At 32.7% G+C, this 115,343-nt stretch carries 109 protein-coding genes, 1 tRNA gene, 2 rRNA genes and 4 pseudogenes (2 of these 116 only partly in view); 58 read left to right on the top strand and 58 right to left on the bottom strand.

What is annotated here, in order from left to right; genetic code table 11:
* On the bottom strand, positions 1-645 hold the beginning of the coding sequence (locus tag deia_RS03110; protein ID WP_146820703.1) for a M23 family metallopeptidase. 720 nt of this gene lie to the left of the window's left edge; only the first 645 of its 1,365 coding nucleotides appear in the window; its start codon is at positions 643-645; its stop codon lies beyond the left edge, outside the window.
* A 66-nt stretch (positions 646-711) separates the two neighbouring features.
* Here deia_RS03110 and yidD point away from each other — a divergent pair, with 66 nt between their 5' ends.
* The 3 genes from yidD (at position 712) to rrf (ending at position 4,141) form a co-directional block, all read left to right on the top strand.
* The gene (yidD, locus tag deia_RS05985) at positions 712-939 is read left to right on the top strand and encodes a membrane protein insertion efficiency factor YidD (RefSeq protein ID WP_146820702.1); all 228 of its coding nucleotides are present in this window, start codon (positions 712-714) and stop codon (positions 937-939) included.
* Positions 940-1,190: 251 nt separating this feature from the next.
* A 23S ribosomal RNA gene (locus tag deia_RS03100) occupies positions 1,191-3,945 on the top strand.
* Between the two features lie 81 nt (positions 3,946-4,026).
* Positions 4,027-4,141 (top strand): 5S ribosomal RNA (gene rrf / locus deia_RS03095).
* A gap of 334 nt (positions 4,142-4,475) precedes the next feature.
* On the opposite strand, the gene lspA is transcribed toward rrf, so the two are convergent.
* Positions 4,476-5,168: a signal peptidase II gene (gene lspA / locus deia_RS03090; RefSeq protein WP_146820701.1), complete on the bottom strand. Its 693-nt coding sequence runs from the start codon at positions 5,166-5,168 to the stop codon at positions 4,476-4,478.
* 29 nt (positions 5,169-5,197) lie between these two features.
* Here lspA and murC point away from each other — a divergent pair, with 29 nt between their 5' ends.
* Together murC and deia_RS03080 are read left to right on the top strand one after the other, a co-directional pair.
* Positions 5,198-6,607, top strand: coding sequence for a UDP-N-acetylmuramate--L-alanine ligase (gene murC, locus deia_RS03085; RefSeq protein ID WP_146820700.1), 1,410 nt, complete (start codon positions 5,198-5,200; stop codon positions 6,605-6,607).
* Between the two features lie 7 nt (positions 6,608-6,614).
* Positions 6,615-7,928, top strand: a complete 1,314-nt coding sequence (locus deia_RS03080) for a PD40 domain-containing protein (protein ID WP_161982831.1) — start codon at positions 6,615-6,617, stop codon at positions 7,926-7,928.
* An 89-nt stretch (positions 7,929-8,017) separates the two neighbouring features.
* On the opposite strand, the gene gatA is transcribed toward deia_RS03080, so the two are convergent.
* Positions 8,018-9,472 carry an Asp-tRNA(Asn)/Glu-tRNA(Gln) amidotransferase subunit GatA gene (gatA, locus tag deia_RS03075; protein ID WP_146821500.1) on the bottom strand — a complete coding sequence of 485 codons (1,455 nt, stop codon included), beginning with the start codon at positions 9,470-9,472 and terminating at the stop codon, positions 8,018-8,020.
* A gap of 114 nt (positions 9,473-9,586) precedes the next feature.
* Here gatA and secD point away from each other — a divergent pair, with 114 nt between their 5' ends.
* Together secD and deia_RS03065 are read left to right on the top strand one after the other, a co-directional pair.
* On the top strand, positions 9,587-11,110 hold the full coding sequence (gene secD / locus deia_RS03070; RefSeq protein WP_146820698.1) for a protein translocase subunit SecD: 1,524 nt from the start codon (positions 9,587-9,589) through the stop codon (positions 11,108-11,110).
* A 61-nt stretch (positions 11,111-11,171) separates the two neighbouring features.
* Positions 11,172-12,104 (top strand): P-loop NTPase, encoded by a 933-nt coding sequence (locus tag deia_RS03065; protein ID WP_146820697.1) that lies wholly within the window; start codon positions 11,172-11,174, stop codon positions 12,102-12,104.
* Between the two features lie 229 nt (positions 12,105-12,333).
* Here the strand turns inward: deia_RS03065 and deia_RS03060 are convergent, their stop codons facing one another.
* The 3 genes from deia_RS03060 to deia_RS03050 form a co-directional block, all read right to left on the bottom strand.
* The gene (locus deia_RS03060) at positions 12,334-12,681 is read right to left on the bottom strand and encodes a carboxymuconolactone decarboxylase family protein (RefSeq protein ID WP_146820696.1); all 348 of its coding nucleotides are present in this window, start codon (positions 12,679-12,681) and stop codon (positions 12,334-12,336) included.
* A 122-nt stretch (positions 12,682-12,803) separates the two neighbouring features.
* Complete coding sequence (gene zapA, locus deia_RS03055) at positions 12,804-13,859, bottom strand: cell division protein ZapA (protein WP_146820695.1); 1,056 nt, start codon at positions 13,857-13,859, stop codon at positions 12,804-12,806.
* A gap of 3 nt (positions 13,860-13,862) precedes the next feature.
* The gene (locus tag deia_RS03050) at positions 13,863-14,723 is read right to left on the bottom strand and encodes a bifunctional 5,10-methylenetetrahydrofolate dehydrogenase/5,10-methenyltetrahydrofolate cyclohydrolase (protein ID WP_146820694.1); all 861 of its coding nucleotides are present in this window, start codon (positions 14,721-14,723) and stop codon (positions 13,863-13,865) included.
* A gap of 30 nt (positions 14,724-14,753) precedes the next feature.
* Here deia_RS03050 and deia_RS03045 point away from each other — a divergent pair, with 30 nt between their 5' ends.
* Positions 14,754-15,698, top strand: a complete 945-nt coding sequence (locus deia_RS03045) for a KpsF/GutQ family sugar-phosphate isomerase (protein ID WP_146820693.1) — start codon at positions 14,754-14,756, stop codon at positions 15,696-15,698.
* A gap of 140 nt (positions 15,699-15,838) precedes the next feature.
* Here the strand turns inward: deia_RS03045 and rplI are convergent, their stop codons facing one another.
* The 7 genes from rplI to rpsL are packed head-to-tail and all read right to left on the bottom strand — an operon-like array spanning position 15,839 to position 18,823.
* Entirely contained in the window at positions 15,839-16,348 is a 510-nt protein-coding gene (gene rplI / locus deia_RS03040; protein WP_146820692.1) for a 50S ribosomal protein L9, read from the bottom strand.
* Between the two features lie 6 nt (positions 16,349-16,354).
* Positions 16,355-16,681: a bS18 family ribosomal protein gene (rpsR, locus tag deia_RS03035; RefSeq protein ID WP_222912616.1), complete on the bottom strand. Its 327-nt coding sequence runs from the start codon at positions 16,679-16,681 to the stop codon at positions 16,355-16,357.
* An 8-nt stretch (positions 16,682-16,689) separates the two neighbouring features.
* Complete coding sequence (rpsF, locus tag deia_RS03030; RefSeq protein WP_146820691.1) at positions 16,690-17,142, bottom strand: 30S ribosomal protein S6; 453 nt, start codon at positions 17,140-17,142, stop codon at positions 16,690-16,692.
* Positions 17,143-17,147: 5 nt separating this feature from the next.
* Entirely contained in the window at positions 17,148-17,507 is a 360-nt protein-coding gene (gene rplT, locus deia_RS03025) for a 50S ribosomal protein L20 (RefSeq protein WP_146820690.1), read from the bottom strand.
* Between the two features lie 3 nt (positions 17,508-17,510).
* Positions 17,511-17,846, bottom strand: coding sequence for a large ribosomal subunit protein bL35 (locus deia_RS05930; protein WP_146820689.1), 336 nt, complete (start codon positions 17,844-17,846; stop codon positions 17,511-17,513).
* A gap of 58 nt (positions 17,847-17,904) precedes the next feature.
* Positions 17,905-18,420, bottom strand: a complete 516-nt coding sequence (gene rpsG / locus deia_RS03015) for a 30S ribosomal protein S7 (RefSeq protein ID WP_146820688.1) — start codon at positions 18,418-18,420, stop codon at positions 17,905-17,907.
* Between the two features lie 19 nt (positions 18,421-18,439).
* On the bottom strand, positions 18,440-18,823 hold the full coding sequence (gene rpsL, locus deia_RS03010; RefSeq protein ID WP_146820687.1) for a 30S ribosomal protein S12: 384 nt from the start codon (positions 18,821-18,823) through the stop codon (positions 18,440-18,442).
* Positions 18,824-18,964: 141 nt separating this feature from the next.
* On the opposite strand from rpsL, the gene deia_RS03005 reads away from it, so the two are divergent.
* Positions 18,965-19,891, top strand: coding sequence for a tetratricopeptide repeat protein (locus tag deia_RS03005; RefSeq protein ID WP_161982828.1), 927 nt, complete (start codon positions 18,965-18,967; stop codon positions 19,889-19,891).
* Between the two features lie 4 nt (positions 19,892-19,895).
* Here the strand turns inward: deia_RS03005 and deia_RS03000 are convergent, their stop codons facing one another.
* The 4 genes and pseudogenes from deia_RS03000 to deia_RS05975 form a co-directional block, all read right to left on the bottom strand.
* Positions 19,896-20,087 (bottom strand): hypothetical protein, encoded by a 192-nt coding sequence (locus tag deia_RS03000; RefSeq protein ID WP_146820685.1) that lies wholly within the window; start codon positions 20,085-20,087, stop codon positions 19,896-19,898.
* Between the two features lie 357 nt (positions 20,088-20,444).
* Positions 20,445-20,885 (bottom strand): hypothetical protein, encoded by a 441-nt coding sequence (locus tag deia_RS02995; protein WP_146820684.1) that lies wholly within the window; start codon positions 20,883-20,885, stop codon positions 20,445-20,447.
* Positions 20,886-20,889: 4 nt separating this feature from the next.
* A pseudogene (locus deia_RS05980) lies at positions 20,890-21,657 on the bottom strand (tryptophan--tRNA ligase); the annotation flags it as partial.
* A 276-nt stretch (positions 21,658-21,933) separates the two neighbouring features.
* Positions 21,934-22,290 (bottom strand): annotated as a pseudogene (locus deia_RS05975) (tryptophan--tRNA ligase); the annotation flags it as partial.
* 108 nt (positions 22,291-22,398) lie between these two features.
* Between deia_RS05975 and deia_RS02985 the strand changes: the two are divergent.
* Positions 22,399-23,055 carry an FMN-dependent NADH-azoreductase gene (locus deia_RS02985; RefSeq protein WP_146820682.1) on the top strand — a complete coding sequence of 219 codons (657 nt, stop codon included), beginning with the start codon at positions 22,399-22,401 and terminating at the stop codon, positions 23,053-23,055.
* A gap of 186 nt (positions 23,056-23,241) precedes the next feature.
* On the opposite strand, the gene lpdA is transcribed toward deia_RS02985, so the two are convergent.
* Positions 23,242-24,651 carry a dihydrolipoyl dehydrogenase gene (gene lpdA, locus deia_RS02980; RefSeq protein ID WP_410519467.1) on the bottom strand — a complete coding sequence of 470 codons (1,410 nt, stop codon included), beginning with the start codon at positions 24,649-24,651 and terminating at the stop codon, positions 23,242-23,244.
* A gap of 183 nt (positions 24,652-24,834) precedes the next feature.
* Here lpdA and deia_RS02975 point away from each other — a divergent pair, with 183 nt between their 5' ends.
* Together deia_RS02975 and deia_RS02970 are read left to right on the top strand one after the other, a co-directional pair.
* The gene (locus deia_RS02975) at positions 24,835-25,944 is read left to right on the top strand and encodes a LysR family transcriptional regulator (RefSeq protein ID WP_146820680.1); all 1,110 of its coding nucleotides are present in this window, start codon (positions 24,835-24,837) and stop codon (positions 25,942-25,944) included.
* 7 nt (positions 25,945-25,951) lie between these two features.
* On the top strand, positions 25,952-26,707 hold the full coding sequence (locus deia_RS02970; protein ID WP_146820679.1) for a hypothetical protein: 756 nt from the start codon (positions 25,952-25,954) through the stop codon (positions 26,705-26,707).
* Between the two features lie 5 nt (positions 26,708-26,712).
* On the opposite strand, the gene deia_RS02965 is transcribed toward deia_RS02970, so the two are convergent.
* Positions 26,713-27,216: a hypothetical protein gene (locus deia_RS02965; RefSeq protein WP_146820678.1), complete on the bottom strand. Its 504-nt coding sequence runs from the start codon at positions 27,214-27,216 to the stop codon at positions 26,713-26,715.
* Between the two features lie 43 nt (positions 27,217-27,259).
* A complete protein-coding gene (locus tag deia_RS02960) occupies positions 27,260-28,273 on the bottom strand; it encodes an MraY family glycosyltransferase (RefSeq protein WP_146820677.1) in 1,014 nt (337 codons plus the stop codon).
* 55 nt (positions 28,274-28,328) lie between these two features.
* Between deia_RS02960 and deia_RS02955 the strand changes: the two genes are divergently transcribed.
* The gene (locus deia_RS02955) at positions 28,329-28,751 is read left to right on the top strand and encodes a 6-pyruvoyl trahydropterin synthase family protein (protein ID WP_146820676.1); all 423 of its coding nucleotides are present in this window, start codon (positions 28,329-28,331) and stop codon (positions 28,749-28,751) included.
* Between the two features lie 129 nt (positions 28,752-28,880).
* On the opposite strand, the gene deia_RS02950 is transcribed toward deia_RS02955, so the two are convergent.
* Positions 28,881-30,620: a S1 RNA-binding domain-containing protein gene (locus deia_RS02950; RefSeq protein WP_146820675.1), complete on the bottom strand. Its 1,740-nt coding sequence runs from the start codon at positions 30,618-30,620 to the stop codon at positions 28,881-28,883.
* Positions 30,621-30,753: 133 nt separating this feature from the next.
* Between deia_RS02950 and deia_RS02945 the strand changes: the two genes are divergently transcribed.
* The 3 genes from deia_RS02945 (at position 30,754) to deia_RS02935 (ending at position 36,335) form a co-directional block, all read left to right on the top strand.
* A complete protein-coding gene (locus tag deia_RS02945) occupies positions 30,754-33,927 on the top strand; it encodes an efflux RND transporter permease subunit (RefSeq protein WP_161982827.1) in 3,174 nt (1,057 codons plus the stop codon).
* 67 nt (positions 33,928-33,994) lie between these two features.
* Entirely contained in the window at positions 33,995-34,558 is a 564-nt protein-coding gene (efp, locus tag deia_RS02940) for an elongation factor P (protein WP_146820673.1), read from the top strand.
* An 85-nt stretch (positions 34,559-34,643) separates the two neighbouring features.
* Positions 34,644-36,335 carry an AAA family ATPase gene (locus deia_RS02935; RefSeq protein WP_146820672.1) on the top strand — a complete coding sequence of 564 codons (1,692 nt, stop codon included), beginning with the start codon at positions 34,644-34,646 and terminating at the stop codon, positions 36,333-36,335.
* A 156-nt stretch (positions 36,336-36,491) separates the two neighbouring features.
* Here the strand turns inward: deia_RS02935 and thrS are convergent, their stop codons facing one another.
* A complete protein-coding gene (gene thrS, locus deia_RS02930) occupies positions 36,492-38,684 on the bottom strand; it encodes a threonine--tRNA ligase (protein WP_146820671.1) in 2,193 nt (730 codons plus the stop codon).
* Between the two features lie 114 nt (positions 38,685-38,798).
* Between thrS and deia_RS02925 the strand changes: the two genes are divergently transcribed.
* From deia_RS02925 to rpsB, 3 genes are all read left to right on the top strand, one after another.
* Entirely contained in the window at positions 38,799-39,440 is a 642-nt protein-coding gene (locus tag deia_RS02925) for a helix-turn-helix domain-containing protein (protein ID WP_146820670.1), read from the top strand.
* Positions 39,441-39,489: 49 nt separating this feature from the next.
* The gene (gene gpmI / locus deia_RS02920) at positions 39,490-40,986 is read left to right on the top strand and encodes a 2,3-bisphosphoglycerate-independent phosphoglycerate mutase (RefSeq protein WP_146820669.1); all 1,497 of its coding nucleotides are present in this window, start codon (positions 39,490-39,492) and stop codon (positions 40,984-40,986) included.
* Positions 40,987-41,091: 105 nt separating this feature from the next.
* Positions 41,092-42,054, top strand: coding sequence for a 30S ribosomal protein S2 (rpsB, locus tag deia_RS02915; RefSeq protein WP_146820668.1), 963 nt, complete (start codon positions 41,092-41,094; stop codon positions 42,052-42,054).
* 157 nt (positions 42,055-42,211) lie between these two features.
* Here rpsB and pheT read toward each other — a convergent pair whose 3' ends face one another.
* Positions 42,212-44,584, bottom strand: a complete 2,373-nt coding sequence (gene pheT, locus deia_RS02910) for a phenylalanine--tRNA ligase subunit beta (RefSeq protein ID WP_146820667.1) — start codon at positions 44,582-44,584, stop codon at positions 42,212-42,214.
* Positions 44,585-44,591: 7 nt separating this feature from the next.
* A complete protein-coding gene (gene hemJ / locus deia_RS02905; protein WP_146820666.1) occupies positions 44,592-45,020 on the bottom strand; it encodes a protoporphyrinogen oxidase HemJ in 429 nt (142 codons plus the stop codon).
* Between the two features lie 75 nt (positions 45,021-45,095).
* Here hemJ and deia_RS02900 point away from each other — a divergent pair, with 75 nt between their 5' ends.
* Both deia_RS02900 and recA read left to right on the top strand, forming a co-directional pair.
* A complete protein-coding gene (locus tag deia_RS02900; RefSeq protein ID WP_146820665.1) occupies positions 45,096-46,517 on the top strand; it encodes a hypothetical protein in 1,422 nt (473 codons plus the stop codon).
* Positions 46,518-46,598: 81 nt separating this feature from the next.
* Positions 46,599-47,717, top strand: a complete 1,119-nt coding sequence (gene recA / locus deia_RS02895) for a recombinase RecA (RefSeq protein ID WP_146820664.1) — start codon at positions 46,599-46,601, stop codon at positions 47,715-47,717.
* Positions 47,718-48,128: 411 nt separating this feature from the next.
* Here recA and deia_RS05780 read toward each other — a convergent pair whose 3' ends face one another.
* Positions 48,129-48,278, bottom strand: a complete 150-nt coding sequence (locus tag deia_RS05780; protein WP_153259911.1) for a hypothetical protein — start codon at positions 48,276-48,278, stop codon at positions 48,129-48,131.
* A gap of 5 nt (positions 48,279-48,283) precedes the next feature.
* Entirely contained in the window at positions 48,284-49,705 is a 1,422-nt protein-coding gene (locus deia_RS02890; RefSeq protein WP_146820663.1) for a UDP-N-acetylmuramoyl-tripeptide--D-alanyl-D-alanine ligase, read from the bottom strand.
* A 121-nt stretch (positions 49,706-49,826) separates the two neighbouring features.
* Between deia_RS02890 and deia_RS02885 the strand changes: the two genes are divergently transcribed.
* The 3 genes from deia_RS02885 (at position 49,827) to deia_RS02875 (ending at position 53,053) form a co-directional block, all read left to right on the top strand.
* Positions 49,827-51,983 (top strand): bifunctional SulP family inorganic anion transporter/carbonic anhydrase, encoded by a 2,157-nt coding sequence (locus deia_RS02885; RefSeq protein WP_146820662.1) that lies wholly within the window; start codon positions 49,827-49,829, stop codon positions 51,981-51,983.
* 61 nt (positions 51,984-52,044) lie between these two features.
* Positions 52,045-52,749 carry an exonuclease domain-containing protein gene (locus deia_RS02880; RefSeq protein ID WP_146820661.1) on the top strand — a complete coding sequence of 235 codons (705 nt, stop codon included), beginning with the start codon at positions 52,045-52,047 and terminating at the stop codon, positions 52,747-52,749.
* 227 nt (positions 52,750-52,976) lie between these two features.
* Positions 52,977-53,053, top strand: a tRNA-Arg gene (locus tag deia_RS02875).
* A 99-nt stretch (positions 53,054-53,152) separates the two neighbouring features.
* Here the strand turns inward: deia_RS02875 and bioB are convergent.
* Positions 53,153-54,100, bottom strand: a complete 948-nt coding sequence (gene bioB / locus deia_RS02870; RefSeq protein ID WP_187694795.1) for a biotin synthase BioB — start codon at positions 54,098-54,100, stop codon at positions 53,153-53,155.
* 17 nt (positions 54,101-54,117) lie between these two features.
* Positions 54,118-56,088, bottom strand: coding sequence for an Rne/Rng family ribonuclease (locus deia_RS02865; protein ID WP_146820659.1), 1,971 nt, complete (start codon positions 56,086-56,088; stop codon positions 54,118-54,120).
* Between the two features lie 279 nt (positions 56,089-56,367).
* Between deia_RS02865 and tkt the strand changes: the two genes are divergently transcribed.
* Positions 56,368-58,356 carry a transketolase gene (gene tkt, locus deia_RS02860; protein WP_146820658.1) on the top strand — a complete coding sequence of 663 codons (1,989 nt, stop codon included), beginning with the start codon at positions 56,368-56,370 and terminating at the stop codon, positions 58,354-58,356.
* A 285-nt stretch (positions 58,357-58,641) separates the two neighbouring features.
* On the opposite strand, the gene mltG is transcribed toward tkt, so the two are convergent.
* Positions 58,642-59,601 carry an endolytic transglycosylase MltG gene (gene mltG, locus deia_RS02855; protein WP_146820657.1) on the bottom strand — a complete coding sequence of 320 codons (960 nt, stop codon included), beginning with the start codon at positions 59,599-59,601 and terminating at the stop codon, positions 58,642-58,644.
* Positions 59,602-59,685: 84 nt separating this feature from the next.
* On the opposite strand from mltG, the gene deia_RS02850 reads away from it, so the two are divergent.
* Both deia_RS02850 and gap read left to right on the top strand, forming a co-directional pair.
* Entirely contained in the window at positions 59,686-60,282 is a 597-nt protein-coding gene (locus tag deia_RS02850) for a superoxide dismutase (protein ID WP_146820656.1), read from the top strand.
* Positions 60,283-60,303: 21 nt separating this feature from the next.
* Positions 60,304-61,302, top strand: a complete 999-nt coding sequence (gene gap, locus deia_RS02845; protein ID WP_281284147.1) for a type I glyceraldehyde-3-phosphate dehydrogenase — start codon at positions 60,304-60,306, stop codon at positions 61,300-61,302.
* A 221-nt stretch (positions 61,303-61,523) separates the two neighbouring features.
* On the opposite strand, the gene deia_RS02840 is transcribed toward gap, so the two are convergent.
* A complete protein-coding gene (locus tag deia_RS02840) occupies positions 61,524-61,844 on the bottom strand; it encodes a 50S ribosomal protein L31 (RefSeq protein ID WP_161982825.1) in 321 nt (106 codons plus the stop codon).
* A gap of 107 nt (positions 61,845-61,951) precedes the next feature.
* Here deia_RS02840 and lon point away from each other — a divergent pair, with 107 nt between their 5' ends.
* A complete protein-coding gene (gene lon, locus deia_RS02835; RefSeq protein WP_146820654.1) occupies positions 61,952-64,606 on the top strand; it encodes an endopeptidase La in 2,655 nt (884 codons plus the stop codon).
* The gene (hemW, locus tag deia_RS02830) at positions 64,606-65,763 is read left to right on the top strand and encodes a radical SAM family heme chaperone HemW (RefSeq protein WP_146820653.1); all 1,158 of its coding nucleotides are present in this window, start codon (positions 64,606-64,608) and stop codon (positions 65,761-65,763) included. The genes lon and hemW overlap by 1 nt, the downstream gene beginning before the upstream one ends.
* 26 nt (positions 65,764-65,789) lie before the next feature.
* Here the strand turns inward: hemW and deia_RS02825 are convergent, their stop codons facing one another.
* Positions 65,790-66,005, bottom strand: coding sequence for a hypothetical protein (locus deia_RS02825; RefSeq protein ID WP_146820652.1), 216 nt, complete (start codon positions 66,003-66,005; stop codon positions 65,790-65,792).
* An 82-nt stretch (positions 66,006-66,087) separates the two neighbouring features.
* Between deia_RS02825 and deia_RS02820 the strand changes: the two genes are divergently transcribed.
* The 4 genes from deia_RS02820 to clpX all read left to right on the top strand — a co-directional run bounded on the left by deia_RS02820 (position 66,088) and on the right by clpX (position 70,041).
* Positions 66,088-67,344: a hypothetical protein gene (locus deia_RS02820; protein ID WP_146820651.1), complete on the top strand. Its 1,257-nt coding sequence runs from the start codon at positions 66,088-66,090 to the stop codon at positions 67,342-67,344.
* 7 nt (positions 67,345-67,351) lie between these two features.
* On the top strand, positions 67,352-67,954 hold the full coding sequence (locus deia_RS02815; protein ID WP_146820650.1) for a GNAT family N-acetyltransferase: 603 nt from the start codon (positions 67,352-67,354) through the stop codon (positions 67,952-67,954).
* Positions 67,955-68,022: 68 nt separating this feature from the next.
* Positions 68,023-68,655 (top strand): ATP-dependent Clp protease proteolytic subunit, encoded by a 633-nt coding sequence (locus deia_RS02810; protein WP_146820649.1) that lies wholly within the window; start codon positions 68,023-68,025, stop codon positions 68,653-68,655.
* A gap of 9 nt (positions 68,656-68,664) precedes the next feature.
* Positions 68,665-70,041 (top strand): ATP-dependent Clp protease ATP-binding subunit ClpX, encoded by a 1,377-nt coding sequence (clpX, locus tag deia_RS02805; RefSeq protein ID WP_146820648.1) that lies wholly within the window; start codon positions 68,665-68,667, stop codon positions 70,039-70,041.
* A gap of 53 nt (positions 70,042-70,094) precedes the next feature.
* Here the strand turns inward: clpX and deia_RS02800 are convergent, their stop codons facing one another.
* The 4 genes from deia_RS02800 to deia_RS02785 form a co-directional block, all read right to left on the bottom strand.
* Positions 70,095-70,805 (bottom strand): thioredoxin domain-containing protein, encoded by a 711-nt coding sequence (locus tag deia_RS02800; RefSeq protein ID WP_146820647.1) that lies wholly within the window; start codon positions 70,803-70,805, stop codon positions 70,095-70,097.
* Between the two features lie 5 nt (positions 70,806-70,810).
* The gene (locus deia_RS02795; RefSeq protein ID WP_146820646.1) at positions 70,811-71,428 is read right to left on the bottom strand and encodes a hypothetical protein; all 618 of its coding nucleotides are present in this window, start codon (positions 71,426-71,428) and stop codon (positions 70,811-70,813) included.
* Between the two features lie 68 nt (positions 71,429-71,496).
* On the bottom strand, positions 71,497-72,348 hold the full coding sequence (locus deia_RS02790; RefSeq protein WP_146820645.1) for a cation diffusion facilitator family transporter: 852 nt from the start codon (positions 72,346-72,348) through the stop codon (positions 71,497-71,499).
* A gap of 12 nt (positions 72,349-72,360) precedes the next feature.
* Positions 72,361-73,299: a hypothetical protein gene (locus tag deia_RS02785; protein WP_146820644.1), complete on the bottom strand. Its 939-nt coding sequence runs from the start codon at positions 73,297-73,299 to the stop codon at positions 72,361-72,363.
* A 427-nt stretch (positions 73,300-73,726) separates the two neighbouring features.
* Here deia_RS02785 and deia_RS02780 point away from each other — a divergent pair.
* The 7 genes and pseudogenes from deia_RS02780 (at position 73,727) to deia_RS02750 (ending at position 79,963) form a co-directional block, all read left to right on the top strand.
* A pseudogene (locus deia_RS02780) lies at positions 73,727-74,130 on the top strand (sugar 3,4-ketoisomerase).
* 5 nt (positions 74,131-74,135) lie between these two features.
* Positions 74,136-74,645, top strand: a complete 510-nt coding sequence (locus tag deia_RS02775) for a thiamine pyrophosphate-dependent enzyme (protein WP_146820643.1) — start codon at positions 74,136-74,138, stop codon at positions 74,643-74,645.
* Positions 74,646-74,945: 300 nt separating this feature from the next.
* A pseudogene (locus tag deia_RS02770) lies at positions 74,946-75,740 on the top strand (glycosyltransferase family 2 protein); the annotation flags it as partial.
* A 4-nt stretch (positions 75,741-75,744) separates the two neighbouring features.
* Positions 75,745-76,839, top strand: a complete 1,095-nt coding sequence (locus tag deia_RS02765; protein WP_146820641.1) for a DegT/DnrJ/EryC1/StrS family aminotransferase — start codon at positions 75,745-75,747, stop codon at positions 76,837-76,839.
* Between the two features lie 241 nt (positions 76,840-77,080).
* Positions 77,081-77,527 (top strand): HesB/IscA family protein, encoded by a 447-nt coding sequence (locus tag deia_RS02760; RefSeq protein ID WP_146820640.1) that lies wholly within the window; start codon positions 77,081-77,083, stop codon positions 77,525-77,527.
* 9 nt (positions 77,528-77,536) lie between these two features.
* The gene (gene folK, locus deia_RS02755) at positions 77,537-78,319 is read left to right on the top strand and encodes a 2-amino-4-hydroxy-6-hydroxymethyldihydropteridine diphosphokinase (protein ID WP_146820639.1); all 783 of its coding nucleotides are present in this window, start codon (positions 77,537-77,539) and stop codon (positions 78,317-78,319) included.
* A gap of 90 nt (positions 78,320-78,409) precedes the next feature.
* Positions 78,410-79,963 (top strand): lysine--tRNA ligase, encoded by a 1,554-nt coding sequence (locus deia_RS02750; RefSeq protein ID WP_146820638.1) that lies wholly within the window; start codon positions 78,410-78,412, stop codon positions 79,961-79,963.
* A gap of 108 nt (positions 79,964-80,071) precedes the next feature.
* Here deia_RS02750 and deia_RS05800 read toward each other — a convergent pair whose 3' ends face one another.
* Positions 80,072-80,404, bottom strand: coding sequence for a hypothetical protein (locus deia_RS05800; RefSeq protein WP_161982824.1), 333 nt, complete (start codon positions 80,402-80,404; stop codon positions 80,072-80,074).
* Positions 80,388-81,167 carry a VirB8 family type IV secretion system protein gene (locus tag deia_RS02745; protein ID WP_146820637.1) on the bottom strand — a complete coding sequence of 260 codons (780 nt, stop codon included), beginning with the start codon at positions 81,165-81,167 and terminating at the stop codon, positions 80,388-80,390. The genes deia_RS05800 and deia_RS02745 overlap by 17 nt, the downstream gene beginning before the upstream one ends.
* Before the next feature lie 37 nt (positions 81,168-81,204).
* On the opposite strand from deia_RS02745, the gene deia_RS02740 reads away from it, so the two are divergent.
* Together deia_RS02740 and murA are read left to right on the top strand one after the other, a co-directional pair.
* Positions 81,205-81,849, top strand: a complete 645-nt coding sequence (locus tag deia_RS02740; RefSeq protein WP_146820636.1) for a peptidylprolyl isomerase — start codon at positions 81,205-81,207, stop codon at positions 81,847-81,849.
* A gap of 9 nt (positions 81,850-81,858) precedes the next feature.
* Positions 81,859-83,139, top strand: coding sequence for a UDP-N-acetylglucosamine 1-carboxyvinyltransferase (gene murA, locus deia_RS02735; RefSeq protein ID WP_146820635.1), 1,281 nt, complete (start codon positions 81,859-81,861; stop codon positions 83,137-83,139).
* Positions 83,140-83,166: 27 nt separating this feature from the next.
* Here the strand turns inward: murA and deia_RS02730 are convergent, their stop codons facing one another.
* On the bottom strand, positions 83,167-84,462 hold the full coding sequence (locus deia_RS02730) for a type II secretion system protein (RefSeq protein ID WP_146820634.1): 1,296 nt from the start codon (positions 84,460-84,462) through the stop codon (positions 83,167-83,169).
* A gap of 128 nt (positions 84,463-84,590) precedes the next feature.
* Here deia_RS02730 and rplU point away from each other — a divergent pair, with 128 nt between their 5' ends.
* A complete protein-coding gene (rplU, locus tag deia_RS02725) occupies positions 84,591-84,896 on the top strand; it encodes a 50S ribosomal protein L21 (protein ID WP_146820633.1) in 306 nt (101 codons plus the stop codon).
* Between the two features lie 131 nt (positions 84,897-85,027).
* Here the strand turns inward: rplU and deia_RS02720 are convergent, their stop codons facing one another.
* From deia_RS02720 to deia_RS02700, 5 genes are all read right to left on the bottom strand, one after another.
* Entirely contained in the window at positions 85,028-85,315 is a 288-nt protein-coding gene (locus deia_RS02720) for an ArsR/SmtB family transcription factor (protein ID WP_146820632.1), read from the bottom strand.
* The gene (locus deia_RS02715; protein ID WP_146820631.1) at positions 85,312-86,082 is read right to left on the bottom strand and encodes a sulfite exporter TauE/SafE family protein; all 771 of its coding nucleotides are present in this window, start codon (positions 86,080-86,082) and stop codon (positions 85,312-85,314) included. The genes deia_RS02720 and deia_RS02715 overlap by 4 nt, the downstream gene beginning before the upstream one ends.
* A gap of 6 nt (positions 86,083-86,088) precedes the next feature.
* Entirely contained in the window at positions 86,089-86,643 is a 555-nt protein-coding gene (locus tag deia_RS02710; RefSeq protein ID WP_146820630.1) for a rhodanese-like domain-containing protein, read from the bottom strand.
* Positions 86,644-86,709: 66 nt separating this feature from the next.
* A complete protein-coding gene (locus deia_RS02705) occupies positions 86,710-87,147 on the bottom strand; it encodes a type II toxin-antitoxin system RatA family toxin (protein WP_146820629.1) in 438 nt (145 codons plus the stop codon).
* Positions 87,148-87,150: 3 nt separating this feature from the next.
* On the bottom strand, positions 87,151-87,504 hold the full coding sequence (locus tag deia_RS02700; RefSeq protein WP_146820628.1) for a HesB/IscA family protein: 354 nt from the start codon (positions 87,502-87,504) through the stop codon (positions 87,151-87,153).
* Between the two features lie 69 nt (positions 87,505-87,573).
* On the opposite strand from deia_RS02700, the gene dgt reads away from it, so the two are divergent.
* Together dgt and rfbB are read left to right on the top strand one after the other, a co-directional pair.
* Positions 87,574-88,725, top strand: a complete 1,152-nt coding sequence (dgt, locus tag deia_RS02695) for a dGTP triphosphohydrolase (RefSeq protein ID WP_146820627.1) — start codon at positions 87,574-87,576, stop codon at positions 88,723-88,725.
* Between the two features lie 8 nt (positions 88,726-88,733).
* Positions 88,734-89,723, top strand: coding sequence for a dTDP-glucose 4,6-dehydratase (gene rfbB / locus deia_RS02690; protein WP_146820626.1), 990 nt, complete (start codon positions 88,734-88,736; stop codon positions 89,721-89,723).
* Positions 89,724-89,794: 71 nt separating this feature from the next.
* Here the strand turns inward: rfbB and deia_RS02685 are convergent, their stop codons facing one another.
* Positions 89,795-90,799 (bottom strand): 4-(cytidine 5'-diphospho)-2-C-methyl-D-erythritol kinase, encoded by a 1,005-nt coding sequence (locus tag deia_RS02685; protein ID WP_146820625.1) that lies wholly within the window; start codon positions 90,797-90,799, stop codon positions 89,795-89,797.
* Between the two features lie 131 nt (positions 90,800-90,930).
* Here deia_RS02685 and deia_RS02680 point away from each other — a divergent pair, with 131 nt between their 5' ends.
* Positions 90,931-91,914, top strand: coding sequence for a zinc-binding dehydrogenase (locus tag deia_RS02680; RefSeq protein WP_146820624.1), 984 nt, complete (start codon positions 90,931-90,933; stop codon positions 91,912-91,914).
* A gap of 3 nt (positions 91,915-91,917) precedes the next feature.
* Positions 91,918-93,054 carry a hypothetical protein gene (locus tag deia_RS02675; RefSeq protein WP_146820623.1) on the top strand — a complete coding sequence of 379 codons (1,137 nt, stop codon included), beginning with the start codon at positions 91,918-91,920 and terminating at the stop codon, positions 93,052-93,054.
* Here the strand turns inward: deia_RS02675 and deia_RS02670 are convergent.
* Positions 93,051-93,743, bottom strand: a complete 693-nt coding sequence (locus deia_RS02670) for a biotin--[acetyl-CoA-carboxylase] ligase (protein WP_146820622.1) — start codon at positions 93,741-93,743, stop codon at positions 93,051-93,053. The genes deia_RS02675 and deia_RS02670 overlap by 4 nt on opposite strands.
* A gap of 1 nt (position 93,744) precedes the next feature.
* A complete protein-coding gene (locus tag deia_RS02665; RefSeq protein WP_146820621.1) occupies positions 93,745-94,950 on the bottom strand; it encodes a hypothetical protein in 1,206 nt (401 codons plus the stop codon).
* A 166-nt stretch (positions 94,951-95,116) separates the two neighbouring features.
* On the opposite strand from deia_RS02665, the gene deia_RS02660 reads away from it, so the two are divergent.
* From deia_RS02660 to deia_RS02630, 7 genes are all read left to right on the top strand, one after another.
* Complete coding sequence (locus deia_RS02660) at positions 95,117-95,437, top strand: NADH-ubiquinone oxidoreductase subunit NDUFA12 family protein (protein ID WP_161982823.1); 321 nt, start codon at positions 95,117-95,119, stop codon at positions 95,435-95,437.
* An 89-nt stretch (positions 95,438-95,526) separates the two neighbouring features.
* Positions 95,527-96,066, top strand: a complete 540-nt coding sequence (gene infC, locus deia_RS02655; RefSeq protein ID WP_146820619.1) for a translation initiation factor IF-3 — start codon at positions 95,527-95,529, stop codon at positions 96,064-96,066.
* Positions 96,066-96,977 (top strand): tetratricopeptide repeat protein, encoded by a 912-nt coding sequence (locus tag deia_RS02650; RefSeq protein ID WP_146820618.1) that lies wholly within the window; start codon positions 96,066-96,068, stop codon positions 96,975-96,977. Before infC ends, deia_RS02650 begins: the two co-directional genes overlap by 1 nt.
* Positions 96,978-96,985: 8 nt before the next feature.
* Positions 96,986-97,711 carry a prepilin peptidase gene (locus deia_RS02645; RefSeq protein WP_146820617.1) on the top strand — a complete coding sequence of 242 codons (726 nt, stop codon included), beginning with the start codon at positions 96,986-96,988 and terminating at the stop codon, positions 97,709-97,711.
* 4 nt (positions 97,712-97,715) lie between these two features.
* Positions 97,716-99,425: a type II secretion system protein GspD gene (locus deia_RS02640; RefSeq protein ID WP_161982822.1), complete on the top strand. Its 1,710-nt coding sequence runs from the start codon at positions 97,716-97,718 to the stop codon at positions 99,423-99,425.
* A gap of 8 nt (positions 99,426-99,433) precedes the next feature.
* On the top strand, positions 99,434-100,372 hold the full coding sequence (gene trxB, locus deia_RS02635; protein ID WP_146820615.1) for a thioredoxin-disulfide reductase: 939 nt from the start codon (positions 99,434-99,436) through the stop codon (positions 100,370-100,372).
* 110 nt (positions 100,373-100,482) lie between these two features.
* Positions 100,483-100,713, top strand: coding sequence for a DUF2798 domain-containing protein (locus tag deia_RS02630; RefSeq protein ID WP_146820614.1), 231 nt, complete (start codon positions 100,483-100,485; stop codon positions 100,711-100,713).
* On the opposite strand, the gene deia_RS02625 is transcribed toward deia_RS02630, so the two are convergent.
* The 4 genes from deia_RS02625 to deia_RS02610 form a co-directional block, all read right to left on the bottom strand.
* Positions 100,710-101,435, bottom strand: coding sequence for a hypothetical protein (locus deia_RS02625; RefSeq protein ID WP_146820613.1), 726 nt, complete (start codon positions 101,433-101,435; stop codon positions 100,710-100,712). The genes deia_RS02630 and deia_RS02625 overlap by 4 nt on opposite strands.
* 3 nt (positions 101,436-101,438) lie before the next feature.
* Positions 101,439-102,377 carry a 4-hydroxy-3-methylbut-2-enyl diphosphate reductase gene (gene ispH, locus deia_RS02620; RefSeq protein WP_146820612.1) on the bottom strand — a complete coding sequence of 313 codons (939 nt, stop codon included), beginning with the start codon at positions 102,375-102,377 and terminating at the stop codon, positions 101,439-101,441.
* A 76-nt stretch (positions 102,378-102,453) separates the two neighbouring features.
* Positions 102,454-104,445 (bottom strand): excinuclease ABC subunit UvrB, encoded by a 1,992-nt coding sequence (gene uvrB, locus deia_RS02615; RefSeq protein ID WP_146820611.1) that lies wholly within the window; start codon positions 104,443-104,445, stop codon positions 102,454-102,456.
* Positions 104,446-104,522: 77 nt separating this feature from the next.
* Positions 104,523-104,828 carry a hypothetical protein gene (locus deia_RS02610; RefSeq protein ID WP_222912642.1) on the bottom strand — a complete coding sequence of 102 codons (306 nt, stop codon included), beginning with the start codon at positions 104,826-104,828 and terminating at the stop codon, positions 104,523-104,525.
* Between the two features lie 209 nt (positions 104,829-105,037).
* On the opposite strand from deia_RS02610, the gene aroB reads away from it, so the two are divergent.
* Together aroB and deia_RS02600 are read left to right on the top strand one after the other, a co-directional pair.
* Positions 105,038-106,186, top strand: a complete 1,149-nt coding sequence (aroB, locus tag deia_RS02605) for a 3-dehydroquinate synthase (RefSeq protein ID WP_146820609.1) — start codon at positions 105,038-105,040, stop codon at positions 106,184-106,186.
* A complete protein-coding gene (locus deia_RS02600; protein WP_146820608.1) occupies positions 106,186-107,181 on the top strand; it encodes a hypothetical protein in 996 nt (331 codons plus the stop codon). The genes aroB and deia_RS02600 overlap by 1 nt, the downstream gene beginning before the upstream one ends.
* Before the next feature lie 15 nt (positions 107,182-107,196).
* Here deia_RS02600 and deia_RS02595 read toward each other — a convergent pair whose 3' ends face one another.
* The 7 genes from deia_RS02595 to deia_RS02565 all read right to left on the bottom strand — a co-directional run bounded on the left by deia_RS02595 (position 107,197) and on the right by deia_RS02565 (position 112,675).
* Positions 107,197-107,985 carry a sulfite exporter TauE/SafE family protein gene (locus deia_RS02595; protein WP_146820607.1) on the bottom strand — a complete coding sequence of 263 codons (789 nt, stop codon included), beginning with the start codon at positions 107,983-107,985 and terminating at the stop codon, positions 107,197-107,199.
* Between the two features lie 276 nt (positions 107,986-108,261).
* Entirely contained in the window at positions 108,262-108,705 is a 444-nt protein-coding gene (locus deia_RS02590; protein ID WP_146820606.1) for a hypothetical protein, read from the bottom strand.
* Positions 108,665-108,853 (bottom strand): hypothetical protein, encoded by a 189-nt coding sequence (locus tag deia_RS02585; protein ID WP_146820605.1) that lies wholly within the window; start codon positions 108,851-108,853, stop codon positions 108,665-108,667. The genes deia_RS02590 and deia_RS02585 overlap by 41 nt, the downstream gene beginning before the upstream one ends.
* 83 nt (positions 108,854-108,936) lie before the next feature.
* Complete coding sequence (groL, locus tag deia_RS02580) at positions 108,937-110,589, bottom strand: chaperonin GroEL (RefSeq protein WP_146820604.1); 1,653 nt, start codon at positions 110,587-110,589, stop codon at positions 108,937-108,939.
* A 26-nt stretch (positions 110,590-110,615) separates the two neighbouring features.
* Positions 110,616-110,903 carry a co-chaperone GroES gene (locus deia_RS02575; protein WP_146820603.1) on the bottom strand — a complete coding sequence of 96 codons (288 nt, stop codon included), beginning with the start codon at positions 110,901-110,903 and terminating at the stop codon, positions 110,616-110,618.
* A 156-nt stretch (positions 110,904-111,059) separates the two neighbouring features.
* Complete coding sequence (locus deia_RS02570; protein ID WP_146820602.1) at positions 111,060-111,899, bottom strand: hypothetical protein; 840 nt, start codon at positions 111,897-111,899, stop codon at positions 111,060-111,062.
* Positions 111,900-111,982: 83 nt separating this feature from the next.
* Positions 111,983-112,675: a hypothetical protein gene (locus deia_RS02565; RefSeq protein ID WP_146820601.1), complete on the bottom strand. Its 693-nt coding sequence runs from the start codon at positions 112,673-112,675 to the stop codon at positions 111,983-111,985.
* A gap of 149 nt (positions 112,676-112,824) precedes the next feature.
* Between deia_RS02565 and murB the strand changes: the two genes are divergently transcribed.
* Positions 112,825-113,817 (top strand): UDP-N-acetylmuramate dehydrogenase, encoded by a 993-nt coding sequence (murB, locus tag deia_RS02560; protein ID WP_161982819.1) that lies wholly within the window; start codon positions 112,825-112,827, stop codon positions 113,815-113,817.
* Positions 113,810-114,640 (top strand): hypothetical protein, encoded by an 831-nt coding sequence (locus deia_RS02555; protein WP_146820599.1) that lies wholly within the window; start codon positions 113,810-113,812, stop codon positions 114,638-114,640. The genes murB and deia_RS02555 overlap by 8 nt, the downstream gene beginning before the upstream one ends.
* Positions 114,641-114,733: 93 nt before the next feature.
* Here deia_RS02555 and deia_RS02550 read toward each other — a convergent pair whose 3' ends face one another.
* Positions 114,734-115,343 carry the 3' portion of a cysteine desulfurase family protein gene (locus deia_RS02550; RefSeq protein WP_146820598.1) on the bottom strand. It continues 485 nt past the right edge of the window, so the window shows 610 of its 1,095 coding nt (coding positions 486-1,095); its start codon lies beyond the right edge, outside the window — the gene reads right to left on this strand; its stop codon occupies positions 114,734-114,736.

The following is a 115,343-nucleotide window of genomic DNA, read 5'->3' as shown; positions in this document are numbered from 1 at the left end:
TACACCTTTTTGAATTGCATCGTAGTAAAGGCTATTATTTATCTTGCTTTTTATCACTCTTGTTTGTTTCTGACTTTGAAGAGGTGCTACGGTTGTTGTAAAAGCATTATTTTGCCTTTGAAGATATATCTTTTTTTCAATCTTATTTAGTCTAACCTCTATATGATTTACTATGTAATCTTCTTTGAAATAATGTCGCTTTGGATAAATATCATTATTTGTTGAATGAGGAACGTATCTTGCCTTGTAATCGTAGTTAATAAATATATCCTGACCAGGGTTAATTAAATTAAAATTTGAGCCTAATGCTTTTGATATAGCGCTAATTTCTTGGCTGTCAATGCCGTAATTATGCAATCCAGATGAAAGATTTTGACCATTTTTAAGTTTAATTACATCATCTACATTATTTTCGTGCATTCCAAGATTTTCATCTAATACCACATAAATCTTTTCGTACTCTTTATAATAATCATGTTGATAATCTATTTTATCAACAATTAAATCAAGATCGCTTGCAAGGTATATTTTATTTATTCTGTTATATAAATTTGAATCAAAAAAATTCCAAATACATATAACGGCAACAAGTCTCGTTAGCGTTGTAATAAAATTTTTGTTAAAAAATAACGATTTTACTTGCATATCAAATATCTTTATATTATAAACTAAATAATTAAGTTTTTATTTGCAAGAAATATTTTTTAATTTATGCTACGATCGATTTTCATTTATTTTGTCAAATTGTATCAATATACAATATCTCCATTTTTACCAAAATCTTGCATTTTTGTTCCAACTTGCTCTGAGTATGCCATACAAGTTTTAACCTCTCGTAAGTATAATTTGCTAAAAAGTTTGCTTTTGATAGTGAAAAGAATTTTTAAATGTAATTCTTTATTTACAAAAAAGTCAATTAAAATCGATGATTTTAGGTAGTGTAAAAATATTATATTCTTTTTTTTATTTTTTTTCTTGACAATTATTTTTTTGATGCTTGTAATCGTTTGTGCTTACCAATTTTGGTTAAGTACTTAAATCGTGAATATTTTTTGACTGATGAAAATAAGGGTGTTCATATAATTATTTTATATGACCAATTTTAAACAATATACTTTAGTTTTAATTTTACTTATAAAAAGGTGTGATTAAATGCTTTGGAATTAATTCTGCGCATTTATTCAATAATATATTAAATTACTAAGAGTATTTGGTGGATGCCTTGGTATTAGCAGGCGATGAAAGACGTGGTAGGCTGCGAAAAGTTGCGGGGAGTTGTCAACAAACTTTGATCCGCGAATGTCTGAATGGGGTAACCCACTCCGCAAGGAGTATTGCAAACTGAATTCATAGGTTTGTAAAGCAAAACCTAGGGAACTGAAATATCTAAGTACCTAGAGGAAAAGAAATCAACCGAGATTCCGTAAGTAGTGACGAGCGAACGCGGAACAGCCCAGTAGTACACAGATAAGAACTCAAATTGTATGGAAAGGCAATCGACACAGGGTGATAGACCCGTAGAGGTAGAAAGTTTGTGTATTCTTGAGTAAACCGGGACACGTGAAATCCCGATTGAATATGGGGGGACCTCCCTCCAAGGCTAAATACTAGCTAATGACCGATAGTGAACAAGTACCGTGAGGGAAAGGTGAAAAGAACCCCGATAAGGGGAGTGAAATAGATCCTGAAACCAAATACTTACAACCAGTCAGAGCCTGAGGCAACTCGGGTGATGGCGTACCTTTTGCATAATGAGCCAGCGAGTTATTGTATCAGGCGAGCTTAAGTCGATTATGATGTAGGCGTAGCGAAAGCGAGTTTTAAAAGAGCGTTTAGTCTGGTGCAATAGACCCGAAACCAATGCGAGCTATTCATGACCAGGTTGAAGGTGGAATAAACCCCACTGGAGGACCGAACTAGTTACTGTTGAAAAAGTATTGGATGAGTTGTGAATAGGAGTGAAAGGCTAATCAAGCTTGGACATAGCTGGTTCTCCGCGAAAACTATATAGGTAGTGCGTCATGTGTTTCTCATCGGGGGTAGAGCTACTGAGTGGGTGCGGGGGAGCAAGTCTCCTACCAATCTCAACCAAACTCCGAATACCGATGAATTAAGCATGGCAGACAGACGGTGGGTGAAAACATCCATCGTCGAGAGGGATAAAAACCCAGATCGTCGTATAAGGTCCCCAAATTGTAGCTAAGTGGAAAAGGAAGTGAGGAGGCCAAAACAGCTAGGATGTTGGCTTAGAAGCAGCCATCATTTAAAGAAAGCGTAACAGCTCACTAGTCTAATAGCCTTCTTGCGCCGAAGATGTAACGGGGCTAAAGCTACATACCGAAGACACGAGATTAAAGCAATTTAATCAGTAGCGGAGCGTTCTGTAAGCCTGCGAAGGCACCTGGTGATGGGTGCTGGAGGTATCAGAAGTGTTGATGCTGGCATAAGTAACGATAAGGGGCACGAGAATTGCCCCCACCATAAACTCAAGGTTTCCTGCGCCATGGTAATCAGCGTAGGGTTAGTCGGGTCCTAAGATCAAGCCCAAAGGCGTAGTCGATGGCAATCAGGTTAATATTCCTGAACCTGCTAGAAAGTGACGGATTGAAATCGTCGTAAGTGGTTATTAGATTCCGCTTGCGTAGAAATCGGTTCCAGGAAATAGCTCTAGCGTACAGCCCGTACCGTAAACCGACACAGGTGAGTGAGTAGAATATACTAAGGTGTTTGAGATAAGTATTCTGAAGGAACTAGGCAAATTGCATCCGTAACTTCGGGAGAAGGATGGCCTACATATACGCAAGTACTTGTAGGTGGCACAGAAATGGGGGTGGCGACTGTTTACTTAAAACACAGGGCACTGCAAACCTGAATAAGGGGAAGTATAGTGTCTGACGCCTGCCCGGTGCTGGAAGATTAACAGGAGATGTGCAAGCATTGAATCGAAGTCCCAGTAAACGGCGGCCGTAACTATGACGGTCCTAAGGTAGCGAAATTCCTTGTCGGGTAAGTTCCGACCTGCATGAATGGCGTAACGATCTCCCCACTGTCTCCAGAATATTCTCAGTGAAATTGGATTGGCCGTGAAGATACGGTCCACCCGCAGTTAGACGGAAAGACCCTATGAACCTTTACTATAGCTTTACAATGATATTAAAAATTAAATGTGTAGGATAGATGGGAGACTTGGAAGTTGCGACGCTAGTCGTGATGGAGTCGTCGTTGAAATACCATTCTTTTGATTTTTGATATCTAACCAAGATCCGTAAAAGTGGATCTGGGACATTGTATGGTGGGTAGTTTGACTGGGGCGGTCGCCTCCTAAAGAGTAACGGAGGCGTTCAAAGATTGGCTCAGGTGGGATTAAGCCACTGTTGGAGTGTAATAGCATAAGCCAATTTGACTGCAAGACTGACAAGTCGAGCAGGGACGAAAGTCGGATATAGTGATCTGGTGCTTCTGCGAGGAAGGGGCATCACTCAACGGATAAAAGGTACTCTAGGGATAACAGGCTGATAGTGTCTAAGCGCCCAAAGCGACGACACTGTTTGGCACCTCGATGTCGACTCATCACATCCCGGGGCTGAAGAAGGTCCCAAGGGTCCGGCTGTTCGCCGGTTAAAGTGGTACGTGAGTTGGGTTTAAAACGTCGTGAGACAGTTTGGTCCCTATCTGCTGTGGGCGTCAGGAAGATTGAGCGGGGTCGACTCTAGTACGAGAGGACCGAGTTGAATATGCCAATGGTGCACCAGTTGTCCTGCTAAGGGCATAGCTGGGTAGCTACGCATAGAAAAGATAAACGCTGAAAGCATATAAGCGTGAAACTTGCCGCAAGATGATTCTTCCCAATTAGGGACGTGGAAGACCACCACGTTGATAGGATGGGTGTGTAAGACTGGTAACAGTTTCAGCTAACCATTACTAATTCCCGATTGATTTAATTTATTATTGATTCTTTGTGTAGAATTAATTCTAAAATATTGTTATAATTTTTATTTTCATCAGTTAAAAAATATTCATCAACAAGCTGATCACTATAACGACGTGGAACCACGGGATCCCTTTCCGAACTCCAATGTGAAACGCGTCAGTGCCGATGGTACTAGGTCTTTTGCCACGGGAGAGTAGGTCGTGATCAGCTTATTGATGAATTTTCATTTATAAATTTCTGCATGTTGTTTTTTTTGTTGTATTTTATATATAATGTATAAAAAAACAATCTAAAAAGATATATATTTTCTATGCACTTTGTAATCAAATAATGCTTTGTTGATATTTTTTGATGCGAAAACTGAAATTCCATTACCATTAAGCCGAATACTTCTTTTTATTAATTTCTTATGCAATGCGCCAAATTTGCTGTATATTATAATTTTAAAACTGTTGCACAATCATGATTTTTTACTTTGCGTGGAATTAAATAATAAATATATATTTTAGCTAAATAATATTTTTTATATCGGAGAATTTAGATTTTAATCTTTTATGCATTCATTGATTTCTGGAACAGAATTTAATGCAGGTGGTATGATGTATTTTTCGCCACTTTTTCTTTTAATTTTTTCTATTGTCTCAGATCTTTCTTTTTTTACTTCATCAATTGTTTTACATTTACATCCCGTAAAAGAAAGAAATATTAATAATATATAAGCTGTTTTTTTAGCTTTCCAGTCAAAAAAACTTCTCAATATCCATATAATTGCGCCAAGTGAAACGAAACAGTCTGCGATATTGAAAACTGGAAATTCATATATTCCGTAATGCAAGTGTATAAAATCCGTAACACATGAATTTAAAATTCTATCAATTAAATTTCCTATTGCACCACTTATTATTAAAATAATGACTATTTTATCAGATATTTTCTTTGCCTGAATTAAGGATTTAATAAAAAAGATTGTTATTAAAATTCCGATAATAGAGAGTATAATGTTTCCATATGATATATTACTTAGCATGCCAAAACTTACACCATAATTACATACGAAGGTTAAATTAAAAAATGACAATAACTGCCAAGAGCAAGAGTTTAAACCTCCTTTGGCGTCGCATATATTGTGAAAAAAGTTAATAGCAAGTTTTTTTGTTATTTGATCAACTAAAATAAGAGTTATAATTATGCAAAATTGTAAAAAAAATCCCTTGTTTTTAATAAAAATATCTTTCATAATGCGTTGACAGTTAATCCTTTTGTAACATGAAAAAAATTAATAGCAATAAAATTGATGAAAAAATTTTTTCAAGCGGAATAGTTCATTTTTGCGGTATTGGTGGCATTGGAATGTCTGCAATTGCGCAGGTTATGCATCAAAATGGAATAAAAGTGCAGGGAAGTGATAGCTCGGAGTCGTACATGGTTCAAAACATGAGAAATCTTGGGATAAAAATATTTCCAGCTCAAAAAGAATCTAATCTACAAGGCGTATCTTGTCTTGTTTATAGCTCTGCGATTAATCTTGATACAAACGAAGAGGTGCTTGCTGCAAAAAAGGCGAAAATTCCAATAATTCACAGGTCAATTGCGCTTGGATTTGTTATGCAGGGCTATAAAAGCATAGCGGTATCAGGTTCTCATGGAAAAACAACGACAACCTCGCTTCTTGGCTTAATTTTAGACAAATGTGGCATTGATCCTGTAATAATTTCGGGGGGAATTATGAATGAATATAATTCAAACTACAAAATTGGAAAAGGCAAATATATCGTGGTTGAAGCAGATGAATCAGACGGCAGTTTTGTTAATTTTAATGCAGACCTTTCGATAATTACGAATATTGATAGAGAGCACATGGACCACTATAAAACAATGGACAAGGTTGAGGAAGTTTTTAAAGTGCTTTTAGATCATTCAAAAACATCTGTAATTTGTAGCGATGATGAAAGGCTTGTAAGGCTTTCAAGCGGCAATAATGTCATTAAATACGGCTTTAAAAATGGGGCGGATTTGCAAATTATTAAAGAATCCATTGTGTATGAAAATGGTTATAGTTTCTTCGATATATCCTGTGATAATGAAAAATTTACAATAAAAACAAAGCTTTTTGGCTTGCATAATTTTTTAAATATATGCTCTGCTTTTTTAATTGCAAAAAATATTGGCTGTAAAGTTGAAGATATAATCTCGGCAATTAGTTTGTTTAGCGGTGTAAAAAGGCGATTTACACAGGTTGGAAAAGTAGAAAATACGATAGTAATTGATGATTACGCTCACCATCCAACTGAAATTAAGGCGGTAATTCAGGGTGCTAAAGATTTTATGAAAATATCAAAGCGTAGTGGTGAAATTGTGGTAATTTTTCAACCACATAGATATTCAAGAATGTACGATTTAATGGATGATTTTGCTGCGTGTTTTGATGGCGTAGATAAAATTATACTAAACCCAATTTATTCAGCTGGAGAAACAAACGAAAACGGCGTTAAAATCGATGATTTAGCGAAAAAAATACAAAAAAATAATAAAAATCTTGACATTAGAATTTGCGCTCTTGATAATGTGAAAGCTAATTTAGGGATTATGAATGTAACTCAAAATGATATAATTATCTTTATGGGCGCCGGTGATATAAGTAAATTCGCTTATTCATCTTGTGATGTTTTGTTTTAAATTGATTATGAAAATTGTATTTTTAATTATTCTTGTTATTTTTTTGCCACTCAAAGCCATGGCATTTGAAACAATTGATATTGAAAAGCTTTATGGCAATACAATTCCTGTTTCAATATCTACAATTGGGCAAGAGCAAAATACGAAACTTGAGAAAATTTTAAATAGTGTAACCGATGTAATATCACAAGATTTACAAACTACTGTTGATATGGAATACAAAGGTTTGTTAAATTATACCATGGATGCAAATATTTTGAATCTAAAAAAATATAATTACGATGGAATTGCATATAATATTAATGTAAATGTATTTCAAATGCCAAGCGAGGCGGATAAATATGTGATTGAAGTTAGGGTATATGATGTTAAAAATGAATCTGTTCTAACGGAAAAAAAATATGCTTTTAAAGAAGACAATATACGCAAAACATCTCACATAGTAACTGACATTTCATACTTTGCAATGACTGGTAAAATTGGATATTTTCAGTCAAAAATTGTCTATAGCTCAAGTGATGTAGTGAAAAATAAAAATTCCAAAAAAAGTATTTACATTATAGATCAAGATGGTTATGGTGAAAAATTATTGCTTCAAGGTGGAATTTTAAATTCTCCGATTATAGATAGCAAAAAGAATGCATTAATGTATATTGACATGACAACAGGTGAGCCATTTTTAAAGGCAGTTAATATTTTTACGCAAGAAAAAATATCTCTCGACAAGGTCTATCCAAGTTTATCAGGAAAAAAATATACATCAAGCCCGTCGCTTTGTAAAAATGATAACTGTCTTATTTTGACAAATTTACTTGAAGATGGAAGTAGTATTATTAAATTATCTTCCAAGGGTGATGAATCAACGATAGTAAATAAATCTGAGACCATAAATACATCGGGCAGCACCTCTCCAGATGATCAAATGTTGGTTTTTGAATCAAATTATGAAGGAAGAAGAAATTTATATGTATCGGATATTTCGGCAATACAAATGACAAAATTGCTTGTTGGAAATGATGGTATTTATGCTGAGCCATCTTGGTCGCCTGATGGCAATTGGATTTGTTTTACAAAGCTTAGAAATGGTATATTTCATATTGGAATAATTCGACCAGATGGAACGGATGAGCAAATATTATATTCATCTTACATGCTTGAAAATCCTATGTGGCTTCCAAATTCAGATGGTATTATTTTTGTTGAAAAGAAGTCTCTATCTTCCAAAACTACGCTTGTTATGATTGATTTATCTGGAAGAATTGTAAGAAAAATTAAAACAACAACCGGAGCAACGTCTCCATTTATGTGGATTATTAAATAAACACCAGAATTCATCGCACTGAAATATATAGCAATTATGTTAAATCTGTTTGCTTTTTTTTGTTAATTTAGATCGGAAGTTTAATGAAATTATGTTATATTACTAAATTTTTCAAGCCACTTTGCAATTTGATACATTTTTGCGTCTTCTCTGCGCTGGCAAATTATCTGCATTCCAATTGGAAGTCCATCGTTTGAAAGAGCGGTTGGAACTGAAATCCCAGGAAGACCAGCAAGATTTACCGGAACTGTATATATATCATTTAAATAAGTCTTGATTGGATCGTCATTTTTGTCGTCTATTCCAAATGCAACATTTGGCGTTGCTGGGCATAAAATTGCGTCAACTTTTGCAAAAGCTGCGTCGAATTCATTCTTAATAACACGCCTTACTTTAAGTGCTTTAATGTAGTATTCATCGTATCTTTTTGATGATAAAATGTAATTTCCAGTCATAATTCTGCGTTTTACCTCCTGCCCAAAGCCAAGAGAGCGTGTTTTTGTGTAGTATTCATCGATGTTTTCAACTTTTTCATCAAAACCGAAACCAAAGCGAATTCCATCGTAACGCGAAAGATTTGAGCAAGCCTCAGACGGTGCTATAATGTAATATGTATTAATGGATTTTTCAACATTTGGAAGCTCGATATCAAGGATTTTAACGCCGAGTTTTTTAAAATACTCAATGCAATCCTGCCAATTTTTTGCTATCTCCGGCATTAAGGCATCTGACTGAAATTGCTTTGGAATTCCAATAGTCATGCCGGAAATTTCACTATTTATATTGCTTGTAAAGTCATATTTTGCAGCGTCGTACATCATTGAGTCGTTAGCTGTTTGACCAGCTATAACCTCCATTAAATATGCGGCGTCGTCAACATTTTGGGCAAAAAAGCCAGCTTGATCAAGAGAGCTTGCGTACGCTACCATGCCATATCTTGAGCAAATTCCATAACTTGGCTTTACGCCGACAATTCCACAAAAAGAGGCTGGCTGCCTTATAGATCCGCCAGTGTCAGAGCCTGTTGCACCAAGGCAAAGTCCAGCTGCAACGGCCGCAGCAGAGCCACCGCTTGAACCACCCGGAACAAGGTTTTTTTCAACACCGGTCGAGCTTTTCCAAGGATTTATACACGCGCCAAAATAACTCGTCAAATTTGTGGAACCCATGGCAAATTCGTCCATATTCGTCTTTCCAAGCATTATATATCCTTCATTTTTCAATTTTTGCGTTACATCAGATTCGTAATTTGGAACGAAATTCTCTAAAATTTTTGAACCAGCAGTTGTTTTTACTCCGTTTGTGCAAAATAAATCTTTAATCGCAAGAGGCACGCCTTCAAGCTTTCCACCTTCGTTTTTCGCTATTTTTTCATCTGATTTTTTCGCAGATTCTATCGCTAAATCCTCGCATATTGTGATAAAGGCGTTTAATTTTGACTCTTTAATTTTTACCAAAAAGTCTTTTGTAAGCTCAAGTGCAGAAATTTTTTTAGCCCTCAGATCGCCCAAAACTTCTAATAATGTCTTGTTTTTATTGTTCATTTTTACGACATATTTCATAAAATTGTAGACAAAAGTTTTTAATTTGCAAGAATTTAATTTGACTTTTTATATTTTATGTTTATAAATGGATAAATATCGATAAAACCTAGACTTATGAATATATTAAAAATTAAATTTTACTCAATAATTAGTATTTTTATCCTCACTGGATTGATATTTACACTAAATATTTTTTCAATTTTAGGCTTTAATTTTACGCAAAAAATCCCATTTCCACGCGTAAATTTGGGGCTTGACTTGGTTGGCGGCGTGCATATCGCTTTTAAACCGGATCTTGAGCTTTATATGAAGGAAAAATATGAAAAAATAGCCCTTGAAATGGACACTTTTGGCATTTTGCACGGTGATTTTTCTAAAAATGGAATAAAATTTGACCTAAAAGGTGATAAAAACATCGATGAAATAAAGAAAATTGACCCATATTTAATATATGAAAATGGCGTTATAAAATTCAACGAAAACCGCACAAAAGACATATACGACCTAGTGATTAACCAGTCTATCGATGTTATTCGAAGTCGCGTCGACGCACTTGGAACTAAAGAAATTAATCTTTACAAAAGCCAGTCAGATCTTATAGTTTTGCAAATTCCAAATGAAAAAAACACCGATGGAATAAAGAAAATTTTGTCATCGGCTGCAAAATTAAATTTCCATCTTGTAAATCCCATTCACCCCGTCACTGACAACCAAAAAATGCCGATAGATAAACACAAGTATGAGATTTTGCAGTCGCAAAAAGATGAAAAGTTATTCTATATTGTTGAGCGTCAAATTGCCGTAAATGGCGAAAATTTATCAGATGCAAGAATATCGTTTGACAATATACAGCCTAGTATTTTTATCAATTTTAACTCAAAAGGTGCAGCGGATTTTGCAAAAATTACATCACTTAATACCGGTCGTCAACTTGCAATTGTTTTAGATGACAAAGTGCTTTCTGCGCCAAATATTAATGAGCCAATTTTGTCTGGAAATGCCTCAATTACGGGAAATTCCAGCCCAGAAGACATGAAATATCTTGTTATATCGCTAAAATCTGGTGCTCTGCCTACAAAATTTAATATAGTTGAAGAGAAAGTAATAGATGCAAGTATGGGAAAAAATGCAATTCGCGCCTCAAGTTTTAGCATGCTTGCTGGATTTATTTTGATAATAACTATAATGATTTTTCACTATAAAAAAATGGGTCTACTTGCATCTTTTGGCTTGCTTTTAAACCTATTTTTAACCATCTCAACCTTTGCAATACTTGATATAACCCTCACTATGCCTGGAATTGCTGGGCTTTTACTCACCCTTGCCATGGCAGTTGATGCAAATGTTTTGATTTACGAAAAAATGCGCGAATTCGACAGGCAAAAAATCACAAAAACTGCCATTATAGAAAATGGATTTTCAGGTGCAATTACAGCAATTACAGATTCGAATTTTACAACGATTATCGCAACATGTATGCTGCTTTTCTTTGGAAGTGTCTTTATCAAAGGCTTTGCAGTATCGCTTATAATCGGTATAATTTTCTCATTTTTTACAGCCGTTTCCTTTACAAAAATTGTAATATCATACCTTACCCTAAAAGCCAAAAATCAAAACATAGAAAAATCATTTTTGTAAAAACATTTCACATCTTGACTTTTAGAAAAAATGCTATATATTTTAAATATTTTATTACATAGTGCAACGTTATTTATTAGTTTTTGAAAAAATATACCTTCCATTTTCATCTTTAAATCTCGCACACTCAAATATTGTGACATCTGTACTTGTAAAAAATGACACAGTTTATATTACTTTAGATGGAAATTGCTCGGCTGAGCCTGCAGATTTATACTTTATAAAGCGAAAAATTGAATGTGGAATAAGTGAAATTTATGGTCAAAAGGCGATATGTATAATTGAGTCTAAAGATCCAAAGGTAAATGCTTTTAATATGCGCGAGTCAAGCGATATTTCGGGCATGTTTACTAAAATTTCTGGAGTTAAAAATACGATATGCGTGATTTCAGGGAAGGGTGGTGTTGGAAAAAGTACAATCGCGATTAAGCATGCGTTAAAATTACAAAAAGATGGCTTTAAAGTTGGCATTTGCGACCTTGATATATACGGGCCATCAATTCCAAAAATGCTTGATATAAGTGGTAAATGTGAGTTTGAAAATGGTAAAATCAAGCCATTTGTGAAAAATGAACTGCAAATTGCGTCAATTGGCTTTATGATAGAGGAAAAAGACCCGATAATTTGGCGTGGACCAATGATAAACAAAGCGATTTCCCAGCTACTTCGCGAGGTTGCATGGAGAGATCTTGATTATTTAATAATAGACACCCCACCTGGAACTGGGGATGTGCATATTAGCCTTATTCAAAAAGCGCCACTGGATCGGGTAATTTGCGTGACGACAAACGACGCAGTTGCAATTCAAAATACAACAAAATGCGTCAATATGTTTCGTAAAATGGGAATTTTGGTGCAAAAACTTGTAACAAATATGGCCTATAGTGTTAAAAATGATGAGAAAATCTATCTTTTTGGGCAAAAAGATGCGGCAAAAAATACTATGTCCGATCTTGGTTTTCTTGAGTTTGAAGAAGTTGAATTTTTGGCTTAAATGCTTAGAGTTAATAGATGGTTTTAGTTTTTTTGAACTCCAAGTTATAAGCGGTAAAAAATGCACCAAGTCTAAACCTTCTTGAGTTTGAAGAGGTGGAGTTTTTGAGCTAAATTAGTATAATCCATCGATATTTTTATGGTTTTTGGAGTTTGGGTTTTGAGTTTAAAAACATATAAAATCTATCCATAGCTTTGCACCCTAAAACCCAAAATTCTATAGCAAAATCCTAGTCTTTTTTTGACAGCTCGTCAAATGCAGCAAGCGCGTCAGCTGCGTACATAAAAACCGGACCGCCGCCCATATACATACACATTCCCATAGTTTCGGCGATTTCTTCTCTTGTTGCGCCAAGTTCAATTAGGGTCTTAATGTGAAAACCTATGCATCCATCGCATCTTGCCGAAACTCCGATTGCAAGGGCGATTAGTTCCTTTGTTTTTTTAGACAGCACTGCGTCTTGCGTAGCTGCCATTGCCATAGTCGAAAAACACTTTGCAACATCGGGAATTGCAGATCTAAGCTGGCCTAAATTTTTAGATAAACTCGATGTAATTTCTTTATAACTTTTTGACATAAATATATTAGAAGTTGCTAAAGTGTTATGGTAAAAAAATAATTTGCAATAAAAGATATATTTTTTTAGCAAAAATGTATCGTCTATTAATTTAGAATGTTTTACATCAATAATTAAAGATATTATATTACTTTTTCATCAACAATTTTCTCAATTTTTGCTATTTTTTCAAGCAGATCTTCTAAAGTTGCGCGGCTGACATGTATAATTTCGCGCTTTTCAACCTTGTTGCCAAATAGGTCAATTTCGTGCCTTTCGTCGACATTGTCTTCATTTTCAAGGGGTGTAATTTTGTCTTGCAAAATCTTTATTTCTTCTTTATATTCATCAATTTGTGCATTGTATTCATTCGATGCAATCGTTAGTTTCTTTGAAACTTCCTCCAATTTTACTTCATATTCGGTAATTTTTGCATTCAAATCTGCGATAATTTCACTTTGTCTGTCCGAACTTTGTCCTGCATTTTGCATATCAGTTAAAGCTGCCTTCAGTTCGTGATTTTGTGCTTTTAGCTCTATATTTTTAGTCTCAAAATCTTTAATAATATCATCATTTTTGGATAATACTTCAAGTCTACTTTGCAAAGCTTCATTTTCTCTTTGATAATCGGTATTTTTTGCCTGTAAATCTGTGATAACTTCATTATTACTGGACATGGATGAAACTTGATTTTGTAGTTCATTAAAATTGTTCTGCAATTCAAGATTTTCTCTTTTGTAATCTGCAATTTCTGCCTCAAGCTTTGTGATAATGCCAATATTTGCTGATGCGTCTTGAAGTTCACTTTGCAAAGCCTGTAAATTACCCTTTAAATCATCATTTTCCTTTTGGTAATCGGCATTTTTGGCTGTGAGATTTTCGATTAAATCCTTGCTCTCCCTGTCATTTTCCAGCTCTGCAATTTTACTTTCATATTGAGCTATTTTTGCCTCTAGGTTTGCAATTTTCTCCATTAAATTTGAATTATCGCTTTTTTTCGCCTCATTATTTTCACTAAGCAGCAAAAGTGATGTAAAAACTATAGCGGTTTGATTGTCAATTCCACGAATCCCTTGCAAAACTTCGTTGACTTTTTTGTTCAAAACTGAAGCCAAATCACGAATTACACCAGCATCCGCCTCATCTTTACAGTCAAGTGAAAAAATCCTTTGTCCAACTGCGATTTCAACTTTTGTCATAAATTAATCAAAATATTTCACACAATTTACTAAATTTTTCATTAAAGATGCGATTGTCATTGGTCCTATTCCACCTGGAACTGGGGTCATGAACGATGCAATTTCCGCGCATCTTGGGTCAATATCCCCGCAAATTTTTTCATCTTTATCGCGCGAAATTCCAATATCAATCAACACGCATCCACTTTTTATCATCTCTGGCTTTATAAAATTTGGCACGCCAACTGCGGAAAATATAGCATCACTGCTTGAAATTTCAGGATCCAAAACCTTCCTATGTGCAATTTTTACAAAAGCATTTTTCGCAAGTAACATTTGAAAAAGTGGCTTGCCAACTATATTTGAGCGATTTAAAATTAGGCATTTTTTGCCTTCAAGATTTATTTTATAGCTATCAAGAAGCGTCATAATTCCAGACGGCGTGCATGGTTTATGAAAATAACCCTCACATCCAAGTGCAAGCTTGCCAACATTTTCAAAGCAAAGCCCATCAATGTCTTTTTTTGGCGAAATTAAATTGCAAATTTCAATAGCGTTTAAGTGTTTTGGAAGTGGCAATTGCACGATAATCCCTGAGATATTTCGATCTAAATTCATTTTCAAAATCTCACTTTTTAACTCAATAAAAGACACAGAATCTGGAAAGTTTATAATTTTTGCTTCAATTCCAATTTCATTTGCAATTTGCACTTTTTTGCCAGTATAAATTTGACTTGCAGTGTCATTTCCAACCAAAATAATGCGCAAACTTGGCAACCTTTTCAAGCTTTTTACTTCAAGTTTTAAAGCATCAATGATAGACTTTGACAAATCTTTTCCATTTAAAATCTTTTTTTCTTTCATTTTATTTTTTTCCCTGTACATATATCATAAAATGTTTTTTTTATAAAAGCAATGATTTTTTTGGAAGAAGTTTTACAAGTTTTGGAAAATGCTAAAAATGGTATATCCAGCCTTGATAAAATCGTAAAAAGTGAAGTATTTGAAAAAGTTATTGACGCAATTTATTATACAAAAGGTAAAATTATCATTAGCGGAGTTGGAAAAAGTGGCTTTATTGCACGGAAATTCGCTGCAACGCTATGTTCTTTTGGTAAGCAGGCAATATTTCTTTCACCAACTGACGCAAGTCACGGCGATTTAGGTGTAATTTCAAATGACGACACGGTAATTTTGCTTTCAAAATCGGGCTATACAATCGAACTTCAAGACATCATAAAATACTGCCAAAGCGTTAAAGTTCCAATTATTTCAATTACAATGGATGAAAATTCTTTTTTAGCAAAAGAGTCAAATATAACGATGGTTTTGCCAAATTTACCAGATGGATTTATGCAAATTAATGCACCGATGAGCTCTATGACAACATTTTTAACACTTGGCGACGCTATATCTACGTCAATTGCAATAAAAAATAATCTTGATCGCGAAAAATACCGCCTTTATCACCCCGGTGGTAAGCTTGGAAAAAGTATGACAAAGATAAAATATATAATGCGAACTGGTGATAAAATTCCGCTTGTAAGTGAAGATGAGACTATTGATAATACAATTTTGGAAATGAACGCAAAAATGCTTGGATTTACTGCCGTCGGAACTCTTGAATCACCAAAAGGAATAATTACAGACGGCGATTTACGCAGATTTATGTCTCAAAAAACAGATGATAAAAAATATGCAAAAGACATAATGACTAAAAATTTTAAGTACGTCACAGTTGAGATGTTTTTAAACGAAACTGCTCAGTTTTTAACCCAAAACAAAATAACATCAACTGTTGTTTTAAATGATAAAGGTGAAATTTCTGGAGCGGTAAATATTCATGATTTATTAAGCTAAAGTTAATGAGTGAAATCGTTTAAACAATTGTCACGTGTTTCTGTTCCTGCAGAGTTTGCATTGAGATAAAAAACATTTATCTCTAACAACTCTTGTAAAAAATATATTAGTAAAATCAATACAAGGAATTAAGAACTATATTATTCTTTAACAACATTAACAATGCAGTCAAACTTTACATCACCGTAGACGGTAACTGAAATTTTGTATTCCCCTATCTCTTTAATTGATGTGAAAAACTTTATGGAAGATGGAGATATATACGAGTCAATATCGCTTTCAGATATTGACAAATCTTTATCTGAAGCTTGCTGATTTATAATTTTTTTAATTTCTTGAGATAGTAAAATAGCAACTTCTTTGCTTGATACCGAGCCATGTATTTTAACATCTTGGAATGTCTTTTTTGATACATCTAGCATTATATTTTGCGATATAGATGCAATCTGTGCAGCCTTTTTGGCGTTAACGGAATCAGCTTCAAGTAATTTCTTTTTGTTAAAATCCATTTTTTCAAGTATGGCTTTGTTTGCAAAAAGCGCTATACCTTGTGGTACAAGATAATTTTTTGCATAACCTGGCTTAACAAGAACGACGCTCCCAACTGAGCCAAGCTGATTTACAGATTTTAATAATACAACTTTAATCATATAAAATTATTTAACATAAGGTAAAAGACCAAGAAATCTAGCGATAAAGACATGTTTACGCAATTCTCTTTGAGAGCTTCTTGAAAGACCAGATAGATCTCTGCGCATAATCTTTCTCGACATATCTGTTAATATTTGTTTAAGTATAAAGTAATTATGATAATGAATAAGAGATGTAGATATATTTGCAAATCTTCTATTTTGCCCTGAGAAAACGGACGAAAATGGCACAACCGAGGAAACATTGATTGCTGTATTTGACATTCCTTCGAACACTTGAGGAACATTTGAACCAGATCTATTTTTTATATTATTTGTAATTTGTCGACTCATAAAAAAAATTAAATTTTAAATTTATTAAAATCCTCACTAACATGTATTTCACCCATTTCTTTATCTATATCGGAAGCAAGATTTTTCATCATTTGAGTAGGTTGCAATAGTTCTGACTCTGAAAAAGTAGACTTCAGTATTAAGCTACGTATAATGTTTGCATTATTTGCTAAAAATTGCTTTATACTGGTCACAGATGATGGCTTTAGAGATAGCGAGAAAAAATAAAAATGTGCCTTTTTGTTACCCGATATTTCATATGACAGTGGTCTCAAGCCCCAATATTCATGAGATATTACACTGCCTGAAAGTCTCATTGATATAAAAGAAACCAGTGATGAAAGGTCGTTGTGGACATCGTTACTTATTATATTTGATCTAAATAGTAGAACGAGTTCGTAAAGACTATTGTTAACGCCATCATTTAATATATCTTTTTTATTATTTATAATAATACTCATTGTAATTAAGCTAAAAACAAACCATTTTCTGTAAACATATTTTTTAATAAAGAAGAATTTTTATCATAAGCAAGTAATGATAATTGTTTTCTATTTAACAAAATATTATTTTTTTTCAATAAATTCATAAGTAGAGAATATTTCAAACCATTTTCTCTGGCAAATGCATTTATTCTTGATATCCAAAGTGATCTTATTTCTCTTTTTTTATTTCTTCTATCTCTGTATTCGTATTGCATTGCCTTTTCGACTCTCCTATTTGCCATTCTATAGCAATTACCGGATCTTCCGCGAAATCCAGAAGCCATTTTAATGATATTTTTTCTCCTTCTCCTTGAAGCTGGTGAATGATTAGATCTTGACATATGCTAAATACAAAACAATTTGGATACTTTTTTTGGCAAAGCAACATTTAATAAGTTGTCATTTTTCTTGATATATGGATTTGCCTTTCTTGGTAATTTTAATTTTAGAGCCGCTCTGACAGTTTTTAATAATGATTTATTTACATTTGTTTTACCTTTTTGTGAAAGTAGTGTGCGTTTTGACTTTTGACTCATATTATGTCTTTTTCCAGCTTGAGTAGAAAGTATATTACGATTTGCTGAAACGGAAAATCTTTTTGCAAAACTGCGCACAGTTTTAGCTTTAACCCTTGGTGTTGCTTTTGAACTCCTGCGAATTCTTACTGTTACACTTGGCATAAAAATAAAATATTTACAAAAACAAAACTAAAAATAAATAAAAGTCAAGAATAAAAAACTACTTTTTCTTTCCATTTAAAAGATGAGAAAATGCTTTATTTGCCTCGGCCATTTTCTTATTATCTAACATACTTTTAACAGCTGTTCCTCTGTTTGATAATATGTCATACATCTCTTTAACAAGTCTATCAATAGCAGTTTTTTCATTTCTTGACCTAAAAGCGGATATAAGCCAATTTATTGCAATTGAAAGCCCTCTTTTTTGATCAACAGGGCATGGTATATTGTAATTACTTCCGCCAACACGCTTACTTCTTAATTCAACTGTTGGTGTTATTTTTGACAAAATGAACTCTAGTACTTTAACAGGAGAATTTCTATCATTTTCCTCCAAGCCATCAAGATGAAATTGCTGAGAATCAGATTTAACATCATCTAAAATCTTTGAGAATGCTGAGTAAAATATTTTCTCAGCGATAGATTTGTTACCATTTAACATAATTTTGTTAATTATTCTTGCAACAAGTTGGCTGTTATAAATAAAGTCAGGTTTTATTTTTCTATTGAGATTCATATAGATATATTACAACATATTATTTTTTATCCTTTTTTGGCATTTTTGCTCCATATTTTGACCTTCCACATTTTCTATCTTTCACACCAGCGGTATCAAGCGCTCCTCTTACGATGTGATAACGAACACCCGGTAAATCTTTTACTCTACCTCCACGCATTAATACAACAGAGTGTTCTTGAAGGTTATGACCTTCGCCACCGATGTAAGCTATAACTTCAAATCCATTTGAAAGTCTAACTCTGGCAACTTTACGTAAGGCTGAATTTGGTTTTTTTGGTGTAGTTGTGTACACTTTAACACATACTCCTCTTTTCTGAGGTGCACCTGTAAGTGCAGGAGACTTACTTTTCCAAGGTTTAGAAGATCTTCCTTTTCTAACAATTTGATTAATAGTAGGCATTTCAACAATATAACGCTTATACTTTGGAACTAGCCTTTACTATACTTTTTTTATAGTCAAGCTTTTTTTTATTTTTTTTCTTAAAATAAAACTTGCATATAAAAAAAATTGTTGTTTTTATATACTAATATGTTAAGAATTATGAAGTTTTGTGTTTTATTTCTGCTGATATTTTTTGCAGAAATTTCCAATTGTTTATCATTTGATATAAGGCAATGTATTCAATATATTCAAGAGAGAGATGAGGTAAAATCAATGAATTGTATCGATGAAATGATTAAAAAATCAAACAAAGATGATAGACTTTATGCTTTAAAATCTGCAATTTGCGCATCCCATAACAATCAATCCTGCGCCATAGATTCAATAAATAAAGCAATAGAAGCTAATCCGAAAAATTTTTACTACTATGTAAATAGGGCGACTTTGTATTTGTATACAGACAAATATAATCAGGTTTTGGCAGATTTGTCAACAGCGATAAATTTGGATGATAAAAAAAATAAAATATTTAGTGGCTCGATTCTTGCTCAGCGCGCAGGTATTTATCAAAAATTAAAGATGTATAAAAATGCAAATATTGATTACTTTGCTGCAATGAATGAGTTTAACAAGGTTGACAAAAAAGAATGGGATGAATTTAATAGCAAAAATATCAACAATAAAGAAGATATGGCAAATGGACTTTTTGTTGATTTATATGGTGGAATATGTATTTGTTATATAGAATTAAAAGAATTTTCGCAGGCTTTGAATTACTGTCAAAAATATGAAAAAATGGCACCAAGTAATTTGACTGCAAAAAACAATCTTGCAAGTGTATACATTGAGTTAAAAAAATACCATGAAGCAATATCTACTATTGAAAAAATAGGAAATTTATCTATTGAGGCAGATTTCTTGCTAAGTTACAACATATCTCTTGCAAACTATCGATTATATCTTGAAACGAAGAATTCCGTATACATGGATAAATTTCAAAAATATTTTGTTTATGCAAAGAAAAATGCCAAAACAAAAGAGGAGAAGTCTCATGTGGAAACTTTATCTAAAGAGCTAAAAAAGTAGAGTTTTATTTACTATTTTTATCTTTTTTCACATGGTATTTTTGATGCGAAAGCTTGTCTGGATCGAAGAAATTTACATATAAATCATCGCTGTAACTAAATAATAAACAAAGTACACCAATTGAAAAAAACACAACATAAAAGACGATAATTGGCAAGTCTCTATACGGGCACACAGCGGAGCCAAAAAATATCACAATATAGAGCAAAATTACCAAAAACTTGAGCATAAAACAATCACAATTTTAAAGATGCAAAACACGCCATAAACCAGCATTACAAGTGGCAAAATTAAATGTCAAGGTGTGTGCTGTGAGATTGTGGTGTTCTTGACTTTTAAAAAAACGACTATATAGTAAAAAAAATATTTTATAAATATGAAAATAACCCAGGCACATAATGCATGGAGAAAGTTAAAAAATGAAGGTCTAACGGATGAGCAAATATGGACAAGACTTGAAGCAATGGAAAGTGTTTTCGTGAATTGATAGAACCTTGATCTTTAAAACTAAATATACAATTTGGCGTAATTGTCGGTTTTGCAACAACGATAATCATTGCTGTTTTGGGGAAGTGATTTTGTTTTTGGAAAAAATAGATTTAATTTTATCAAGTAATTGCATTGTAGATTTTACACCAAATCTTGTGGAAAATAAAAATAATTGCAATATCAGAAATGCAATTATATACCTTGAATTACCATCATTCATTATGATAGACAGTTTATTAAAATCACTTTCAAGCTCAAATAATATTTTAAAAATCTTCCAATCTGCAACTATAAAAATTGACAAAATTAAAAATGTTATAGTAAATTGTGGAATAATGATAATTATCTTGAAAATTGACTCAACAAAATCAGAAATGGCATGACTTGCTTCTGTTTTATTTGCCAAATGTTGCATTATAGATCTGCGAATAAACGCTTTATCTTCTGGTGGAATATTAACTCTGCGAATAAAATCTTTATCTTCTGGTGGAATATTATTACTCATACATCTAATCAACCCCAACCAACTTCCGCACTTTTTCCATAACGATTTCGCTTTTTTCTATTGATTTTTTGACCCCTTTTTGAAGAATTTTTACAATTTCCCCTTTGTCCTGACGCATTTTTTCAATGTTTTCGCGAATTGGCGAAATCTCGCTAATTAACGCATCGGTAATGGTATCTTTAAACTGTTTTGTTGTAAAATCTTTGCAGTCAATTTCAATTTCCTCGCGGCTTTTTTTAGTAGTTGACGCCAAAATCTGAATTAAATTCGATATATCTGGGCGATTTTCAATGTCGTAATACACCCCACGAATTGAATCTGTCTTTGCACGAGAGATTTTTTTCGCAATTTCATCGTTTGTGTCAGTAAGCAAAATCCGCGATGCATCCGACGGATCTGACTTACTCATTTTCTTCGTGCCGTCAGTAAGAGACATAATTCGCGAGCCCTCCATGATTATCGCCTCTGGCAGTTTAAGGCAGTTTTCACCGTCAGCATTTCCACGAATTTGCTGAGCAATTTTGCCCATTATATCGGACTTTTTTGCTCCATTTGCGTAAAGATTGTTAAAGCGATTTGCGATGTCGCGCGTAAATTCAATATGCTGTTTTTGGTCATCCCCAACTGGCACAAAATCAGCATCATATAAGAGAATATCGGCCGCCATTAGGGCTGGATATGTAAAAAGTCCAGTGTTTATATTTTCGCTAGAGGCACTTTGTTCTTGCTGTTTTTCAAAATCAAGCATTTTATACTCGCGTGCTTTTTCGCTGCAATGTTTGGCTATTTCACGCATAAAATCACCATGTTTTTGCTGATTAAAGTCACTAATTCCAAGTTTTTCTGCAAAAATTTCCTCAGCAGTTCTAAAAAGATCCGAAAATTGATAGGTATTACTTTGCACAATTTCCCCGATATTTGCACGGATTTTTGCAGTATTTGAGCGTATATCAAAAACCTCCTCAAGCCTTGAAGTTATGTAATCTTCGCATTCACGCTGCAAGCTTTGCATAGCCTTTGAAATGCCTAAAAGCTTAGTGTTTATCATGGCTTTTTTGTCTTTAAACTGGGTCATGCGCTCAAGCCAGCCAATTGGTGTTATTGTCTGTAAAATCCAGCCAAGTTCGGCATGATTTTTGTTTTTTGACTGCTGAAAAATCGATATATTGTCGCGTGAAAAGTCAATTCCAGAGGCGCAATAGCAAATTGCCGCATCAATTATATTACTGCGTAATTTTTCGCCATCTTTTAAAGATGTTAAACTATGCAGGTCAACTGCCATAAAATAGTAGTCCCAGTCTGGGTTTTTTGCAATTACAGACTTCCAATTTAAAATAGCACCAATGTAGTTTCCAAGATGTAAAATTCCACTAGGCTGCATGCCGGAAATGACTGTTTTTGACATAAAATTCCAATATTTATACCAAGTTAATTTAGAAAAATTAATAATCAAGAAAATAAAACTTGATTATTAAAATTATATATATACCCTCTAAAAAACATCTATTTGTATATGAAAATTTTTGCTCTTCTTTTCTTTCTTTTTACAGCATCTAATGCCTTTGCAACGAATATTTTGGTTATTAATTCAAGCTTAAATAGCGAAAAAGATTCATTTACAAAAAGAGCGGTAAATCAAATTATTGAGAAAATTAAAGCAAAAGAAAACAATGTTAATATTTCCATAAGGGATCTTGCAAAAAATCCAATTCCTCATTTAACATCTGAAGAAATTGCAGCGTTTTATACTCCAAAAGACAAACATGACAAAAAAATAAAAAATAAAATAAAGCTTTCAGATGATTTAATTTTACAATTAAACTCGTCAGATATTGCAATTATTGCATCTCCTATGATTAATTTTTCTGTTCCATCATCTCTTAAAGCCTACATTGATCATATAGTTAGAGCTGGAGTGACTTTTAAATATGAAAATGGAAAACCTGTTGGATTGCTTAACACTAAAAAAGTTATAGTTGTTACTTCTAGTGGCGGAATTTATTCTGAGAATAATGATATGAAATTAATGAATCATAATGACTCGTATTTAAAAACTGTATTTAGTTTCCTTGGTGTAAAAAATATCGAAGTTATTGCAATTGAAGGCGTTATTCACGATGGTGATAAAGCACTTAAAAATGCGGTTGATAAGTTTAATTATCAAAAATAATTTATATCACAAAATTATTTCTACACTCAAATAATTTGTACCAATTTCTGGTTTTTACTTACTGGGTATTAATTCCTACGAAACTAGGCTTAGCTATATTGATGTATTTGCTTCTTTATCTTACAGAAGTTTCATGATAAATGGATATAGTCAACAAAAATATAAGATCTTAAAAATACGATTTTATTAAAAATGCAAAGCCTTCCCAAATGCAGATAAAACTGCTTCGTGAATTGACTCGCTAACTGTTGGATGAGCAAAAATTGTGTGCATTAAATCTTCTTCCGTAAGTTCGGCTTGTTTTGCAATTCCTATGCCTTGAATCATTTCGGTAACTTCTGGACCAACCATATGACAGCCTAAAATTTCACCTGTCTTTTCATCGAAAATGATTTTTATAAAGCCATTTGTATCGCCAAGAGCAACGGATTTTCCATTTGCCATAAGGGGAAATTTTCCAACTTTTATTGTTTTATATTTTTCGCGCGCTTTTTCTTCCGTAAAGCCTATGCTTGCAATTTGAGGATGGCAATATGTGCATCCAGGGATGTTTTCGCGAATTATTGGGTGCGTGTGTTTTGCATCAAATTTTTTCATTTTTTCCGCGATTTTCTCAGCAGCTATAACGCCTTCATGTGATGCTTTATGAGCAAGCCATGGTCCTTGAACTATATCGCCAATTGCGTAGATATTATCGATATTTGTTTGTAAAAATTTATCGACTTTTACAAGATTTTTCTCATCTTTTGCAACGCCAGCTTTTTCAAGCCCGATATTTTCAGTATTTGGCACTACGCCAACTGCCATAATTACTGCATCAAAGGTTTCATTTTTTACCTTCCCATCAAGTTCAAAATGAAGATTTACACACTTCCTTTCTTTTGTGATAGAGTTTATTTTAACGCTGGTATTTACCGTCATTCCTTCTTTTTCAAATGATTTTTTGACCAATTCTGAAACCTCTGCATCTTCTGCCGGTAATATTCTATTTGCAACTTCAAGAAGAGTGACTTTTACGCCTATTGTATTGTAAAAATAGGCAAATTCCGAGCCAATTGCACCACTTCCAACTACGGCTAAGGTTTTTGGTTCAAATTTAGGTGTTAAAGCCTCGCGATAAGTCCATATTCTATCGCCATCTGGCTCAAATCCGGCAAGATGTCTTGCGCGCGCGCCTGTTGCCAAAATTATATATTTTGCATTAATTTTCTTAGTTTCTGTATCACTTTTTACCTCAATTTCGTTTTTAGAAATAAGGCTTGCAAAGCCATTTATTGCCTCTATTTTGTTTTTACGCATAAGACCTGCTATTCCGCCGGATAAAGTTTTCGAAACACCTCTGGATCTTGCGACCATTTTTTCAAGATCAGCTTTTACATTTCCTGTATTTACACCAAAATCTTCACCATGTTTTGCAAGATGAAAAACTTCAGCCGAGCGAAGCAAGGCTTTAGTTGGAATGCACCCCCAATTTAGACATATTCCACCGAGATTTTCACGCTCAATTATTGCAGTTTTAAGCCCAAGCTGAGCAGCACGAATTGCAGCAACATAACCACCTGGCCCTGCGCCAATTACAACAAGATCAAATTCCACGTTAATAACAAAAGCTGTTGAATTTCTGTAAGAAAAATTTTATTTGTCAAATGTTTTTTAAAAATGAATATTATTTTAATTGTTTTTAATATTTTTACATTATGAAAAATCCTTTCCTAGTAAGCCATCATCCTCACTATATCTATAATCTTGTCCTTCAATGCTATAGATTTTATATTTAGTATGCAGGTTGAAAATTCATTAAAGGGATTTTGCGCAACTGTAGAATGTGGCAATTCTGTGAACGATGCGGCAACCAGGAATTGTATTTCTGCGACAACTATATCAAAACAGATATCATCTTTGGAGACTGATTTAGGGTTTTTATTGTTCGATAGGGTGAAAAACAAGCTTGTTTTAAACGAGAAGGGCAGGGTATATTACAAGGAGGTAAAAAGGGTATTACTTGATTTAGATAGGTTGTATGCGGGTAAATTGGGTATTAAGCGTGTTAGTAGTTTTTCAATTTTCAGAAAAAACTTGCAAAATAAAATAAAGTATAATCTTAGTTTAGTAAATTTGAAGTTAAAAATTATGTTAATTAGAATTACGCTAAAGGGATTTTTAGTATTTTTACTAGTGTGTATTACGGCGATTTGGGTATATTTATATAGGACGAATTGGTTTTTTGATAGGAAAATATACAAGTTAGCCAAGCCATTATTAAGAAGTGTTATGGAAAGTGGGCATTATAGGATACCGGAAATTCATCGTTGTCAGCCGCAAACGGTAATAATTAGTAGCGATCTTATTGATGTTTTATTAACTCTTATAAAGGAAAAGCATTTATTGAAGATTACAAGGGTTGGGCATAGTGAATGTCCATCGACGCAATTAAGAATGACTGGAGATGATGCTATTGATAAGCCTTTATTTTTTCATCAAAAAAATCTTAATTGCGATATAGATAGGTATTATTTAGAGTATAATAAATCTTACCATTTTATTCAAGATTTATTGAAAAATGATAGTGAATTTAAGTTTTATACATTGTATCACAATTCTAAATGTTTAAATCATAATATATTAAATGACAATATTAAAAAATATCCAAATCAGATATTTAACATCAATCATTCAGATGAAAAGATTGCACGAGGTAGTTTTTGGATAGTCAAAAATGGAAATTACTATTATCTTGTTTCTGAGACAAATGGAATGCAAGCTCATGGTGCAAATGTTGCGAAAGATTCATATATAATTTTTCAAAAACTAACACTTAATGACCTAAAGCACTACGACAACGGCAGCTATTGGAAATTAATTAAAGAGTATAATATTAATATTGATTAATTAAACTATGCTAATTAAGATTACATTAAAGAAATTTTTAGTATTTTTACTAATTTTTGTTTCAATAGTTTTTTTATATTTATATCGTACTAATTGGTTTTTTGATAGAAAGATACACAAATTAGCAAAGCCATTATTAAGAAATGTTATGGAAAGTGGGCATTATAGGATACCAAAAGACAAAGAATGTCCGTTTGATGCACAGCAAATATACCTAGATAGTCAAGACTTGATGATGAATTTTGCAAATAATAAAGATGTAAAGATTTTTGCCGTATCGCTAAAGAGATGCCCTAATACTCCGATGAGAATGAATGGAAGTGATAAAAACGACTTAATGTTTAATACAAAGGAGTATATTCCATGCGATCAAGAAAGAAGATATGAGGCTTATTTATACGAATATGATGTAATGAATAAATTGCTTCAAAGTGCAAATTTTAATTATTATATGATATATAGTAATAAAAATGATTGTGTAAATTATAATACGTATATTGCAAATTTGGCAAAATGGAATAATATTATTGATATTAATGATGAAAATTTTGACTCAAAAGATAGTGTTGTTTTTTGGGTTATTAAGCAAAAAGGTTATTATTATATGTTTATAGAGACAAATAGTAAGCATGGTGGTTACAATCTTTTGGAAAAAGAAGAGCGCTATTTAATTTTTAAAAAATTAACTTTGAGGCAGCTAATACTTTTTGATAATGGATTTTATTGGGATTTAATTAGAAAGTATAAAATTGATATTGATTAACAATTTTATTTCTTTCCAATTTTATTTCCTATGCTATCAAGAATTTTAGAGTCATTTTGCGTTTTGGCAGAAAAATACATTATATCGGAAGTAATTGAATCAAATATATCAGGAATATACTCATTATTTTTATCTTTTGGTTGTGTGTAGTTATCAACTCTTCCAATTGAGTCTTTACTATGAATTATTTTTTTAATTTTTACAACTTTCGTACTTTTGCAATCTTCATCTATTAAGTATATTGCTAAAATTTCAATAATAACTGAGAAAACTGCTGCAGAAATTGCTATTGAAAGTGACAATTTTATTAAAGATGCAAGTGTAATTTTTTTGATGTAATAATAATTATACAAGTGTAACGCCGATGATATTATTGCGATGTATATGTTAATTTTTGCACTTTGGTGAAGACCTTTTGCATTATCTGTATCGCAAGCCGAACAAAAGACCAATAGCATTATTATTATTGCTATAAAATTTATCGTATCGCAAAAGTAATAAAGTAACATAAGTACAATAATTTTTATATTATACTATATTTTTAGTGAATTGTCAAGACTTTTTTACAAAATAAAAGTATCCAAGGAGTGAGATGTGTATAAAAGTTGCAAGGAATATTGCAATTGCTATTGTGTATGCTGAATTTTTTACCACTAACATGTAAGATATAAATAAAATTGCAATATTTGCAAGAGCTATAATAATGCATATTTGACGAGGTGAAAATGCTCCGCTACGCAGTGCAATTTGAAAAAAATGTTTAGAATGTGGCTCTAGAATATTTTCTTTTTTTACTATTCTCATTATTAATGTAATACTTGCATCAAGTAAATAGTAAGAACATATTAAACTTGGTATTAAAATTCCAACATAATGAGACATTGAAAGAAATATATATCCAAATAAAAATCCAAATGCTATTGAACCACTATCTCCAAGAATTACTTTAGATGGATGCCAATTTAAGATTAAAAATGCCAAAAATCCAGGAATTAATCCCTTAGAAAGTAATACAATTTCATCGTTATTCATTACTGGCGTTAATGATGAGATAAATAGTGTTGCAAGTGCGAAAAATATTGTATTTGTGGCAGTCATTCCATCGATTCCATCCATGAAGTTGTATAAATTCATAAACCAAACCCAGCCTATAAAAACTATTAAATAATTCATTACATCTGGAATATCACTAAAGACTAGAGCTTTATCGCCAGCTATCATTATACCAAATCCTGCCGCTATAAATTGTATAATAAATCTTAGTGTTCTGCGAAGAGATTTAATGTCTTCTATAAAAAAAGACGACCCAAGTAATACAAAAACAGTTAAAATTTGAAACAATTGTGCGGAGTTGATGTCGGAATCTTTGGTGTAGTAAAAAAATGCCAAACTTGAGAAAAGTGCTGAGAAAATAAGAACAATTCCACCACCTCTGACCAGTTCTCCTTTGTGATTTCGCCTTGAATCTGGTTTATCAGTTATGCCAAATTTACACCCAATTTCAATATAAGAAATTAGCAAAATTATCGATAATGTAAATGAAAAAATGGTTATCCAAAAATTCATATTGACTAATAAATTATAATATTGTAATAACAAAAAAACTTTTTGCAAGTAAAAAATGATAAATTGTACTAGAATTTTAGAATTTGATGCAGGGCATAGACTTATTCGTCACGAAGGCAAGTGTAGATTTCTCCATGGTCATAGATACAAAATGGAAATTTCTTTTTGCGTTGCGGATAAATTAGATGACATTGGTAGAGTGATTGATTTTGGCGTTATAAAGCAGATTTTGGGTACTTGGATTGATGAAAATCTTGATCATACAACTATTTTACACGAAGATGATAGAAAGCTTGGTGATTTTGTTGAAAATCATACAAAGCAAAAAATTTATTACATGAAAGAAAATCCAACGGCAGAGAATATTGCAAGTCATATTTTTAATGACATTGTGCCAATTTTATTTCATAATAAAGGTATAATATGTACGAGAATAAAGCTTCATGAGACGCCAAATTGCAGTGTCTGTGTTGATTAATAAAAAGACAAAATGAATTTAATTTTTTGTACTGACAAATTTTTAGTGCTTCAATGTTTCAAAACCCCGCAACCAAAAAATACATTAGCTTTGGGGTTTTGTGATAAGTTTCTTTGCATTCTTGATGTATTATTTTTTTCCAGAATCAAGATTGTCAATAATATCTCCAATTGTAGACGATTGTTGACTTTGAGAGCCGTAGACTGCGTTGGATTCGTAATCTTTGATCGAAAGTGTAACTTTTTTATTCAAATCATTGTATGATACTATTGTAGCCTTGGTTTTATCACCAATTTGAGCATTATTAAACATATCACCTGCCTCAGATTTTTTAATAAAAGAGAAAATTGCACCGTCAAGAACTGAAACAATCAATCCATCGTGTCTTATTTCGCAAACATTACAGTCGACAGGTTTTCCTTGAACCAAAGAAGCTTTATTATTTTCTATTTTATCGTCAAAAAACTGCTTAATTCCAAGGCGAACTCTCTGAGTTTCTATGTTGCCTTCTATGTACATTGCTTTAATTTCATCACCAATTTTGTATTTTGATGGAACGTAGCCGTCAATTCCATAACAAATATCGTTTACATTAACTAGTCCATCTATTTGTTCATTTAATGATACAAATATACCGAAGTCAATTATATTTGTTATTTTTCCAACTATAACATCTCCAGATTTGTAAGATGAGATAAAACTTACCCACGGGCTGTCTGTAAGTTGCTTTATTCCAAGGCTTATTCTGTGTTTATCTATATTTATGTCAAGTATAACAGCTTCAACCTCTTGACCAAGTTTATACTCTTCTTTTAGCTTTTTTGCAGCATCATTTTTCCAGCTTAATTCTGACATATGAACAAGACCATCGATTTTTTCTTCAAGGCCTATAAATATACCATAGTTTGTGATATTAACAATTTTTCCCTTAACTTTGTTACCAATTTGATATTTGGTGCCAAAGTTATTCCAAGGATTATCCTGTAATTGCTTTATTCCAAGTGATATTTTTTCTTCTGCTCTTGAGAATTTCAGTATTTTTACCTTAAGTTTTTGACCTATTTTTAAAACTTCAGCCGGGTGTCCAATTTTTTCCCATGATATATCTGTAACATGAAGAAGTCCATCTATGTCTCCAAGATTTACAAATGCTCCGTAAGGTGTAATGTTTTTTACAACACCTTCAACAATATCTCCTTCTTGAACCTTGTCAAGAAATGCATTTCTAAATTCTTTTCTTGATAAATCTTTCACAGCTTTTCTTGATACAACAACATTTCTAAGCTTTGTATCAAGGTGTATTATCATAACCTTTTGTCTTGTTCCAAGTATAGAGTTACCTTCGAAGAAAACTTCAGAATCAACTTGGCTACCTGGTAAAAAGCATATTACTGCATCAATATCTACAACAAAGCCACTTCTTGTTTTTGCAAACACAAGTGCTTCTACAGGCTCACCAGACTTATGAGCTTCTACGATTTTATTCCAAGACTCCTCTCTAATTGCCTTTTCTCTACTGACAACAACTTTTCCGCAATGGTCTAGTGAGGAAATATAAGTTTCTATTTCGTTACCTTCAAATATTTGTGTTTTATCTTGAGATCTAAAAAACTCTTTTGTTGATATTATACCTTCTGATTTTAAACCAGAGTCAACCATAATATAGTCTTTTTCATTATTTACTTCAATAATTTTTGACTTAACAACCCTGCGTAATTTATCTATATTAGATTCAGCTAGGCTGTTATTTAGTATTGCAAAAAATTCATCATCTTGCATACTTGAGTAATCTGGAAGAAGGCGAACAGTTTCATCTTTAGAAACACTCAATTTTTGTTCTGTGCTTTTATTATCTACATTTTCTGTCATTTTTTAACTAAAAAAATCATCCAATCTAACGCTTCATAAACATAATATTATTTTAGTCAAGTTTTTTTTTAATTTTTTTCTTGTTTTTTATTTTTCATTTGAATTACATCAGATTAATTGACTTATTATTAAAGTGTTTTTCGAGAAAATTACAAAGCAATCAAAGCTTATATTTATATTAATTTTGTTTTTACTATTTATAGGGTCTCTTACATTTTATAACATTCCAAAAGAACAAAATCCAGATGTAAAAGTTCCACTTATATATACATCTGTTATAATGCGTGGTATTTCTGCCTCTGACGCTGAAAGATTAATACTTCGGCCAATTGAAAAAAAATTAAAAGGCGTTGCAAATGTTAAAAAAATTAGTTCGCGCGCGGTAAATGGATATGCTTCTGTTTCTGTTGAATTTGATGCCGGTTTTGATGTAACTGAAGCAAAAAGCCGAATTAAAGACAAAATTGACGAGGTAAGAAGTGAGCTTCCAGCGGAGATTGAAGAGCCGATTATAAAGGAAATAGATTTTAGTAAATTCCCTGTTTTATACGTTGGGATGTATGGTAATTACAGCGAGGCGCAAATGATAAAATTTGGACGCTTTTTGAAAAAAAGAATAGAGATGGTTCCAAATGTTCTTGAGGTCAGTATGGTTGGGGATAAAGATGATTTACTTGAAATTATAGCAAAACCTTATGCTTTTGAGCGTCATCATGTTTCGCCATTTGAGGTATCTGCTGCGGTTAAAGCAAATAATAAGCTGGTTTCGGGTGGTTATATGAATTTCAATCTATCGTCAAGTGTTTTAGATTCAGATTCATCCCTTCCAAAGACGAATAAAGATATTGAAGAATTGCCGATAATAGCTAGGAAAAATGATGTTGTAAAGGTTGGAGATCTGGGTGTTATTAAGCAAACTTATGTTGATAGTCCAAATGCGGCATTTATGAACGGAAAATCTGCTATAGTGCTTGAGGTTTCAAAGCGTTATGGGTCAAATATTATAGAGACAATAGAGACTGTTAAGGAAATTATAGCCAAGGAAATTGAGGGTGGAGCGATTCCATCTGATATTTCGATTGAATATTCGCGAGATTCGTCGAAGAAAATTGAAGAATCTTTGTCAGATCTTGGAAATAATGTTATATTTGCTGTTATTTTAGTTGCACTTGTTGTAATTAGTCAAATTGGTAAAAAACAAGGATTAATTGTTGCAACTTCTGTTCCAATTTCGTTTTTTATTGGCATTCTTGCTATAGATTTCCTTGGGTACACATTAAACATGGTTGTTCTTTTTGCTTTAATTTTGGCATCTGGAATGATAGTTGATGCATCTGTAATAGTTGCTGAGTATGCAGATAGACTAATGTCCAAGGGTGAAAAACACGATGTTGCATATCCAAAAGCATCAGGTAGAATGGCAGTTCCCGTTCTTTCTGCAACAGTTGGGATAATTATAGTATATTTACCATTGTTGTTTTGGCCTGGAATTATAGGGCAGTTCATGAAATTCATTCCAATTACAATTGTTGCAGTTTTAACAGCTTCTATACTTTCTGCATTGATTTTTGTTCCTGTTTTGGGCTATATGTTTGGCTCGCTTACTAAAGAAGACGAGGCAAGGCATAAAAAAGATGAGGAATTTGTTGAGAAATCTGAGCATGGCGATGTTTTGGCTCTGACTGGCTTGACTGGTAGTTATATTAATTTACTAAATAGCGTTTTAAACTTTCCAAAGAAGTTCATTTTTATTATAATAATGGCGTTTTTTGGATCTGTTTTTGTGTACAAGACTATAGGCAAGGGGGTGCAATTTTTCCCGATAGTTGATGCAAATAATATTCAAGTTGTGTTGCATTCTGGCGGCAATGTTAATATCGATCAAAAAATATCAATGATGAAGCAAATTGAAGAAAAACTTGCGCCGCTATCAAGTGAAATTAAGATTTTATACACTAAGGTTTTTGGAAATTCCGGAAATCAGGCAGGCAATTATGCCGATGATGTAGCGGGCGTTATAGATATTGAGCTTACTGACTGGAATAAGCGTAGATCGTCTGATAAAATATCTGAGGATATAATGAAAAATCTTGAAAATTACTCAGGTGGTATGCTTGAAGTTTTACAGGAAAGACCCGGCCCAAGATCTGGTGAAAAAAGCATTCAAGTTGAAATAATGTCTGAATATCAAGATAAATTAAATGGTGTTTTTGATAAAATTTATGATTTCATGGATAAAGACAAGGAAATTAAAGACCTTGGAAGCTCTCTGCCATCTGATAAATTTAAAATTGATATAGACTTTAAAAAATCTGTTGCAATGCGATATGGCGTTGATGCAAATACACTTTCTGGATTTTTACAAATGTGCACCAATGGGCTTATCATTACTCAATTTAGACCGGATTACGCAGATGACTCTGTTGACGTTGTGCTGAAATTTCCTCCAAAATATTGCACTATTGACGCATTATCTGAAATGCCACTTTATGTTGGTAAAAATATTGTAAGGCTTGGAAGTGTAGCAAATGTTTCTTTGAAAAAAGACCTTTCAATTATTAAGAAAATTGATGGTAATATATCAATTGTAATATCGTCAAATGTTCAAAGTGGAATTAATGTTCCGTCAAAAGTTGCTCAGATTGATTCTTGGATAAAAACTCAGAATTTTGACAAAGATGTTATAATTAGATTTGCAGGAGAAGAGGGCGATAAGAAGGAAACAGGTGCGTTTTTAATGAAGGCTTTTGGAACTGCTATTTTCCTAAAAATTGCTATATTAATTGGGCAATTCGGCTACATTTACTATGCTTTAATTGTGATGTCTGCGGTTATTTTGTCAATTATGGGTGTTCTTTTAGGGCTTGTTGCAACAGGGGATTCCTTTGGAATAGTAATGTGTGGGCTTGGTGTTATATCTCTTGCCGGAATTGTTGTAAGTAATAATATTATATTAATTGATACTTATCAAGTTTTCATGAAGCAAGGTCTTGATATTCGTTCGGCAATTTTAAGAACATGTGCGCAAAGACTTCGCCCGATTTTAATGACGTCTGCAACAACGATTATGGGCTTAATCCCTATGATTTTTAATTTCTCTGTTGATTTTTTTGATATGAAAATTGTATATAATTCACCAGGTGGGCAGTGGTGGGAGCAGCTTTCAACAACTATTGGTGGAGGGCTTTTAGTTGCAACGATTTTTACGCTTTTCCTAACTCCTTGTTGCTTAATTTTGCACACGCCTGAAATTCACGGCAAGGAAAAGAAAAAAAGCCTTTTGGAAAAAATCAAGAATGCAGGGTAGAGATAAAAATATTTACTTGACTTTTAAAAAGAAATATTAATTTTCTGTAATAATTGATACTTTAAACATGGCAAATATATCTGCAAATGAATTAAAAAAAGGATTTATTATAAATCACAATAACGGAATGTGGAAGGTGGTTTCTACTGAACATGTTAAGCCTGGAAAGGGTGGGGCGTTTATTCAAGCCGAGTTAAAAAATATAAAGACTAATTCAAAATTAAACGAAAGATTTCGCTCTGAAGATAAAGTTGACAGATTGATTTTAGAAACAGTTGATGCGCAATTTTCTTATATTAACGGCGATAGTGCTTTGTTTTTAAGAATGGATACATACGAAGAGCTTGAGTTAAATTTATCTGACATCGGCGATGATCATGTATTTTTAATCGACGATCTTAAGGTTAAAATAGAGTTGATTGATGATGCTTTTGTTGGAATTGTTTTACCTGAAAATATTAAATTAAAAGTTATTGAAACTGATCCTGAAATTAAAGGAGCAACTGTAACAAATGTTTCAAAACCGGCGAAGTTAAATAATGGAATCACAATACAGGTTCCATCTTTCATTAAAGAAGGTGAGCTAATTATTGTAAATATAGAAAGTAGACAGTATCGTGAAAGGGCTTAATTGCACTAATCTTTTTTCTTATTAAAAAGACTTGAATATAAAAATAATACTTCTATTGTTGTGAAGATTCTTTATTTATTTGCAAATGCTTAGAGCTTTGTATATTGAAAACATTGTGTTAATTGAAAGGGCTGAGATTAATTTTGCACCTGGAATGACTTCAATTACAGGCGATAGCGGATCTGGAAAGTCTGTTATTTTAGACAGTATAAATATTATAGTAGGGGATAGAGCAAGCCAAAATGTTATTAGAAATGGTGCAACACGCGGGGTTATTTGGGCAGAGTTTGATATATCAAAAAACAAGGATATGCTTGCGAAACTTGAAGAATTTGGCTATGATGTAAGCGGTATTTTGGTTATAAAAAAAGTTATTAATAAAGACTCAGGCAGTAAGATTTTCATAAACGACATGCCATCGAGCGTATCTTTCATACGTGATTTAACAACTGATTTAATTGAAATTCATGGGCAAATGTCTCAGCTTGATGTTTTGTCTCCTGCGTGTCATATTGGAATTTTAGATAAATATATTCAAAATCCTGAAATGTTTAAAAATATTAAGCAATTAAGCCAAAATTATAAGGAAAAGCTAGCGATTTTGCTTGAAAAGCGTGAAAATCTTGCAAAATGCGAAAAGGAGATTAATGAGCTTGAGGAACTTGAAGAGGAGCTTGCAAAATACGAAATTGGCGAAAATGAGGAAAGGGAAGTGATTTCCAAAAGAGCTGATTTTTTAAAGGCAAATAGAATTTCCGAGTCTTTACTGCATATTGTTGAAAAAATTTCAAGTTTAAATATTGCGTCGTGTCAAAATGCTTTTTCAAAATTCTCCTATCAAGATGATGAAAACCCTGATAAAGCCGAGACAATTTGCACTGAAGTTGAAAAATCTGCCGAGTTACTTGATGCTGCGTGTGAAAATATCATACAGGCAAAGGATATTTTGGAAAATTTAATTGATGATGTTAAAAAATCGTCAGATCTTGATATAAACGAGCTTGAGGAAAGAATGGATTTAATAAGATCCATTTCGCAAAAATACCGCATTCCAAGTGGGTCTTTTTATGCCTTTACTAAAGAAATTCGTGAAAAAATTGACAATACTTATAAGCTTCGTGGGGATGTAAAAAAATATGAAGATGAACTTGAAAATATTCGCAAGGAATATGAAAAATCTGCGTTAGAGTTGGATAAAATTCGCCGTAAAAGTGCGACTGAAATTGAGGAATTTGTAAACTCAATGCTTACAAATCTTGAAATGAAAGAGGCAATTTTTAAGATAGAAATTGAAAATATTTCAGACAAAATCACTGAAATTGGGTCAAATTCCGTGCGTTTTATGGCCTGCCTTAATCGTGGGTCAAAGACGCTTCCAATTGACGAAATTGCATCTGGCGGTGAGATTTCAAGGTTAATTTTAGCCCTAAAAGCAGCCATTGCAACGAAGTTTAACAGCGGCGGCGTTGTGATTTTTGACGAAATTGAAGCAGGTCTCAGCTCAAATATATCAATTAAAGTTGCAAGCGAGCTTTACAAGATGTCAAAATTTCTACAGATAATTGCAATAACACACAGCCCATATATTGCAGGAATTGCAGATAATCAACTACAGGTTGCAAAATCAAGCCTAGAGAATTCAACCATTACCTCTATTTTATCACTTGACGATAGCATGCGTCTTGGCGAAATTTCCCGCATGATATCTGCAAATCCAGACAAAGCCGCACAAGATTTGGCAACTAAGATTTTAAAAAGAGGTGTTTTTAGTCATTAAAGTTGACAAAATATAGCACTTTGAAAATTTGATAAAGTAAAAATTTTTGTACAATTTCCCGCATGATATCAGCAAATCCAGACAAAGCCGCACAAGATTTGGCAACTAAGATTTTAAAAAGAGGTGTATTTCAAATGTAACCTCTTGGACTTTTATTTATTTACAAAAATCAATAATTTCACCAGCATTTATCGTGATATTTTCATCACTTCCAAGGCGGCGCATTGTTATCTGCGAAAGTTCCTTTTCTTTTTTCCCAATTATGCCAATAAAAGGTATTTTTGCAAGGCTGTGAGCGCGAATTTTCGCATTTAGCGTTGCGGCGTTATTGTCAAAAATAACACGCACCCCTTTTGACTTTAAATCTGCTACAATCTCGCTTGCATAATCGTCTAAATCGTTAGTTATTGTGCATATTGCGATTTGACTTGGGGCAAGCCAGAATGGGAATTTTCCTGCATAATTTTCGGTTAAAATGCCAATAAATCTCTCAAGTGAGCCTAAAATTGCACGATGCAGCATTACAGGTGTTTCTTTTTCCCCGTCTTTATTGATAAATTTTGCGCCAAGGCGATCTGTCATGTTAAAATCAAGCTGCAGGGTTCCGCACTGCCAACGCCTTCCAATCGCATCTTTTAACTGAAATTCAAGCTTTGGGCCATAAAATGCACCTTCTCCAGGGAGGATTTCGTATTCATATCCGCAGTTTTTAATCGCATTTGAAAGCATGCTTTCGGCCTTATCCCAAGTTTCATCGCTTCCAACGCGCATTTCGGGTCTTGTTGAAAGCTTTATTGCAACATCGTTGAACTCAAATTTTGCGTAAATTTCAAAAAGCAATTTGCAAAATGCCATGGTTTCGCTTTCAATTTGGTCAATTGTGCAAAATATATGCGCGTCGTCTTGGGTGAAATTTCGCACACGCATTATGCCGTGAAGTGAGCCGGATGACTCGTTTCTATGGCATGAGCCAAATTCCGCCATGCGAAGAGGTAAATCACGATAACTTTTGAGACCCTGATTAAAAATTTGTATATGGCAAGGGCAATTCATGGGCTTTATTGCGAAGGTTTTTTCCTCAGTTTCGCAAACAAACATATTTTCGTGGAATTTTTCCCAGTGACCTGACTTTTCCCATAAAATTTTATCCACCATTTGAGGGGTTTTTACTTCTTGGTAGCCATTTTCCAGCATTTTTTCGCGTACGAAATTTTCGATAATTTTATATATTGTCCAGCCGTTATGATGCCAAAAAACACACCCAGCCGCTTCTTCTTGAACATGAAAAAGATCAAGCTCTAAGCCGATTTTTCTGTGATCTCGCCTTTCTGCTTCCTCGATCATCTTTAAATAATCGTCAAGCGCCGCTTTAGAGTGCCAAGCTGTGCCGTAAATCCGCTGTAGCATTTGGTTTTTGCTGTCTCCACGCCAGTAAGCGCCTGAAACTTTTTGCAGCTTGAAAAATTTTGTCATACCGGTAGACGGTGCGTGTGGGCCGCGGCAAAGGTCTGTAAAATCCCCGTGTTTGTATACGGAAACGACTTCTTTGTCTAGCTTTTCTTTTATTTCTTGGGTTATGTTTTGTTTATTATAGTAGATTTCATCAACATGCTTGTCATAAAATTTGAGACGAATTAATTGAGAAGCTATTTCACGAGCAGTATATGTATTTAGAACTAAATCTTCCGAAAGTTCCATAATTGTTAGTTTGCCTTTTTCATAATAATATTGTAAAAATCCTTTTATTTCATTATTAATTTCAATTGACATCGAAGCAATGTTAGTTATATCTAATGAATTACCCCATTCTGCAGAGTCCTTTTCGTTAAGCTTAATTTTTTCAGTATTAAACAAATCCGCAATAATTTCAGCCTTGTAATTCTCGCCAATTGACTTAAAATATGCGATTGCATCAAGACTTTTCCATTCCTCACGGGTGATTGGATAGTTTTTTTGCGATATTTCCTGCATTTTTGCCTCGATTTTCGCTAAATCATCAGTAGAAAACGAAAAGCCTGATGCTATATCGTAGTAAAATCCATTTTCAATATTTGGTCCGATTGTAATTTGCACCTTATTTCCATAGATTTCTTTTACCGCTTGGGCAAGTAAATGCGCGGCGTCGTGTCTTAGGATGTCAAGACAGTCTTCGTCGCCTAAGTCGTTTGTGATGAATTTTATAGTGGAATCAACTATTATTTTAGTGCTAATATCAACTAAATTACCATTAATTCGCATGGCAGTTGTGCGTTTTGCAAGACTAATTGAAATATTTTTTGCAATTTCAAGCCCTGTAATTCCGCTCTCAAATTCGCCAATTTTGCCGTCTGGAAAGGTGATTTTTATCATAAAGCAGAAATATTTGAAAATATTTTGGATAGTATTTTTTTATATTACAAGATTTTTTTTCTTGTTTTTTATATCGAAATATAAGACATATTTAGTGATTATTTTTTTTTATCTATGGCTATAGTTGAATTATTTCAAAAAGTCAATTCTGAAGATCTGTACAATAATATTGGGAAAAATATTTTAGTCTTTAGAAAAGAAAAGCAGTTGACACAATTGCAAATTGCACAGAAGTTAAATGTTACAGCACAGCAAGTTCAAAAGTATGAAAATGGAAACGGTCAGATGTATGTTCATACATTGATTGATATTTCAAAAATTCTTGGAACATCGGTTAAAAAAATGCTTGATAAGGGTAACTTGGTGAGTAATGTAAATAAAATTAATGTAAATGTTGGCTTTTCTAGTAATAGTATTATTGAAATATTTAAAAAAATAGATGCTCCAGAGCTGTATGTTAATATAGGTAAAAATATTTTATTTTTCCGTAAGAAAATTAATTTAACCCAATTGCAGATTGCAAAAAAGTTAAATGTCACGCCGCAACAGGTACAAAAGTATGAAAACGGTAAAGGCTCTATGTATGTTCATACGCTAATAGATATTGCGGGGATTTTATCTATTAGTATAGATCAATTACTTGACAAAGATGCAAGTGTTGCAACTGGAAGTATTAAATTATCTCAGAAATCTGGCATGCGTGATTCAGGAAAAACTCCCGATGAAATGCTAAATATTGATAAGACAAAGAAATAAATTGATATTTATTTCTTTGATATTAGAATTGTAAAAATGGCATGGAAAAATGTTGCATAAAAAGATTCTACTTTGTATATTAGATGGGTTTGCATTTGGCAATAGAGACTGCCCAAATAATGCTGTTGCAAAGGCGAAAATGCCAAATTTTGAGCATATTTTAAGCAAATATCCACACACAATGCTTGATGCGTCAGGGCAGGCCGTGGGTCTTGACGACGGGCAAATGGGAAATTCTGAAGTGGGTCATAGTACAATTGGCACTGGAACGATTAATATGCAAGATCTGCCAATGATAAATAATGCGATTAAATCTGGATATTTTTTCAACAATGAAGCCTGTAAAAAATTGCTTGATGCAAAAAAAGCAGTGCACATTGTTGGTCTTTATTCAGATGGCGGGGTGCATGGGCACAGGCAGCACATTAAATATATTGCAAAAACCATTGCAGACAAGGGAATTTTGGTGAATTTGCATATTATAACAGATGGAAGAGATGTAAAGCCAGGTCAATTTTTAACGCAAGACTGGATAGATCTTGAAGATTTTGTGAAATCTAGCAAAAATATTAAACTTGCAAGCGTGTCTGGAAGATATTACGCCATGGATAGAGACAACAAGTGGGATAGAGTAAAACTTGCGACAGATGCTATGATTTTCGCAGATTCACTTGAGTTTAAAGACCTTAAAACCATTGTTGAATTTTACAAAAATAATAGCATAAGCGATGAGTTTATAAAGCCATGTTTTATCTCTGGTTATAGCGGAATTGAGACGGACGATATTGTGTTTTTTGCAAATTTCAGAGCTGATAGAATGCGTCAAATTTCATCAGTTTTCACATCACAAAAAGATATTTATCAAAATATTCCAAGAATAGAAAATATTGCAATGACAAGATATTTTGCAGATTTGGATGCAAGTATTGTATTTGAAAAAAGCGAAAAACTCAATTCCCTTGGGCATATTTACGCAAATTTAGGACTTAATCAACTTCGTATCGCGGAAACCGAAAAATATGCACACGTAACATACTTTTTCAGCGGTGGCAGTGATGAAATTTTAGCTGGTGAAGATAGAATTTTAATACCTTCTCCAAATGTCGCAACGTATGATTTAAAGCCTGAAATGTCAGCTTTTGAGCTAAAAGATCGCTTAATTTTGGAAATGAAAAGCAAAAAATACGACTTAATAGTTTGCAATATTGCAAATGGAGACATGGTAGGTCATAGTGGAAATTTTACAGCATCCATCAGGGCTGCAGAGGTTATAGACGAGGTTGCAGGTACAATTTTACAATCCGCAGTTGATAATAATTATATAATGGTAATTACGGCAGATCACGGAAATATCGAGGAAATGATAGACTGCGACGGACATTTGCATACACAGCACACTTTAAATCCGGTGCCTTTTATTGTCTGTATCGATGATAAAAATATAGCGTTTAAGCCAAATTTAGGTCTTGCAAATATCGCAAATACCATTTTAAAACTTGCAAATATAGAAGAAAATTCTGACATGTCGTTAAACTGCTTTCAATAATAAAGATTTTCATGGCTAAAGTTATTATTTAAAAAAAGTACTTGACTTTTGTAAAACATATTATTTAGCTAGTTTTAAATTAGGTTTAATATTTTAAGTTTTAAAATGACTTCATCATCTGAAAAAAAACAAAAATTTAACAAGTCAGCATCTAGCGTTTTGCCGTTTTTCACAATAGAGGATTTAATAGCAAATTCTGTGCATTTTGGACATAAAACTTCTACTTGGAATCACAAGATGAAGCCCTATATTTTTGGCGAGAGAAATGGAATTCATATTATAGATGTTAGAAAAACCCATTCTCAATTGGTTACTGCTTTATACAGTATTTATAACGCTGTTAAGTCTGGAAAATCTGTTTTGTTCGTGTCAACAAGACAAGGTGTGCGTGATATCGTTCGTGATTATGCAATTAAATGTGGTCAACCTTATGTTACACACAGATGGCTTGGTGGAATGCTTACAAATTGGAGAACTATAGTTATATCAATAAAGAAAATTAAAAAATATGAGAAAATTTTATCAGAAGTTGATGATAAAGGAAGACACTCTGTTTATTCAAAAAAAGAGCTTGGTGTTATATCTAAATCGTTGGATAAGTTAAAAGTTTATTTTGACGGACTTCGTACAGTTACATCTAGACCTGATATTGTTGTTGTTTTTGATACAAATAAAGATTCAATTGCTATTGCGGAAGCTGATTCTTTGTGCATTTCCTCAATTGGTATAGCTGATACAAATTCTTCTATAGAAAGATTAGAGCATGTTATACCTTGTAATGACGATTCTAGAAAAGCTATTAAATTTATAGCAGGTCTTTTTTGTGATACAATTTTAAGAGCTATAAAGGATTATGTTTCATCTTATAACATAGATATAAACAATGATCAAAAGAGTTCAACTAAAAATCTAATAAATTTGAACCAAAAGTCTTCAAAGAAAAAGGATACTAACAATGAAAAAAACACTGAAACAAATGCATCTTTTTCTACAGAAACTAGACAAATTGTTGAAAATGTTGCTGAATCTGATTCAGAAGAAGCAGTATTGCCAACCACATCTATATAGATTTGTGGTGTTTGTTGTTTAAATTTATATATACGGTAAGTCCTAGACACAGTAATAATGCAACTTGTTAATTCTTTCTCTTGTGCTTGCACAATTATTCATAAAAATCTTGGTTTTAAGATAAGATATTGCAAAATCTGTATTCATAATTTATCGTTTATTTCACGCCTCTTAATTTTGCATTGCATATTGTACTTGCGGCTTCAATTATTTTTTCAGAAATCTTGTCAAGTTCTGCTGATGCTAGCTGCTTTTCTTGTGCAATCTTGATAGATATCGATATAGACATTTCGTCTTTCCACGCTTCATTTTTGTAAATATCTGTCAAAATTACATCATTTATGATTGGGTTTTTTTCAATTTCTGATATTAAATTGCCAATTTTGACATCATTTTTCACAATAAAGCTAAAATCCCTATATAAATACTGCAATTCGCACTCGTTATTGTTTTTTTCATTCGGCTTTTCAAGGCTAAATAAGTAGTCAAGATCAAAAATTTCCGCAAATGAAATTGTGTCGCAAATATCGTATTTTGCAAGGAAAATGGGAGAAAATTCACCAAAAACAGCTATATTTCTGCCATTTTTAGATAAATAAAAGCTTTTGTAAGGATGTGCAAAGTTTGCCTCGCATGGAGTAAGCTTTATGTCGTCTTTTGCAATCTCGATTCCGTGTTTTATTATGTGTTCAAGATGGGTTTTTGCTATTAACCATGATGATTTTTCTTGCGTTAGACTGTAGTCTTTTTCGCCAAATGTGCCGCGTGATAAAAATGCAAGATTTGTCTTATTTTCAAAGGTTTTTGTGTCTAAAAATACACTGCCGACTTCAAAAATAGCGACATTTTCGTTGATGTTGTAGCGTAAAAATGCCGATAAACGCTCAAAAAGTCCGGAAAGTAGAGATTGCCTCATACATGAATTGTTTGAAGAAATTGGATTGTGTAGTTTTATCACTTTTTCTGTGCTGTATCTTATATTTTCCACGATTTCGTCATTTTGAAAAGTAAAGGTTGTAAGCTCGTCGTAGCCAAAAGATGCAGCTTGGCGTTTAATTTTTAGCATTTTTTCATGTTTCGTGTTCTTTTTTGAGGTAATATGATATGAAATTGGCTGTTGCACTATATGCGAAAATCCGTGAATTCTTGCGATGTCTTCTACTATGTTTTTTGCACAAAGTATATCGCCTCTAAAAGATGGAACGGCTAATTTGCATATTTTATCGTCACTTTTTTCAATTTTGTATCCAAGAGATAGCAGAATTTCATCTTGCGTAGTTTTGTGAAGGTTTATGCCGATAATCTTTGTAAAAAGTGAATACTCGTAGTCAATTTTGATTATTTTTTCAAAATCTTGACCAAAAATTGATTTTTCGATGATTTTTGCATCATTTTGTTCATTTTTTATGGTATTTATAGCAAAATCTATAGCAAAATCTGTCATTTTATAGTCAATTCCACGTTCAAATCTAAATCTTGCATCTGTTTGCAGCATTAATCTTTGACCGGTTTTTGCAATTTGCTCTTTATCAAAAAAAGCGGCTTCCAGTATGACATTTTTTGTATTTTCATCAACACATGACGACTTAGATCCAATGATTCCTGCTATACAAATGATTTTTTCCTCATCGCATATTATAATATCGCCTTTTTTAATTTTTCTAACTTCGTCTTTTAAATCGATAAAATCTTCGTCTTTATCGGCATTTTTGACACATATCGCACCTTTAATTTTATCAGCGTCGTATGCGTGCATTGGCTGGCCGTATGTCATCATGATGTAATTTGTTAAATCAACTGCAAAATTTCGTGGTTTTATGCCAAAACTTTCAAGGCAGGATGTCAGCCATAACGGGCTTTTTTGGTTTATATTGTCAATTTTAACAAGACCGAATTTTGCACAATCTTTGCTTAAAATATTTGACATTTTATCGTTAATTTTGATGTCATGTAAAGCGTTTTTAGCTTCGATTAATTTGCCAAGTTTTGCAGCCGATAAATCTCTTGCAACGCCAAATACCGACGCACAATCTCCACGATTTGGGGTGAGGGATATTTCAATTACAGGGTCGCAAAGTCCAGCTTGCATGGCGTATTTTTCGCCAACTTTAAAATCACCTGAGAGCTCAATTATTCCATTTGCATCAGTTCCAAGAAGCAATTCCGAGGCAGAGCACATCATTCCACAGCTTTCAACTTCGCGTATTTTTGCTTTTTTTATAGCAAAATTATCACGTGGAATTAGTGTGCCAATTTGCGCAAGAACAACTTTCATGTCAGCTTTTACATTTGGTGCGCCGCAGACAATTTGCAATATTTCTGTGCCGTTATCAACCTTGCATACATTTAATTTATCGGCATTTGGATGTTTTTCAAAGCTGATGATTTTTGCAACGATAAAGTCATCAAGATCGGATCTTTTGTGTATTTCTTCAACCTCAAGCCCTATAGATGTTAATTTTTCAGATATTTCATCTAAAGTTGCATTCGTGTCTAGAAATTTTTTTAAAATTGATAAAGGTATACGCATATTTTAACTAAAAAGGCTTAAAAATGACCATTGCAACTATAATAAAGAGCAATATTGTTGGAATTTCGTTAATAAAGCGATAAAATTTATGAGATTTTGTATTTTTTCCATTTAAAAAGATTATCCGAATTTTCATTAAGTAAATATGGAAAACGGCGATTAGTACTGCTGCAAAGCCCTTTACAGTAAGCCAGTGATTACCAATTTGTCCACCATATTTCATTCTTGCAAGGGCAATTCCAGTTAGAAAAGTTAAAATTCCTGCAGGATTCATTATGATTTTCAGTAATTTTGCCTCCATAATCTGGAAAATTTTATCAGACTCTGAGCCGTTTTTAACTCCGGCGTGATAAACAAATAATCTTGGCATGTAGAAAATGGCAGCCATCCAGCAAATAAACGCTATAATATGCCAAAATAATACAAAATTAAACACAAAATAAAATCATGTAAAATAATTCTTGAAAATAAAAAAATAAAATGCAATAATTTATGTGTATAAATAATTTATATGGAGAAGAAAATAAAAGTCAATTTTGATAAAGATGATGAAGTAGATGCAGATGGCATAAAACTTGATTTTGATAAAGACAGTCCTATTAAGGTTGTAAAAAGCGATAATAGCAAGTCAGAATTTGAGGAAATTGTACGCAATAATACGGTTGACTTGGTGATAGGTAATAAGGATAATAATATAAAATACAATGCTGAGGATTGGGAAAAATTTAATGATGAATTTTCAAAAGAAATAGCAAAGCCAGAAGGCAGTCCTGAGGAAATTGATCAAAAAACAAATGCAAAAGTTGCAGAGGATAAAAAAGAAGTGCAATCTATAAATAATTCAAAAAGTCAAGATGAAAATGCTATTAATCAAGCGGTTAGAAATATTCAGCAACAGACTATACAGAAAAGCGAACGCAGTGCCGATTCTAGCCATCAAGAAGAAATGAATAGAATAAATAATGCACAGTATAGAGAGTCTCATGATAATATTTTTGCAGTTGGACAAAGAGATTACAATGAATCTGTGTTGCGTACAAATCAAAGATTTCGAAGTAAAAGCGTTGATCATTCGTCTTTAAAGCTATCTGAGGTTGGCACAAGTGAAGATGCTATACGCGGACAAGGTGATCTGGAAAAGGGAGATCTTGAGGATAGGATAAAAGATTGGAATAAAGATGTTGCGCATGATAATAAAATTAAGAAGCGGATGTCTGATGTGTCAAGTGATGTAAAAAAAGCTGTAGAAAATGGATATTTATCTTCAAAGGATATTAATGAGTTTGTTAAAAATCGTAAAAATATTCTTGAGCTAATTTCTTTATATCACAAAGAGAAAATGCTTGATGAAAAAAAGGGAATGCTTGCTGGGGTAGAAAAATTCTTTTCCAGAAAGACAAATTTCGACTTACTTGATAAAGGAAATGGATTTGTTTCTGAGTCTTATAGAAAAATTAGAATTGCAATGTCTAAAATGCCAAATGTTAATATGTCAAAAGCTCAGCTAGATGAAGCATATGAGGGATTGAAAAAAGATGCTGGCAAGAATGGAGTCTCGCTAGATGATTATATTAAAAAGGAGACAGATTTAGCCGATAAATGTATGAATAAAATTAGCAAAAATGATGGCAATACGATGTATGCAGCAAAAATTGTCGAAGATGCTTACGGCGATAAATTTACAAAATTTGTTAAATCTGTGGAAAATAATCGTACTCTTGGAAGAGACGTGGATGTAAATAAAGATCAAAGCAAGAAAATTGTTCTTAATATCGATAAACAAAATAATTTACCACAGCCCTCACAACCTAAGCAGGAAGTTGACAGTAAGGTAAAACAGGATGCTAAAAAGATATGGCAAGATAGAATAAAAAATCCGTCACAGCCTCAAGAGCCTCAGTCAAGACCAAAAAGTAACAGCGTTTCGTTATAGTTGCTTTGTGAAAAACATAGTGTAAAAAAACCTTGCATTTTAATTTATTATCTTTAGTTTCTAGAAAAGATGTATAAGTATATGGCAAAAGAAGACAAAAAACCAAAAGAAGAAAAGCTAACCAAAGAGGATGCTGCAAAAGCTAGATCTTTAAGTGATGCCATAGCGCAAATTGAAAAAATGTACGGAAAAGGCTCAATAATGACGCTTGGAAAATGCGAACACATGGAGGTCGAGGTTGTTCCAACGGGACTTTTAACACTTGACGCCGCACTTGGTGCTGGCGGTCTTCCAAAAGGTCGTGTAATTGAAATATATGGACATGAAAGCTCAGGAAAAACAACTCTTGCACTAACGGTTATTGCATCTTGCCAAAAGCTTGGCGGAACTGCTGCTTTCATTGACGCGGAGCATGCACTTGACCCAAAATACGCAAAACAACTTGGCGTAGACATAGATTCCATGCTTTTATCTCAGCCTGATAACGGCGAGCAGGCTCTTGAAATTGCTGATACTTTAACAAGATCTGGCGCTGTGGATATTATCGTTATTGACTCGGTTGCGGCACTTGTTCCAAAGGCGGAAATTGACGGCGATATGGACTCTGCATCGATAGGATTGCAGGCAAGACTTATGTCAAAAGCTCTGCGTAAATTAACAGGTTCGATTTCAAAAACTAACTGTATAGTTGTATTTATCAACCAAATTCGTGCGAAAATTTCGACTGGATATTCTCAAGGTCCATCTGAGACGACAACTGGTGGTAACGCATTAAAATTTTACGCATCTGTTCGTGTTGAAGTGAAAAAAATCAAGACTCTATATAGCAAAGAGGAGGCTGTTGGGTCGATTACTCAATTTAAAATTGTGAAAAACAAGGTAGCCCCTCCATTTAAAAAAGTTGAGCTTGAAATTATGTATGGTCAGGGTATTAGCCGTGAAGGTGAAATACTTGATTTGGCCGAAAAAATGGATATTTTCCAACGCTCTGGAGCATATTATTACTATAATAATGAAAAACTTGCACAAGGAAAGGAAAAACTTCGTGAAATGCTTAAAACAGACAAAAAACTTGCAGATGAACTAGAGGCAAAAATCCGCGCAAAATTTGGAACAGTTGACATAACTGAGGAAGCTGAGGTTTCATCGGAAGATATTGCAGATAGCAAAGCAAACCCTGAAGATGATGATATGCTATAATTAATAAAGTTTTGAATTAACAACTAATTGATTTATTGTTTTGTATGTGGATAATTCGTAATTTTTTTATTGTATTTTTGTGCATACTAAATATTATTTTAATTTCAATGCTGATTTTTGCGTTTTTCGATCCGTTTTGGATACGCATCGAAACTGAAAATTACTTTATACAGACTGATAGTTTTGCTTTAATAGCATTTTTTGAAATTTTAGCATTTTTGAAGTTGTTAATTTATGCTTGGGGTAGATCAATTTCAATATTTTCCTCTATTGTAAATTTCATAACGCATTATTTAAAATTTTTCTTTGCAAAAAAAAATAAGAAAAATGTTAATTAGTACAGCCAAAATTTAATTTAATCAATTTGATTAATGTTTGTCTTGTATTTATTTTTTGATAGTATTTAGGTGGCTATTGTTTTGTTTTACCACTCTTGAAATTTTTATTTTCTGTAACTTTTGTGTTTTTTTCGTCAAATTCGGCTTTTCTGCGGGCGATATTTTTTTTCATATTATCGCGAACAATTTTTTGGATTTTTTCCTTTGGCGGCTTTGAAGACATGCTTTTTAAAACAATTTTTCAATAATTAACTCAAGTTTTAAGCTACGAGAGCCTTTAAACAAGACTATATCACCGTCTAAAAGTGCGTCTCTAACTGGTCTTTTGGCAACTTCTGATGTTTCAAAAATCCCTGCTTGCATTTCTTTTGGAAGCTTGTTGTATAGATGCTTCATCTCCTTTCCAACGGCAAAAACCTTTGTTATTCTCGGATGTTGCAAGATGTGATCTGCGGTTTCTTCGTGATATTTTTGCGAAAATTCACCAAGTTCTAGCATATCGCCCAAAACGCAAACAATTCGCGAGTCTGGATTTTGATCGGAAAGTGCCATTAAAATTTGAATACCAGACTTCATAGATTCAGGGCTTGCGTTGTATGAGTCATTAATTATGGTTATTTTTTTACCGGCAGATGAAATTGTTTCGATGTTACCTCTTCCTTGAACGCCTTTGAATTTTGCGACATGTTTTTTAACCTCTTCAAGATCAAGACGCAAAAGTTTTGCAAGAGCGAACATGAAAATTGTGTTATATGAAATGTGATATGATATAGTTGCAACCGAGCATTTTGTCTCTTCAACTCCAGTTGATGTTTTGCAAATGAGTTTAAAGGTTGATTTGTTAAATTCAACACGATAATCATCGATGTATATTGGGGATTTTTCTTTAAGACCAAGACCTACGATTGTTTTCACGCCACATTTTTTTGCAGCAGCGACTAAAAACGGGAAATGTTCATTGTCTTGGTTTAAAATTGCAATTCCTTCTGGTTTCATACCTTCGAAAATCTCAGCTTTTGCCTCGGCAATTTGCTGTACGCTTTCAAAATTTCCAACATGCGCCGGTGCAACGGTTGTAATTATTGCAATATCTGGCTTTGCAATTTGGGTAAGTAGCCTTATTTCACCAACATGGTTCATTCCTATTTCAAGGACAATTATGTTACTCATTGGATCTGCGTTTAAAAGGCTAAGAGGCATTCCAATGTGGTTATTTTTATTTCCAGCAGAAGTGCTTACGCTAAAAAAGTTCGACAAAACCTCACCTATCATTTCTTTTGTTGTGGTTTTACCTATACTTCCCGTGACGCAAATGACTTTTGCGGTGATTTTAGAGCGAACAAGAATGGCAAGTTTATGCATAGCACTAAGCACATCGTCCACAAGTAAGACGCAAACTGGGGAGTATGATATTTTTTGCTCAAGTTCTTCTGGAATTCTGTCTGTTATTATACAGGTTGCGCCGTTTCGCATTGCATGTTGAATGAAATTTGCGCCATCGCTAAATTCTCCCTTAAAAGCAAAAAAAATCGCGCCACTTACTGCATTTCTGCTGTCTATACAGGCACTATTAGTTGCAAAAGTACGAAGCTGTCCAAAAACATCTTTTGGTTTAACTGTATTAATGATTTCTTCAGATTTTAAAAGCATAAAGCTAGTTAAATAATTTTCTTTATTTTTACGCAGTGTAAATCAAAAAAAATGAAAGTCAATTAAAAAAACTTGATTTTAAAAAAATTCATGTTTTGTATTTTCTAGTTGTGTTATTTTTATGAAGTCAAAAACTAATGTATTTTTATCTGATTTAAGAGCTGGGCTTACTGTATTTTTAGTTGCCGTTCCACTTTGTTTGGGTATTGCGCTTGCATGTAAAGTTCCGATTGAAGCTGGGCTTTTTTCTGGAATTTCGGGCGGTATTGTAACAGGGCTAGTTAGTGGCTCACAAACAAGTGTTTCAGGACCATCTGCTGGATTTGTTGCCGTCGTTCTTGATGCAATAAGCCATTTACATAGCTATAATTTATTTTTATGCTCTGTTATTTGGGCAGGGATTTTCCAAATTATTTTTGGATTTTTAAGACTTGGGCGTTTTGGAAATTACATCCCATCAAGCGTTATTAATGGGCTTTTAGTTGCAATTGGGCTTATATTGATACTAAAGCAAATACCGCATTTATTTGGCTATGAAGCAACGCCAACGGGGGATTTTGACTTCCTTCAAGGTGATGATAGTAATACATTTACTGAGATTTTTAAAGCGATTCAACATATGGACATGGGGGCTTTGATAATTGGGCTTACATCTTTAGTTACTATATGGTTTATGAATAGATATGGCAAGAGATTGACAAAATATGTTCCTGCGTCTCTTTTTGCTGTATTTGTCGGGATTTTACTTGCATGGCATTTTCAAACGCACACAAAAGGCACAAGGCTTGAGATGAGTAATGCGCAACTTGTGAATATTCCAAGTGGAAGTCTTAGTAAAATCTTTCATTTTCCAGCATTTTCTGGCTTTGCAAAGCTTGATGTAATAAAATTTGGCTTAACCCTTGCAATTGTTATATCACTTGAGGCATTACTGAGTGTTTCCGCAGGTGATAAGCTTGATAGACAAAAGCGTCATACGCCTGTAAATAGAGAGCTTATTGCACAGGGCTGTGGTAATATGGCAAGTGGATTACTTGGTGGAATTCCGCTTACATCTGTTGTTGTAAGAACTGCGATTAATGTTGATAGTGGCGGAAAAACGAAGTTTGCAACTATATCGCACGGAATTTTCCTAATGCTTTCCGTGCTTTGCATACCAAGATATATGAATATGATACCGCTTTCATCACTTGCTGCTGTTTTGATATATTCAGGCTGGAGGCTTGTTGTAAATACCAATTTAAAACGCATTTTTAAAAATGGAAAACAATACTATATTCCATTTGTTGCAACAACCTTGTTTATAATGTTTACAAATGTTTTAATTGGCGTTTGCGCTGGAATGGCACTTGGTTTTGTCTTTGTTTTAAAGGCAAATTATGTTAAATCGTTTAGCTTTAAGAAATATAAATATCACGCTGGCGAGGTTTTAAAAATTCACCTTCCACAAGAGATTTCCTTTTTAAATAAACCATCTCTTGTTCACATGCTTGACTCAATCCCAAAAAAATCATCTGTTATAATTGATGCAAGTCATACGGATTATATCGATCAAGATGCGCTCGATGCTATTAAAGAATTTAAAAAAGTGAGGGCAAAATTGCATCACATTAAGGTAAGTACAATTGGTTTTCACAGGACATATGATATAGAAAACCGAATGCACATTACATCTTCTGTTACAAAAGAGGTTCAAAAAAATATAACACCGCAGGAGGTTTTGGTCTTGCTTAAAGAGGGTAATAAAAGATTTGCTACAAATAATAGAATTGGGCACGATTTTAAAGCTCAAATGACAGAGACTGCGCAGGCACAAAACCCACTTGTTGTAATTCTTAGTTGTATGGATTCAAGGGCAATACCTGAGACAATTTTTGACCTTGGAATAGGCGAGGCGTTAATTGTCAGAGTTGCCGGAAATGTGACAAATCAAGATATTACCGGAAGCCTTGAATTTGGCTGTAAAGTGCTTGGTGCAAAGCTTGTTTTGGTGCTTGGGCATACAGAATGCGGGGCGGTTAAGGCTGCGTGCGATAATGGGTCTCTTGAAAACGCAACTCCGCTTATTCAAAGAATTCAAAGATCTGTCCATAAATGCAACCATGTTCACGATGATGCAAAGCTTGTAAATGAAGCAATTAAGATGAATGTTGTTGACACGGCGGCTGAGATTCTTGAAATGAGCAATACGCTTACCGAAATGGTGAAAAATGAAGAGATTAAAATCTGCGGCGGCGTTTATAACATTAAAACTGGATATGTTGAATTTTTGAAGTAAATTAATTTTTTGTTGACAAAAAAGAAATTACAATTTAGAAGTTAACGCTATTTTGCAATTTATGAATAAATATAGATTTGTATGCCTTGATACTGAAACAACTGGCCTTAGACCTGTTGATGGTTCAAGGATTATAGAAATTGGAATGGTTGAAATAAATTCCGGCATAGTAACTGGTAGATGTTATCAAAGTTATTTAAATTGTAAAGAAAAACTTAGCGATATTGTTAAAAATGTTACCAAAATCACAGATGAAATGCTTGTTGGGAAACCAGATTTTAAAGATATTGTAGACGATGTTTATAAATTTTTAAATACAGACTCAAATGGAAACGAAAGCAAGGCTATACTTGTTATACATAATGCAAAATTTGACCTATCATTTCTTAATTTTCAGTTACAAGAAATTAACAGAGAAAATTTAAAACACTATCAAGTAATTGATACAATGGAAATGGTTAGAAATCATATGCCAGGTTCAAAATTAAGTCTTGATGTACTTTGTGAAAAATATGGAGTAGACTTAAGTCAAAGACAAAGTGGCGGGCATGGAGCTTTGCTTGATAGTAAATTACTTGCTGAGGTTTTTATAAAACTTGTAAAAGATGGCGCTAATTTTGAAGACTTGTTAAATGATCAGAAAAGGGAAATAATTATAAAAAAACGTGAAAATAGCTTGCAAAGTAGGTCATTTCATTTAAACAATGAAGATTTAGAAAGGCATGCTTTGTTGTTAGAAAAAATTAAAACAAATGTATATTGGTAGTTTATTATGATAATTCTTCGTAAAAAGAAAAATGGCGACATATATGCTGTGAATAAATATAAAATCATAGGAATTATATCCTTTTGTACAATAATTCCTATTTTATTTTTGACAATTGTAAAAAATCTAAATCAAATGGATTTTTATATTTTGTTTTCAACTTTAGTTATACCGGTATTTATATTTTCAATATTTCAATTTTTCCTACCAAAGCCAATACAAATAAAGCACCAATAGCTCAACTGGATAGAGTATTGCCCTCCGAAGGCAAAGGTTTGGGGTTCAAATCCCCATTGGTGCACCATTTTAATATTAAAAATCAACATTGAGCTTTTTTATAAAGAATGAGAAATTTTTGTATCAAATAATCTTGACGATTGGTGTTAATTGTTTTGTGTTAATGTCAAATCCCCGATATTCCAAGTTTTTTCATTAAGGCAAGATCTGATAACTCCTCAGGATTTTCAGTAGTAAGAAGCTTTTCGCCAAAAAATATTGAATTTGCTCCAGCAAAAAAGCACAAAGCTTGCATTTGTTCATTCATTTTTGTTCTTCCGGCAGACAAGCGAACATAAGATTTTGGCATCATTATTCTTGCAACGGCAATAGTTTTGATAAAATCAAAGCCATCAATATCCTTCTCGTTTTGAAGTGGAGTTCCGTCAACTTTTACAAGCTGATTAATTGGAACAGATTCTGGATGTTTTTCAAAATTTGCAAGAGTAATAAGCATTTTTGCTCTATCTTCAATGTCTTCTCCCATTCCAACTATACCGCCGCAACAGACATTTAAGCCGCTATTTCTAACTTTTTCGATGGTATCAATTCTGTCTTCAAATTTACGAGTTGTTATTATTTTATCGTAAAATTCTTCGGATGTATCGATATTGTGGTTATAAAAATCAAGACCAGCCTCCTTCATTTTTTCAGCTTGCCCGTCTTTTAGCATTCCAAGGGTCATACATGTTTCAAGGCCAAGAGATTTTACGCGACGAATAATTTCGCAAATATATTCAAGATCTCTGTCATGTAAATTTCTCCAAGCTGCGCCCATGCAAAATCGACTTGCGCCCGCGTCTTTTGCAGATTTTGCCTCGTTTACAATCTCATCAACATTCATTAATTGCTGTTTTTCAAGATTTGTATTATGATGTGCGGACTGCGGGCAGTATGAGCAATTTTCAGGACACCCACCAGTTTTTATCGAAAGCAATGTTGAAATTTGTATAGTATTTGGATTAAAATTTTCCCTATGGATACTATGGCTTTTAAAGATTAAGTCATTAAACGGCATTTGGAAAAAATCCAAAACCTCGCTTACTTTCCAGTCATTGCGCAAGACTGTTGTCATAATCTTATTAAAAAATACTATCTTTTCCTTCTACCATTGTAGTGTTTTTTACCACTAAATTTATTATCATAAGTTTTTGATCTAGGATTGTAATTTTTTTTATTTTTCTTGCTAAATTTATCTTCTTTTTTCTTTGATTTAAAGATAGACGCAACTTTAAGTAAGCTTGATACCACAAGACCGATTTTTGTTTGAGATTTTCTGGAAGATTGTTTATTATTACGCTTTGCATTTGGTTCAAATCTATCTCTTTTTCCAACCCATCCGTTTACTCCGCCATGTAAGTCATCTATTTTTGACAGTCCATTAAATTTTGTAACATCAACAAAGGCATTTGATTCTTTATCAAGTCCTTTCATTATAAAGCTATCAAGTTTCATTTCAGGGTCTCCGATGATTGTAAACTCTATGCCATTTTGCTTACACAATTCACTAATTTTTTGCTTATTGTATGATGCGAAGCGTGATTCAACTTGAAAGCTTGTTTTAACTTCAAATTTAGTGTATTTTTTCTTAAATATTTCAAATTCAAGGCATTGATATAGTTCATCAAGCGTCATTTCAGGCATGAAAGACCTACCAGTTCCATTGCAATGATTGCACTTTAAGGTTGACGATTCCATAAATCCGGTTCTAAGTCTTTGGCGTGAAATTTCCATCAATCCAAAATGACTGATAGCGGTAAATTGCACTCTAGCTCTATCTTTTAATGATATAACATCCTTCATTTTTAGTTCAATTTTTTTACGATTTGAAACCTCTTCCATGTCTATGAAGTCAACAACTATAAGTCCGCCAATATCACGCAATCTAAGTTGATTTGCTATTTCAGAAACAGCTTCAAGATTTGTTTTAAGTGCTGTATTTTCAACATCTTTTTCGTTGACAAGTCTTCCAGAATTTACATCTATTGCAACCAAAGCTTCTGTATAATTAATTATTAAATAGCCGCCAGATGGAAGATTTACCCTATCTTTATATAAGTCATTTAATTTTTCAGTAATTCCGAATTTATCAAACAATGTTACATCTTTTGACCTATGTATCATCATGTGTTCTTTTTTGATATTCATTTTATCTGAAAGGCTAAGAACTAAATTTGCAATTTCTTCGCTATCTGTAACAACTTTTGCCTCTTTTGTTGTAACATCTCTGATTGATTGTATTATTCCAGATTCTGCCTCGCTAATTAGCCCAACTTTCATGATTTTTGTTTTTTCAATAACTTGATGCCAATGTTCGACAGCCAAGTCATAATCTTTCTTTAAATCTTGAACAGAAGCATCGCATGCTGCAGTTCTCACCACAAGCCCAAAATCTCCGTTGATGCCAAAGGTATCAATAGCATTGCGCAATCTTTGTCTTTCTTGTTGATCTGGAATTCTTTTTGAAACTCCATGTAATCTGCGATTATTTGGCGTAAAAACACAGTATTTTGTTGGAAATGTTATGTATGTTGTAACAGATGCACCTTTATTACCTCTTTCATCTCGAAAAACCTGAACAAGTAGATATTGACCAGTTTTGATAACATCTTGTATGAAAATTCTTTTTTTATCTTTTTTTTCATCTTCAGTAAACATCTCAGATTGCTTATTTTCGCTTTCATCAAGGGAAAATTCAATTTTATCAATCGCCGTTAGATCGTCAATACCTTCATCTTGTTCATTTAATTTATCTTCACTTTCCTTTGATGCCTCGGCCTGCTTTGTATAGAAGCCATGCAGTATTTCATTTAATGTTTTGGTGTTGTTATGATAATCTGAATGTATTTCAGAAAAAGGCAAAAATCCTGATTTTTCCTCGCCGTATTCAACAAAAGCAGCTTGCAAAGATGGCTCAACTCTAGTAACTTTTGCAAGATATATATTTGATTTAATAGATTTTGACGAAGATCCACCAAAGATAACATCATTTATAGCGTCATTTTTATCCAAAATAACAATTTTGTAGCTGGAAAGACTTCCAGATATAACAACTTTTTCCATATGTATTAGTAAAATAATTTATAAAATTTTGCTCAACCAAGTAAATGTTATTTTTATTAGCTATTTTCTGACAAAATATTGATAATCTCTTTTTAATCATCAGTAAAAATGAAATGTTTACAAAGTACATTAATGTAAAAAGCAAAAACAGCATACAATTTTATGAACAATAAACACTCGGTTAAATATCAAATAAAGTATATTTTTTAATTTTCAAGTTTTTTTTATTGAATTTTAAAAATATCTTGTTAGAGAACTTTTAGATTATATGAGATTGCTGTGGAAATATTTGAAAAATACAATTTACATGAGAATAAACTTGCAAACTGCATTAGGTGTCTTACGATGGACGCTATACACAAATCAAACTCAGGTCACCCTGGAATGCCAATGGGAATGGCAGATATAGCAACGGTTTTATTTAAGGAATTTATAAATTTTAATCCAAATGATGCAACATGGCAAAACAGAGATAGGTTTATTGTATCAAATGGCCATGGGTCAATGTTGCTTTATTCAATATTATATCTTACCGGATATAAAGGTATATCTATAGATGATATTAAAAATTTTAGACAACTTCATTCCAAAGCAACCGGTCACCCAGAGTCTAATTTATTAGAAGGTGTTGAGGTTTCAACAGGCCCTCTTGGACAGGGTCTTGCAAATGCAGTCGGTATTGCTCTTGCAATAAAAAATTCAAATACTTTACTAAGCTCAGACTTAACATCAAAAGTCTATTGCACAGTTGGAGATGGGTGTCTTATGGAAGGAATAAGTCAGGAAGCAATAACATTTGCATCTCACTACGGACTTGATAATTTAATAGTGATATTTGATAACAATTCTATATCAATAGATGGCAAAACAACCATATCCACTAGTGAAAATCAATCAGAAAGATTTAAAGCAGCAGGGTGGGATGTTATAGATATAGACGGACATAACATTGAGCAAATAAGAAATGCCTTTTCTGTGGCAAAAATATCATCAAGTCCAGTTTTTATTAATGCAAAGACTATTATAGGATTTGGCGACTTTGAAAATCAAGGAACACAGAAGGTTCATGGTTCACCAATTTCACAAGATGCTATAAATAATTTTAAAAAAGCTATATCGTGGAAAGAGCAGGAGTTTTCAATTCCACAAAACATGCTATCTGAATGGAGGAAGTTTTCAAACCGCTGCAAGGATTTGTATGAAAAAACGCAAAAAATATACGATAAAAATGTTAATAATGAGTCAATATCTTTATATACATCTTCGCTAAATAGTGTAAAAAATAAATTAGCAATACAAAGCCAAGAAATGTCAACTAGGCAGGCTTTAAATGTAATTTTATCAGTGGTTGAAAATGATAATATTTTTATTTATGGATCTGCAGATCTTGCAAGTTCAACTATGATTAAAACAAGCAAAAACCAAGATATAACAAAAAATTCTTTTCGAGGGAATTATATTAATTTTGGCATTCGCGAACATGCCATGGCAGCCATTGCAAATGGAATATCTATATTTGGTGATAAAATACCAATGATATCAACATTTCTTGTATTTTCTGATTACATGCGAGGTGCAATTCGAATGTCTGCATTAATGAAGCAAAAAGTGTTTTACGTATTCACTCATGACTCAATTTGCGTTGGGGAAGATGGACCAACCCATCAGCCAATTGAGCATGTATCTTCTTTGAGATTGATACCAAATTTACAGGTTTTTAGACCATCTTGCCAAGTGGAGCTTTGCGAATGTCTTTCCTTGGCAACTGAGTATCAAGGTCCATCTGCATTTATACTTTCAAGACAAAGTGTTAAGTTTGTTAGAAATTCAAAGGAAAATTCTGAAACAAATATGTCGAAAATGGGTGGGTATACAATATATAACTGCACAGATAGTCCAAAAATAACAATTATTGCAACGGGAAGTGAAGTTGGTCTCTCTGTGTCTATTGCAAAAACAATGCTTTTGAAGTACGGAATTCAGACCAATGTTGTTTCAATGCCGTGTATATCGATATTTGAAGAGCAAAGTAAAGATTATAAAGATAAAATTATCAATACCAAATCGATGAATGTTGCAATTGAATTTGGAAATGGAATATTTTTTGAGAAATACATTAAAAAAGATGGACTTCTTATAGATATAAAAAGCTTTGGAGAGTCTGGAAAGTGCGAAGATATCTTAGATTTTATAAAGCTAAAGGAAGATGATATAGTTCTAAGAATCTTGCAACACTATAAAAAGACTATACTGGAAATTGAGGAATAAGACATCTATCTTAAGAAAGATAGATGATAATAAAAATTTAATTACTATATAAATTTTTTTCTAAAGCAACATTCGTAAATTAGTGCAAGTATCAATGATCCAGGAATTAAAGCTAAAAAGAACATCTTAAAAATAAAACATTGCTATCGGTTAGCTATATTTTTTTATAAGTCAAGTAGTTTTTATTTATAAAATTTCTAAGACTAGCGCAGAAATTGCAATTTTAATTGAATCAAGTTAATATATAGTGCTATTTTTTGTTTTGCGTTCTTGCAAATTTAATTATTAGGAATTTATAAAATCCATTTCTTTTATTGTTCGATTTTTCCTGTATTCATCGACATTTTTGATATGCTCTTTGTAATCTTTGGCAAATTTATGAGCTTTTGAGCCATCTCCAATTGCAACGAAATATAAGAATTCTGTTTGCGGCGGGTTTGATGCGGCTATTATTGAAGATCTACCCGGGCATGAGATTGGCCCTTTTGGAAGTCCGAAGATTTTATATGTATTATAATATTTGCCATTTGCAATGTCTGCTTTTGTTATTTTTCTGCCAAAATTTGTCTCGCCGTTTGTGATTTCGTATATTATAGTTGGGTCAGTTTGAAGTTTCATTCCAATTTTTAAGCGATTTGTAAAAACAGATGCAACAAGAGGTCTTTCCTCTTCAACGCTTGTCTCTTTTTCAATGATTGATGCTAAAATTAGTAGCTCCTGCTTGGTTTTTAGCATTGGATTTTTATTTTCACGCCATGCTTTATCAAGAAAATCTGTCATGGATTCCTGCATTCTTTTTATTAATTTGTCTTTTGTTTCAAAGGATGTATAGCTGTAAGTTTCGGGCATTAGAGAGCCTTCTTGTATATTTTGTATTGATATTTGTTCTTTTAAATCGCTTTTTTCAATAATTTTTATCATTTGCTTTGCGGTCAAGCCTTCTGGAAAAGTTATTGTGCTAAAATGGTAGTTGTTGCTTGCCAAAAGTGAGCAAATATCGTAGTAATCCATGCCTTTTTTAATTTCAAAATCGCCTGCTTTTAAAATTAAAGTGCCACGAATTGAGAGAATTTTATTTGCAAATAAAAACAAGGTTTTACCAGTAATTACCTCATTTTTTTCAAGCTCCGTTGCTATTTGATGCATATTTTTCCCATTTTCAACCGAGATTATGAAATCTTTTTGTGCAAATTTCATCATTGGAAGTGTTAAAACTACACCGCATGCAATAAAAAAACTCAGCACTAATCCTATAATTTTTATAAATTGAAAAAAAAGTTGCTTTTTATTAAAACATAATTATTTATAAATCAAGACTAATTTTTTGATATGACAATTTCTCTTGAACCTTTACCCTATTTAAAGGATGCACTTTCTCCGTATATATCGGAAGAAACTGTAACCTTTCACCACGAAAAGCACCATGCGGCTTATGTAAATAACCTAAATAATCTAATTAAAGGCACGGAAATGGAGGCAAAAAGCCTAGAAGAAATTATAATGCTGAGCGCGGAAGATGCATCAAAAGCAGCAATTTTTAACAACGCAGCGCAGGTTTGGAATCACACCTTTTACTTTAAATGCATGCACCCAAATGGCGGTGATGAGCCGGCAAGCGAGTTGGTAAGCGAAATTGAGAAATATTTTGGGTCTTTTGATGAGTTTAAAAACCAATTTAAAACAGCCGCAACTACACAATTTGGCTCTGGATGGGCTTGGCTCGTCAAGGATAAAGATGGCAGTTTAAAGATTGTGAAAACACCAAATGCAGCAACGCCCATGACATCTGGTCAAAAACCTCTGCTTACAATTGATGTTTGGGAACACGCATATTACCTTGATTATCAAAACAGAAGAGTTGATTATATCGATGTTTTCTTGTCAAAACTTGCAAATTGGAGCTTTGTGCTTGAGAATTTAAAATAATTAAATTTGTTTGATATTTTTATGAAGATTGCAATTAACGGTTTCGGAAGAATTGGAAGATGCGTTTTCCGTGCTTATTTTGAAAACGAAAAATACAAAAACCTTGATATTTGCAAGGTAAATTCATCGCTTGACATGAAAACTTCTTTACACTTATTGCAATTTGATTCAATTTTTGGAAGATTTTCGAAAAAAATCGATATTTTGTCAGAAAACAAATGTAAAATAGAAGGCAAAACTATTGAGTTTATAAGCGAAAAAGATCCAGGTAAAATTAACTGGTCTGGTATTGATATAGTAATGGAATGCACAGGTGTTTTTACTGAAAAAAAGAAAGCTGAAATTCACATTTCATCTGGTGCAAAAAAGGTAATGATATCTGCGCCTGCAAAAGAAAAAGATGTCCCGACTATAGTCTACGGCATTAATAACCACGAATTAACACCCGATATTTCCGTTTTTTCAATAGGTTCTTGTACGACAAATTGCCTTGCACCAATTGCGAAAATTTTGGATGACGAATTTAAAATTGTAAATGGTTTCATGACAACAATTCACTCATACACTGGCGACCAAAACATAGTCGACGGAAGCCATAAAGACTTAAGAAGGGCGCGAGCCGCAGCTGTTTCCATGGTTCCAACATCAACTGGTGCCGCAAAAGCTTTATCACTAGTTCTTCCAAATCTTGAAGGCAAGCTTGATGGATCGGCAATTCGCGTTCCAACTCCAAATGTTTCAGTTGTGGATCTTGTTGTAAATGTTGAACACGAAACAAGTGTTGAGGCTGTAAATTCCGTCTTTAAAAAATATGCTCAAAATTCAATGAGTGAAATACTTGAAGTAGAGGAAAGACCTCTTGTTTCCTGCGATTTTGTAAAATCCGCATACAGTAGCAACTTTGACGCACTTGAAACAAAAGTTGTTGGGAAAAAATGCATCAGAGTTCTGGCTTGGTACGATAATGAATGGGGTTTTTCAAATAGAATGCTTGACCTTGCTTTATTGTGTAGGGCTTGAATACTTTAATTACTCACAAAATATTATTGATAAATTTTCTTATTCTAAAAAAGAATCCTTTAGTAAAACTCACAAAATGATAAATATTTGATTTTGAATGCGTAATAAAAATATTATTTTGCAACGTCGTGTTTTTGAAATTACTTTGTCAGTCAAGATTATACAGAATTATTCTTAATTTTAAATAATGAAAATAAAGATATTCTTTACTTTCATTTGCGTTAAACTAAATCTGAAGAAGATATATTCCCGTATTTACTATTAAATTTCTTAACATTTAAATCTTTTGAATTTGCAATATCCATAACGCCACTTTTCCAAGCTGAATGAGATTTTGGGCAAGTTTCAAGTTTAATTTCTTGTCCATCTTTGCCATAGGTTGAGTATGTTGAAATTTTGCATCCTTCAGTATCTATTAAAACAACTTTATGATAGGTTAAGCCGAAGTCTTGAAGTTTTCTTTTAACTTTCTTACCATCTTTTTGTTGCTTTGATGAAGCTTGAGGGGCTTTTTTTACATTTTTATCGGTTGCTTTGGACATACAAGAACACATGATTTACAAACAATATCTACTTTGTGAAAATAATTGTCAAGAAAAAAATTGCTTTTTATTTTTTCATACATATAAATAGAAAAAAGTATAGGTTTATGGCTGAAAATAAGAAAGAAAAAAAACCACGCAAGGCAAAAGTTGAAAAAGACGAGACTTTGGAGGATAAATCTTTTATTTCAACAACTTTTGGTCAAGAACAATTTGGTGCGCCTGTTGTTCCGGTAAGGGATATCGTTATGTTTCCTGGTACCATAGTCTCTCTTTTTATAGGTCGCAAAAAATCAATAAACGCAGTTTATGCCGCTTTAAAAAATGACAGAAACATTGTTTTTTCTATGCAATATGATTCCAGTAAAGATGAAGTTTCAGATGGCGATATGTCAAATATTGCTATTATTGGAACGATTTTGCAATGTATATCGCTTCCAGATGAAACGGTAAAGTTACTTGTTGACTCTAAAAGTAGAGTTCAAGTTAGTAAATATTACTTTGGCGACACTGTAACATGTGATTACAAGTTAATTAATACAGAAATAAAAGATGACGCAAAGGCTCAGGCTTTCTTGAGATCGATATTAAATTTATATGAAGTCTACCTATCTTTAAACAAAAAAGTACCACAAGATACGGTTAAAAACATTTCTGCTGCTCAAAACTTACCTTTAGCAGTTGATGTTGCAACATCATTTTTATCAATTGATGAAAGAAGAAAATTAGATATTTTATGTTTACTTGATTTTGAAAAAAGAATAGAAGAGGTTTTAAAAATCATTTCTTCTGAAATTGAAATATTAAAAGCTGAAAAAGCTTTGCATGACAGGGTTCGTTCGCAAATTGATAAAAATCAGCGAGAATATTTCCTAAACGAGCAAATGAAAATCATTAAAAAGGAGCTTGGCGATGTTGATGATTCTTTTGCCGTCTCTGAGAAATATCGAGAAATGATGAATAAAAATACCGGACTTTCACAGGAGGCAAGGGAAAAAATCGAAGATGAGATTAAAAAATTGCAAAATGTATCGGCAATGTCTTCAGAGGCTGGGATAATAAAGTCGTATCTTGACTTGGTTTTTGCACTGCCTTGGAAAAAATTCTCAACAAATGATGTAAAACTTTCCGATGCAATTGATATTTTAACAAGTTCTCACTATGGAATGGATAAAGCAAAAGATACAATTATAGAGTACATTGCAGTTCAAAAAAACTTGAAAAAGGCAAGCGGAACGGTTCTATGTTTACATGGCGCACCAGGTGTTGGAAAAACAACACTTGTTCGCTCAATTGCAAAAGCAATGGGCAGGGAGTATGTAAAGATTTCACTTGGAGGACTGCACGATGCCTCAGAGCTTTTTGGACATAGAAGGACATATATTGGCGCCCTTCCTGGAAAGATAATACAGGCAATGAAGAAAGCAAAAGTGTCAAATCCCGTTATATTACTTGATGAAATTGATAAAATGTCTTCTGATTATCGTGGAGACCCTGCATCTGCAATGCTTGAAATTTTAGATCCAGAGCAAAATAAATCATTTAACGACCATTATCTTGAAGTTGGTTACGATATATCAAATGTTGTGTTTGTTGCAACGGCAAATAGTCTTCAATTTTCCCAGCCACTTCGTGATAGAATGGAACTTATTCACATTCCAAGCTATCTTGAACAGGAAAAGCTTGAAATTGCAAAAAAATATATTGTAAAGAAAAAATTTGAAGAATGCGGTTTAAACTCGGAAAAATGTAGCTTTACAGATGATGCAATTTCTCACATTATTGATAAATACACTCGTGAAGCAGGTGTTCGCGAACTTGAGCGCTGCGTTGCAAAAATTGCAAGAAAAAATGTTGTCCAGTATTTGAAATCTCAAGATGTAAAACATGAAAATCCTGCAGAATTTGAGCTAAATACCGACAAAAAGAAGAAAAAAAGCGAAAAACCAGAATACTCAGTTGTAATCAACAAAGACGACATAAAGGGCTATCTTGGTGTTGAGAAATTTGAGCATTCAGAGCTTACAAATAAAGATATGGTTGGGGTTGTAAATGGGCTTGCTTACACAAGTGCTGGCGGCGATGTTCTGCTTATTGAAGGGGTAAAAACAAAAGGGAAGGGCACTTTAAAATGCACTGGTAGCCTTGGAAATGTAATGAAAGAATCTATGGAGGCGTGCTATAGTTACATTAGATCAAATACCGAAAAGTTTAATCTTAAACACGATTTTGACGCTTTTGACTTGCATATTCATGCACCAGAAGGAGCAACTCCAAAAGACGGGCCATCTGCGGGCGTTGCTATTTCAACGAATATTTTGTCAATAATGAGCGACATTCCAATTAAAAAAACCGTTGCAATGACTGGTGAAATGACACTTCGTGGAAGCGTTACCGCAATTGGCGGGCTTCGTGAAAAATTGACGGCTGCGGCGCGCGAAAAAATCACCGATGTCATAATACCTTTTGCAAATATAAAAGATCTTGAGGAAATTCCAGAAGATATTAAAAACAAATTGAAAATCCATCCATGTAAAACACTAGATGAAGCGGTTAGAATATCAATTGGTGATGAAATTTTTGCAACTGGTGATAAAAAGATAGAAAAAGAGGCTAAAAAAACTGAAAAACCAAAACAAGAAAAAAAGGAGGTAAAAAAAGTTGTAAAGAAGGTAGTAAAAAAAGAGGTAAAAGAAGTAAAAAACGAAGCAAAACAGCAACCTAAACTTGAGGAAAAAACCGAAAATCTTGATTTGTTTTAATGCAAGAACTTTTTGTCTATATTCACTGGCCATTTTGTAAATCTCTTTGTCCATATTGCGATTTTAATAGCTTTATTTACAGCTACGAGGACAGGAAAATTTTTGCTTCATCTTATGAAAAAGAAATTTTGCATTACAGCGAAAAAATTGCAAAAACCCATAAAGTAAAAACCATATTTTTTGGCGGAGGAACACCGTCTTTAATGGAAAAACATGAGGTTTTATCGATAATTTCGCTGATTAAAAACAATTTTATATGCGATGACGATATTGAAATTACGCTTGAGGCAAACCCATCTTCTTTTGAAGCCGAAAAATTTTCCGATTTTAAAGACGCTGGAGTAAACAGGGTTTCAATTGGAATTCAGTCTTTTGACGACTTTTTTTTAAAGCAAATAGGGCGAACTCATAGCAGTATTGATGCTGAAAATGCGGTAAAATCTGCGTGTAAAATATTTAAAAATGTCTCATTTGACTTGATGTTTGGGCTTCCAAAGCAGACTGTAGCGGACTTAAATCGTGACTTTGATTTTGCCCTAAATTCCTTTAGTCAATCGCATATTTCGGCTTACAATCTAACAATTGAAAAGGGTACGGATTTTTTTGCAATGGCGAAAAATAATCAACTTTCTCTGCCAAATACGGAAATTTTAGAGGAAATGTACGATATTGTTGGAAAAAAAATGGAAAACTTCGGTTTTAATCGATATGAGGTTTCAAATTATGCGAAAAACGGCTTTGAGTGCAGGCATAATCTTGGATATTGGCAGGTGAAGGACTATATTGGAATTGGCGCTGGCGCTCACGGTCGTGTTTTTATCGATGGCAGGCGTTTTGAGACGATGAATCACCATAAACCCTCAAAATGGTCAGAAATTGTGCAAAAAAATGGCATTGGAACGCAAAAATTTGAAGAAATAACGCATGAAAATCAAGTCTATGAAATCTTACTCATGTCTCTTCGGACAAAACTTGGAATTGATATAAAGGATATAAAAAATCGCTTAAAGATTGATATTTTTGACAATATTGATACAGAAAAACTTGATTTTCTAATAAAAAATAACCTTCTTTTAATGGAAAATGACAAAATTTACCCAAGTGATGACGGGCTAAAAATGGTAAATTATATTGTAAAACATTTAATTAAAAATTAGATAAAGTATTGATGTATTGTTAAATTCTAACACAAAATACTTGCTTTATTATTTACTATTTGCAATATTCCATCTTTGATATTTATTTCTTCGTTATTAATTTTTACTATTCCATTTTTTATAACATATATTATATCCTCGTGATTTTCAAGAATTTCAATTTCATCATCATTTTGAGTCACTAAAAAGCTGTTTGAGTTAAATTCTTTGATTGAGGTTGAAGTTTTAATGCATAATATCATAGATTTTATCTAATTTCCTCATTGTAAAAATAAAAATAAAAAAATCAACAAAATATTTGATTTATATTTTTTTTGTTTTACAATGGCTAAAGAGTTATTTTCTATCTTGTTTAAAGACTTTAAAGATAAAATTAAGCAGTTTATAAAAACTGGTGCAAACGAGCAAGTGCAGTCTGAGGTTATTGATGTTTTGAGTAATGAATTGGTTTCTCAGGGTGTTAATACTTTTGTTGTAAATGAAATTATAGCTCAAGTTAAGAAGAAAATATTGGCATGCAATATAAAAGATTTGATATGTTATGATGAAATGTTAAAAATTATTAAATCTGCATTGTCTGATGTAATGTATTTTATACTTGGCTATAAATCATCTGATATTATATTAGATGAATATAGTAGAAATGATATATTAATTATTGGCTCTCATGGCTGTGGAAAAACTTTGACATGTGTGAAGATTGCTAATAAATTTAGCAAAATTGGATACAAGGTTTGCGTTGCAAGTATAGATGACCAAAGAGATGGGGCACAAAAACAGCTTCGAATTTTAACTAAAGACACTGGTGTTAAGTCAATTTTGCTAAATGCAGAAAATCTATCACCTAGGCAAATGCTTGAGATGATTTATAAAAAATGTGAAAAATGTGATATTTTAATAATAGACACATTTGGCATAAGCTGCGATGAGGATTCTATTTTAAAGTTAAAAAATACAATATCTGGATTTCATTTTACAGAGCAATTATTAGTATGTGACAGTATGTATGGTAATTCATCAATTGACTTGGTCAAAAAAACCATGGAACATGTTGATATTACAGGTGTTTGCTTTACTAAATTTGATGCAAATGTTAATTTTGGATCTATTATAAATATCAAGACTGCATCTTTAAAGCCTATATATTATATAGCCGATGGCGAGTCTATAGATGATTTATCTTTGTTTAATTCTGAGAAATTTATTTCAAGGATATTGTTTGATTTAGATGTGTCAAGTTATCAAGATGATGTTTCAAATTTAGGCATGTCAATTTCTACATTTAGAGAGTTAAAATATTTGTTTAATACAAAAAATACAAATACAAATATATCGTTGGCAATAGATAAATTGTCAAATTTTATGACGCATTTTGAATTACACAAGCCAATAACCATGAGCTATGATAGGAAAAAAGAGATAGCAAATTTAGCTCAAATTCATGTAAAAATTTTTGAAAAATTAATTATTACGTTTGAGTCTATTAAAAATAGTACGTCTTTTTCAAAAACTGATATAAGTAAAGTTGAGTCAACTTTGTTGTATGAAGATTTAATTGTTAATGATTTTGTAAAAGTCTAATTTATATATGAACTATATTGATGATATTTACTCCAGGTTTCCAATAATTGATTTTCACGAGGATTTCATTTTGCGTCAGCCAACAATATTGCAAGAGGATTGTCTTTCTATAAAGGAGATTTATACAGATCCGTTGGTTATAAAATTTGTTCCAGATGATTGCATTCCTCATACAGACGAGGATATGAAAGAAGAGGCTAGGTATTATGCAAATTGTTATTTATTTAAAAAAAGTATTTATTGGTTTATTGCAGAAAAATCAACCAATAAGGCAGTTGGAACTTGTGGATTTCCATCTTGGGATAGGCATAATCAAAAAGCGGAATTGTCTTATAATATTATTGGAAAATATCATAATCGCGGAATAATGACAAAGGCAATAGGTATGGCGTTAAAGTATGCCTTTGAAGTTATGAAGGTTGTAAGAATTGATTCTCAGCTTGATCAAACCAACATAGCTTCAATTCGTGTTCTTGAGAAAAATGGAATGACGAAAGATGGAATATTGCCAAAATACAGGAGGTATAAAAACAATAGTCATGTTGATGTTTTAATGATGTCAATTACCGATGATGTATACTTTGGTTTGAAAAATAAAAAAAATATTTAAAAAAAACTTGATTATTAATAATCTTGCTGTATTATCATTATCGTGAGATTAAGTTATTTTTTATAAAGATGTTGAATTTTACTGGAGCAAACAACGAAATTATAAATACACTGGTTCCGATGGTAATTGAACAAACGGCCAGAGGTGAGCGTTCTTTTGACATATATTCTCGTCTTTTAAAAGAGAGGGTTGTTTTTATATCTGGTGGATTTCATGACGATATGTCAACACTAATAGTTGCACAGCTTTTATTTCTTGAGGCGGAAAATCCAGATAAGGATATATGGATGTATATTAATTCACCAGGTGGCGTTGTGACTTCTGCAATGGCAATTTATGATACAATGCAATTCATTAAACCAGATATTTGCACGGTTTGCATAGGTCAAGCTTGTTCGGCTGGGTCTTTAATTTTAACATCAGGTGCCGCAGGTAAGAGATATTCACTTCCAAATTCAAGAATTATGATTCACCAACCGTCAGGCGGATATTCTGGTCAAGCAACGGATATGGAAATTCACATGAAAGAAATGCTTAAAATAAAGCAAAAATTGAATAATATATATGTAAAGCACACAGGTCAAAAGCTTTCAATTGTTGAGGCTGCGATGGAGCGTGATAATTTCATGGGGCCGGATGATGCTCAAAAATTTGGAATTATAGACCATGTTATTGAAAATAGAGGTAGTTTAAAATTTTAATTTGTATATATGTCAGATCTTAAGAAACCAAGCGCGATTTTATACTGTTCCTTCTGTGGAAAAAGTCAAAAAGATGTTGTAAAGTTGATAGCTGGTCCAAATGTATTTATTTGCAATGAATGCGTTGATTTGTGTCATGAAATTATTAAAGAAGAGGCTGAAAAATCACTTGTAAAATCTGGCGATAAAATTGAAATCCCAACACCAGAAAAGATGAAGTCTATGCTTGATGAATACATTATAGGGCAAGATGATGCAAAAAAAGTTGTAACAGTTGCAGTTTATAATCATTATAAGCGTATAACAATGTCTATGCAGGAAAATTCACAATTTTCATCGGATATAAGAGATGTGAAGGTTTCTAAATCTAATGTTTTGGTTGTAGGGCCAACTGGTACCGGTAAAACATTAATTGCGCAAACTGTTGCAAAAATCATTAATGTTCCTTTTGCAATTTCCGATGCAACGACTTTAACAGAGGCAGGTTATGTTGGTGAAGATGTTGAAAATGTTGTTGTCAAATTGCTTCAAAATGCAGATTACGACATTCAAAAAACAGAAAAAGGTATTATATATATAGATGAAATTGATAAAATTGCTCGTAAAAGTGATGGACCTTCAATTACTCGTGATGTGTCAGGGGAGGGTGTTCAGCAGGCTCTTTTAAAAATTGTCGAAGGAACCGTTGTATCCGTTCCGCCACAAGGTGGTAGAAAACATCCAAATCAGGAATTTACACAGGTCAATACTGAGAATATTTTGTTTATTGTTGGTGGTGCTTTTGCTGGAATTGAGAAAACAGTTGCTGCGCGCGTTACGAAAAATTCGTCTATTGGATTTGGTGCAACAGTATTGAACAAAGATGACATGGATATAACTTCTGTTATGAAAAGTGTTGAAGTTGAAGATATTATAAAATATGGAATGATCCCAGAGTTTATCGGAAGATTTCCTGTAATTGTAAGCCTTCTTGATTTAACAGAAGAAGATCTTGTAAGAGTTCTTTCTGAGCCGAAAAACGCACTTATTAAGCAGTACAAGAAACTGTTTGCAATTGATAAAGTTGAATTAACATTTACACATGAATCTTTAATTGAAATAGCAAAACTTGCAAAAGAAAGAAAAACTGGTGCAAGAGGTCTGAGATCTATTATTGAAAATAGCTTAAGAAATGCAATGTACACTGTTCCTAGTAAAAAAGATATATCTGAAGTTGTAGTTGAAAGAGAGACTATACTTGGGCATTCAGAGCCACGAATGATATTGAAAAATACTGTTTTAAAAACTGTGAATAGCTCTGGCTCAAAGTCTGAGACTAAAGCTAAAAAATCTAGCGATTCGGATGATATTAGTCCATCTGAGAAAAAGATGAAAAAGATTGATTAAAAGATTTTATTATTAATTTTCTTAAACAAAACCGTATTTTATAGTCAGACAGATTATTCTTTTTTAAGCTTGCTTTCTATAATATCGCTAATTGCTGAATATCCAGCATAGCCACGAATTTTTATATCATCAATAATAATAGTTGGCGTAGATCTTATACTCAAGTTTTTAATGATAAAATTTTGCTCTTCTATAATTCTTTCCTCAAGTTTTGGATCTTCAACGCATTGTTTTATGTATTTTTTGTTTATTATATTTACAGATGAAAGGACTTTAATTAACTTTTCCATTGATTTATGTTTGTCTGAATTAATCCAAGACATTTGAGATGTGTATATTAGCATTGCTGCTTTCATTTTTTCTTCTGGCGTTCCAGGGGTGCAATATAATACCTTTGTTGCTTGAAAAGCAAGAACATCTCCAACTACAGATCTGTGAATAAATACTGCTTTTCCAGACTGTATATAATATTTGTAAATATTTGGAAATGCATTTTGAAAAAAACTTGAACAATGGTGACATGTGAACGAGCCGTATTTAATGATTGTTAATTTTGCATCTTTTTCGCCAATAAAAATGTCTTTATCGGGATTTAGTTTAACTGCGTCTAAAAATCCTTGATCTGTAATTTGAACATATTCTTGTTTTGCAATATCTGCCTTCTTTTTACTTATCGCTTTTGCAAATATTGATGCAAAAATTAGTCCAAGTAGAAAAAATACTGAGATGATAATAATTTTTTTTGATTTACGAATAATGCCCATGGTAACTAAAAATACATTGAAACACCAGCATAAACTGCGTCTAATTTTTTATTATCCATAATTTCAATTTTTCTATCCAATCTGTAATATCCAACCCTTGCGGCAAATGTTCCGATTATACTTGCTTCAAGCCCTATGCCATATTTTTTTGCATTATGATTTTCAACACCAGATGCAAGGTTTAGATTTTTTACAGAATACAAATCTAAATATATCGCCTGTGCATTTATCTTTGAAAATCCATAAGATGCGTATCCATCTATTGAAAATATTGGTGTTGATATTATTGGTAGAAATATTTTTCCCTCTACATAAGATTGTTTGAAATTTAGATCTGTTGATAGATATGGGTCTGTAAATCTGCTTAGTATTCTTGAGTATCCAGTTTCTATTCCAAAGTATCTAAATAGTCGTAATCCTGCATATACGTTACTACTTTTGAATTTAAATGCATCTGATGCAATGTCTGAATTATGTCTTGAATAACCATTAAATTTTGGATAAATATAATCATATCCAATGTTTAATGTTGCAATTGAGCTAAATGGATTAAATATTGATGCCTGTGCAATATTTTGTAAAAAGACAAGGAAAATACTTAAGAAAATAAATATCGCTTTCATATCTTTATATTAAGTTGATAAATTGGATATTGCAATTATTTTAAAATCAAGTTTTTTTTATTACACAATCAACACGGGTCTTTGTGTATTATAATTTCGCAATTTGGGATTTTTTCTGTGATTTTTTGCTCAATTTCTTCACAAATTTCATGTGCGGTAAAAAGTGTTAAATCGCCTTTCATTTCGATGTGGATTTGGATAAAACTCATTTGCCCAGATCTGCGTGTCTTAAAATCATGAAAACCTTTAATGCGATTTTCCGCTTGAATTATCGCAATTATTTCGTCTTGTTCCTGCCTTGAAATTTCGCGACCCATAAGGTTGTTAAAAGCGGATTTTCCAAGCTCAAATGCTGAGTATATAATATATACTGCTATGCAAATTGCAACAATTGAGTCAATTGCGTAAAAATGCGTGAATTTCAGGATAAAAAGTGAAGCAATTATGCCGATATTCATGAGCACATCTGTCTTATAGTGAAGGCAATCTGCACTAATTACTAGTGATTTTGTTTTAGAAATCGTATATTTTTGCAATAAAACAAGGCAAATTGTCATGAAAAGCGATAAAAGCATTGTATACATCGAGACTTTTTCAAATGTTATGACCTTGTGATTTACGATATTCATGCTTGCTTGATAAATAATCAAAATTCCGGATATAAATATAATCATTGCCTGTATGAATGAGGCTATATCTTCAATTGCACTGTGCCCAAATTTGTGGTCTTCATCTTTTGGTTTTGCGGCGTAAAATATTGCAACACAATTAATTAGCGATGTTAGAAGATCAAGGCTTGAGTCAACAAGAGATGATAAAATAGCAATTGAGTGACTAAAATGATAGGTTAAAATTTTAGCTATGATAAGGCTAGTGCTTACAAAAATTGCAGCAATTGAAGTGTATTTGATAAGATTCATTTAATTATCTAATTAAAACCTAAATGTCATTACACATCCTTTAATTGTAGAGCCGTGAATATATTTTACTGGTACTGCTGTAGTTCCTGTGAACTGAGATTGTTGAGTTGCGGCGCTGTATAAAACTCCAATATTATTGCATTTTGATCCAGCTGAAGATGAAACTTGATATCCGTCGCCAACAACTATAGATCTTGGCCCATAAGGAAAACCATCATCGATTTTTTGATCAACGATAAATGCAAGACTTGGTGAAACGGCACTTATGTCACCTGATGCGTTTGTTAAATCTAGGTACCCAGCATAAGTTGCGCTTCCCCATTTATAAAGAGTTAATTTTGGCATTCCTGACCACATTGTGTTATACACTCCGTATGTTGAATTATATATTGCACTACCATATGGAACTGTGTAGCTTGGTGCTCCTTGATTTGCTAAATCTAATGAGAATGTCCATGCAAGATTTGAGTCAAAAGATGACTCTGGCAACATATTGTTTCCAACTAGGTAATTGTAAGAAAGTGTTTGTATTCCAACCCCATTTAAACTTTTGGTGTAATTAATTGAAGAATCTTTTAAAATTCCCGATACGCCAAGTTCAAGCCATGTTAATGTTGATTTTACACTACCAATTATGCCGTTTCCAGATTGACCATAGTGGGTTGTGTTGTTGTAATTTGTTTCTGTATATAGAGTGTCAGCTTTTACAGATGCGTTTGCAAGAGGTCCTGTGAGTGAACTATAAGAGACATCTCCTGGCCAATATGAGAAAGAAGATTGAAAGCTTTTTATTGCCGTGGATAATCTATTGTAATCGTATATAATGCGCGATGCTTTATATTGTTGTAATATTGTTTGGGTTAAGGTTAAAATTGTAAGAAGACCTGTTAAAATTAACAAAAACAGTAGAACTGGTATTAATAAATTACCTTTTTTTCTTAATTTTCTCATTCTTTGTATATATATTGATTAGATGTTAATATGATTGATATAATTGTCAATAAAAACCTTATTTAATATTTATAAAGTTATTTTATAAATACTGAATTTAGTAATAAAATCCTCTTATTTACCTATTAAAGATTGAAAAATTTTACTACACAACTTTCACGATATATTTAATAAAAGTGATTATACCTTTTTAAAGAAATTTAATTGAGTAAGTGTGTATAAATTGACTTTTGTTAAGCGAAAGATTTTACTTTTAAAGCATTTTAACGTTGTCATCTCTTACCTTCTGTCATGTTATACTTTGATAATTTTTTGGAAATTCAATTTATACCAGACTGCTGGAGTTTGGTTATGATATATTTAAAAATAAAAATTATTGCTTTTTATTTTTTTATATTTTAAAAACACATATGATGTAGTCCTTGCAATGTCTTTAAACTATAAAAAAATTAATTTTCAATTAATTGGTGATACAAGGGGCTCATTGGTTTCATTAGAAGGTAATAAAAACATTCCATTTGATATAAAAAGGGTTTATTATGTTTTTATACAAAAATTGATATTCACAGAGGATTTCATGCTCATACAAAATTAGAACAGGTAATTATTTGCGTTTCTGGTTCATGTGATATTCTTCTTGACAATGGGGCTAAAAAAGATACAATAAAATTAGATAAAAAATATCAAGGGCTTTATGTTGGCACAATGATTTGGAGGGAAATGTTTAATTTTTCGCAAGATTGCGTGTTAATGGTTTTGGCGAGTGATTATTATGATGAAAGTGAGTATGTTAGAAATTACGAAGAATTTTTAAAATTAGTTAATGTATAATTTTTATGATGAAATTTAATAATAAAAAATCGATGGTAGGGCAAAAAATACTAAGTGGAGTAGGATATGGCTCGATGGGGTGTTCAATTCCATATGCTATTGGTGCATGTTATGCAGCTGAAAACAAAAAGCAAATTATCTCTTTTAGTGGAGATGGCGGTTTTCAAATGAATATGCAGGAATTGATGCTCATTGCTGATAAGAATTTAAATATAAAAATTATTATATTTAACAATAATGGCTTAGGTCTTATTAGGGAATCTCAAGATAGGTACATGAATTCTAGATATTTTGGTACAAATGAGAAGTATGTCAAATGTCCACAGATGGATATATTATCAAAAGCATATGGTTTATCTTACGTCAAGATAAAAAAAATTGAAGATTGCAAAACAATAAAAGATTTATTTAATGATAACAAGTCTTGTATAATTGAAGTAATTGTTGATTCTTCTCAAAGAATGTATAAATTATTTTGTTATAATATAATCCGGATAAAGTTTATAATAATTTAAGTGAGTTTTGTAAAGATGTATGTTAAAGCTAGTCTATATAGGAAATCAAGTTGATATCTTGAATTATTTGTATCTAAATTTTGATTTAGATTTTGTTTTTATAGAAAATAATGCTAGAAATATAGATGTTCTGCAATATTGTAAAGATAAAAATATTAAATATGCAATTTGCAAAAAATCTTCAGATTTAGCAAACTATTGCGAACAAAATAATATAACAATAGATTTATGTTTTTGTTGTTATTTGGGTATTATATTGAAAGAAGATTTTATTAAAACTCACAATTTGTTGTTAACAACGCTGATTCTGAATATCTTGCAATTATAGCTGGTGATGATGTAATGCATGTAGATAGAGTTAAAAAATGTTATGAATTCATGGAGCAAAATCCTGATTGCGATATGGTTTATACATATGTTGACATTATCGATGGAGATACTAAAACAATCCCCAATGCCATGACATCGATTTTTAATCAAAATAAAACTCCATCGGATATGTTGAGATATTTTTTCTATAATGGAAATTTCATATGCGCAGCAAGTTTGATGATAAAAAAAGATGTTTATAGAAAGATACATTTTAATCCATGTTTGTTGCAGCTACAAGATTTTGACATGTGGGTAAAAATGTTGCTGAGTGGATTTAAAATAATGTGTTTACCTGAGAAATTAACGCATTATAGAATTCACGGAAACAATTTGTCATTGCAAAAAGATAGGAAGAAAAAAATAGAATTGTTTTCGAGGGATCAATTTGAACACACTAAAGTGTTATTAAATTTTACTGATTACATTAAGACTGTAGAGCAATTTGAAGAAATATTTCAAAAAACAGTTCCACATAACAAGCTGATATCATTTGCAATTGCGCAAGAGGCTTTGTTGATAAGGCGTAGACCATATTATCTATTTGCATTAGATGTTATTTATAATGAAATGCTAGATCCTGTAAAAAAAGAAATGATTTACGAATATTACAAATTTGAAATGAAAGATTTTTATACATTATGTAATAATTTTATTGAAAAAGACAGTACTTTTAATATTGTTTGCGAATTAGTAAGAAAAATAAAAAAATTGTTTTTACATTAATTATATGCAGATCCCCTTTCTTCACCTACAACAAATCAACCTTCAATACAAAGAAGAAATTTTTGAAGCAATGCAAACAGTATTGAGTTCAGGTCATTATATACTTGGTCAAGAAGTTGAAAAATTTGAACAAGAATTTGCACAGTTTTGTGGAACGAAATATGCAATTGGTGTTGATAACGGACTAAATGCATTATCATTGAGTTTAAAAGCTCTAGATATTGGTCAAGATGATGAAGTTATTGTTCCATCAAATACATATATAGCATCAGCTTTGTCTGTGTCTCATATTGGCGCAAAACCTGTATTTGTAGAATGTGATATAAATACTTATAATATTGATATAAAAAAAATTGAATCTGCAATTACAAAAAATACAAAAGCTATAATGCCAGTTCATTTGTATGGCAAACTTTGTGAAATGGATGAAATTATAAAAATAGCAAATAAATATGGACTTTTTATAATTGAAGACTGTGCTCAAGCTCATGGTGCGATGGACGAAAATGGCAAAAAAGCTGGATCTTTTGGTATTGCAAATGGATTTAGTTTTTACCCTGGAAAAAACTTAGGGGCAATTGGAGATGGCGGCTGCATAACAACAAATGATGAAAATTTGGCTAAACAATTGAAGACTCTTAGAAATTATGGCTCGCAAAGAAAGTATTATAATGAAGATATTGGTTACAATGCAAGACTTGATGAACTGCAAGCAGCAATTTTACGTGTAAAACTTAAATATTTAAACCAAGAAAATCAAAGAAGGCAACAAATTGCAAAATTTTATTGCGACAGTATTAAAAATGATCAAATTATTTTACCTAAATTGAACGACAAAAATCTGCATGATAGTGTTTGGCATCTGTTTGTTGTTCGTGCGAAAAATCGTGATAAATTGCAAAAGCATCTTGAAGAAAGTGGAATTCAAACATTGATTCATTATCCATTGCCAGCTTACAAACAAGAATGTTATAAAGAATTTAATCATTTAAATTTTGAATGTGATTATATTCATAACGAAATTCTATCTATCCCAATTTCATCTGTTATGAAGGATGAGGAAGTTGAGTATGTAATAAAAATATTAAATGAATATTGAAGATTTTTTATTTCGTTAGGAAGTTTTGTAACAAATCTTATAAAATCTGTTTATGTTTTTATAAAATATAGGTGACTATCTTAAAACGTAAAAATTTCAAAAACAATTGATAAAAGGGAGATAATGAAGTATAATTATTAAGATAGTATGCTTTAAGCATATAAACGCAAATAAAAAATATATTATCTTGACTTTTATCTGTTTTGATTTAAAACGATTAATTATTTTCAGTTGTAATTGCATGAAAAATAATGATTTTGGACTTTGTGATTTAAAAGATACAGGCTTTGTCGCAGATATAGAGACCCCAGAAGTTCAGGTTCCACTTGAATTTAAAAACAAAATCGTAAACTATTTCACTGTCACCGATGAGGCTCTAAAACGCATTTCAGAAATACTTGAAAAGCGCAAAAAACCATCATCTGGAATTAAAGTCAGCATTCGCTCAAAAGGCTGTAGCGGTATGGCGTATAAAATAGAATTTGCAGACTATGGAATAAACTTAACCGACGCAGACGAAATGCTAGTGACAAGCGATGGAAAACGCATTTTTATCGATATAAAAGCATCGCTTTTTGTAATCGGAATGACTATGGACTACCAAGTCGAACAGTTTAAAGAGGGCTTTGTCTTTATAAATCCAAATGAAAAAGGAAAATGTGGCTGTGGATCTTCGTTTTATGTGTAAAATCTTGTTATGATAATAGAAATTAATGACATTTGCCTAAATGCAAATCTAAAATGCCATTATCCTTGGGAAAAATCTGATATTCAAGGCGTGAAAATAGACTGTAAAATAATATACAATACGCAAAATCCTAAGGTTTTATCGGATGTTATAGACTATGTTAAGATTGAAAATGTCATTTTAGACATCGCAAAATCAAATCAATTTGATATAATAGAAGCCTTGGCAGGCGCAATTGCAGATAAAATCCTTGAAAAATTTGAGCAAATAACGCAAATTTTTGTGAAAATAACTAAGGAAAATGTTATGCAAAATGCTAAATCTGTTTCGATTGAAATTGAAAAAACACAAGGCGTGAAGGTGATTTTTTGCCTTGGATCAAATCTTGGAGATAGAGAAAAAAATATAAATCTTGCATACAAACTGCTTTGTGAAAAATTACAGCTTAAAATGCCAAAAATCTCAAGCCTGATAGAATATCCAGCTTGGATGCCAGAGGGCAGCCCTGCAACTTGGAATATTGACTTTCTAAACTGTGCAGTAAGTGGATTTTGCGCAAAAAAATGCGATGAAATCTTGCAAATCACGCAGGAAATAGAGCAGGAAATAGGGCGTAAAAAAGATAGAATAAAATTCTCACCGCGCGAAATTGATATAGATATTTTGTATTTTGACGGCAAAATAATTTCAAGTAAAAACCTTCAAATCCCCCATGCACAATGCTATTTTCGCGACTTTATGCTTACCCCCGCGCGCGAGATTGAGCCGGATTTAATTTATGTTTTAAAATAACATTGTTTTTATCAAAACTGCATTTTATATACTTACAATGTTGTTGACAAATATTTTTTTTGTGTTTTCGTTTTAAAAAACGATATTTTTATGGATATAGAAACGCTGAAAAAATCAAGTTCTTGGGCAATTCAAGAGGCGCTTCGTATACTTGATAAAATAAATTGGAAAACGCCAGAAAAGGGCTATGTTTTGTTTGAAACCGGGTATGGGCCATCTGGTCTTCCGCATATCGGAACTTTTGGAGAAGTTGTAAGAACCCAGATGGTTATGTTTGCTTTTTCACAGCTTGCACCACAGATTCCAACTAGAATTTTTTGTGTATCAGATGACATGGACGGCATGCGTAAAATTCCAGATAATGTTCCAAATCCTGAAAAATTAAAGCAATATATTGGACTTCCGCTGACTAAAGTTCCAGATCCGTTTGAAACTCATGAAAGCTATGGACATAATATGAATGCGCGGCTTCGTGCTTTTCTTGATTCTTTTGGCTTTAAATACGAATTTTTATCTGCAACTGAGTGTTATAAAAGTGGGAAATTTGATGAATATTTGACAAAAGCGGCTGAAAATTATGAGGCTATAATGGCTATAATGCTGCCGACTTTGGGTGATGAAAGGCGTGAAACTTACAGCCCTTTTATGCCGCTTGATAGTGACAGTGGAAAGGTTTTGGCTGAAGGTGTGATAAAAGTTGATGCGAAAAGTCAAACTATAACATACAAGTGTGAAAATGGTGAGGAAAAAACGCAGAAATTTACAGGCGGTGGGTGTAAATTACAGTGGAAACCTGATTTTGGAATGCGTTGGGCTGCACTTGATGTTGACTACGAAATTTACGGAAAAGACCATTTGCCAAACGAAGAGGTTTATAAAAATATATGCAGGGCGCTTAAAAAAGAGCCGCCTGTGACGTATTTTTACGAGTTATTTTTAGATAGCGAGGGTAAGAAAATTTCAAAAACAAAAGGCAATGGAATCTCTGTTGAGGACTGGCTAAAATACGCGCCAACCGAGTCTCTTGCGTATTATATGTATCAAAAACCGCGCACGGCAAAGAAATTATATTTTGATGTAATTCCAAAATCTGTCGATGAGTACTTAAGTTTTGCATCAAGTTATCATCGTCAAAGTGATGAGGAAAAGGTAAATAATCCGGCGTTTTTTATACACAGCGGCGATGTTCCAAAACATGAATTTGATTTATCTTTTGCACTGCTTTTAAATCTAACTGCCGCGTGTAGCCCTGAAAATGACGATATTGTCTGGGGTTTTATTGCAAAATATGATAGCAATTTGGTAAAGGGAAAGCATAAATTCCTTGATAAAATGGTGATTTGCGCTATAAATTATTATAATGATTTTGTAAAACCAACTAAAAATTACAAAGTGCCGACCAAGGATGATAAAAAAGCCTTATTGCATCTTAAAAATGCTCTTATTGCATGTAGTGAGCATAGTGCAGAAAGCTTTCAAAATGCAACATACCAAAGTGCAAAAGATTTACAAATTGAGGCGCGTGAGTTCTTTAAAATGCTTTATCAAACTCTGCTCGGGCTTGATCAAGGTCCAAGATTTGGCTCTTTTGTATCGCTTTTTGGTCTTGAAAAAACTGTAAATTTAATAGATAATATTTTATAATTTTAGAAAAAATACTATTAACAAGTGTATCAAATCGAGCCAGATTTACTTCATGTTTTGGAATAATGTCTTATTTCTAAGTAAAACAACTTTTTTAGAGAAAAGTTATTATATTTTGTCAACTTTTATTGTACACTTTTTATTTAATATTTCTTCAATTTTAGACACTACGCTAGACTCCATCATTTTCCAAGTACTCCAAAATGCCAAGTCATTGATTAATACATGTAAAATATATTCATTTTTTTTAGTATTTAATGACATTTTTACCGGTTTTATGAATTGAGAATTGCTACCAATTGCATTGTTCCAATGTTGTATAAAATTTTTTGGAAACCCTAAATAACTTGATGTTGTAAAAATGATGTTATTGGCAAAATGTGATATATTTTTTGCAAATATATTATATTTTTTTGTTTTTATTTCATTTTTGTTGAACATTTTGTTGACTATTTTTATTTGAATTTGCCGTTTTGTTTTTTAAATCTTCAGCCTCTGGATCATATCCATCCGCAACTTTTTCTTCCGATGAATCGTATCCTAAAATCTGAAAACCAAATGGATTTAGATATCTATCTTCAAGTGGCAAATCAAGATCAAAAAAGTCAAAAGTTAATCTAATTCTAAAGAATTTCTTTCTAACCTGCGCGCCGTCAATTATAATTCTTTTTACAATTTTTAAATCAGCACTTCTTGGCGATGTAAATGCGATTGACCTAATTCCTATCTGAATACTTGGGTTTCTAAATTTTTCACTATCTAGGAAATCAGATGTTGACTGTTTATTTTCCATTGTTGTGTAGTAACTATAAGCATCCTTGGAGCTTAGAACTCTAACTAAATTTCTATCGTCTGAATCTGTTTCTTTTTTATATCCCTCTCTGGCTCTTATGTATTTTACAACAAATGATTCACGAACAACTTCTGAAGCTGTAAAAGATCTTACACTTTCAGATTCAACAATCGTTGCAGAACCAGTTTTTTTATCAACATTTATTAAATATGGCTCTACAGATTTATTCTCATATATATATTTGACCAAAATTAATGAGATAAAGATGCCTATAGACAACAACAATGTCAAAAGGAGTAAAATATTCCTCTGAACACTTGCGACAACATATCTATCTTGATACCAACTTTTCATTTTTGTGTCAACAGAATTTGTCTTCATGTGAAATAACTTGACTTTAATTTTTGTCATTGTATAAGTTGTTATATTTTTTTGTCAAGATAAAAATATGAAAATAGAAAAATTTTTAAAAAACGTTAAACCAAGAGCTACTTTTTATGTTGTAGTTTTTGCTTTTTTATCAACTATATCGGTGTTACAAAGTTTGTTTTATGGAAATGTGATTGCAAAACCAAGAATTCAAGAGGAACTTGAAAATGTTCTTTATTTAAGCGTAGATAGCGATAAAAACTGTAAGATTATGATAAAATTACTGCCCGATGTCGCGCCAAATCATGTAAAAAGAATAAAACAACTCGCGCGTGATAAATTTTATGATGGAGTGGAATTTCATAGAGTTATAAAGGGTTTTATGGCGCAAGCTGGTGGAAAAAATGGTAACCCAAATTATGGAAGTGGTAAAAAAATCAACGCAGAATTTTCAAAAATGAAGCACATTCGCGGGGCTGTATCTATGGCTCGCCCTATGGATGTCAACGGCGCGGATTCACAATTTTTTATAGTCACTCAAGATTCACCATTTTTAGACGGTCAGTACTCGATATTCGGCATGGTTATTGAAGGTATGGAGTGTGTTGACAAAATTAAACAAGGCCCTGAAAGCATGAACGGAATGGTTTCAAATCCAACTAAAATTATATCAATGAGAGTTGCGATAGACGAAGAAGTGGCTAAGGCAAAGGCAAATAAATAGGATATTTTTATGTTTAAATACGTCATAGAAGGCGGAAATCAACTTTCTGGAAATGTTAGAATTTTTGGCTCAAAAAACACAAGCTTAACCGTGTTGCCAGCTGCAATTTTGACAGATGAAGTCTTGGAATTTACAAATCTTCCGCATGTTCAAGATGTGGTTTCCATGCTTGCTATGTTTGCAGATGTTGGTGCCACAATATCCCTTAAAAACAGCACAGAAGATGCCTCTTTGGCGCTATCTCTATCGTTTAAAGGCGACATAAAAAATATCGCGGCTTATGAATTTGTCAGCAAAATGCGTGCATCTATACTACTTCTTGGACCAATGCTTTCACGGTTTGGATACACGGAAATTTCACTTCCGGGTGGCTGTACGATTGGGTCAAGACCGGTTGATTTACATATAATGGCAATGGAAAAATTCGGTGCAGAGATCACTCTTGAAAATGGCTATATCAAAGCACGCGCTCCAAAAGGCGGACTTGTCGGCGGGCGTATAGAATTTCCAAAAATCACAGTCGGCGGCACAGAAAATGCACTAATGGCAGCGGTTTTGGCAAAAGGGGAAACGATAATTGAAAATGCCGCTATAGAGCCAGAAATCCTTTATTTATGCGATATTTTGATTAAAATGGGTGCAAAAATTGACGGAGTTGGAACGCATACTTTAAAAATTACAGGCGTTGCAAAACTGCACGGCGCAAAATACTGCGTTCCATCGGACAGAATACAGACTTTTACATATTCAATTATCTCGGCTGCAACTGGCTTTAATGTTGATATAGTTGGTGCATCGATGGGTGATTTTTTAGGCACGATAAAGCCATTATCTGACATGGGAATTGAGGTTTTTGAAAAAGACGGAGTAATCAAAACGGTGAAAAAAGGTGAAAAATTAACCCCAGTTAACGTCAAAACAGATGTAATACCGGGCTTTCCAACCGATTGCCAAGCGCAACTAATGGCACTTTGCGCCGTCACTGAAGGAAAAAGCATTATATCTGAAGATATTTTTGAAAACAGAATGATGCATGTTCCGGAGCTAAATCGCATGGGTGCAGACATAAAAATCGACGGAAATACAGCGTATGTCAACGGTGTAAAATCCCTGTTTGGAACGAAGGTTATGGCAACTGACTTGCGCGCTTCGGCGTGCCTTGTTATCGCCGGCCTTGTTGCAAAAGGAACAACCGAAATAAGCAGAGTTTATCACATAGACAGGGGTTACGACTTCCTTCCTGCAAAACTTGAGGCATGTGGGGCGAAGATTAGGAAAATTACTGAATAATTTATATATATTAATAAAAATCTTTTTCTATTGCGTAACTGGATTCATCCAAATTCCACCCTGGGCACATGTTAATGTTGCAGATGTTGCGGTTGATATTGAAACAGGATTTTTTGGGTTTGAAATCTTGTAAATTGATGGTGCATTGGTTTGATTCATTGTAGTCTGCCACATAAATCCATTTACATCAGTTGGTGCACCGCTTGGAATATCTACAGTAACTGTTGACTGATGACAAAATATCTTATCACCTCTTGCAACAGATGATAGTATTGAGTCCATGGTATAAAAATAAACACCATCATCAAAATCTGGTTTTAGATTATCGGATACAAATTGCATTACAGCACTAGATCCAAGCATATTATGACTTGGCCATCTTCCATGATAGTATTGAAATGTATTGTATTGCTCTTTGACCGATGTTGGATATTGATTTAAAGTTCCACCTTTATTCCATGCTCCAAAGCCATTTTGACCATGGGTTATTAATATGTATCCAATATTTTCTTTATTTAATGCATTTCCAAGGTAGTCATTTACAAAAACTTTGCAGGATGTAAATATTGCATCTCCAGATAAAATATTTCCATCTGTGTCTTTATAAAAACCACTTCCAACAAGAGCTGTTGTAATTAATGGATTTGCGTTCGTTCCAGATGTGCATTGTGATGCAACTCTTTCAAGGCAAAGATTGTCATTAGTTGAAACTCCAGATGTAGTAAGGTTAATGTCTGCTGCACAATTAATTGTTGAATCAGCTCTGTGCATTCTAGCTGGCATTGCAACTCTTGTCCATCCTGAAATTGCTTTATATATTACATTTGTTGTTATTTTTCTATTTGTTGCATATCCTTGTGGAACTACATATGTAAATTTATTATTGTAATCATCAAACATGTTATTTTCCCCTATTTCAAGGGTTTTAAAAGGTATTGTGCCAAAAACAATTTTGTTACTTCCATGCGTAACAGAAGTTTTATTTCTCACGGAAACAACAAGATGATTTTTAAATCCAGAATCTACCTGTGTTCCATTGTAATTTAATGTATAATCGCATATTCCATCTGAATTCAATTGTTCAACTCCATATTTTGCATCCGTATAGCCAAGAGTAGGATCTGCGGGGCAGGGTAATCTATCATATTTGCGAAAAAAAGTTGCAATTGCATTCTCAATTATTGCAACCTTATCTTTATTTGCCCTTGCTTTAGTTATCGCGCTAACTGAATTTAAAATACTCATTAATCCAGCCATTAACATTCCACTTATAAATATAACTATGGCAAGTTCTATCATTGTAAAGGCTTTTTTACGTTTCACTATGTTAAAAAATATCTTTAAGTGAGTTTTGTTACTAATGTAAAATATTATTTTCAAGAAAATATTTTTCACTTGACTTTTAAAATTAATGTCAATCTGCTTAGTTTAAGTGATTAAATTTTTTACTTATGTTCGCAATTTTACAGCTTTGTGGTAAGCAATATCGTGGTGACCTTGGATGCACTCTAGTTTTAGACAGGCTGGATGGTGAAGTTGGTTCTATTGTTGAAGTTAAAAAAGAGGATATTCTTCTTATTGGTGACGATAAAGCATATAAAATTGGCTCAGATAAAAAAAAGGTATCTTTACAGATTTTAGAGCATTTTAAAGGTGAAAAGGTAACAATTTTCAAAAAAAGAAGGAGAAAAAATTACGAGAGAAAGAACGGCTTTAAGGCTTCTCATACAAAAGTTTTAATTAAAGAGATAGCTTAATTTTGATATAATTTACAAGCGTTAATTTGTAATCTAGAGTGAGTTATTGCTATTAAAATTTTATAAATAGGAATATTTTGTTAATTCCAATTTTGTTCTTTGCTCCATAAATAAAATTTCTTGACAAAACATTAATCTTTGCTACAGATTTTTTTCAAAAACCCTAAAATTTCAACTGTTTGTTCATCTAAAATTGAATAATAAATAAACTTGCCAACCTTCTCATCTTTCAAAATTCCCTTATTTTTCAATAAAATCAAATGCTGGGAAAGTGCAGATTGCGATATATCTATTTTTTCAAGCAGCTCGGAAACATTTTTTTTGCCATCAAGCAAAAGACATAGACATTGCAACCTTATCGAATTTGCAATATTTTTTAATATTTGTGCAATTTTTATTGATAACTCTTGCTGATTCATATTTTTATTAATTCTTTAAATAACATAAACATCGCAACGATAATTGTCAAGATTGAAAAAATGAACTTAATTTTCTTACTGTCAATTTTTGTGCAAAATTTCACTCCAAGTATAGTGCCGCAAATTGAAGATATTAATATTGGCATTAAAATTGAAAACTGTATGTATTTTCCTTGAATTAAATCGGCAAATATAGCAATAAGGCAGTTTAGTGTTATAATAAAAAGTGATGTTCCGATTGATTTTTTAATATCAATTTTAAGAAAATTATATAACGCAGGAATTATTAAAAATCCACCACCTGCACCAAGTATTCCAACAATTAAACCCACAAAAAAACCAGAGATAATGGTTTTAATATTGCTTTTGCTTTGATTTGTAGGTTTTAAATCTTTTTTTAACAACATTGAAATTGCACTGGAAATCATTAGTATTGCAAAAAGTACAATTAAAAAAATATCTTTTTTTATAGTAAAAATTTCGCTTGGAATTGATGAAATTATTAAACATCGTGATATGCTAACGCCGATAATTGATGGAATTGCAAAAACAATTGCGTCTTTAAAATTAATTAAACCCTGTTTGCGATAGCTTAAAAATCCAAAACAAGCAGTAAATCCAACGATATAAAATGAATACGACATTGCAAGCTGTGTATTTAACCCAAGAATGTAAATCAAAACCGGTACACTAAGTATTGATCCACCTGCACCAATTAATCCAAAGCTTACGCCTATTATTAGAAATAAAATCCAAGATATAATCATATATCTTTAGTTGCAACAATGAGATGTAATCTTGCAAGATTTGATATTTTTATCTGCATAAACCTTATTCCATGGGGCTTTTGCCAAAACCATTGCAAGCCCGCAGTAACCAGTAAGCCCTGCAAAACTTAAGCCGCAGCCTATTAATAAAGCGATAAATACAAAATTAATATTTATAAAATATGTCAGGAAAAAAGACGCTATTAATATTATACCAATCGTTAATTGCACTTGTCTATCAAGTGGTAGGCATTTTTTTGACGACTTTTCAACATCAAAGCCTTGTGCAATCCAAGCATCTATTCCGCCTTCAAGATTAAAGCAGTTTTTATTTTTCATTTTATCGATAATTAAAGAAGCTCTTCTGCCGCTTTTACAATGAATAACTATTTTTTTATCGCTGATATTTGGAATTTTAGCTTCATCAAAGCATGAAGATGGAATTAAAATTGAGTCTTTTATATGGCAAGATTTATGCTCAAATGGCTCTCTAACATCAACAATGACAACTTCGTTATTTTTTATTAAATCATTTAACTCGTGAGACTGAATTTGTTTCATATTTTGTAAATAAGGTATATATTAGTAATATATAATATATAATTGTCAATATTAATTGTAATATTTTTATCTTTGAGAATTTATTTCTTTTTTGGTATTGATTCTTTCTTCAAATCTTGACATTATTTCATGAATTTTTGCATTTGCAACATCTCGAACCTTCTCTTCTATTAAGGAAAGTGTAAAGTCTATTTCTATTTCAAAAGAAACCTCGCAGATGCCATCGATTTCCTTTAATTTCCACACACCAAAAAACTCAAATTGCATAAATTTTTTCCCACGCATCTTAATTTCGTTATCATTTTCTTGTATTTCACAGCTAAATCGATATTTAAATAGCGAAAGGTCAATTGCAACATCAGTTTTTGTCAGAAAATTACCTTTATTTACAACCTTAACATCGCACCAAGGCAAAAACTCATTGTATTTTTCGACATCTAAAATAACAGATTTCACAAGCAAAAGATCTGCATTTATCCTTTTTTGCTGAGAAATTTTCAGCATATTTTACGCAAAGGAATTACCGCATCCGCAAGATTGTTTTGCATTTGGGTTCTTGATTCTAAAATAACTTCCGCTGATTTCATCGACAAAATCAAGTGTTCCACCATTTAACATTTCAAGTGTGTCAATGTCTAGCACGGCAAGATTTACGCCATCTGATGCAATTACAACATCGCCTTCTTCAACCTGATTTGTCATTTCAAGGTGATATTTAAAACCTGCGCAACCGCCAGAGTAAACCATTATTCGCAGTATAGGATTTTCCATTCCGCTTGAGTTTTTTTCCATTTCCTGAAGGTGTAAAATTCTCTTCTTCGCGCTTTCTGTAAGCCCAAATTTTTCAGCATTTTCCGCCATAAAAAAATAATTTGATATTTAAAATATAACATTGTATATAACCTAAAAATTATTTTGCAAGCAAAAAATATGAGTTTTTTAAAATTTGATGGAAATAAAAAACGCCTTTTTGATGAAGATATTTCCTCAAATGAAGCATTTTGCGAAGATAGAATGCGGGTTATTTCAAGTAATGCTTTTAAACGCCTTGAAGCAAAAACTCAAGTTTTCCCATCTTATCACGGCGATCACTATCGAAAACGCCTGACGCACAGCCTTGAAGTTGCAGAAATTGCAAAACGCATAGCATCAAACCTAAATGTTGACGCAGATCTTGCCGAAGTTGTTGCGCTTTCTCATGATCTTGGGCACCCGCCATTTGGTCATGTTGGCGAGGATGTTTTGGATAATTTAATGCAAAATTTTGGCCGTGACTATAAACACAATACATTTTCGTTTAAAATCGTTACAAAACTTGAGAATATATCGCATAATTACGCAGGTTTAAATCTTTCTTGGGCGGTTTTAGATGGCATTTTAAAACACAACGGCCCACTGCTAAAACCATGCGAATATATAATAGATTACAACAAAAATTTGCTGGATGGTTTAAAGATTGACCTTTCTTGTCATTCAAGCCTTGAAGCGCAAATTGCCGCAATTTCCGACGATATAGCATATAATAATCATGATATTGAAGATGGAATTCGTGCAGATATTTTGACTCTTGATGATGTCTTTAAATTGCCGGTTTTTGGCGATTTTATGCTTGAAGTTCGTGATAAATATTCATTTTTGGAATATGGAATAATGGCAAAAGATGCAAAATCAAAAAGCATTGCCGCAATGAAAAAAGATGTTATAGAGCAGACTTTAAAAAACATCGATAAATACAGCATAAAATCATATAGCGACGCTTTTACATGCGGAGTTCAGATTGTTGATTTTTCACCAGAAATGTCAGAAAATATCGCAAAAATCAGGAAATTTCTTTATGCAAATCTATATCACAATAAAAAAGTTGCAAAATCACGAAGCAAGGCGAAGTCTGTAATTACAAAAATCTTTGAAACAATTGACAAAAAGCCAGATTTAATGCCTACTCTTTGGCACAGCGAATACAGTAAAGAACAAAACGATGGTGCAAAAGCCGGTATAATTTGCGACTATATCGCAGGAATGACCGACACTTTCGCCGTTGATTTGTCAAAAAAGTTTACATCAAAAAAGTCTATTATTTAATTTGTTTTATGTCAAAAAACGCTTTAATCACAGGTGCTGCTGGTTTTATTGGGAGTAATTTCGCCCACATGTATCTTGCAAAATATCCAGATAGTAACATTGTCGTCCTTGACGCACTAACTTACGCCGCAAATCTTGAAAATCTATTGGAAATTAAAGACAAAATCACTTTTGTAAAAGGTGATATAGGCGATAAAGAGCTCGTTTTAAAGTTTTTATCTGAAAATAATATAGACAGAGTTTTTAATTTCGCAGCTGAAAGCCATGTTGATAATTCGATTTCAAATCCAAGAATTTTTATTGACACCAATGTCACTGGAACATTTAACTTACTTCTTGCGTGCAGGCAATATTTTGAAAGCCTCTTAGACAAAAGCAATTTTCGCTTTTTGCATGTTTCAACGGATGAAGTTTATGGAACTTTGCAGCTTGGCGATGGGAAAAAATTCGATGAAAACACGCCTTATGCGCCAAATTCACCATATTCTGCGTCAAAAGCGGCATCTGACCACATAGTTCGAAGCTTTGTGCATACATACGGGCTTCCATGCGTTACAACAAATTGCTCAAATAACTACGGACCTCGTCAGCATATAGAAAAGCTGATCCCAAAAACAATTATGGCGTGTAAAAATGAGCAAAAAATTCCTGTTTATGGAAATGGAACCGCCGTTCGTGACTGGATATGGGTTGATGATCACTGTGCTGGAGTATTACTTGCCATGGAAAAGGGTAAAATTGGCGAAACCTATTGCTTTGGCGGTGATTGTGAAAAAAATACTCTTGAAGTGGTGCAGGCAATTTGTAAAGCCATGAACGAAATCTTCCCAAGAAAACAAGGAAAATATGAAGATTTAATAACATTTGTTAAGGATAGAGCAGGGCATGATATAAGATATTCAGTCTCATCAGAAAAGGCAAAAAAAGAGCTTGGTTTTAAACATAGTGTCACAGATTTCAAGCTTGCAATTGACAAAATAGTTTCAATGCTAGTTTAGCAAATCTTTTATTTTAAATAAAAAGCTAGGTAATGTGTCAATGGGGAATTTAGTCATTATTGCTAACTTCTTTACGCGCAATTTTGATATACTCCGCATTTTTGTAAATTTGCACTATCATGCAAATCTGGCATTATTGTTGTTATTTTTGCAAAAATACCAGGGAACATAGTTTGTGCATTTGTTAGTGCTCTTCTAGCAAAAAGTGGATTTTCGTATATTAAATAAGCAGCAGAGCCAGCACCCGTTATGTCAAATTTTATTAAACCATCAGATGAATTTTCTGCAATTTTTGCAATTGCATTCTTTGTTTTATATAATATTTTATCACTTTGGATAAGGTTGTTCGTCATTTTATTAAGCCTTATTAATTGCTCCATATCTGCAATTTTATTTAACTTTGAAAGATTAACCAAACTTAATGCTATTAAATTATTATTTTTATTCATTATCTCTTCATCCTGTTGTGAAAGATTTAATTGGTCATATGAAGAATATATTTTTGCAGTTGAAACCTTTTCCATTAAATCAATTACCAATACGCTTTTTTTACATATTGCATCATCAAAATATATTGGATTTACAACATCCCCTATGCCAGAGCAAACTGCTGACGAGTTTTGTAAAAAGAATGAAACATCTGCACCAATTTCTCTTGCAATATTTATTTTCTCATCTTGCGTCATTTCAAGTCCATAAAATTTATCGCAAAATTTTATCATTGCTGCTGCGTTAGAAGACCCACCGCCCATGCCAGATGCAACTGGAATATTCTTTTCAAGATAAATATCAAGATCGATAGATAGGTCATACTCATCTGAAATTAGTTTTAAAGTTTTTATTATTGTATTATTTTCAACTGAATTTCCAGTGTATTGAGATATTTTATGAGCAAATATTCCGCCAAAATTGATACTTACTCCATCGCCATATCTTTTGGTTGTAATGGATATTTTATCGCATATATCTACATATGTCATTAAAGAAGATATATTATGCCGTGTTTTATCTTCGGTAAGACCGTAAATACTTAAGAATAGATTAAGTTTCGCGTATGAGTTTATGTTTAAAAACATATAAAATAAGTATCACTTTCAATGACTTGAATATGTAAAAAAATAATTTTCAAGAAATATCTTTATTTTTACTTGATTTATATTTTTTTAGTTTTTTCATCTAGTATGAATTCATATTTAATAGTTATTTTATGCGTGGAATAATCTTAAAAAAAGCAGGCGATCCGACTAATTTAGTTGAAAAAGAAATAGATCAACCAAAAACTATGGGTAAAGATGATGTATGCGTTAAACATACATATGTAGGGGTTAATTTTGACGATATATTGGTTCGTAGGGGGCTTAGTGAATTAAAAAATGATGAGAAAAATCCTGTTATTGGACTTGAAGGGGTTGGAACGATAGTAAAAGTTGGTAGTAGTGTGACTAAATTTAAAGTTGGACAAAGAGTTGGATATGCCTTTGCAAATCTTGGTGCATATTGTCAAATGAGAGTTTTGAATGCAAATTATTGTGTTGGAATTCCAGATGAAATATCTGATGAGTCTGCATGTGCAATTCTTAGAAAAGGATTGGCGGCACATACTATGTTGTTTCGAACTCATATTCCCAGAAAAAATCATATTATAATGGTAACTGGAGCTGGAAGTGGAGTTGGGCAAATTATAGCAAGGTGGGCAAAATATTCTGGTATAAAAGTCATTGGTGTTGTTGGCAGTGATTCTAAAAAAGATTCCGCAATGTCTGCTGGATGTGATATTGTTGTAAACTATAAAAATGAACAAGAAGCTCTTGATAAAGTTGAGCAATTTACTGATAAATTTGGTGTTAATTCCGTATATGATGCAATAGGAAAGGATACTTTTAATTTTTGCATAAAAAGTTTGCATGTTTTTGGAACGTATATTTCATTTGGTAATGCTTCTGGAAATATTACATCATTTGAGCCAAATATACTGGATGCAAAGTCATTATTTTTTACAAGGCCAAGATTTGAGCTTTATAAAAGTAACAGAAATGAGCTTGTTTTATCGGCTCATGAGCTGTTTGATGCTTTTAAAAAAGGTGCAATATTGACAAATATTAGTCGTTATAATTTTAGTGCAATTCCAAATGCTCACGCTGATATAGAGGCAAAAAGAATTACTGGTTGTGTTGTTGCAAGTGTTAGTTAGAATATGATTAAAGAGATATTAAGGAAAATTTTTGTAAATATTAAAGTCTTTGCAAAATCCGATATTGGTATAAAAATTACGGCAATATTGATAAAACTTTATAAATTCTTGCATTTAAGACTTGTTGTTACTTTGTGCGTTATATACTTTGTTTTAAATGCTGTAATAGTAAATACACTTTTTAAATCAATTGAAAAAAATGTTAATACAGAAAGCGTTTTATCAAAAGTGCAAAATGCTATCAAAGAAGGCAAGGAGACTGTATTAACAATTACGAAAGTTATAAAAGCAATTGGTATAGACAACATGCCTGTTCATGTAAATACAAAATTAAGCAATGAATCAGGTGGTACTATTATTGTTGTAAAGAGGGAGGATAAACCAACTCAAGATTTTTTAAAAAATGGTCGATTTATACCATTGTGTGGCGCAAATATTAACGCAAACATTGAGGCTTTTAATGGAAAAGGTGAGAGTTTTTTCAAATCGGATATTGATTTTAAATTAGGAGATTTTACTTTGCCGCTTGGTCTTGAAAAAGCCATGCATAAGATGACAACGAAATTTCAATATGACGCAATTATTCCTATTAGTGAGCTATTTTTTCTAAACAAACCATCACAGGAAATAGAAAATTTAAAGCCTAAGATAAATAGTGAGCTTGTTTCGTATTCTATTATTTTTAATGAAATAGATAAATCTTTTCAAATTGGCGACTTTGAGCCAAGAATATTTTACATTGCAAGAGGTTTTGGTGAAAATGTTGTTTGTAATTCATCAATACAGGCAAGAATAAGGGTTACAAATCTTGATGGCAGTGTTTTTGTTCCAGAATTTGAACACACAATTAATATAGGCGAGGGTTATATACCATACGGTCTTGAGCATATTATGATGAGGCTTAGAGCTGGCGATAAAATATCGGTAATGCTTAATAAAGATTGGCTAAAAGAAGATAAAAAAGTTAAACATAAACTTACATTTTTATCTAATAAGCAGGATTATTTGATATTTGATATAGGCATCATGGATGTAAAGCAACCAATGATTTTATTTAATGCTGTTAAAACAGATCAGGAAAAAAATAGAATAGATTTAAAAAGAATTGCTGAATCTGCAAAAAGATCGTCGTCAAATTAAATATTAAAATTAATACTATTTTGAGTTTCTGCAACAATTACTTCTTTGTCAAGTTTATCTATTAATATTGCATTTCCATTTGTTGCAATTTTTAAAAATGTATATATATTATTCATATATTCACATTTTTCACCTATTTTATATGCTATATTGTTAATATTTTGTATAATATTATTTAATTGATTAAGATTTATTGCGTTGTAAATATTTTCAGATATTTCCTTTGCAAGATCTTGGAAATTTATTTCTTTTTTACATATATTTTTTATATTTACCGTTTTATATTCAGATATATCTGGGTTTGCAACAAGATTAATTCCTATACCAAATATGCAATATTTATTATTGCCGTAGTTTTCAATTGTTGTTATTATTCCGCCAAGTTTTCCATCGTTTAACATTAAATCGTTTGGCCATTTGATTTTTACATCGATGTTATATTTTTCTAATACATTTGCAACAATATATCCACAAATAATGGAATACGGATAAGGTAATTCATCAATTTTTACAATAAAAGACATTGCAAGATTTCCCTTGCTATGATGCCAAGCATTATTTTTTCTACCAAAGCCAGATGTTTGATTTTGTGTATATATTAATGTATTTTTGCTAATTTTTCCGTCTTGTAGCATTTGTTTTGCAAGCGTTTGCGTGCTATTAATTTCATCATGAAATATAATATCCATATTATAGCTTCTTGTTTAATTCATTATATAATATTTCCTTTGATTTTTCAACCGCTGGTTGATTGTATGGATTGACATTAAAAAAATGACATGCTATTATTGTTTCAATCATGCTATATGCCATTATTTCAAATATAAATGATATTTTTGGATCGTATTCTACGATACGAACGGGTAAGTTTTTCATTACCATTGACTGATATGTTCCATAAAAAGATGCATGTATTATTTCGTCAATTGAATTATTTTTAATATAATCTATATTGCAATCATCAAATAAATTCCAGTCTAAACTTACCTCATTTTTCTTTGCGTGATTTGCAAAAATTGTAAATATTTTATCTTTTGGTCCGTCAAGAAAAAGTTGCAATTTACTGTGTTGATCGATTGGTCCAAGTGCAGCCGATGGCATAGTTCCAATATTTTCTTTTCCAAGGCTTTCAGACCAAATTTGTATGTACCAATCTATAAAAAATGACAATCTAGAATCGTATGTCATTAAAATATTTGACGAGCATTTTTGTTCAACGCTATTGAGTGATAGATTTATATTATCGATAAATTGTTCGTTATTTATTAATGTATTTATATACTTTGTTAGATTTGAGAAAATATCTTTTATATTAATTCCACATAAAATGCTAATTAAATTTGAATTATTTGAAAAACATGAAAATCTTCCAGATATATCTGCGCTCCATGGAAGTATTGAAATATTGTTTTTATGTGCAATTTTTCCCATTTCGCTATTGTTATTTTGAGTAATTAAGAGGCAATGTTTTGAAATATTTACAGAAGATTTACTAAGATGATTTATTATATAGCACATTTGAGTTAATGTTTCTATCGTTTTGCCAGATTTGCTTATGAAAATGAAAAAGGCATCTTTTGGCAATGAATTTGTGTCAAAATTGCTGGTTAAATTATCTAAAAAATGAATTGAACGATCCAGCTTTAGTTCATATTTCGCATATTCATATATAGCTCTTGCTGCAAGAATTGATCCACCTATGCCAACAATAACGATATTTTGTGCACCAGATGTCAATATATTATTTGCAGCCTTGGTTACAAGATTAAGAGATTCCTGATTGTTTATTGTATCTATTATTTCCTGCCATTTTTTATCATTTAGTAGTATATCAATCACCCTTTCTTTAGTTATAAGGTTTTTGTTTTTTATAAAGCCACAACTAGCAATTTTCATATAATTATACACATCTATTACGAAATATAATTTCACCGTTATTTATAATAGTCAAGATTTTTTATTATATCATAAACATTAGTGTAAAAAACTGTTGATTCTTAAAAATATTTAAATAGAATTACATGATTTTCTTATTGCTATGTTTAAAATATATACTATGATAATGAAATTAAGACTTAGGAGATGTAAAAAAGTTGGAGTGGATGAATATGAAAATCAATATTTTGTAGATAAAAAAACAGGTTCTAGATTTTGCTTATATTACGGGATTCCAGAGGCTAGCAAGGTTCCAGCTGAGTGGCATGCTTGGTTACATAATGCGTCTTCAGAAATTCCTACAAATCAAAAAAAGTTCAATTGGCAAATTAATCATATTCCAAATTCTTCTGGTACTAAATTTGCATATACCCAACTAAATAGCATAAGAAGTGCTATTTCAAATGGAGTTTTTTTGGTTGTAAAAAAATATAAATCCTGGATGTAAAAGGTTTTTCTTTTATTGTTTGAAAAAATTTAATTTTATATAAATAAAACTTGAAAAATAAATAAATAATGTTACAGATGGGTTAACTTGTGTTTTTTGTTATATCCAGTAAAGTAAAAATTAATATATCTTATAAGATAAATAATCAGATTGTAGCAAAGAGTGTTCGTGTTATTGACTCAGATGGCAATGCACTTGGCATATTATCTCGTGAAGAGGCTTTGTTAAAGGCTGGGGAATTTAAGCTTGATTTGATTGAAATATCTCCAAATTCAGAGCCACCTGTTTGCAAGATAGCAAATTTTGGTAAAATGCGTTACGAATTGCAAAAAAAAGAGATTGAAAAGAGAAAAAATACTAAAAAAGTTGACACCAAAGAAATACGCATTGGTGTAAATATTGGCGAGCATGACTATAATGTTAAACTAAATCATGCGAAAAAATTTATCGAAGATGGAGATAAAGTGAAATTTGTTATGCTTCTTCGTGGCAGACAAAATCATCACAAAGATATAGGTATTGAAATGTTTGGAAAAATAAAAATCGATATGCAGGAATGTGCAAAGATTGATTCAGATATTTCAAGTATGGGTAATCAAATTTTTATGTGTTTTTCTGCTAAAACCTGATGTTTTTAAGAGCTATTTTTTTAACATTTCTTATTTCAAGTACAGCATTTGCCGAGGATGTCTCTCAGGAAGCTAAGAAAAATGATGCTATCGCTAAAGAGAAAATTGCAGATATTGTTGGTAGTGCAATATCATCCAATGCAAATCAAAAACAAGATCAAACCAATGTTGGTGGCGAATTAAATGAAAAAGTGCAAAACAAGGTTGATTCAAACGATCCAAAGGAATTATTTAAAGAAATTGATGCTAGAAAAAATCAAAATGAATTTCAATCAAAAAAGCGCTCCAGGGCTAATTTGCCAAGTGGAACTGTTTTAGATAATACCAAAGAAAAGGCTTCCATTTTAAAACGGATTCTTGATGACGCATATAATAGTTTAAATACAGGAAATATTGAGGCCGCTCTTGAGTATTATAAAGAGGCGTCTGTTAAGTCTCAGAAAAATATAGATGCACTTTTTGGTATTGCGACTTGCTATCAGCTTCTTGGGCAAAATGACGAAGCAACAAAGCGGTATATGGATGTATTAAACGTTGATAGCGAGTATTATCCGGCAAAGAATAATGTTATTACGTTAATATCGGCGAAATCTCCAAAAGATGCAATATCGGAATTAAAGAAGATAAATGAAAAATATCCAAATAACGCCTTTATTTTAGCGCAAATTGGAACTATATATAGCTTTATGGATGAGTACGATGATGCAATTTTTTATCTTGGTAAATCGATTGAAATAGAGCCATCAAATGCCTTATATGTATACAATATGGCAATTACTATGGATAAAATTGGTAAATATAAAGATGCATATTTGTATTATGAGCAAACTTTAGCAACAATGTCGTCAAACACTTTACTTGAAAAGAAGCCAATTGTAAAAAGAATGGAATATATTAGAAATAAGAGTTAGATTTTGATATGTTGATTTGCGTTACAAGTTTTATAATATTTTATTTTATAAGCAGACTAATGCCGCATATTGTAACTTGTTTTGTTGCAGATAAATACTATTTTTTTTATCAGGATCAGAGATTTTCAATGAAATGGTTGTTTGCCAAATTGGTTGAAATTGTTAAAAATAATAGACAAAGCGTCATTGGTAATATTTTATTACTCTGTGGATGTGGGGCGTTTTTACTTTCAAAATATTTATTAAAAGAAAGCAATGTTTTTTCTGCTATAGAGGGTATTATATTGATATTAATTATTGCAAGTTGCATTATGGATGTAAAAACTATGTCAATAGATTATTTTCTTAGCTATATTATATGTGCATTGCTTTTGCTGAATGTAACTTTGTCCTCCAGTATAACTTTTGAGAGAGTTCTTTTTGCTGGAATTGGTATATTTATTTTATGTACAACTATTTTTATATATGAAAAATGTGCAAAAAAAGAGATTATAGGCGGAGCTGACATTGATTTTTTTATTGGAATGTTTGTATATTTTAATTACTCAAAATTAATATTATTTTTTCTATTTAGCTTGATATTTGGGTTAATTACCAATTTACTAATTAAGAGATTTTCAGTTAATCGTTCAAGCTTGAAATCTGGATTTCCATTTTTACCTGGAATTTCTGTTGCATTTTATTTTATTAGATATTTACCTTGTTTGGATAATGTTGTTTTCGATATATTTTAAAAAAATGAAAACTTGTGCTATTTTTTTACATTTCTTGTTACTCTTCTTATGTGCATGCAGAGAGGTTGATCTCGGTGTAAATCATGATAGAAATATAGGTTTTACTCGTACTGAGTATGAAAATAGCTTTGGAAGAGATGCCTTGACAAAAGATCAAAAGTTACAAAAAGAACCACCTATACCACGGCTTTCAAAAATTGTTGCAATGCCTAGTAATCCTAAGTTAAATGAAGAAAAACTGATAAGTATATCTGCAAATGAAGATATACCAATAGTTGATTTATTACTTGAAATAGGCAGAATAGCTGGTATTGACATTGTAATTGATAAGAGAATAGAGGGTGAGACTTTTATTGAGATGCAAAATCGTCCATTGTTTGAAGTTTTAGATAGAATAGCTGAGGTTGCGGATTTAAGATATACAAAGCAAATGGGTACTATCATTTTTGAATACGACGACCCCTATTTAGTAACATACGATGTTAACTTTCTAAATATAAATCGTAGTAACTCATCGTCAATGAGTGTTAGTAGTTCAGTTTTATCAAGTGGTGGTGGTGCTGGTGGAAACTCAACTGCCTCGCTCAGCTCAAATACACCCGATACATTCTGGCAAGACATGACATCAAATATAACTCAGATTTTACAAAGTGCACAATCAATTTCGCAGCAAAAAAGATTTCAAGTTTCATCAACATCGGGTAATTCATCAAGTAGCAGTTCGTCTTCTGGCGGAACACCTGTGATAAGTGGAGGGCAAATTGGTCTTAATAAATCAACTGGCATGGTGTCTATATTTACTAGTTCCAAAGGTCATACAAAAGTTAAGCAATATTTAGATCAATTACAAAAGAAAGCTACTGCACAGGTTTTAATTGAGGTCAAATTGGTTGAAGTTATTCTAAACAGAGATTTTCAAACAGGAGTTGATTTAAATTACATCACCTCATCTGGGAATAAGGTTGGCACAAATGGGCTTTCACAAATTTCCGCTCCAACATTTTCGTCGTCATTTACAACAACTGCTGGAACTTTAACAAATGCTGTTAATTTACTTAGTTCTTTTGGAACAACGCGGGTTTTGCATAGTCCTAGAACTATGGCGATAAACAACCAATCAACAATAATGACTTTTGCAGATAATCAGGTTTATTTTGATATCTCGGTTTCTGCAACATCGCCCGTTGTAAGTGGTACTGGTCAAACTGTGGTTGGGTCAAATGTTAATGTTACAAGCTCAAAACAAACTATCCCAGTTGGGGTTATTTTAATTATTCAGCCATCAATTGATATTGAAAAAAACGAAGTAATGTTAAGTGTTAAGCCTACTATGTCACGCATTAAGACTACTGTTCAGGACCCTGGATTTACATTTAGTGTTCAGCAGGCAAAGGCAACTGGGGTTCCAACGAACTCAATTCCAGTTACTGAAGTTCGCGAAATGGATCAAATTGTATATCTAAAATCTGGTGAAATTATGCTAATGGGTGGATTTACCGAAAGATATATCGATACACAGGAAAAAGGAATTCCATTTTTAAGTCGAATACCATTAATCGGCTTTTTATTTTCAAGAAGGTCTGAAACTGTTGAAATGAAGGAAATTGTAATTTTAATAAAAGCTACTGTTATGTCTGATAAGAAAGAAGTTGATGAATATGATAAATACTTATTTAAAACTTTTGCAAACGACCCGCGTGAATTTAATTTTTGATAGATTTTATGGCAAGATTTGAAACTAAAGTTTTAATAATTGGCTCAGGCCCTGCTGGATATACAGCTGGAATTTACACATCACGCGCAAATTTAAAGACTATCTTGGTAACTGGTGAGCAGCCAGGTGGTCAGCTTACAATTACAACTGATGTTGAAAATTATCCTGGTTTTGAAAAGGGAGTTCAAGGACCCGAGCTTATGGAAATAATGCAAAAACAGGCCGAGCATTGCGGCGTGAAAGTTGATTTTGACTTCATTACAGAGGTTGATTTTGCAAATCGTCCATTCGTGTGCAAAAGTGCAAATGGCAATGAATATGTTGCAGATAGCATAATTATTGCAACGGGAGCGCAGGCAAAATGGCTTGGCCTCGGCAGTGAAAATGAATTTAAGGGCTATGGAGTCTCTGGCTGTGCAACTTGTGATGGTTTTTTTTATCGCGGCAAAACTGTGTGCGTTGTTGGTGGGGGAAACACGGCAGTGGAAGAGGCTATTTACCTTACAAAACATGCAAAAAAAGTTTATTTAATTCACAGAAAAGATAAGCTAAGAGCTGAGAAAATAATGCAAGATAGGCTTTTTGCAAATGAAAAAATTGAAGTAAAATGGAATAGGCAAATTCTTGAAATATGTGGGCAAAAAGATCCACTAAAGTTTGTTGAAAAAGTGATTTTAGGCGATGAAAATGGCAATAAAATTGAAGAAATTGCACTAGATGGCGTATTTATTGCAATAGGCCATAGGCCAAATACCTCGATTTTTAATGGAAAAATCGCACTCGATGACGAAGGCTATATTATAACTGAAAAAGGCTCGACAAAAACATCTATAGCTGGTGTTTTTGCTGCAGGTGACGTTCAAGATAAGGTTTATCGTCAGGCTATAACTGCAGCTGGAACTGGTTGTATGGCGGCACTTGAGGCACAACATTTTCTTGATAATTAATGATATTGAGATCTTTGTAAATTGAATTTCTCTTTAGGATTATTTTTTATCTTTATTGTTGTTTTTTATATTTTTATCGGAGTATTCTACTAAGAGTATTTTGTATCAAGATGAATTTAATGAAAAACCCAAAGGTTGTATTTCCATTTTTAATGGCTTTATCTATGGGCACAATAATGTCAGGAGTTATGACGTTTATTAATCGTGGATTTGTGTTTCCGGATTTCTTCTTTTTTTGGTTAAGAGGTTTTTTAACTGCCTTTCCAACGGCATTTTGTGTAGCATTTTTTCTTGCTCCAAAAGTTAGATTACTGACTGAAAAAATATGTAAAATCAATTAATCTTGCGATTCATTTGATGAATATTCTCTGTATTCCAAGATTTCTTTCATTATAATAACATGCTCTAGTTCTTGCTTGATGCTTTTTATTTTATTAAAATCAGCTTCGTGGAGAAAACTGGACGCCTCTATACTTGAGATTGTCGATATTGCATTTGAATACTCAAGATCTTGAATTTGCTTTCTTAAAATGTAAAGAGATTGCATAAATTTATGTCTATTTTGTATGTCTTCAGCAAAATCTGTTTTTTTGAAGATGTATATATGTTTTCGTATTTTAAGCTTTTCCTTTTTTTGTATGTTTGTTTGTAAATTTTTCATAATATTGTCTATTAATTCTGACATTTTATTAGAACCCTTGAGGGATAAAAATTTATTTGCTGTAATTTCTTCATTAACACTGCAGTTAAAATTTTTACATATAACATCAAAATTTGCAGATACATCTCCGCCAGATATTATTTTTGAATAAAAATCTGAGATATATTTTGCAAGAATTTTTACATTTGTGCATGAGTCTTCTTTTGTTGCGTAAGGAGTTTCACCGTCTTTATCGTCTGCGTTGTACCATTTGTCGATTGTATGTTTTAAATTTTGATTTGCTGTATAAAATAAAAATCCAAGACTTACGCATATAATTAGTATTATTAAAATTACCAATTTGGATGCAGATTTAATCATGTTTAGTATTTTTTTTATACAACTTAAAGTAAAATTAATCATATATTAAAACAAATCCGATTCTTTAATTCTAACTTCTTTTGGAATGTGGAATTCTATATTTTCCATGGTTCCATTAACCTCTTTAATGCTTGCATTATAATTATCAACTAAATATTTTATTAAATTTTGAATCAATATTTCTGGAGATGATGCACCCGATGTAACAGCGACATTTTTCTTATCTTTAAGCCAATTTGGATCAATTTCTTCATGAGAATTTATTAGATAAGATGGTATTTTTGCACAAGTTCCAAGGTCTTGCAGGCGTCTGGAATTTGAGCTTTTTTGAGAGCCAAGTACAAGTAAAATATCTGCACTATGAATAATCTTTTTAAGAGCATCCTGTCTATTTTGGGTTGCATAGCAAATATCGGATTCATCTTGTGCAATTATATTTGGAAATTTTGCTTTAAGTTTGGCAATAATGTTTATTGTTTGGTCAACGCTCAAGGTGGTTTGGGTTATGTATGCTAAGTTATCGGAATAAAAATCAAGGTTGTCAACATCGTTTTCGTTTTCAACGATAAATACTTTTGAGTCAACTCTACCTATTGTTCCTATTACCTCTGGGTGACCTTTGTGTCCAATTAAAATTATTGTTTTTCCACTTTCTTCGTGTTTCATTGCAACTCTATGGACTTTTTTTACAAGAGGGCAGGTTGCATCTATTATAGTAAGATTTTTCTGCTTTGCCTGCTCTTCAACATCTTTTGATACACCGTGGGCTGAAAATATTACAACAGAGTTTTCCGGAATTTCGTTTATTGATTTAACAAATTTAACACCTTTTTTAGTGAAATAATTTACAACATACTCATTATGAACGATTTCATGTTTTACAAAAATATTTGTTTTATATTTTTCAATTGCACCTTCTACTATTCCAACAGCTCTTTTAACACCTGCGCAAAAGCCTCTAGGGGAGATTAAAAAAACATTCATATTGTATTTTTTGTTTCACGATAAAGAATAAAATTTACAATGCAAGTAAAATTTAATCAATTGTGTGTTTGGTAAATTAGTTTTTTATCTGCGCCTGCTGCAGTTCAAGCAGTAAATCTCGAAGCTCCCTTGCTTTTTCAAATTCAAGATTATCAGCGTGTTTACGCATATCTTTTTTAATTTGCGCCATGAGTTTTTCAAGGTCTTTTTGTGAAATATTTGATGTATCAACGCTTTTTTCATCTTTAAATACCTCATTTTTAGTCAAGATGTCATTAAACGGATTTGCCATGCTTTTAACTATCGTAGTTGGTGTTATGCCGTGTTTTTCATTGTGATCCATTTGAATTTTACGCCGCCTTTCGGTTTCTTTTGTCGCTTTGTCAATTGATTTTGTGATTTTATCTGCGTACAAAATTACACGCCCTTCGGAGTTTCGTGCTGCGCGTCCAATTAGTTGAATAAGTGAAGTTTCAGAGCGTAAAAAGCCTTCTTTATCTGCGTCCATTATGGCAACTAGTCCACATTCTGGAATGTCTATCCCTTCACGAAGTAGGTTTACGCCAATTAGTATATTAAATGTTCCCTTGCGAAAGTTATGAAGAATGGAAATTCGCTCTAGTGTGTCTACTTCAGAGTGAACATACATAGCTTTTAATCCCATTTCATTTAGATATTCATTGAGTTTTTCAGCCATTTTTTTTGTAAGGGTTACAATAATTACACGCAAGCTTTTTGCAATGATTTTCTTGGATTCATTTATTATATCATCAACTTGGTTTTCAGTTGGGCGAATTTCGCAAACTGGGTCAAGCAGTCCAGTTGGGCGGATAATTTGCGATACAACCTCACCTTTTGCTTCTTTTACCTCAAATTCACTTGGAGTTGCCGAAACATATATAGTTTGCGGCTTGATTTTATACCATTCGTCAAAAGTAAGTGGGCGATTATCAAGCGCGGATGGAAGGCGAAATCCGTGGTCAACTAAATTTAGCTTTCGAGAGCGATCTCCAGCGTACATGGCACTTACCTGTGGCACGGAAACATGGCTTTCATCAACTATTAGCAAGGCATCATTTGGCAAATATTCAAACAGGGTAGGGGGCGGGCTTCCGGCTTGCCTTCCGGTTAGATAACGAGAGTAATTTTCAATTCCCTTGCAATGCCCAATTTCAGTCATCATTTCAACATCGTATTTTGTTCTTTGGCGAATGCGTTCGGCTGCTACGAAATTTCCTTCATGTGTAAAGGTTTTAAACACTTCTTCCATCTCATCTAAAATCTTTTGTGTGCAAGATTTAATTACCTCAATTGGCGTTGCATAGTGGCTATTTGGATAAATTCGAACGCTTTCAAGGGGTGAAATTTTTTGTGCGGTAAGGCCATCTATTTCAAATATACCGTCTATTTCATCGCCAAAATATTCAATTCTAATAGCAGTTTTTTCAAGATAAGATGGAAATATTTCAACAACATCTCCACGAACACGGAATTTTCCACGCGAAAAATCAACATTATTTCGTTCATATTGCAATTTTACTAAAGACATTAAAAGCTGCTCCATTTTATATGTCATGCCTTTTGAAAGCTCGATAATCATTCGCCCATAGACATCTGGAGAGCCAATACCGTAAAGGCTTGAAACGGAAGAAACTACGATTACATCACGCCTTTCAAGTAAAGATCTTGTCGCAGAGTGTCGAAGGCGTTCAATATCATCATTGGTTGCCGAGTCTTTTTCAATGTAGGTGTCGGATTTTGGAAGATATGCCTCTGGTTGGTAATAATCATAATAAGAGACGAAATATTCCACGGCATTTTCAGGAAAAAACTCTTTCATTTCAGAGTAAAGTTGTGCAGCTAGGGTCTTATTGTGTGCCATCATTATTACTGGGCGGTTTAATTTTTGTATTACATTTGCAATTGTAAATGTCTTTCCACTGCCGGTTACGCCAAGTAAAACCTGACTTTTTTTACCATTTTGCACGCCGTCTAAAAGCTCAGATATAGCGGTAATTTGATCTCCTGCTGGGCTATAGGCAGACTTTAACTTAAAACAATTATCCAAAATTTTTAATAATATAAGTGATCCAAGTTAAAGTCTAATAAAATAAATGTCAAATTATTTTATCTTTGTTTTTTTAGTCAATTTCCTCTGCCCATGTTTCCGCGACCTCTTCCTCGGCCACGGTTTTGTATATTATTTGGGAGTTGTTGATTATTTCCACCTCTTCCACGACCACCACCTTGTTGTTGCTGCTGTTGTAAGACTTGGAATTGGGGTTGCACTTGTTGCTGCTGTTGAATTGGTTGCTCTTGTTCCTTTCGTTCTTCCCGTTCTTCTATTATTCTTAGTATGTTTGGATTGTTTAACATGCCTTCAGCATCATGAACACCTATTTCTTCGTATTTAAATTCAAAGCCATCATTACGTACTCCATGAGCAAACAATGTAGCAGCGAGTAGTTGTTCATTTTGCAAAAAATTTCCTATAGCATTTAAAGCATTTTGCCTTTCTTGTTCGCGTTGATTGTTGTCTTGATTGTTGTTGTCCATATCATAAAAATAAAATATTAAATCATTATAACACATTTTTTGTCAACCGTCAAGTGTTTTTAAAAATAGTAAAAACCCTTGCATTTAATATTTTAATTTATAAAATGAGTAAATTCTCTTTATTTATGCAGGTTTGCACAAGTAGTAAAAATTATGAAATATTGTTTGTCGGTGGGGAGACATATCAAAGTATAGGGGCGAAAATTTTGTCACACTTTAATGCAAAAAGCTATATAATTTTAACCGAAAAAAACATTCCAAGTGAGTATTATAACGGAATTTATCATTATCTTGAGGCAAATGGTGCAAATATTCATTTAATAAAACTTGATTCAATTGGAGAGAAAAACAAGGATTTTAAAGTGCTTACCAAAGTTTCAAAAAGTATTTTCGAAAATGTTACCTTGACTAGAAACTCCGTTTTAATTGCAATTGGTGGGGGTGTGATTGGCGATCTTGGTGGCTTTCTTGCGTCAATTTTGATGCGTGGAATAAGATTTGTTCAAATGCCAACTACACTTCTTGCCATGACAGATAGTAGTATTGGTGGAAAAACCGGAATTAACGCTTTTGGATATAAGAATGTAATTGGGGCGTTTTATCAGCCGGACATGGTTATTTGCAATGCAAACTATTTAAAAACCTTGCCATATGAAGAGTATATTTCTGGATATGCCGAGATACTAAAACATGCGATACTTACAAAAGAACATGTTGATTTTTTACCGGATTTACTTAAAAATGAGCATAAAATTGCCTCTCGAGATATGAGGTTTTTAACGGGTATTATTAAGATTTCATGCCAGATTAAGGCAAATATCGTTTCGCGCGATGAGCGTGAGCAAAATGGAGTTCGTGCATTTTTAAACTTTGGACACACAATAGCGCACGCAGTTGAGAAATTAAAAGAGCTCGATGGGCGGATTTTACACGGGCATGCCGTTGCAATTGGAATGATAGCAGAGTTAAAGCTTGCATATAAACTTGGGTATTTTAAAGATTATGAGCTAATTTCAATCCTTGAAACGCATTTTGAAAATATCAAACTTCCTGCAAGGCTTGAGCAGTTGATTGAGGTAAATAGCAGGGTTTATAGGCAAATTCTTGCAAAAGTGACGCTTGATAAGAAAAATCACAGAAATATTGGCGAAGATATTATGATTTCTTTTGCAATTCCAAAAAAGATTGGGGCTATGGAAAATATAAGAATAAGCCTTTCATCGCTTAAAAAATTACTTTCGGATATACTATAATGCGTTACTTACTTGCTTTAATTTTGACACTTTTTTTCGCAAATTATGCAATTGCTGGCAAGAATTATTTTTCGGTTTTGGTAAAAGGATCGCCGCGTGTTATGGCAATTGTTTATGGTGATGAGATAATTTTTCAAAATTTGCTAAATAAAAGATATGTTTATACCATTCCAAAAGACGGAAATTATACTCTTGATAATGGACAAAGAATTGCGGTAAAAAATGGCGTTATTACTGCCTCTCAAGAGCTTAAATATGACCTGCTTTATGCACTCGGTGTTTCAAAAAGTAATGCGTTTTTTAATCAAGATAATCAAGAATGTAATAAGCTTAAGTTTAAAGTGGCAAGAAATTTATTGGCAAGAGACTGCAATCCAGTATTTCATCAATATCAAATGATACCATTATTTCCAGATTTTATAAGGCTTATAGTAACAAGTACGGAAGATGTTTTTGTGGATAAAAATTGCCCCATAATATCAAATAATGTTGATGAATTGCTCGCAATTGAGGCAAAAACAGATGATGCAATAATACAAGAGCAGTCTTTGCAGTCGCAAAAAGATTACGGAGAAAGGGGTTTAAATTCAAAAGAAGCAAGTGAATTAAAAGATGCAAAGAAGCAAATAAAAAGATTAAAGCCATGGGAATTTGGTTTAAATGATAGAAGTATTATATTAAACAGCACTCCAAACAATTCTGAGCTAAAAGATGAAAAAACTGCATTTTATATAACATATTTCAATGACATTGGGTGTATTCCTTATAAGGCTATAAAGCTTGCATCATGTGAAGAATACAACAATTATGCAAAGGTTTTTATGGAAAACTACTTGATTGTCAGTGAATTTAATGATATAAAAGATGATCAAGATTATAAAATATTTGATTTATCATACAGTAATGTTTCAAATTATACAACTGCTCAAAGTCAAAAATGGAAAAATTATATATCTGAATGTCAAATGAAGGATGCGCAAATTAATGGTAGATAGTAATTGATGCGATGTTTATTTCAAGTTTAGGAAATATACAGCTGAAACAAAATAAAGAACCACTATAAGAGATATGTTAATGAATTGATTGCCGTATTTTGCAACAAATTTAAGACTACATTTTGTTCCAATAATTCCAGATATTATGGTAATTAAAGCAACATCGATATAAAACATTTGCTTGTAGGCAAAGACAAGGACTGATATAACATTTGCAACGAATGTAACATGGCGAGAAACTATTGATGCCTCTTTTAAGCCCATTCCAATTAGCATGCTTGCAAAAAATATGACAAATGTAGCGCCACCTGGCCCGAAAAAGCCTATATAGAAAAAGATTATGCTTAAAAAGCCGTAAAAGAAAATTTTATTTGATATTCGGCGTTTTGTAAATTTTTTTGGATCGAAAAAAATTGTCTTATAAAACGCCATAAGCAGGGTTAAAAACGGCAGCATTTTGTCCATAAAATCACCAGAGACACGCTGTGCAAGTATTGACCCAATGAATGAGGCTGAAAGCCAGAGAATTACGCCATATGGGAAGAGGAATCTGATAAATTTTTTAGCAGCTGTCGAGTTTTGTTTTCTGTATCTTGACATTGCATAAAATGCACTTGCAAAGCTAAACCACTTCATGGTTCCAATTGCGCGCATGGTTGGAAGATTTAAAAAATTCATGCCGATTAGGTATATAAAACCATCACTTCCTGCCGCGTTTCCTATGAAAGATGCCGCAAAACCAACGAATGCCACGAGAAATATTTGCCAAAAATCAAGATTTTGCATGAAGAATAAATGGGTCATATTTGCATTAAAATAAGATTAATGCGCAAATTTTGACAAGACATATATAAAACGAAGGTTTTCTATATTATACACAATTTTTAATTATTGTCAAGGTGTGTTTGAATATATTTTGGATTTTATAGCACGTAAGATGTTAATTGCATTTTAGATGTAGGATGTAAAGATTAATACTGCTTTTTGGATTTTTTTGTTGTATTTGTGAAGATTTGTCTTAAAATCTGATTATTGCAAATATAGCGGCTGTGATTATTGGGGCTTGAGCTAGGGCTTGATTTATTTTTTAGTCAATAATTTTTTCAATTTCTTTTTATAAAGCACCAGTTCTGAAGATTTTTTCCCACGAACCTTTTGCCACTTTTCTAAACATTTAATAATATCTTTATAGTTATCAATTAATTCATCTGTTGGTATTAGTTTGTGATAAAGATTGATAAATGTTTTAAATTCATCTAATGCATGGAAAAGATTATTATAATCATTTTCGCTTTCCAATTCATTAATAGCATTATCAAGATTTCTTTTTAGCCTTGTAAATTCATTATAATCTAACTTTTCGCTTTCCAATTCATTATAATCTAACTTTTTTCTGGAGAAAACATTGAAATTAATATTAATTTTCTTAATATTCATTGCAAAGATTGAGCCAATCGTAATTATTGAACCAATTTGAACAACATTATTTATTACTATTTCCTTGATTTGTAGTAGAAGGTTCATTTTTTGGACTAGACGGTTTGGATTCACTTGGCTTTGGTTGATTTATTATCTTTTCAAACTTTAAATCAACTTTATTTCTAAATTCCTCACTTTCTTTAATCTCAACCCACTGATTACCATTATTCTTATTTTTGTTATCATCACTCATATATTTATTTAAAGATTACATATTTTCTTTTGCCCCATCCCCACAAAATTTGCGGGGATGTAAAGCAAGTTTGGCAAGGACGCTTAATAATCCATACCGCCCATTCCACCTGGCATTCCGCCGTGGCTATGACCTCCTGCGCCGCAAGCTTCTTTCTTTGGAGCCTCTATTACAACGCATTCAGTAGTTAGGAATAATCCAGCAACTGAGCCAGCGTTTTGAATAGCAGTTCTTGAAACTTTAGCAGGGTCAACAATACCGGCTTTTAACATGTCTGTATATTCACCAGTTTGTGCGTTGAAACCGAAAGTTTTTGAAGATTGCTCAAGCAATTTTCCAGCAACAACAGCGCCGTCGAAACCTGCATTTTCAGCAATTTGACGAACTGGAGCTTGAAGTGCACGAGCAACGATTTTAATACCAGCATTTTGGTCTTCGTTTTGCCCTTTTACGCTTTCAAGTTTTTTAGATGCGTATAAAAGCGCAATTCCACCGCCTGCAACGATACCTTCTTCAAGTGCAGCGCGAGTTGCGTGAAGTGCGTCTTCAACTCTGTCTTTTTTCTCTTTTACTTCAACTTCAGTTGATCCGCCAACGCGTAAGATTGCAACACCGCCAGATAATTTTGCAAGTCTTTCTTGCATTTTTTCTTTATCGTAGTCAGAAGTTGAGTCAGCCATTTGCTTTTCAATTTGCTTACATCTTGCATCAATTGCTTTCTTTTCGCCGCTTCCGTCAACAATTGTTGTATTGTCTTTATCAACGATTACTCTTTTTGCACGTCCAAGTTGCTCGATGGTAAGTGATTCAAGCTTTATTCCAAGCTCTTCAGCAACTAATTCGCCACCTGTTAAAATTGCAATATCTTCAAGCATAGCCTTTCTTCTGTCGCCAAAGCCTGGAGCTTTTACAGCGCAGATTTTAAGACCGCCACGAAGTCTATTTACAACCAAAGTAGCAAGGGCTTCACCTTCAACATCTTCAGCAATTATTAACAATGCTTTACCAGATTGAACAACTTTTTCAAGAACCGGAAGGATTGGTTGAATTGTAGAGATTTTTTTGTCGAAAATCAAAATATATGGATTTTCAAGTTCGCAAGTCATTTTTTCAGAATTTGTCGCAAAGTATGGAGATAAATAACCTCTATCAAAAGTCATACCTTCAACAACATCAACTTCAAATTCAGTTCCCTTACCTTCTTCGACTGTAATTGGGCTTTTGTGTCCAACTTTTTCGATTGCTTGTGCAATTTTTGAGCCGATTTCGCTATCAGAATTTGCTGAAATTGTTGCAACTTGAGCAGTTTCTTCAGATGAAGAAATTTTCTTTGCAGATGATTTAATTTCATCAACTATAACAGATACCGCAAGGTCAATACCACGCTTTAAATCCATTGGATTCATTCCAGCTGTAACATATTTATTACCTTCGCGAACGATAGCTTGCGCAAGAACTGTTGCAGTTGTTGTTCCATCGCCTGCATTATCACCAGTTTTGCTTGCAACTTGTTTAATTAATTGCACACCAAGGTTTTGAATCTTGTCTTCAAGCTCAATTTCCTTTGCAACCGAAACTCCATCTTTTGTAATCTTTGGAGAGCCAAAAGATTTTTCAATTACAACATTTCTTCCTTTTGGACCAAGGGTAACTTTCACCGCATCAGCCAAAATATCTATACCTTGTATCATTTTAACTCTTGCTTCAGAGCCGTGTTTTACATCTTTACTTGCCATAAAAATAAATCAAAAAATATTAAAAATTACTCAATAATAGCCAGAACATCAGATTCTTTCATAACCAAAAGATCTTCATTTCCAACTTTAACTTCCGTTCCAGACCATTTTGCAAAAAGGACTTTATCTCCTTCTTTAATTGACATAGGAATTACTTCGCCTTTGTCGTTTCTGCGTCCAGGACCAGCACAAATAACTTGCCCTTGCATAGGCTTTTCTTTTGCAGTATCAGGAATAATTATTCCACCTGCTGTTTTTTCTTCAGATTCTAGTCTGCGAACTAGCAATCTATCTTCTGTTGGTTTTACTTTCATAACAAAATCATATGTTCAAATGTTATATATTCACATTTTAGATAATTTCAAGGGGTATGATAAATAAAATAATTTGACTTTTATTTTATTTACTTTTTTAGCTTAGTGTTATTTATTACCATAAATGCTTGTGTTTTGTGTAATCTTTTACAATTATCATCTGCTATTATGGTGATTTTTTGCAGTGTCTTTATTAAATACAATAATTAATATCAAATGATACAGACCTTTAACAACGTGTAATAAAGATGTATCACTTTTGTATATTTCAAGACATCTATTGGTATTTTCATTAACGACATTTTCGACAATCTTTTTATTAACATTTGGATTGATTTTATCTTTATTAATTGACATAAAACTTAATAATGGAGCTACGCAGTTACTTTGTAGCTCCTTTTTTGTGTAATCTTTTGGTATTTTATCTTTTGCATTAATAGCAATATTAAACATCTCATTTAGCATAATTCCGCCGCAAAAATTTACATCTTTTTGCCTATTTTGATTAAATCTAGATGATTCAATCGTTACATCTTTATTTTGAAACAATGTATTTTTAACTTCATTTGCAATTTCATTTGTTAAAGATTTTTGTGTTTTTGAATGAGGTCTTTCCTGTGGATTGTGAACTGTTAAAGTTATTTTTCCATATTGATTTTTGGATATTTCAACACTAGACCAATGTCCATCACAAAGCCATGGTATTAAAATCCTATTTCCATATTGAAGATTATTAGTTATATTACGTAAATCATCTTTGCTTGGACTGCCTTTTAAATCAAAACGAACGGGTAAAACTTTTGCATACTGCGTAGGACTAAAAAGGATTTGGAATTCTTTAATTTGGTTGTAAATTTCATTACTGTCAAACCAAATTTTTTTATTTGTTTGTTTTAAGTCGGAATTATTTATATATTGAGATCTTTTTAATGTTTTATTGTTTTGAAGGGATGCCGGGGATAAAAAAGGCATTATTTTATCAATATTATTTTTCATAAATTAAAAACATGGAAATTAAAAACACCGCCTTTAACAAGACGGTGTGATAATAAACAATTGCTTTGATCTGTAGCATTGCCTTATTTACGTACAGGAGCTTGAGTTCCTTGAGCTGGAGCTTGTTGACCCACAGGCATCTGAGGTGTTTTAACTGAACCTGGCATTGAAGGAGCTTGAGTTCCTTGAGCTGGAGCTTGTTGACCCACAGGCATCTGAGGTGTTTTAACTGAACCTGGCATTGAAGGAGCTTGAGTTCCTTGAGCTGGAGCTTGTTGACCCACAGGCATCTGAGGTGTTTTAACTGAACCTGGCATTGAAGGAGCTTGAGTTCCTTGACGACCAGGAGCTTGTTGGCTTCCTTGGCTTCCAGGCATCATCTGAGGAGTCTTAGTAGGAGCTTGTTGGCTTCCAGGAGCTTGTTGGCTTCCAGGCATCTGAGGTGTTTTAACTGAACCTGGCATTGAAGGAGCTTGAGTTCCTTGACGACCAGGAGCTTGTTGGCTTCCTTGGCTTCCAGGCATCATCTGAGGAGCCTTAGTAGGAGCTTGTTGGCTTCCAGGCATCATCTGAGGAGTCTTAGTAGGAGCTTGCTGGCTTCCAGGCATCATCTGAGGAGTCTTAGTAGGAGCTTGTTGGCTTCCAGGAGCTTGTTGGCTTCCAGGCATCTGAGGTGTTTTAACTGAACCTGGCATTGAAGGAGCTTGAGTTCCTTGGTTTCCAGGGGCAGCAGCTATTAATAAAGAAGCTGATAAAATAGAGAATGTTTTTTTCATAAAAAATAAATAACCTTTGCGTTATACTAAAATAAAATAAATAATAATCAACTATTTTTTAAATAAAATTAAAGAAACAACTCAGGATATGTTTATTCAAGGCTTGATTTTTATTAAAATACATATTAAATTTTCAAAAAATGACAAATATGACCGATTTTAAAGCAAAATTAGAGCAAATTACTAAGGTAAAATATGGGGCGGATATTGGAAAAACATCGTGGATTGGCTGCGGCGGGGTGGCTGAAATTTTAATCAGCCCTCAAAGCGTGGACGAGCTTTCGCAAAGCCTAAAACTTGCGACGCAGTATGGGGTTTTGATTAATGTTATTGGCGCGCGGTCAAATACTATAGTGCGTGATGGAATTTTGCGCGGCCTGACTATCTGGCTTAAAAAAGGCTTTACAGATATGGAAAATTTGGGCGATGGGCTGGTTCGAGTTGGCTGTGGCGCGCTTGATTTGACATTTGCTAATTTTTGCGCTGAAAACGGCATTTCTGGATGCGAGTTTTTAATAGGAATTCCGGGTACAATTGGTGGAAATATCCGCATGAATGCTGGGTGTTATGGCGGTGAGATTAAAGATATTTTACAAAGCGTTGACTATGTCGATTTTGACGGAAATATCGGCACTTTTACAAATGCTGATATGGGTTTTTCATATAGAAAGACTGCAATTGGGCACAATTTTATATTCACATCGGCGGTTTTTAAAGGAAAAATTGCAAAAAGTGATGAAATTTTTGTAAAAATGGACGAAATTTCGCAAAAACGCAAGAAAACCCAGCCAATTGGACGAAAAACCGTTGGTTCCACTTTTAAAAATCCACGATTTTTTACAAAAAGCTCATTTGAGAAAATCTGCGAAGAATTTGGGCAAAACTTCGATTGCACAAGGGAAAATGACGATTTTTATTGCGACAAAATACACTCTTGGATGTTAATTGACAAAGCTGGGCTTCGCGGGCTTTCGCATGGAGGCGCGAAAATCTCCGATATACACTGCAATTTCCTCGTAAATGAAGGTGGCGCAACGGCATCTGATTTTGAAAACCTTGGAAACCTCGTAATTGCAAAAATATTCGATAAATTCGGCGTAAAACTTGAGTGGGAAGTTGAAAGAATTGGTGGCGATGTTTAATGATGATATGAGAAAAAGACTGTGCGAAGAAAATGAATTTCCAGCGATAAAATCTAGGGATTTTGCTGAAGGTGTTAGACATGTTAACGATTTATGTAAAGAAATATTAAGTTACGATATAATATATAGAAACAAATGGAACAAAATCCAAAATAGCATAACAGACCCAATTCATAAAGCGTTTTATCTTTTTGATTATTATTGCCTGCAAAAGAATTACCATACAGGATTTTTTCATCCAGTAAGTAAACATTGGGTAAGTATGGACGATTCAAGGCTTAACGGTATTAAAACCGCATGCATATTATTTGACGATGAATTTGAATTGGAAATAATTGCAAAATACGCTAACGGTAGTGAAAAATGGGCAATCTTTCGAAAAGGAAGCCAAGAAATCAACTCTGGCATTAAAAAAGAGCTATCCCACGATGACGAAATAATCCGCATTAAAAACAAATTTTACAGCGCATCCAGCACTTTTGAAGACAGAAAAAACGCTATTGAAGATTTATGCAACTACCTTGAAAAAAATGGCAGGACGGAGAGGTTGAAAAAAGAGCTGAATTTTAAAGGTGAAACTGGCAAAAATTGTGATGCTGTGAGTGGTTTTTTTAATTTTGTCAATAATTGCAATATCAGGCACGCCTTTAATGCAACGCTTTCTCAAAACAACCCCGAGCCAACCGAAAATCAACTCCAAATTTTCTTCGATTTCGGGCTTTCCCTTGCAAGATTTGCAAACAGCATCGATGAAAAAGCAAAAAATAGTATAGACAAAACAACTGAAAATAGTGTGGATGAAGAAACGGATTGTCCATTTTAAACCTTGAAGCTAAAGTTGATTTCGATGTAAAGTGTCGAGAAATACTGATTAAATCTGATATATTAACTAAAAATGAGATTTATAATGTGAAAATCACAAATTTTCACAGACAAAGCAAGCCTCGTCATCGGTCGTAAAAAGCCCAAGGCTAAAGCGGATTTGACTGCAGGAATTACCAGTATCTAAGCCAAGTTTTTGACATATTTCACTGCTTTCAACAAGACCCGATGAACACGCTGAGCCGCCGCTTACCATTATCCCCTTTTGATCAAAAAACATAAGCTGCATCGAGGTATTTTGTCCATTTTTGCATATCATTGTTGTGTTTGGAATGCGATTTATACCTTGGCATAATGTAAAATAGCCCTTAGAAACTGCGATTTTCTCTATTTCATCACGCATTTTTGCAATATTTTTATATTTTTCTGGAAAATCTGAAATTGCCATTTTGCAAGCCAAAGAAAAGCCGTATATACCTGCAACATTTTCCGTTCCAGAGCGTAAATAAAACTCCTGACCGCCGCCCAAAATTTGCGGAATAATTTGCACATTGCTTTTGTAAATTAATGCAGAAACTCCTATGGGGCCGTAGATTTTGTGACTTGAAATAGTTATCATGTCAGGCAAGATTTCATCAAAATTGCACTTAATTTTACCAAAACTTTGCGACGCATCTGTGTGAAAAAAAAGCCCATTATTCCTG

The sequence above is a fragment of the Candidatus Deianiraea vastatrix genome, from assembly GCF_007993655.1.
In the GTDB taxonomy this organism is placed as follows: domain Bacteria; phylum Pseudomonadota; class Alphaproteobacteria; order Rickettsiales; family Deianiraeaceae; genus Deianiraea; species Deianiraea vastatrix.
This window is presented reverse-complemented; position numbering and strand designations above follow the sequence as displayed.

Excerpts from the sequence above, each read along its gene's own strand:
- yidD (WP_146820702.1), top strand. The coding sequence starts at position 712 with ATGCTACGATCGATTTTCATTTATTTTGTCAAATTGTATCAATATACA.
- lspA (WP_146820701.1), bottom strand. The coding sequence starts at position 5,168 with ATGAAAGATATTTTTATTAAAAACAAGGGATTTTTTTTACAATTTTGC.
- murC (WP_146820700.1), top strand. The coding sequence starts at position 5,198 with ATGAAAAAAATTAATAGCAATAAAATTGATGAAAAAATTTTTTCAAGC.
- deia_RS03080 (WP_161982831.1), top strand. The coding sequence starts at position 6,615 with ATGAAAATTGTATTTTTAATTATTCTTGTTATTTTTTTGCCACTCAAA.
- gatA (WP_146821500.1), bottom strand. The coding sequence starts at position 9,472 with ATGAACAATAAAAACAAGACATTATTAGAAGTTTTGGGCGATCTGAGG.
- secD (WP_146820698.1), top strand. The coding sequence starts at position 9,587 with ATGAATATATTAAAAATTAAATTTTACTCAATAATTAGTATTTTTATC.
- deia_RS03060 (WP_146820696.1), bottom strand. The coding sequence starts at position 12,681 with ATGTCAAAAAGTTATAAAGAAATTACATCGAGTTTATCTAAAAATTTA.
- zapA (WP_146820695.1), bottom strand. The coding sequence starts at position 13,859 with ATGACAAAAGTTGAAATCGCAGTTGGACAAAGGATTTTTTCACTTGAC.
- deia_RS03050 (WP_146820694.1), bottom strand. The coding sequence starts at position 14,723 with ATGTACAGGGAAAAAAATAAAATGAAAGAAAAAAAGATTTTAAATGGA.
- deia_RS03045 (WP_146820693.1), top strand. The coding sequence starts at position 14,754 with ATGATTTTTTTGGAAGAAGTTTTACAAGTTTTGGAAAATGCTAAAAAT.
- rplI (WP_146820692.1), bottom strand. The coding sequence starts at position 16,348 with ATGATTAAAGTTGTATTATTAAAATCTGTAAATCAGCTTGGCTCAGTT.
- rpsR (WP_222912616.1), bottom strand. The coding sequence starts at position 16,681 with ATGAGTCGACAAATTACAAATAATATAAAAAATAGATCTGGTTCAAAT.
- rpsF (WP_146820691.1), bottom strand. The coding sequence starts at position 17,142 with ATGAGTATTATTATAAATAATAAAAAAGATATATTAAATGATGGCGTT.
- rplT (WP_146820690.1), bottom strand. The coding sequence starts at position 17,507 with ATGTCAAGATCTAATCATTCACCAGCTTCAAGGAGAAGGAGAAAAAAT.
- deia_RS05930 (WP_146820689.1), bottom strand. The coding sequence starts at position 17,846 with ATGCCAAGTGTAACAGTAAGAATTCGCAGGAGTTCAAAAGCAACACCA.
- rpsG (WP_146820688.1), bottom strand. The coding sequence starts at position 18,420 with ATGAATCTCAATAGAAAAATAAAACCTGACTTTATTTATAACAGCCAA.
- rpsL (WP_146820687.1), bottom strand. The coding sequence starts at position 18,823 with ATGCCTACTATTAATCAAATTGTTAGAAAAGGAAGATCTTCTAAACCT.
- deia_RS03005 (WP_161982828.1), top strand. The coding sequence starts at position 18,965 with ATGAAGTTTTGTGTTTTATTTCTGCTGATATTTTTTGCAGAAATTTCC.
- deia_RS02995 (WP_146820684.1), bottom strand. The coding sequence starts at position 20,885 with ATGAGTAATAATATTCCACCAGAAGATAAAGATTTTATTCGCAGAGTT.
- deia_RS02985 (WP_146820682.1), top strand. The coding sequence starts at position 22,399 with ATGAAAATTTTTGCTCTTCTTTTCTTTCTTTTTACAGCATCTAATGCC.
- deia_RS02975 (WP_146820680.1), top strand. The coding sequence starts at position 24,835 with ATGCAGGTTGAAAATTCATTAAAGGGATTTTGCGCAACTGTAGAATGT.
- deia_RS02970 (WP_146820679.1), top strand. The coding sequence starts at position 25,952 with ATGCTAATTAAGATTACATTAAAGAAATTTTTAGTATTTTTACTAATT.
- deia_RS02965 (WP_146820678.1), bottom strand. The coding sequence starts at position 27,216 with ATGTTACTTTATTACTTTTGCGATACGATAAATTTTATAGCAATAATA.
- deia_RS02960 (WP_146820677.1), bottom strand. The coding sequence starts at position 28,273 with ATGAATTTTTGGATAACCATTTTTTCATTTACATTATCGATAATTTTG.
- deia_RS02955 (WP_146820676.1), top strand. The coding sequence starts at position 28,329 with ATGATAAATTGTACTAGAATTTTAGAATTTGATGCAGGGCATAGACTT.
- deia_RS02950 (WP_146820675.1), bottom strand. The coding sequence starts at position 30,620 with ATGACAGAAAATGTAGATAATAAAAGCACAGAACAAAAATTGAGTGTT.
- efp (WP_146820673.1), top strand. The coding sequence starts at position 33,995 with ATGGCAAATATATCTGCAAATGAATTAAAAAAAGGATTTATTATAAAT.
- deia_RS02935 (WP_146820672.1), top strand. The coding sequence starts at position 34,644 with ATGCTTAGAGCTTTGTATATTGAAAACATTGTGTTAATTGAAAGGGCT.
- thrS (WP_146820671.1), bottom strand. The coding sequence starts at position 38,684 with ATGATAAAAATCACCTTTCCAGACGGCAAAATTGGCGAATTTGAGAGC.
- deia_RS02925 (WP_146820670.1), top strand. The coding sequence starts at position 38,799 with ATGGCTATAGTTGAATTATTTCAAAAAGTCAATTCTGAAGATCTGTAC.
- gpmI (WP_146820669.1), top strand. The coding sequence starts at position 39,490 with ATGTTGCATAAAAAGATTCTACTTTGTATATTAGATGGGTTTGCATTT.
- rpsB (WP_146820668.1), top strand. The coding sequence starts at position 41,092 with ATGACTTCATCATCTGAAAAAAAACAAAAATTTAACAAGTCAGCATCT.
- pheT (WP_146820667.1), bottom strand. The coding sequence starts at position 44,584 with ATGCGTATACCTTTATCAATTTTAAAAAAATTTCTAGACACGAATGCA.
- deia_RS02900 (WP_146820665.1), top strand. The coding sequence starts at position 45,096 with ATGGAGAAGAAAATAAAAGTCAATTTTGATAAAGATGATGAAGTAGAT.
- recA (WP_146820664.1), top strand. The coding sequence starts at position 46,599 with ATGGCAAAAGAAGACAAAAAACCAAAAGAAGAAAAGCTAACCAAAGAG.
- deia_RS05780 (WP_153259911.1), bottom strand. The coding sequence starts at position 48,278 with ATGTCTTCAAAGCCGCCAAAGGAAAAAATCCAAAAAATTGTTCGCGAT.
- deia_RS02890 (WP_146820663.1), bottom strand. The coding sequence starts at position 49,705 with ATGCTTTTAAAATCTGAAGAAATCATTAATACAGTTAAACCAAAAGAT.
- deia_RS02885 (WP_146820662.1), top strand. The coding sequence starts at position 49,827 with ATGAAGTCAAAAACTAATGTATTTTTATCTGATTTAAGAGCTGGGCTT.
- deia_RS02880 (WP_146820661.1), top strand. The coding sequence starts at position 52,045 with ATGAATAAATATAGATTTGTATGCCTTGATACTGAAACAACTGGCCTT.
- bioB (WP_187694795.1), bottom strand. The coding sequence starts at position 54,100 with ATGACAACAGTCTTGCGCAATGACTGGAAAGTAAGCGAGGTTTTGGAT.
- deia_RS02865 (WP_146820659.1), bottom strand. The coding sequence starts at position 56,088 with ATGGAAAAAGTTGTTATATCTGGAAGTCTTTCCAGCTACAAAATTGTT.
- deia_RS02850 (WP_146820656.1), top strand. The coding sequence starts at position 59,686 with ATGACAATTTCTCTTGAACCTTTACCCTATTTAAAGGATGCACTTTCT.
- gap (WP_281284147.1), top strand. The coding sequence starts at position 60,304 with ATGAAGATTGCAATTAACGGTTTCGGAAGAATTGGAAGATGCGTTTTC.
- deia_RS02840 (WP_161982825.1), bottom strand. The coding sequence starts at position 61,844 with ATGTCCAAAGCAACCGATAAAAATGTAAAAAAAGCCCCTCAAGCTTCA.
- lon (WP_146820654.1), top strand. The coding sequence starts at position 61,952 with ATGGCTGAAAATAAGAAAGAAAAAAAACCACGCAAGGCAAAAGTTGAA.
- hemW (WP_146820653.1), top strand. The coding sequence starts at position 64,606 with ATGCAAGAACTTTTTGTCTATATTCACTGGCCATTTTGTAAATCTCTT.
- deia_RS02825 (WP_146820652.1), bottom strand. The coding sequence starts at position 66,005 with ATGATATTATGCATTAAAACTTCAACCTCAATCAAAGAATTTAACTCA.
- deia_RS02820 (WP_146820651.1), top strand. The coding sequence starts at position 66,088 with ATGGCTAAAGAGTTATTTTCTATCTTGTTTAAAGACTTTAAAGATAAA.
- deia_RS02815 (WP_146820650.1), top strand. The coding sequence starts at position 67,352 with ATGAACTATATTGATGATATTTACTCCAGGTTTCCAATAATTGATTTT.
- deia_RS02810 (WP_146820649.1), top strand. The coding sequence starts at position 68,023 with ATGTTGAATTTTACTGGAGCAAACAACGAAATTATAAATACACTGGTT.
- clpX (WP_146820648.1), top strand. The coding sequence starts at position 68,665 with ATGTCAGATCTTAAGAAACCAAGCGCGATTTTATACTGTTCCTTCTGT.
- deia_RS02800 (WP_146820647.1), bottom strand. The coding sequence starts at position 70,805 with ATGGGCATTATTCGTAAATCAAAAAAAATTATTATCATCTCAGTATTT.
- deia_RS02795 (WP_146820646.1), bottom strand. The coding sequence starts at position 71,428 with ATGAAAGCGATATTTATTTTCTTAAGTATTTTCCTTGTCTTTTTACAA.
- deia_RS02790 (WP_146820645.1), bottom strand. The coding sequence starts at position 72,348 with ATGAATCTTATCAAATACACTTCAATTGCTGCAATTTTTGTAAGCACT.
- deia_RS02785 (WP_146820644.1), bottom strand. The coding sequence starts at position 73,299 with ATGAGAAAATTAAGAAAAAAAGGTAATTTATTAATACCAGTTCTACTG.
- deia_RS02775 (WP_146820643.1), top strand. The coding sequence starts at position 74,136 with ATGATGAAATTTAATAATAAAAAATCGATGGTAGGGCAAAAAATACTA.
- deia_RS02765 (WP_146820641.1), top strand. The coding sequence starts at position 75,745 with ATGCAGATCCCCTTTCTTCACCTACAACAAATCAACCTTCAATACAAA.
- deia_RS02760 (WP_146820640.1), top strand. The coding sequence starts at position 77,081 with ATGAAAAATAATGATTTTGGACTTTGTGATTTAAAAGATACAGGCTTT.
- folK (WP_146820639.1), top strand. The coding sequence starts at position 77,537 with ATGATAATAGAAATTAATGACATTTGCCTAAATGCAAATCTAAAATGC.
- deia_RS02750 (WP_146820638.1), top strand. The coding sequence starts at position 78,410 with ATGGATATAGAAACGCTGAAAAAATCAAGTTCTTGGGCAATTCAAGAG.
- deia_RS05800 (WP_161982824.1), bottom strand. The coding sequence starts at position 80,404 with ATGTTCAACAAAAATGAAATAAAAACAAAAAAATATAATATATTTGCA.
- deia_RS02745 (WP_146820637.1), bottom strand. The coding sequence starts at position 81,167 with ATGACAAAAATTAAAGTCAAGTTATTTCACATGAAGACAAATTCTGTT.
- deia_RS02740 (WP_146820636.1), top strand. The coding sequence starts at position 81,205 with ATGAAAATAGAAAAATTTTTAAAAAACGTTAAACCAAGAGCTACTTTT.
- murA (WP_146820635.1), top strand. The coding sequence starts at position 81,859 with ATGTTTAAATACGTCATAGAAGGCGGAAATCAACTTTCTGGAAATGTT.
- rplU (WP_146820633.1), top strand. The coding sequence starts at position 84,591 with ATGTTCGCAATTTTACAGCTTTGTGGTAAGCAATATCGTGGTGACCTT.
- deia_RS02720 (WP_146820632.1), bottom strand. The coding sequence starts at position 85,315 with ATGAATCAGCAAGAGTTATCAATAAAAATTGCACAAATATTAAAAAAT.
- deia_RS02715 (WP_146820631.1), bottom strand. The coding sequence starts at position 86,082 with ATGATTATATCTTGGATTTTATTTCTAATAATAGGCGTAAGCTTTGGA.
- deia_RS02710 (WP_146820630.1), bottom strand. The coding sequence starts at position 86,643 with ATGAAACAAATTCAGTCTCACGAGTTAAATGATTTAATAAAAAATAAC.
- deia_RS02705 (WP_146820629.1), bottom strand. The coding sequence starts at position 87,147 with ATGCTGAAAATTTCTCAGCAAAAAAGGATAAATGCAGATCTTTTGCTT.
- deia_RS02700 (WP_146820628.1), bottom strand. The coding sequence starts at position 87,504 with ATGGCGGAAAATGCTGAAAAATTTGGGCTTACAGAAAGCGCGAAGAAG.
- dgt (WP_146820627.1), top strand. The coding sequence starts at position 87,574 with ATGAGTTTTTTAAAATTTGATGGAAATAAAAAACGCCTTTTTGATGAA.
- rfbB (WP_146820626.1), top strand. The coding sequence starts at position 88,734 with ATGTCAAAAAACGCTTTAATCACAGGTGCTGCTGGTTTTATTGGGAGT.
- deia_RS02685 (WP_146820625.1), bottom strand. The coding sequence starts at position 90,799 with ATGTTTTTAAACATAAACTCATACGCGAAACTTAATCTATTCTTAAGT.
- deia_RS02680 (WP_146820624.1), top strand. The coding sequence starts at position 90,931 with ATGCGTGGAATAATCTTAAAAAAAGCAGGCGATCCGACTAATTTAGTT.
- deia_RS02675 (WP_146820623.1), top strand. The coding sequence starts at position 91,918 with ATGATTAAAGAGATATTAAGGAAAATTTTTGTAAATATTAAAGTCTTT.
- deia_RS02670 (WP_146820622.1), bottom strand. The coding sequence starts at position 93,743 with ATGGATATTATATTTCATGATGAAATTAATAGCACGCAAACGCTTGCA.
- deia_RS02665 (WP_146820621.1), bottom strand. The coding sequence starts at position 94,950 with ATGAAAATTGCTAGTTGTGGCTTTATAAAAAACAAAAACCTTATAACT.
- deia_RS02660 (WP_161982823.1), top strand. The coding sequence starts at position 95,117 with ATGAAATTAAGACTTAGGAGATGTAAAAAAGTTGGAGTGGATGAATAT.
- deia_RS02650 (WP_146820618.1), top strand. The coding sequence starts at position 96,066 with ATGTTTTTAAGAGCTATTTTTTTAACATTTCTTATTTCAAGTACAGCA.
- deia_RS02645 (WP_146820617.1), top strand. The coding sequence starts at position 96,986 with ATGTTGATTTGCGTTACAAGTTTTATAATATTTTATTTTATAAGCAGA.
- deia_RS02640 (WP_161982822.1), top strand. The coding sequence starts at position 97,716 with ATGAAAACTTGTGCTATTTTTTTACATTTCTTGTTACTCTTCTTATGT.
- trxB (WP_146820615.1), top strand. The coding sequence starts at position 99,434 with ATGGCAAGATTTGAAACTAAAGTTTTAATAATTGGCTCAGGCCCTGCT.
- deia_RS02630 (WP_146820614.1), top strand. The coding sequence starts at position 100,483 with ATGAATTTAATGAAAAACCCAAAGGTTGTATTTCCATTTTTAATGGCT.
- deia_RS02625 (WP_146820613.1), bottom strand. The coding sequence starts at position 101,435 with ATGATTAATTTTACTTTAAGTTGTATAAAAAAAATACTAAACATGATT.
- ispH (WP_146820612.1), bottom strand. The coding sequence starts at position 102,377 with ATGAATGTTTTTTTAATCTCCCCTAGAGGCTTTTGCGCAGGTGTTAAA.
- aroB (WP_146820609.1), top strand. The coding sequence starts at position 105,038 with ATGAGTAAATTCTCTTTATTTATGCAGGTTTGCACAAGTAGTAAAAAT.
- deia_RS02600 (WP_146820608.1), top strand. The coding sequence starts at position 106,186 with ATGCGTTACTTACTTGCTTTAATTTTGACACTTTTTTTCGCAAATTAT.
- deia_RS02595 (WP_146820607.1), bottom strand. The coding sequence starts at position 107,985 with ATGACCCATTTATTCTTCATGCAAAATCTTGATTTTTGGCAAATATTT.
- deia_RS02590 (WP_146820606.1), bottom strand. The coding sequence starts at position 108,705 with ATGAACCTTCTACTACAAATCAAGGAAATAGTAATAAATAATGTTGTT.
- deia_RS02585 (WP_146820605.1), bottom strand. The coding sequence starts at position 108,853 with ATGAGTGATGATAACAAAAATAAGAATAATGGTAATCAGTGGGTTGAG.
- groL (WP_146820604.1), bottom strand. The coding sequence starts at position 110,589 with ATGGCAAGTAAAGATGTAAAACACGGCTCTGAAGCAAGAGTTAAAATG.
- deia_RS02575 (WP_146820603.1), bottom strand. The coding sequence starts at position 110,903 with ATGAAAGTAAAACCAACAGAAGATAGATTGCTAGTTCGCAGACTAGAA.
- deia_RS02570 (WP_146820602.1), bottom strand. The coding sequence starts at position 111,899 with ATGAAAAATAATATTGATAAAATAATGCCTTTTTTATCCCCGGCATCC.
- deia_RS02565 (WP_146820601.1), bottom strand. The coding sequence starts at position 112,675 with ATGAAAAAAACATTCTCTATTTTATCAGCTTCTTTATTAATAGCTGCT.
- murB (WP_161982819.1), top strand. The coding sequence starts at position 112,825 with ATGACCGATTTTAAAGCAAAATTAGAGCAAATTACTAAGGTAAAATAT.
- deia_RS02555 (WP_146820599.1), top strand. The coding sequence starts at position 113,810 with ATGTTTAATGATGATATGAGAAAAAGACTGTGCGAAGAAAATGAATTT.